This window comes from Pantoea sp. JGM49 (genome assembly GCF_018257655.1).
GTDB lineage: Bacteria > Pseudomonadota > Gammaproteobacteria > Enterobacterales > Enterobacteriaceae > Pantoea > Pantoea communis.
In genome coordinates this window covers 1-88,943 of the sequence record NZ_JAERJM010000017.1, presented here as the reverse complement: position 1 = coordinate 88,943, position 88,943 = coordinate 1, and the positions used below count along the sequence as shown (strand labels likewise).

The following is an 88,943-nucleotide window of genomic DNA, read 5'->3' as shown; positions in this document are numbered from 1 at the left end:
GGTGGGCTGGGATAACTTTGCCGAAATGTTTGACGATCGGCGCTTTTTTAAAGCACTCGGTCACACGCTGAACTGGACGCTCAGCTCACTACTGTTGCAGTTTATCTTCGGTCTGGCGTTAGCGCTGCTGCTCAACCGCGAATTTCGTTTTCGTCGCTGGGTGCAGGCGCTGGTGTTTCTGCCCTGGGCGGTGCCCGCCTTTCTATCCGGCCTGACCTGGTCCTGGCTGCTTAACCCGGTGGTTGGCCCGTTGCCACAGTGGCTGAGCGATCTCGGATTACTGAGCGAGCCATACAATATCTTGTCCGATCCTCAGTTGGCCATGTGGGGACCGATCATTGCTAACGTCTGGTTTGGTATTCCGTTTTTTGCCATTACCCTGCTGGCCGCTTTGCAATCCATCCCGAAAGATCTGTATGAAGCGGCTTCGATTGACGGTGCCAGCGGCTGGCAACAATTCTGTCGCGTCACGCTGCCCTTCCTGGCACCGATGATCGCCATCACCGTGATGCTACGTACCATCTGGATCGCCAACTTCGCCGATCTGATCGTGGTGATGACCGACGGTGGCCCCGCCGGATCCACCTCGATTCTCTCCAGCTACATCTTCACCACCGCCTATCGCAAACTCGATTTTGGCTATGCCTCGGCAATGGCGGTGTTTCTGTTATTGCTGATGACCTGCTACGCGCTGGTTCTGCTGCGCATTCGTCATCAACTGTTGAAATAAGGAGGCGAAATGAAACTGTTACCGATGATTGGTCACCGCGTGAGTATTGGCCTCTACCTGCTGTTTGCCCTGTTTCCGCTTTACTGGATCATTAAGATTTCAGTCACACCGGATCAGCTGCTGTTCAGCCAGGGCGTGACACTGTTGCCGGGCGGCTTCACTTTAGGCCACTTTCAAAAAGTGCTCACCGACAGTGATTTCCCCACCTTCTTCAGCAATAGTCTGATCGTCTCTTTCAGCACCGCTTTCCTGACCACGCTGATTGCTGCTGGTGCCGGCTATGCATTTTCGCGTTTTCACTTTCGCGGCAAGATGGTGATGGCGGCGCTGCTGTTGTTCACGCAGATGTTCCCCTTGGTGATGATCATCGCCCCGATTTATCGCGTGATGGCCCCGCTCGGCCTGACCAACAGTCTTCTGGGTCTGGTGCTGATTTACACCGCCTTTAACGTCCCGTTTGCCACCTTTTTGATGCAGTCATTCTTTGATGCCATCCCCAAAGATCTGGAAGAGTCTGCGATGCTGGAGGGCTGCACACGTTTTCAGGCGCTGTATCGGGTACTGGTTCCGCTGACGTTACCGGGAATGGCGGCAACGCTCGGCTTCGTGTTTACCGCCGCATGGAGCGAACTGCTGTTCTCGCTGATGCTGATCAACAAAAACGAAGTGATGACCTTCCCGGTGGGTTTACTCAGCTTCGTCTCCAAATTTGCCGTTTCATGGGGTGAAATGATGGCAGCCGCCGTAATGGCGCTGATTCCTGCCTGTCTGTTCTTCGCCTTTATTCAACGATATCTGGTTCAGGGTCTGACCGCTGGCGCGGTTAAGGGGTAAACATGGCAGAAATTACACTGGCGCAGATCGACAAACGCTACGGCAATGTTGAAGTCCTGCGCGATATCAACCTCACGATTAACGATGGTGAGTTCGTGGTGTTGGTCGGGCCGTCCGGCTGTGGCAAATCCACCTTACTGCGCACCATTGCGGGTCTGGAACTGGCGAGTAGCGGCGATCTCCGCATCGGAAAACGACTGATGAATGATGTCGCCCCGAAAGATCGTGATATCTCAATGGTGTTTCAGAGTTATGCGCTCTACCCGCACCTGACGGTGGCACGCAACATGGGCTTTAGCCTCGAAATCCAGAAACGTCCGCGTGCGGAGATTGAGGAGAAAGTGAAGCGAGCGGCGGATATCCTTAATCTTTCACATCTTCTGGATCGTCGTCCCAAAGAACTGTCCGGCGGGCAGCGCCAGCGTGTGGCGATGGGACGCGCGATCGTGCGCCAGCCGCAGGTCTTTCTGTTTGATGAACCGCTCTCCAATCTGGATGCACAACTGCGCGGCAAGATGCGCGTCGAGATTAAACGCCTGCATCAGCAGATGAACAACACTATCGTGTATGTCACGCATGATCAGGTTGAGGCGATGACGCTCGCTGACCGGATTGTGGTGCTGAACCACGGAGTTATCCAACAAGTCGGCACACCACTGGAACTGTATGACACGCCAGCCAACAAGTTTGTCGCCAGCTTTATCGGTTCACCGTCCATGAACTTTATCAATGGCGTCGTCACAACAAACGGCGTGCGCATCGGCGACAGCGCGCTATTGCCCGCTAACCCGGCATGGGCCAATCAGCCTGAAGGTCGTGAAGTCATTTATGGCATCAGACCTGAAAACATCGCACTGGCTTCAGCAGGTTCTCCACACGCGCTGCCACTGGAGGTTTCTCTCGTCGAACCCACCGGTTTATCCGAGCTCATCCACGGCAACTTATTCGGGCATGAGGTGATGCTGTTTACCACCCAACGTTCCGGTGCCGCAGCAGGCGATATGATTGCCGTTGAAGTGGATTATGCGCGTGCGATGCTGTTCGATGCCGCGTCACAAAAGCGTTTGTAACCGCCGCCGAGTTGCTTTAGTGGCAATGCGGCGTTGCCAGGATACCTTTACCCGGCAACGCGCACGGGTGATAGCCTTGAAGCGAGAACATTCGCGAACGAAACAGGGTTAAGGAGCGTTATGAGCATTATCAATCCCGCCGGTTTGAAGGCGCGCAGCTATTACAATCACGTCAAAATTCGTCCCGGCACGCCGGTATTCCCGACCGGGCAAGTCGCGCGGGATGAAGAAGGAAACGTGGTCGGCATTGGAGATATGCAGAAGCAGGTCGAGCAAGTATATGCCAATATCGATCGCCTCCTGGAGGGGTTGGGGGCACAGCGTGACTGGATTGTGCGTACCACCACTTATGTCACCGACCTGGCGCTGGTGCCGCATATTCATCCGGTACGCCAGCGCTTCTTTGAAGGACTTGAGTTACCTGCCAGCACGCTGTTTCAGATCTCTGCGCTCGCCGAACCGGAATTGCTGTTGGAAATTGATGTGGTGATTATGTTGCCCTGAACATAACGGGAGGCACTTGCCCTCCCGTTCTTTAAGTTACAGCGCTGAGAGTTGATGGAACCCACGGTCGTGATACAACAGCGGTTGCCCATCGCTGTTGGGGTGCGCCACGTGGGTCACCTCACCAAGAAATATCGCGTGCGTATGCCAGTCTACGGTATTAACTAATTTGCAGCTAAAGGCCACCAGCGCATCCGCCGCCACTGGCGAACCTTCAGCGCCGCAGGCGGTGGCGCAACGATATCATTGATTACCTGCTGTCACTGCTGAAGCCAGAGTGGAATCCGCCAGATCCCCTGCTGACCATGGGCGTGAACTTCACGCTGCGCCACGGGATGCATAATGCGGGGTTAGAGGCGTAATACATCAATTATACAGGCGACCTCTGCGCCGCCTGTTTGAATGAATTAATCCCAGCCGGCACATTGCTATCATTTAAAACGATGATCCTGTCTGCCGTCGCAACGGTGCTTTCTCGGGGCGAAATAATGACGCGAGTGATGGCGTCAAGTATAAAAACTCCACTAACTCTCTGGCTTCGCAGGAATGGCATATAAAACAGACTATCCGGGGCTGCGGGCATTTAGTGATGATGCCTGCCATAAAAGATGGTAGTTCCCTTTCCAAAGTCAGTTTCTGATAATAAATCAGCAAGATGTTTAAAAAGGGGCGAGTTAAAGGTGCAGCGGATTACACCCATGTTGTTAACAGTGGCCTGGTTGATGCCGCTATTAAGGACCTTTCAGCGATAGCAATAATAGATAAATGTGAACTGAATCGATTAATCTAACACATTAAAATCAACTCTCAATTATTTGACGAGCAGAAGCCTCCCCAATGCAAATTCATGATGTTCTTACCCTTACCATCGCCTCGGTCTGCGCACTTTTTATGACCAATGGCATTGCGGCTTTTCGCACCATCCTTAACTCCACTGATGACGAACAACGCGAAAAAATCCAAGTAGGTCAATTTGAGATGACCATGCGCCGCTATATGACAGGTGAAGGTGTGGGATATATTCTCACATCTGCTTTAAGCATCATGGGATGGGTAATGTACATTGCGGGTTAAACAGCGTTTTTAATCAGTACCCTAAAGCAGCTGAGGACTTGAATTTCTAGACCGAACATGCCGGTCATGTCTCATGCCTGTGGAGATACAGGACAGTGGTTCTACCATGAAAGCGGTATCAGCACCCTAAGACGACTTTACTTTAATGCAGCATCGCTCCACAAACGACCTGTCCTTCCTGATTATCAGGATAAAGAGCCGCGCGTAGGACGAAATCGTTACCATGCCGTTTAGCGCATTGGCGCAATCCTGCAAAACCTATGACGAATACGGCGAGCGCATTGCCAGCGCGAACAGTGGCAACATTGAGCTCGTGGCAATTGTCTTGATTGGCCCTTAAGAAAAAATCACCAGCCTTACAGGTAATTTTAAGCTTTATCGCTAAATATCCTGACCTGCGGCAAACCATGCGGGCGGTTGCCCCACATAACGGGTGAAGGCCACACTAAACGCGCTGGCGGAACGATAGCCGACGCGTTCTGCGACATCCGCTACCGCCATATTTTTGCCACGCAGTAAATTTTTGGCCAAAGCCATGCGCCAGGTGAGCAGATAAACCATCGGCGCTACGCCCACTGCTGCGCGGAAACGCACAAAGAATGCCGAACGGGATAGCGCGGAAACTTTGGCTAATTGCGCCACAGTCCAGGGATGCGCCGGGTTGGCGTGCATGTCGCGGATGGCCGCCGCCAGACGTTCGTCGGCTAAACCACTCATCACGCCAGGGTAAGCATGACAGATTGGCATCGAACGCAGCGCCTCAATCAGCAGCAGTTCCAGCAGGCGTTCTAGTACCACATGGCGAGCAGGACGCTGCGCACGACACTCATCCATCACCAGTTGTACCAGTGTGGTCAGCCGTGACTCCCCGCGAACATGAATAAATTGGGGTAACAGCGAGACGATCAATCCCGCGTCAGGCGCACCAAACTGGCAATAGCCAATCAGCGTTTGCACTTCAGCAGGCTGCTGCTGATCGCCAATCCAGAATTCACCGGGGCTAAGCATTTCCGGCAATGTTTCGGGCGCATCGTCATCGGGTGGTTCGGCACTGCTCATGCAGAACTCCCACGCCGCTGGGATCAGGACAAAATCGCCCTGCTCAAGTGAGAGGGGTTCATGCCCTTTCATCTTCAATTGACTGCGCCCAGCCAGTACCAGGCAGTAAAACGGCTGTCCGGTTTCACTGCGATTGACGCGCCAGCGACCATTGGCGCGTGCTCGTTTGGAAAAGGCCGCCTGAGGTTGCAGCAGCGACACTATCTCAGCAAGGGGATCGATCATTATGGACTCCTGCGAATGAAATATGGACTTTGCATTGTAGTGAGTCCATCTCACTGACTCTATAGTGAGCATCCACCCAATGCAATGCAGGAGTGAAAGATGAAAACGATCCTTATCACCGGCTGTTCTTCCGGCTTTGGTCACGCCACCGCGCTCTATTTTCTGGAACGCGGCTGGAAGGTGATTGCCACTATGCGTCATCCTCGCCCGGAATTGTTCCCGGCTTCGGAAAATTTGCGCCTGTTGCCGTTGGACGTCAGCAACGCCGAAAGCATCAGTCAGGCAATCGCTGACGCAGGCGAGATCGACGTGCTGGTGAACAACGCCGGAATAGGCGTGCTGACCTCCCTGGAAGGCATGCCGATGTCCACGGTACGCGAAGTGTTTGAGACTAACACGCTGGGCACCATCGCCATGACGCAGGCGGTGCTGCCTCAGTTCCGCGCCAAACGCGGCGGTACCGTGATCAATGTGACCTCAACCGTGACGCTGAAATCCCTGCCGCTGCTGGCGGTGTATACCGGCAGCAAAGCCGCAGTCAATGCGTTCACTGAATCACTGGCGCTGGAGTTGCAGCCGTTTAATGTTAATGTGCGGCTGGTGTTGCCGGGCCTGGCGCCCACCACCGATTTCGGCAAGAACGCCATGCCGCGCATGGAGCAAACCTTCCTCGACGCCTACCAACCGATGCTGGATGGGATTATGGCGGGCATGCACCAACCGCAGCCCACCACCAAAGCCGAAGATGTCGCCGCCGCGATATGGCAAGCGGCAACCGATCCCAACGCACCGATGCGCATTCCTGCCGGGGAAGATGCGGTGGCTTTGGCCAACCAGACAACCTAATCATAAGAACCAGGCAAATAGCCTGGTTCCTTTCGAGGTTAACGGTTATGTTGTTTGACTCCTCTGTTAGCCTTGAAGAATGATGGATGCAGATACACTGTCTGGCCCAGATGTCACATTTCCATGATGAAATTGCTGACATGCTACACCGCGAATGGTCCGAGCTACCTAACTGGCATGACCGCGATGTGATCCGCCAGCGGCTGCAATCACGCAATGCCGCTGATGCCCAAACGATGACGCTGTTTGCCACCACGCACGAGGGCGAATTGATGGCCACCGCCAGCATCATCCATTACGAATTGAGTGACATCCCCGAGCGTGAATTTTGGCTGGGTGAAGTGATCACCGCTCGCGAACATCGCGGCAAAGGGTTGGCCAGTGCATTAGTGACCCGCCTGATTGCCGAAGCGCGAGCAAAATCGATCCCTGCACTTTGGCTGTATACACCTGACCAACAGGCCTTGTATCGCCGCTTTGGCTGGCAGGACGTGGAACAGCGAAATATCGCCGATGAGGACGTCACGGTGATGGTGTTAAAACTGGATTAAGGAGCAATCGATGTTAATACGCAAAAATTACCCGGAACTGGGCGAAGTGAAAGCGCCATATGTGCACGCGGTGAAGCATGGCGACACCTTATATGTTTCAGGTTTAACAGCCTTTGCCACACCCGCGCAGCAAGGCGATATTGCCTCACAGGCTGAGGCTATCTTTCAGCAGCTGCACCTGATTGCGGCTTCCGAAAATACCTCGCTGAGCCATCTGATTAAAGTGACCATTTTCATCACCTCCTTTGCCCAGATTAATGATCTGCGGGCCGTACTCTTCAGGCACTATGGCAATCATCTACCCGCCAGTTCGCTGGTGCAAATTAGTCAGCTGTTCTCACCGGATCTGAAAGTCGAGATTGAGGCGATTATCGCGCTGTAACCTGTGCAAGCTGTTGCAACGCGGCTAAGCCATCGCGAGCAATCCATGTGCGCAGCGGCGCGAACAGCGGCAGCGGCAAGGCTTCAGGTGCAAACCACTGCCAGCCTTCGCACTTTTCCGGCTCCATCAACTGCGGTTCCCCCTGCGGGTAATGTGCCACCAGCAGTAAGGTGATGTAGTGCTTGTTGGCCTCGGGGAACACATCACTGGTGAATGCGCCGTTTTGCAATTCGGTCAGGGTTAATCCGGTTTCTTCAAGCACTTCACGTCGTGCGCACTCATCCGGAGATTCACCAAATTCCAGATGCCCGCCCGGTGCTGACCAATCCCCTGCACCGTGGCTGCCCTTGCGGCGGCCCAGCAGCAGTTTTCCTTCACGGAAAATCAATACCCCTACACCCACTTGTGGTGACATAAAAGCTCCTGATTGTGTTAATCGCTCGCAATGGTATGCGCTGCCTTGTACCTTCTGCAAGCAGACAAGCCCGGTTATCGCTGGGGTTTAAAACGCAATGCCATCGCCATCAAAACCACCATCCCGACGCTCATAATGGCCCATGCGCTATCCAGTGAGTCGGCACGATCGCGGACAATACCGGCCATCAAGGGCATCAGCGCGGCCAGTAAATAGCCGCCGCCTTGCACAAAGGATAACAATCCCGCCGCCTCTTCCGGAGAATGCGCATGGTCAAGCGTCACGATCAGTGATAGCGGAAACAGCGCACCAATCCCCAATCCGAGTAGCACCGTGGGCAACCAGGCCAGCGCGCCGCCCAGCCATATCAGGCTGATTAATCCCAGCAGCAAGAAGGTCAGCACCAGCAACAGCGGAAAACGGCGGTCACGGAAGCGATGAATCAAGCCCGACACGATAAAGCCCGCCACCACTTCCGTTAGCGTCAGTGCACCGAGCACATAGCCGCTGTGCTGCGGCGTCCAACCATGCTGCATATAAAACGGCGGCAACCAGGCCAGCACCAGCGTGTAAGCCCCTGTACCAATTCCGAAGAACACCATAAGCAACCCACTACGGCGTGTTCGTACGGGTTTAACGCGCTGAGTATTCGCAGCAGAAACGCTGTGGCGAAACGTGATTAACCACAGTAGTACCGCAACAATCGCGGGCACAACGGGTATGGCAAGCGCCATGCCCAACCCCTGCGCATCCGCCAACGGGGCGGCCGTTGCGGCTGCCAGCGCTGCGCCCGCCATAATTCCGGTAGTAAACAGTGCCATTAGCGTGCCGGCCTGTGCAGCAAAGTGCCGTTTAATCAGCGCCGGCATCAATGCCTGGATTAAGCCTATGCCAATGCCCGCCACCAGCGCACTGGCAATCAGCATCTCAGCTGTTGGGACAGCACCGCGTACAAGGCAAGCCAACGCCAAAAGAATCAAACCGGCGGCGATGCCGCGAACCTCACCAACGCAACGCAGCAACCACGGCCCCGCCAGGGCAGACAACCCCATCATCACCACCGGCAAGGTGGTGAGTAAACTGAGTTGCGTGGCGTTGAGGTGGGATTCGCGTTGCAGTATCGGAAACAGCGGTCCGATGGCGGCCATGATCGGGCGTAAATTCATTGCGATGATGAAAACCAGTAAAGCAAACATGCCTAAAGCAGGTAAGGTACGAGTCACTTTGCATCTCCATGTGCGTCGAAATTATCTTAACGTTAAGATACTTTGCGGCATTTCGATAGAGGGATGCGCACTAAGCAACACATTCGAGGGGAAATATGACCGACCACGTTGATTTTGTTATCGAGCAGTGGGCCAACGCCATGCCTGAGTTGGATGCCTCGTCAATGGCGATATTTGGCCGCATGTTGCGCATCATGAAGCACCTCGCCACCCGGCGCGCGGAGGCACTGGCTCCTTTCCATTTTCGCGATGGGGAGTTTGATGTGCTCGCTACGTTGCGTCGTGCGGGCCCTCCCTATTGCCTTTCACCCACGCAGTTGTACAAATCGCTGCTGATTACTTCTGGCGCCATGACCAATCGGCTCAATCGTCTTGAGGAAGTGGGATCCATCCAGCGCGTGGCCGACCCTGAAGATAAACGCAGCATGCTGGTTGCCTTAACCGATGCCGGACGTGAAAAGATTGAGCAAGCCCTGCTGGTTCATACTGAGACACAGCGTGATCAACTGGCAACGCTGAGTGCTGATCAGCAACAGCAACTGCAGTCATTACTCAGCCAACTGATGCAGACATCGGAAGCCCAGCGGTAAGCATTTCGTCGGAGGATGTGTCAAAATATGAATTAATTCAGTACGCTTTCCGCTATGTTAGCGCTTCTGCTACGCCCTTTGATGGAATTAATGATGAGCACCAAATACGCCCCTTCGCAGATTTTTCTCCACTGGCTGACTTTCTTGCTGGTCGTCACGGCCTATTGCACCATGGAATTTCGCGGATTAGCGACGCGCGGATCCTGGCAGGGCTTTGCCATGATCATTGGTCATTTCAGCGCAGGGAGTTGTGTACTGGTGCTGATGCTGTCACGCGTCATTCTGCGCTTTCGTCATCGCAGCCCGGCGATAGTCCCTAAACCGCCACACTGGCAAACCGGCCTGGCGCACCTGATGCATCTGGCGATCTACCTGTTCTTTATTGTGTTGCCGATTCTCGGCATTTTGTCGCGCTTCTATATGGGCCGCACCTGGTGGATTTTTGGTATTCCGATGCCGGTGAGCGGCGATCCCGATCCTGATTTTGCTGACAGCATTGCAGACTGGCATGAAACACTCGCCCCTTACGGCTACTGGCTGATTGGTATTCATGCCGTTGCGGCACTGGCGCATCATTATTTATTCAAAGACAACACCTTACTGCGCATGATGCCGTCTCGTCGTTCACGCTAATCCTGCTTTCTGCGCCCGGTAATCGCGCTGGCCGGGCGCCCAAAATAGCGTTGAAACGCGACGCTAAAATTGCGCGGATGTTGATATCCCACCTGCCATGCCGCCTGAGCCACCTGAAATCCCTCCTCCAGCAAGCGATTCGCGTGCTCCATGCGCATCTGTAACAGCATCGCGCCCGGCGTGCAGTGAAAATGCTGCTGAAACCCTGTTTTCAACTGGTAGTCACTCAATCCTGCCGCCAGCGCCAGCGCGCTCAGTGAAAAAACCTCAGCCAGATGAGCGCGCATCCAGTCGCGAGCCTGTTCCAGCCGTTCAACCATTTGAGGATGTAGCTTGTGCTGAGTATTCGTGGGTAGAAGCTGATGGCGATGCAAAGCCAGCAGGCTGAGCGCCTGAATTTCAAGTAACAACGGATCCTCATGCACCTGACTGAGTTGCGCCGCGGTGGCGTGGCCGAAACGGCTAAAAAGATGGCGCTTAAGCTGAGGCTGTAACAATCCTTCTGCAGCCTGTTCACCAAAATAGTGGCGCACATTCGCCGCACTGTGAATCAGGCGCACCTGCTGCACCCGCTCTCCCGCGCGATACAAACGCTCGCCCTGGCTGGCCTGAAAACTGGTCACGGTGAGATGCCCGGCACTGAAAGCGATCTCACGTCCGTTGCTTTCCCGAAAGCGCGATTCTCCCTGCACACCAAAAGTCAGCACCAGCTGTGGCTGCTCGTTAGACGGTTTTGAAGACTCGCAGAGTGCCTGCACGGGCCAGTAATCCGATTGCACCATGCGCATCTCTCGCGACAGTTGATGCTGGCGCACACGCATTTCACCAGGCTTTTGCATCCTTTCTCCTTTCGCAGAGTTAAATCACCTTCTCGCAGACAAATGAGAATAAATTGCATTTACGCCAAAGGCTAGTCTGATGTTCACGTTACCTGTTCAGGAGATTGCTATGCGTTCACCGCTTCCTACCCTCGATCATCTGCTGGCTCAGCACGCCCTCAACGGCGCGGTGGCATTGGCATTTGAACACCGCTTGTTTGATTTTCTGGCGTTACCTGCCACCGCTGCGCAAGTCGCTCAACATTATGACTGGCAGCCGCATCAGACCTATCATCTGTTACGCCTGTTATGGAGCACCGAACTGCTCACGCATGAAGCTGGCTGCTTTGTGCTGGCACCCGATGTGCACACTTATCTGTGTCACGACAGTCGCCGCTATATCGGTGACGCCTGGCGCTATCGTCATCAGGTGTTACAGCAGTTCGCTCAGCGGATGCCACAACTGCTGACGCAGGCGGAACCCGGCTGGCAGGATCCTTTGCAAATCGATACCGCGTGGGCGGATGCCGCCTTGCATCAAATCGCCCAGGAACAGCGTGCGCTGAGCGCGGACACCGCCTGCGCAATCGCTGATACCCTGGCAGATTTTCAGCGTCCGGCGCTACTGCTGGATATGGGTGGCGGTTCGGGGTTGATCAGCATTGCGTTAGCGCAACGCTTTCCGCAGCTTTCGGTGATCGTGCTTGACCTGCCTCAAACCTCCACCGTTGCACAGCGCAATATCGAAAAAGCCGGCCTGAGCGATCGCGGTTGCGCGCTGGCGAAATTGCCTGAAGGGCGTCAGGTGGACATTATCTGGAGTTCATCGTTTCTTTACTTTATGGCGGACAGACAGGCGATGCTGCGCGAGTGGTTCACACGCTTAAAGCCAGGCGGATTGCTGCTCAGCGCCCATGCAGAAGTCCCTGAGCAGCCAGAGGAAGCACGGCAGGTACTGCCATTTTTTACCCCGTTAATGATGCGAGGTTACAACGTCACGAATGAGGGTGTGCTGTGCGAGGAATTGCGGCAGGCAGGATTTGATATTGAGCGCGTCCTACGGATGCAGCCGTTCCCGATGTCACCGCTCAATGTCATCCTGGCGCGAAAACCTAAAACGTTAAGCTAAAGCTCTCATCCAGCAGTGCGATGATCTCGCTATCCGGCAAGCCATTTTCCAGCGTCAGGCTGATCCAGTGCTCTTTGTTCATGTGATAAGCCGGATAGACGCCGTGCTGCTGGCGCAGTGAACCGGCGAGTTCGGGACGGGTTTTGATATTCATCACCTGAACCACCGGGCCTGCGTCCAATCCGAGTTTGTGGCTCTCCAGTGGGAACACCAGCGCAAACCATTTACGATGGCGAGGGTGCCGCAGTACCGCGTATTCACTGTGTTTTTTCCACGGATAGTCGGGTTCAATTTGGTAGGTTTGGCTGATGTGTTCGAACAGTTGCTGGCGATTCATGAGGGTTCCCGATGTGTGGAAGTCATTGTCGGCCATGAGCAAATAGCACAAGGCCGCGCCTTACGTTATAAGGCGCGGCCCGTTGTGACAAGGTATGCAACGCAGACGGCTGGCTCAACTCAACTGAAAACGTCCCACCGTTTGTGCCAGTTGTGCCGCCTGATCTTCCAGCGAACTGGCCGCCGCCGACATCTGTTGCACCAGCGCGGCGTTCTGCTGGGTGGTGCCGTCCATTTCATTCACCGCGATGGTGACCTGGCTGATACCGCGCGCCTGCTCATCGGATGCCACCACGATCTCACCGATGATAGTCCGCACTGAATTCACTGCCTGGGTCATCTCCTGCATCGTCTTACCGGCGTCCTGCACCAGCTGAACACCGCTGCCGACACGCTGGCTCGACTCCTCAATCAGCGCCGCAATCTCTTTCACCGCGTTAGCACTGCGCTGCGCCAGATTACGCACTTCAGAAGCCACCACCGCGAAACCACGCCCCTGCTCACCGGCACGCGCCGCTTCCACCGCCGCATTCAATGCAAGGATGTTAGTCTGGAAAGCGATGCTGTTGATGATGGCAGTAATATCGCCAATCTTCTTCGCACTGTCATCGATCTGCGCCATGGTCTGTACCACTTCACCCACCAGCGATTCGCCACGACTGGCGATCTGCGTGGCGTTTTCCGTCAACGCCGTCGCCTGATGCGCATTAGTGGCGTTGTGTTTCACTGTGGCGGTGATTTGCTCCATGCTGGCGGCGGTTTGTTCCAGTGCCGCCGCCTGTTCTTCCGTGCGCGAGGCCAGATTGAGGTTACCGCTGGCAATTTCGCCTGCGCCCTGACGAACGGAGGAACTGGCGTCCTGAATTTGCCCAACAATCTCACGCAGCTGGTTTTGCATAGTATGCAGCGCATAGAACAGGCTGCTGTTATCGCGCCCTTTCAGTGTGATGACGTTATCCAGCTTGCCGTCCGCCACCGCCAACGCAATGGTCGCGGCTTCCAGCGGCTCGCCACCGATCGGTTTCAATACTTTGCGGCTGAATAACAGCCCCAGCAGGGCGCAGACCACCAGAATGCTAATGATCATCAGTATCACGGCGTTGACCAGTTGACGATGCGCCGCCGCCATCACTTTGCTCACCGGCGCGACCACCCCGAGATACCATTTCTGATCGCTATTACCGATCACCACCGGCTGCCAGGTGACCAATGCATCTTCACCCAGTAACGCGTCATGCTGTTCCATGACATCTGAACTGTAGTGATGGGTATCGCCTTTCCACGCTTTGCTGGTTTGGTTTTTATCCGGGTAAGACACTACATTCCCCGCACTGGACAGCAGCATGGCGTAGCCCACGCCATCCCAGGGTTTGATTTTATTCACTTTCTCCTGCAGCGAGGCCAGTGAAATATCTGAAGTCACAACACCCCACAATTTCCCCTGGCTGAGAATCGGCGCCGCCACGGACGTCAGCAGTGTGGGAACACCGTTGTAGGCATAGCTGTAGGGTTCAATTAATGTGTCTTTTTGACTTTTCTGCGGTAGCAGGTAGTAGTCACCCTGGCCCGGTGTAAAGATCGAGGTTAGCGGGTGCATCTTGAAATTGCCCGACTGATCGCGATCGACGAAGAAGGCATAACGCCCCTTCGGTGCAGCACCCGGCTGGGTGGCGAACTCGGCGTCGCGGCCATCGAAGGCGTTTTCTTCAAAGACCACTGAAATCGACAGGTAGTCAGGGTTATCGCGCAGTGCCGACTCCATGACTTTATCGGCGACTTTACGATCCTGAATCCCTGCGGCTGGCAGTGCTATCAGGCTGTGGCCGAGGTTATGCGCCACGTCTCGTGCATAGCTCAGCTCCTGCTGGATTTGCAGTGCCTGGGTCTGTGCAATCTGCTGCAGATAGTTTTCGGCCAGTGACTTTTGCTCGTTGCTGGACTGCCAGCTCAACACGCCGATGGTGACGGCAAAGCCGAGGGTGATGGTTAAGGCGCCCGTCAGCAGCATCTGCGTGCGGGTGCTCATTGTTTTCTTTGATGCGTGTTTGGCCATTATGGCGCTCCTGGAGTTGACACTTTTTCGGTTTAAAAATGAACCACTCCCTGTGCACCTACATCCCTCTGTAGAGACTATCGGCGCGCGGCGCAGGAACTTGATGGATGAGCAGGTCGGAGGAGAATTGAATGAGGTGTGATGTTGCACGGGCGCCCCTCAGGCCGCCCGCTGGTGCATCAAGGTGCACCTTTGCGTCATGAATATTTGAGCAACGACCGGCGTCGTTATTTAAAGCTGTCGCTTGCTGCTTTGGCGATGGCGATTTCATTCGGGTTAGCAGAACCGCTGACGCCCACCGCACCAATGGTGTTGTTCTGCCACACCACCGGTGAGCCGCCGCCGAGCGGAATGACGCCCGGTAAGGTCGCGATAGCCGGTTCTTTACCGTTGGCGCGATCCATATATTTGTCTGTTGGCGTGCGATACAACGCAGCCGCACGGCCTTTCAAAATGGAGGAATCGATGCAGCCAACGGGGGCATTGTCCATACGGTTAAACGCCAGCAGCTGGCCTGACTGATCCAACACGGCAATACAGACGTTGGCGTTCAGCGCGTGCGCTTTTTCCTGCGCGGCCGCGATCAGCTTCTGCGCATCGCCCTGGGAAAGAATGGTTTGCGTCAGGGTGGCATGCGCGGCAGCAGAACCGAACAGCGCGGCGCTCAACAGCGCAAGGGATAAAGCCTTTTTCATTGAAGTTACTCCTTAAAGGGTCATACCGTTTTGAATGCGGGCGACGTCAACGCCGCCCGTAAAAGTTATTTCCGGCGGCGCAGGAAAAGAATCAATGCCATCACGATCACCAGCAGCGCAACGACGCCACCGATGATGCTTAACGCATGCGCGTATCGCACCAGCCAGCTGCCGCTTTCGCCTTTCAGCGTTTGCTCAACATCAGTTGGCGTAATCGCATGCTGCGGGTTGCCGAAGTTGGTAGAGACGTAGTCCGCCACTTTGGCCAGTTCGGCCTGACTAAACTGCGTGCGAAATTCCGGCATAAAGGCGTGATCGTTGCCAGTCTGTCGGTCCACGCCTTCCGCAATCGTCATGATCAGGTTGGCGGGATCGTCTGACAGCACCGCTGAAGATCCCACCAGCGAGGGATAGAAACGCTGAGCATCGTGGGTTCCGCGCCCGTCACTGGCGTGGCAGGTGGCACAGGCACCGTTGTACAGTTGCGCCCCGCTCATCGCATCGCCGGAGACATAATCGGCGATCTCATTTTTCATGCCGGTTTCAATGGCTGACAGCGGTGTAGGCTGTGGCGCTACCGACGGGGCTTTACGATCCGCGCCGCCAATCGCAGGCACCTGCTTCAGGTAATGCGCCATTGCCTCCAGATCGCTCTGCTGCATTTTCGAGAACGAGTTCTGCACCGCGGTGCCCATCTCACCCGCGGCAATCGCTTTACCGTGCAGCGCGCCGGTGCGCAGATAGGTGACAATTTCCGCTTCGCTCCAGTCACCGATGCCCGCCTGTGCATCTGGCGTGATATTCGGTGCTGTCCAGCTGCCAACCTTGCCGCCCGACAGGAAGCGGTCGCCCTGTTCCGCCATCATGCCGTTACGTGGGGTATGGCAGGTGGAGCAGTGCGCCAGCGTGCGCACCAAATATTCGCCGCGTTCTGCACTGCCTGCGGCCGCATCGCTGCCTGGCACTGCCGAGCTATCCAGGAACAGTAGATTCCACATCGCCATCACCGGTCGGAAAGAGAACGGGAACGGCAGATCGGTTTCAGGCGCTGGATGATCGTCGGCTGGCACACCGAGCATCAGATAGGAATAAAGTGCGTGGATATCCTCATCTGAAAGTCCGGCAAATGAGGTATAAGGCATCGCCGGATAGAGGTAATGATTGCCCGGTGCTTTGCCTTTGCGCATCACCGCAGTGAAATCCGCCAGGCTATAGTTGCCAATCCCCGCGGTCTTCGACGGCGTAATGTTGGAGCCGTAAATCATCCCCATCGGTGACTGAATCGCGTAACCGCCCGAGAAAGGTTTGCCACTGTGCGGATCGCGATGGCAGGCCGAGCAGTCACCGGCGGTGGCCAGATATTCCCCTCGTTTGACCAGATCCGGCGAAGCATCCTGTGCCTGCACGGCACCGGCCAGCAACAGGCTTGCCGCAGCCAGATGTCTGATATGTTTGCGCATGATCAGATCTCCCTCGCGATGGTATCGGCCATACGCAACGCCAGCGCGATCCCCGTCAATGTAGGGTTCACCGTGGCAGAGGTCGGCATCACGCCTGTGGTGGCGAGGAACAAATTGGGATGGTCCCAGCTACGACAATGCGCATCGACCACCGAATCACGCGGATTATCCCCCATGATGGTGGTGCCCATGATGTGATACTGATTACGCCAGCCGGTCGGGGCTTCAATCACTTCACCGTTAAAGGCCTGCAGGAAGTTAGCGAAATCCTTGTACGCCTGCGGGCGCATACCGCGCACGTAATCATCAAGATGGTAATTGACGTTGAGCATCGGCAGGCCAATTGAATCTTTGCGATCGTAATTTGGCGTCACGCGGTTGGTCGGACTTGGCAGCGTTTCACTCATGGTACTGATGTTCATGATGCGCGAGGCGCGGTCGCGAATCGCATCATCCAGCGCTTGCCCCATCATGCCTTGCTTCAGCAACGGCACAGTGACATCAACGTTGGGCACCAGGTTACGCAGTGAATAACGGATCGCCGAGTGCTGTGCGCGACTGGCTTCATCGCGGCGATTGGCGATAGTACCGTGCTGCACTGAACCGCGCCCGGTCCACAGCGGCTCGTCAGCAAGGAACGTCAGGCTCAAACCGGTGTGATCCATCAGGTTACGACCGACCTGATCGGAACTGTTGGCCACATCATTCATCAGCAGCAGCTTTGGCGTTTCCAGCCCGTGTGCGGCGATGATGAAAGTTTTGGCGGTGAGGCGCGTGTCTTTGCCATCAGGCTGGCGATAATGCAGCGCGACGATCTTGTTGCCTGCGCCTTTCTCCAGCTTCCAGGCCACACATTCGGTGCGCAACTGCACACCCAGCGCCACCGCTTTATCGACGTGCATATCGCCGGAGTACATCGCGCCAATCGGGCAGATCGGTTCGCAGTTGTTGTTACCCGCGCAAGCCGGACGGCCATCATAGGGACGTGATACGCGGGCGTGCGGCTCATGGATCACCTGATAACCCATCGGGCCCAGCTTTGATTGCATGCGCTGCACCATATACGGCTTGGCTTCCGGCGGCAGCGGATATTCCGCTGAACGTGGCGGATAGTGACCGCGCCCTTGCCCGCTTTGGTCCTCATTGGCGGTGCCGACGACGCCGACTTCACGCTCGGCTTTGACATACCAGGGCTCCAGCTCGCTGTATTCAAACGGCCAGTCGCGGCCAACGCCGTACACGCTTTTCAGCTTGAAGTCGTTGGGTAACAAGCGCCAGCAGGCGGATGCCCAATGACGCGTACTGCCACCGGCCACGCGTAAGTAGCTGGTGACGTATTCGAAATCGTCATCCCCTTTGGCATCGATATAGCCTTCGGTGTAAGAGTTGGGTGCCCATGGCAGATTCGGATATGGCGTGCACCAGTTACGTTTACTGGCGCCGTTTCGGTAGTTTTCCACCACTTTCCAGCGTGGAATATAAGGCCCTGCTTCCAGCATAATCACCGATTTGCCCGCTTTCGCCAGCTGATAAGCGGCGTTGGCGCCCAGCGCACCGGAGCCGACGATCACCACGTCGGCATCAAATTCACTCATGATGTACCTGCTCGATTCTTGTTATAGGGTATTGTGCTGCGCCAGCATCGCCTCGGCTTCCACGAGGGTTTTGGCTTTGCCCTGCACCATCAGTAACCAGGGTGCATCAGGCTGCTTAATCTGCTTTGCGGCGAGGGGCGATTGATCGCCCCATTCGCGGATCAAGGTGGACATCGGTGGCGCTGTGACGCCCGGAGGCACTTCAGCCCAGTAATCACCGCCCGCTCTGGCATAACTTGGGCGAATGGTGTGATCACGCGTGGGCTCATACATCAGCGCCGACAGGAAGGTCACGAAGTGCGCGTCATCCACCGCTTTGGTCGTAGACGGATGACCGGTATAGCCGAGATACCACGGCGAAATAATCGTTAGCGCGGTCTTCACGTCCGCGTCATCGAGTTGCGCGACGATCTGCTCACGATCTTCGCTTTGCAACGCATTGAGACGCGTCATCAGGCGCGCTAGCTGAGCCGGGAACCCTGCATCCTGTTCACACAGCAGCGTCCATAACCGTTCAGAAATGCCGATATCGAGGCCACGGCGTCCGGTTAGCAGTTCACTGGCGCGCAACAGCAGCGCTTGTGAGGCATCAGCAGGTGCGGCCAACAGGGGTTGCAACGGGATTGAAACGATGAACGGTGTGGCCATCATCAGTTGTAAAAAACGTCTTCTTTCCATGGCTAACCTGCTTTCAACGCCGACAGCGCGCCCTGCGCCGCTTCCGCATCCACGTTGCCATCTGGCGTGCTGACACCAATGGCGCCCACAACCACACCGTTCACTTTCACTGGCTCACCGCCAGGCAGCGGCACCACCACAGGGTTACCCAGCATGCCGACATTACCGGCAGCGATTTTCTGCTGGAAGCTGGACGTCGGCACGCCAAAGGCGGCGGCTGAGTGCGCTTTCTTCGGCGCGAGTTCGCTGTTGGCCAGTGTGGCACCATCCAGACGCTCATAAGCGATCAGCTGACCAAAAGGATCGACCACCGCAATCGCGCCGCCGGTGTGATGGCTGCCAATAATCTGCTCAGCTTTCTCCACCAGCTGTTGCGCCTGGTGATGGGTTAATACGGCGACCTGGTTAACGGGTTCGGCGGCCTGGCTCGCGGCACAGAAAAGTCCACCGCACAGCAGCACTGTCGGGAGTTTTTTCATGGGTTTTATCCTGAATAATTAAAGGGTTAGGTGAAAATCTTAATGGCGTGCCAGACGTTGCTGAATCAGATGATCGAGGCTCCATTTACCGCCGCCGTTCAGACACAGCATCAGGAAACCGGCAGCGCAGGAGATATTTTTTAACCACACCATCAGGTGTGCGTGGCTATATCCCTGATAGAACAGGAATCCGGCCAGAACCGAGAACACCGCCATAAAAATGGCCGTGAATCGCGTCAGAAAACCAAAGGCAATGGCCAGACCGCCCCCCACTTCCAGCAGGATCACCAGCGGCAGGAAAAAGGCGGGAACACCGTTGTTAGCCATGGTTTGCAGGTTGTCTGCGTAGTGGGTGATTTTGTCGAGACCCGAAGCGAAGAACAGACCCACCGCCATGACGCGGCCCAGCACAGCGAAGAGATCTTTTGAGTGAGACATGATGTAACCGTTCTATTATGTAGTTGTTAATGAACCAAACGGTACACTCTATAACTTTAGTTACATTTATCATTTCGTGCGGCTAAAAAACGCGCAATGGATGAGTTGTGCAACTTTGCGGTGCACTTTGCTCAAAACAACGACGATAAAATAACTGAGGGGCGTCAGGGTACTGAGGGAGGTTTTTGAAGTGGATCACACTATTTATGCGGTCTTTAGCCTGCTGATATACGGCCGCTGCGCTCCGCTAACTCTACGTTTTTAACGATTTTTTAAGTGAAAATCCTAAAGCGTATAGCAGAACACAATCCCAGCAATATGCGATCTGTTTGTTTACAAAATTCCAACGTTATGGCGAGTGACGTTTCAACTTCCGTCTGAGGGCATTATTCCTGCCAGGAATGAATTAATAACCTTCGCAGAATATTTTTTATCGGTTGTCGATGCCAGGATGACGTAAACCCTATCGGAGAACCGACATGACTTATCGCTTTCTCGTGACCACTACCAGCCTCGGCCAGGGCGGCCGTGAACTGCTCGCTGAAGCAGGCTGTGTGGTCGATTATCTGGATGACGCCAATGACGTTGCGGAAGTTGAACAGCGTATGAGCAGCGTGGCGTATGACGCGGTGATCTCGCGCACCGTTGAATTGAACGCGAAAGCCATCAACGCTTGTCCAACGCTGAAAATCATCTGCAAACACGGCGTGGGCGTCACCAATATTGATGTGGTTGCCGCGACTGAACGCGGCATTCCGGTGCTGACCACGCCAGCCACCAATGCGCAATCTGTTGCCGAACTGACGCTGGCGCTGATGCTGAACTGCGCGCGCCGTCTGCCCTATTTTCAGCAGGAAGTCGCCGCCGGGCGCTGGACCCGCAGCGGTGATGGCGAAGAACTACATGGCAAAACCCTGGGTCTGGTCGGCTTTGGCGAAATCGGCCGCCGCGTGGCGCGCTTCGCGAGAGTGATTGGGATGCAGGTCGCATTTTTCGATCCCGCTGCTCCGGCTGATGGTGACTTCGAAGGCGCGCAACGCTGTGATTCACTCGACGATTTACTGCCACTGGCAGATGTGCTGAGTCTGCACTGTCCGGTCACGCCCAAAACCCGTTTGATGATCAACGCGCAACGCCTGGCAAAGTTGCCTGCTCACGCCACGCTGATCAACACCGCACGCGGTGAATTGATTGATGAAGACGCGCTGGCTGCCGCATTACAAAGCGGGCAACTGCGTGCCGCAGCGCTGGACACGGTGACCATTGAGCCGCTGGCTGCCGATCATCCCTTCCGCGCGCTCAGCAACCTGATCGTAACCCCGCATATTGGCGGTTCCACCCCGCAGGCATTGGATGCCGTCGCACAGAGCGCAGCACGTCAGTGTCTCGCTTTTCTTGATAACCAACAGATCAACCCATCCGCCTGCGTTAATCCGCAGGTGTTAAACCGGAGTTAACTTATGACCATCCATAAAGACTGGCCGATTGGCTATTTCATCGGTGAGCGCGGCGCACAGATTGATGCGGGCGTGATTGATGCCTTCCGTGCCTTGCCGGTGCCGAACATTGGCGACTCCATGGGGCGCAGTGTTGGTGCGCTTGGCTTACAGGCGTATCACAACGATGCCAACCTGGTGCTGTGCGGCCCGGCGATCACCGTGAAGGTGCGTCCTGGCGATAATCTGATGATCCACAAAGCCATCGAGATGGCGCAGCCGGGCGATGTGATTGTGGTCGATGGCTCGGGCGATCTGACTCAGGCGCTGATCGGTGGCTTGATGCGCACCTCTGCCGTCACCAAAAAGATTGCCGGTTTTGTGATTGATGGCGCCGTGCGCGACCTGAATGAATGGGCAGAAGGCGGTATTGCCTGCTGGGCACGGGGTAACACCCTGCGCGGCCCTTCTAAAGAAGGCCCTGGTGAAGTGAACACCACGGTGCACTGTGCAGGACTGGTGGTTTCACCGGGCGATTTGATCGTCGCCGATGCCGACGGCGTGATTGCAATCCCGCAGGATGAGCTGAGTGTGCTGCTGCCTCGCGTACAGCAACATGCCCAGCGTGAGGAGAAGATCCGCGCCAGTAACGTGGCAGGCAACAACGACCCTGAGCGCTTCAACGCGATTCTGCGTGCGAAAGGCTGCCCGGTTTAACGTTAACACCCTGAATCACCTGTGTTATCGGGTATGGCCATCCGGCCAGCCCTTAACAAACCATTATAAAAACAACGGAGTACCCTACCGTGCTGAAAAAAATTTCGCTGAGCGAGTCGATCCCCCCGCCGATGACCTGGCGTGACAACTTCACACCAGAAGAAGGCAAAGCATTTGGTGCGCAACTCTCTGCGCGTCTGGAACGCTTACCTGCCGCCCGCCCGCTGTGGCTGATTATTTTTGCACTGGCGTTGGGGGGGTGGTTTGAAGTGTATGACGTGTTCCTGACCGCCTATATCGGTCCCGGTATGGTGCGTGAGGGGATTTTTTCCCACGGCAGCCATAACTTTTTTGATCCCCATAGCCTGGGGGCGTTTGTCGCGGCGATGTTCCTCGGGGTTTTCCTCGGCACCTTGTTGATTGCCAATCTGGCCGACCGCATCGGGCGCAAAAAGGTGTTTATTATCGCATTACTGGTTTACGCGATCGCCAGTGGCATTATGGCGTTTCAGCACCATCCGTTTTCCATTGTGTTCTGGCGCATTGTGTCGGGGATTGGCGTTGGCGCCGAGCTGGTCACCATTGATGCCTATGTCTCCGAATTCATTCCGGCGCGTCTGCGCGGCAGATCTTATGCCTTCGTGCAGGCCATCCAGTACACCTCGATTCCAACCATCGCTTTCCTCTCATGGCAGCTGGTCCCCCAGGAAATTCTCGGGCTGAGCGGCTGGCGTTGGGTGGTGTTGTTTGGCTGTATCGGCGCGGTGCTGGTGTGGATCCTGCGCATGGGCTTACCCGAAAGCCCGCGCTGGCTGGTTGAGCAAGGCCGTTACAAAGAAGCGGAAGACGTAGTACGCAGACTGGAAGCGCGCGTGGCTAAATCCACCGGCGCGACGCTGCCTGCCATTGATAACCCTTTGTTGCAGCCCATTGAATCTAAACCGGCAGTGAAAAATGAGATGTGGCGTCCGCCTTACCGCCGTCGCACCCTCATGCTGCTGGTATTCAACTTCTTTCAGTCGATTGGCTATTACGGTTTTGCCAGTTGGATCCCGACACTGCTGGCAGCAAAAGGTGTGACCTTTACCCACAGTTTGCTCTATTCCTTCCTGATTGCTTTTGCCAGCCCGTTGGGGCCGCTGGTGGCAATGAGCTTTGCCGATCGCATTGAGCGTAAGTGGCTGGTGAGTGGTTCCGCGCTGGCCATTGCCCTCGTCGGCACGGTGTTTTCCTGGCAGTCGCAACCGGTGATGCTGGTGACGTTGGGACTGCTATTGTCGCTGGCCAGCACCTGTATGACCTTCTCCTACCGAGCCTATCAGGCCGAACTGTTCCCGACGCGTTTCCGCGCTAAAGCGATTGGATTGGTCTATTCGGTGAGTCGTATCAGCGGCATGTTGTCAGGTTTTACCATTGCCTGGGTGCTGAGTGAGATGGGGGTCAGTTCAGTGTTTGCCGTGATTTCCGGCGCGATGGCGATTGTGGTGTTTACCATTGGTGTATTTGGTCCACGCACGCTGAATCGCCGCCTGGAAGAGGTGAACCCCTGAGGGCGTGATGACCAAAGGGATGTGATGACAATGTGTTTATGACGGGATTAGGCCGCAGCCTAATCCCGTTTTCAATGGAGGTTATTTCTGTTCAGGCAGCGCGTATGCCAGCACATAATCGCCCACCGGCGTCTCCATAAAGTGATGCCCTGCCGCGACAATCACCAGATACTCACGTCCATTTTGCGTGTAGATCATGGGGTTGGCCTGGCCTCCTGCAGGCAGTTCCGTGCTCCACACTTCCTTACCGGTTTTCATGTCGATGGCGCGGATTAAGTCATCGGTGACTGCCGCGACAAAGATCAGGCCGCTGGATGTCACCACAGAGCCGCCATTATTCGGCGTACCAATGTTAATTGGCAATCCGGTTGGCAGACCAAACGGGCCATTGCGACGTGCGGTGCCCAGTGGACGATCCCAGATAGTGCGGCCATCACGCAGGTCAATGGCGCGGATGCCACCATATGGCGGCTCTTTACACAGCATGCCGGTGTACGGCAAGCGCCAACCCGCATTCACGTTCACCGCGTAAGGCACGCCGATTTGTGGATCGCCTGCCCCTTCCGCATGACCGGTATCGTGTGGGTTATACGGGATTTCATAGCGGGGTTTCCAGCCCATCGCATCGGCTTTCGCACGCGGCACCAGAATGTTGTAGTTCGGCATATCGTTGTAAATAGCGAATAAGGCTGGTTGAGGCAGGGGCAAACACCCATATCCTATCCCGAACAATTTTTGTCTGCGTATTTCCGCGACAAAATCCTGCTGTTTTTGATCTGGCGCAAGATCGCTACCTCACCATCCTGTCAGCTTATTCCTTACAGGGCGCATGACGCCAAATAACAAGAGGAATGCAACATGACAGGTAAATTAGGCTTAGCGGGATTGTTACTGGTTTGGCTGGTGTATGTGGCGTGGATGGTGAGCTACTACTCTGGAACATTTTCACTTTTCACCCATTGATCTGCTCTCCATCACTGCTACAGCGATAGTCACTTCATTTTCCCAGATGGCGGCGCTCAGGTCGCCATCTGGCACACAGACCCTTTCCTGGCTCACCTAAAATTTCAGCCTGAAATCGCCACCCATTTCGCCTTCTCATGCGGCTTACATTCGTTGGTGGGCTGAATGAACTGGCGTTTGAGCCGATTAGGCAGTATCATTCAACTCATTATGTGAGCCGAATAAAGCGGCTTTATGGCTCATTAATTGAGCCTAATCACCAGACTGTTTGGCTCACTGGCAAAGGATATGAGGCAATATATGTGGATATGGCAGAAACCTGAGTGGCCAAATTTTCACTGGCAAGAGGAAAAACTCCTGCCACGATTGCGCTATCTCCAGCAGCAGCGCGGTATTTTGCTGGGCCGGGCAAGCATATCCGATAACACAGATACGCAAACTCTCAATACGTTGCTTACCAATATCCTGTCTTCCTCCGCCATTGAAGATGAGCGTGTTAACGCCGAATCGGTCAGATCTTCCCTTGCGCGGCGATTAGGTGTCTCGCTGGAGCAGCCCTATCCCGTCTCCGAACGATCCGAAGGACTGGCCACCATGATGATGGATGCCATCACCCAGCGCGATACGCCACTCACGTTTGAGCGGTTATGCCAGTGGCATCAGTGGCTTTTCCCGGCGAGTGAATGGACGATTAAGCGTCTGAACGTGGGTGGTTTGCGCGGTGAGGAGCCGATGCAAGTGGTATCCGGGCGTATCGATCGCCCAACCGTGCATTTTGAAGCACCACCGCGCGACGGGCTTGAACAGCAGCTTGATGAGTTTATTCGCTGGTTTAATCACAGCCATAACGAGGTTCAACTCGATCCGCTGCTGCGCGCCGCCATCTGTCATCTGTGGTTTGTCACGCTACATCCCTTTGATGATGGCAACGGCCGTATTACGCGTGCGCTGACAGATTTGGCGCTGGCACAAGCAGACAGCCAAAGCATCCGGTTATATGCCATGTCGTCATCAATTCTGACCCGTCGCACGGATTATTATCGGATTTTGCAAGAGACACAGCGTGGCGATTTGGACATCACTGCCTGGATGCTGTGGTTCCTCGATGTGCTTAATGACAGTCTGGAAGAGGCGCTGGCATCGGTCACGCGGATACAGAACAAAGCGAAATTCTGGCTGATTCATCACAATGCCCAATTGAACGCTGAGCAAAATCGCGTATTGAATCGCTTGCTCGATGGCGGAGAACAAGGGTTTGAAGACGGCATCAGCGCCAGCCAATATCAAAAAGTGGCAAAGGTCAGTAAAGCCACGGCGACGCGCCATTTGACGGAATTACTGGAGAAAGGTTGTCTGGAGAAATTACCGGGCGGTGGGCGTAGTACGCGTTATCAGATCAAGCTGTAGAGTGTAGTGAGGCAACAGGAGCGACATTCTCGCCGCTCCCAGTTCTCAGCTCTCAGCTCTCAGCTCTCAGCTCTCAGCTCTCAGCTCTCAGCAAAGTATCAGGCAGCTTTAACCGCGCGCACTTTCTTTTCGGGTTTACCGGTGTCTGCTTCGGCAGAAGCTTCAGATTCCGCAGAGGGTTCAGATTCGACAGAAGCCTCAGTCTCGACTTCGGCTGTCGCATCTTCTTTTACCGCATCCGGTAATTTGCTGGTACGCAGGATATGCTGCACCGCATCCTTCTGCTCAGCCAGTAACATGCCTAACGCTTCAGCCTGTGCTTCACCCAGCTCAGGCTGATGCTGCTGCAGCCAGTCGGTGAAGGCGTCCGCCATATCGAGCATTTTGTCCCAGGCATCCGCGTCTTTTTTATTGGCAAACGTCATTTTTTCTTCACCCTTTCTGACAACAACATATTTGGTTTCGACTGCCATGATGCACCTCGGTTAACTGTATTTATATACAGTATATTCTAAGCAAACTTTTTTGAGCAAACGTTTTCTGCCCATTAAGCCAGTAATTCTTCCAGAAACGTCGCCAGCGCTTTGCGCGGATCGTCCTCTTCTGAAACGATCATTTCGATGCCCCACTGCCCGAGCACCTCTTTGGCCACCGGATTATTGCGGTTGGTAAACAGGTAGGATTTCGGCCGTGCGGTAGCCAATCCCGTGCGGCCCCACATCTTGGTCAGCCGGTAGAATAACAGACGAATGTTAAAGTCACTGATGCTGTACCCGACAAACAACACCGAGTTGCCCATCACGTCATGCGTCAGTTTGATATCCAGCGGCGAATCGAAATAGAGGCGTTCGAAGTAGCTGCTCTCATCCAGCACGATGGACGTATCATCGTCAAAATCACCATGAAGTTTAATGATATGACGCTTGTCTTCGGTCAATGACACCAAATCCGCCGCATTCGCCACTTTGCTGTACGGCACATTGTGAGCTTCGTGCGCCATCTCCAGCCAGCGATCGTAATTGGTGGTATAGATGCGTGAGAAGTTACCTTGGGTGATCATGGTGTGAATTTCAGAGCTGCGTACGTCAATATCCGGGCGATGCCACTCACGATCCATCCAGCTGCGTAACGGACCGAGCGAACCTTTGCGCTGCTTGTAGTACTCCGCCAGCGAAAGATGTGTGCCATAAGTATTAAAGATCTTCGGATCGTAACCCAGTTCTTTGGCCAGATGCGCAATCAGCTCATGCCACTCCGGCAAACCCAGATTGCGTGAAATACCCGCGCCCGCAAACAGGATCAGTTTGCCTGCATCGTAGGCGCGTTTGAGTTCCGGTTTCATGCCAGTCCCCGTGATGTTTTTAGAAAGGTGGCGAAACGATCCAGTGCCAGGCGGCGCATGGATATTTCGTTTTTGAATTCACCCATTTCGGCGAAGGTCTGCGAATGGCCTTCTGGAATGAATACGCAGTCCCACTGAAACTCGCGCGGTCCTGCCGGTGCCGGTGCGATGGTGCCGCGAAGTTCACCCTCAAACTGGTACATTTTACGGCCATCGCAATAGCCCAGCACGGTTTTGGCGGTGACGCTTGGGGTGTCCAGCCCGCTGACCAGTTTGGTGAAGCGCTCAGCGTTCAGTCGGCTCCAGAAAATGCGCGTCAATCCGGCAGGCAATCCATTCAGCCCATCCAGATACAGGCCGGTGTGCTCAACAAACAGTGGACGCCCAATGATGGAAAAGGCTTTGGTGAGTTTGTCACGTACCAGTTCAACTTCATTTTCTGTTTGTATCTCTTCGATGCGGCGGGCAATGGGAATGACTTCGACGCCGACCGGCTCCAGGATGGTGCGCACTTCAGCCAGCTTGAGTTCATTTGCAGATAGGAAACGAATTTTCATTGCAACCCGTTATTTTAATGGGGTGTGACCATAAATGATTGTCAAGCTGAAGGTTGTCCAGCTCAGGTGATTGCGCCTTAATATCAGGATGAACTTAAGCGGCGCTCACGTTTCATTCTAACGTGCAGATTTGTCCCTGGATAGGAACAATGTTAATGTTCAGAAAATGCTTTGGCTCAGTTGACGACGTTGACTACAACCGGCCTGAAACATGAAATCGACTCATGACGGGATATCCCAAGCTATCATAATCACCTGATAAGAATGCCTTAATAGATGCCACGCCAGACACCAACGGAGTTAAGGATTAATGGGGAAATCAACGAAACAATCTGTTCGTTCTGCCTCAAATACCCTAATCAACTTTTAAACCATGATGACATAAAAATTGAGAATAGCTCATGATCTCTTATTTCAATTCTAAATATTGTATGGTTCGCAACCTCCCTTTCCTGTTTAAAGGTGATAGTCTGGAAAAGAAACTCCGCTTAACCTTACTTATTGCAGGGACATCCAGTATTATTGCCGGGCTCTGGATGGGATTATTAAATTTTTTAAATGGTCATTATGATGTCACTTGCTTGTACAGCATGAGTACAGCTTTGGGTGTATATATTACTAGTGCAGCCTTTTGTTCTGGGTTAAGGCGTAATTTGTATATCATTGTACACGCATTGCTTATCGTCATCATCGCGTTGCTATTAATCGATAATTATCACGCAACTGGGAAACATTCAGAATATAATTATTTAATTGCTTTAACGATTGGTTCTGCTTTAGTGTTACGCCAGCAGAACAATTATCTCAGTAAAATCTTTCCGATAATTTGCCTGGTTATTTATCTATTTTTCATCATGACGGGATTGACGTGGCACGATAACGCTTTTCAATTGAATATTCCAAAAGAAAAAGGCTTTTATCTTGTGAATTGTGGTGTCCCCATCGTCGCATTGCTGCTTACCGCCTTTACTTGCTGCGGTGATTATTCTGAAACCGATTTGATTAAACGCGAACTCTCAAGCGCCATTGAAAACAATGAGCTTGAACTATACTACCAGCCACAGGTTGATGTTGATAAAACACTGGTTGGCTTCGAGGCGTTACTGCGCTGGAAGCACCCTGTGAAAGGTTTTATTTCACCTGAGGTCTTTATCCCCATCGCAGAGAAAAGCGGATTGATCATCGAGATTGGAAGATGGGTGATGGAACGCGCACTGCAGCAGATGTCGGATTGGCAACGTGTTCACAATATTAGCAATTTGATGTTCTCCATTAATATAAGCCCATTACAATTGATGCATCGTGATTTTACTCAGGACACACTGTTAACACTTTCGCACCACAGAATCAGTCCGGAAAGATTAAAATTTGAAATCACGGAAACCACTTTTATTTATGATCAGAAACGCATTGGTTCGGTGATTTCGCACTTTAGTCATTTGGGCATTAAGTGGGCAATTGATGATTTTGGTGTGGGCTACTCATCGCTTAAATCGCTCAGTGATTTCGCGATTGATGATATCAAGATCGACAAATCGCTTATCATGCATATTTTTGACAACGAATCTGCCGGGATTGTGGTACATAAAACCATTGAACTGGCGCGTGAAATGGGATTGAACGTTCTGGCTGAAGGGATCGAAAGCGAAGAGTATTTCGACTACCTGCGCGACAAAGGGTGTAATCTGTTTCAGGGGTATCACTTTGCCCGTCCACTCCCTGCGGGAGAGGCTGCGCTTTGGATCCGTAAAGCCACCACTTAAGAGACTTTTGCAATGGCGGCAGCTGAGCCGCCATTATGTACAGGATTAAAGTATCACTTCGGCGATATCACGGATATCAGGCATTTACAAAAAAATTATTGATAAACAATCCCAGGCGGATTGACCTGTGACACCTCCACGCCCTCCTCCTGTTCTCCCCAGCGTGCCAGCACTTGTTGGTACTGTCCGCTGGTTATCGCTCCATTGATCGCCTGCTGTAATGCCACATCCAGCCCATTACCTTTTTTAGTCGTCACTGCCACCCAGGCGCGGAACGGACCGTGACCGACGATTTTGGTTTGACCGCGTGACGCCACTTTCCATGCCGCCATGGCTTGTGGGCCAAATGAAGCATCGGCGCGCCCGGAGAGCAACGCCAGCGTCGCTGAGGCATCATCATTGAGATATATCGGCTGAACCGGAGCCAACCCCTGTGCACGGTTTTTCGCATCCCAACTCAGCAAAATTTTCTCCTGATTGGTACCGGAACCGACAATGATGCGTTTACCCGCCACGTCCTCGCGCCCTTTGATCGCCGTGATTGCACTGTCCGTTTTCACGGCGAACGCATGGTTATCCGCGCGGTAAGTCGCGAAATCAAACTTCTGTTTCCGTTCTTCCGTCACCGCGATATTAAACATCGCCACATCATAACGTCCGGCGGTGAGGCCCAATGGCCAGTCTTCCCAGGCGGCAGGCACCAGCTTGAGTTTCAACCCCAAACTGTCGGCCAGCAGCCGGGCGAAATCAGGGTCGCTACCAATCAGCGTTTTATTGTCTGATGCCCACAAGCCTATCGGCGGGGAATTGGATGCGGAAGTCGCGACCGTCAAATATCCCGGCGTCACAAAATGAAATCCAGCCGGAATTTTGGCGATGGCTTGCGGGTTAGCCGGAATGTGGATTGGCGTTTCGTTGTTTTTTGCATCCAGCGTTTCCGCGGCACACAGTGGCGAGCTGAACAACCACGCGGCCAGCGCGCTGACTATCATTCTCTCCATTAAAGCACCCGCGCCAAGAATCTTTTCGTACGCTCATGACGCGGTTGGTTCAGCACCTGGTGCGTACTGCCTTGTTCGACGATACGGCCATCAACCATAAACACCACCTGATCCGCCACTTCGCGCGCAAAACCAATCTCGTGCGTGACAATCACAAGGGTGGTGCCGGAGCGTGCCAGCTTCTTAATCACGTCCAGCACCTCACCCACCAACTCAGGATCGAGCGCCGAGGTCGGTTCATCAAACAGCATCACGCGTGGATTCAGCATCAACGCACGTGCAATCGCGATGCGCTGCTGCTGGCCACCTGACAGATGGCGCGGCCAGGCATCAGCTTTATGGCGCAATCCCACGATATCCAGCAATTCTCCCGCCCTTTCAATCGCCTCGCGTCGTGACAATTGACGATGGGCAATCGGTGCTTCAATCAGGTTGTCTAAAACCGTCAGATGGGGAAATAAATTGAAGTTCTGAAACACGTAACCGACGTTGATGCGCTGGCGCAAAATCGCCTTCTCTTTCAACTCATACAACTTGTCACCACGCCGTTGATAACCGATGTAATCGCCGTCGATTTGAATAAACCCTTCATCCACGCGTTCCAGATGATTAATGGTGCGCAGTAGCGTGGATTTCCCTGATCCTGACGGGCCAAGAATCACCGTCACCGAGCCGGGCTCCAGCTCCAGCGAGACGTCATCCAGCGCTTTGTGTTTACCAAATGACTTACTGACGCCGGTAATGCTGATGGCACCGGTAGTGTGCAGATTGCGATAATCAATGGCTTCGGACATGAGAAAGCTCCTCATTGGCGGTAGCAGAGCGATTGCGCCATTGACGCCAGCGCGACGGTTGCGGTTCACGCGTCACGCTGCGGGCCAGCCAACGTTCAACGCTGTGCTGCAGCAGTGACAATACGGTGGTGATAATCAGATACCAGGCCGCACCCACCATTAACAGCGGGATCACCTGTTGCGTGCGGTTGTAGATCATCTGGATGGTATAAAACAGTTCCGGCATCGCCAGCACGTACACCATGGAAGTCCCTTTGGCGAGGCTGATGATTTCGTTAAAGGTGGTGGGAATAATGGCGCGCAATGCCTGCGGCAGAATGATGCGGAAGGTACGACGGGACGAGGACAATCCCAGCGCCGACGCTGCCTCAAACTGACCGTGATCGACACCCAAAAATCCGCCGCGAATAATCTCCGCACTGTAGGCGCTCTGCACCAGCGTCAATCCAATCACCGCTGCCGGGAACTGCCCCAGCACATTGATGGTCTGGAAATGGCCCCACGACAGTGCCGTGAAAGGTACGCCGAGCGACAGCGTGTCGTACAGGTAGGAGAAGTTATAGAGAATAATCAGCACCACAATCAGCGGCAGCGAGCGAAATAGCCAGATGTAACCAAACGCCAGCGTGCTCAATAACCATGATGAAGAGAGCCGCGCCAGCGCCAGCAGGCCACCAAAAATCAAACTCAGCACCGTGCCAAACAACGTCAGTAACAGCGTTTGCCCCAGCCCTGTGAGAATCACCGGATCAAAGAACCAGCGGGCAAACACACGCCATTCCCAACGAGGATTAAAGGCCACCGAATCAATCACGCTGGCGAGAATAAACAGTGCGACAATCGCCCCGATGATCCTTCCTGGATAGCGTGCGGGCACCACGGTTAAATGTTTTTCCTGACTCATCTCAACTCCTTAGCTGGCCTGCGCCACGCTGTGCACATCGATCACCTTGAGGAAGCGTAAACGTCCGTCATGAGGTGGCTGACTGTAGATTTCCATATCTTCGAGTAGCGCAAACTGCGGCTGATAACCGTGGCCGATATACAGCTGAACGGCTTCCGGCTGGCGAAATCCGGTGGTCAGGAACACGCGCTGATAACCGGCACGCAACGCACGCCGTTCAAGCTCCTGCAAAATCAGCAGCGCCAATCCCTGACGGCGCAGATCGCTACGCGTCCAGATGCGTTTAAATTCCGCGGTCACCTCGTCATAAGGTTTATAGGCGCCCATGGCGATGATCTCGCCGTCACGCTCCAGCACGATAAACAGCCCACGCGGCGGCAAGTACCACTCGGTTAATTCCACCTCGTTGGAGCTTTTGAAGAAATCACCGTAACGTGCCGCATACTCGCCAAACAGACCGGTGATAATCGGCTGCAACTCAGCGGCCTCAGGATGCACTTCGCGGAAAAATTGCTGGCTCATGCAGCCTCCTTAGTCGCCAAGACCGGCCGGGTTGATTTCAGAGCGATCCAGACGCTCCACGCCTTCACCCCAACGGTTCAGCACCTTGTCGTAATCACCGTTCTTGATCACGCCGTTGAGCGCGGTGTTAATCGGCTGCACCAGACCGTTGTCTTTTTTTACCGTCACCGCGATATGAGCGGCTTTCGGCCAACCTCCATCCACGCTGCCCACCAGTTTGGTTTGATGAGTTAACGCGGCTTTCCACGCGCCAATCACATTCGGACCGAAGTAGGCATCGGCGCGACCGGACTGCAGCGCCAGCGTTTGCGCAGCATCATCTTTGGTGTAAACCGGGGTGAAAGGCTTTAGTCCTTTCGCCTGATTCTCTTTGTCCCACGCCAGCAGGATCGCTTCCTGGTTGGTGCCGGAACCCACAATGATGCGCAGCCCGGCGATGTCTTCAGCTTTGTTCAATGATTTAATCTGGCTGCTGGATTTCACGTAGAAACCCAGGGAATCTTTGCGATAGGTGGCGAAATCGAAGCGCTCTTTACGGTCTTTGGTCACGGTGACATTGGTAATCGCCGCGTCATATTTGCCGGAAGCCACGCCCAGCGGCCAGTCTTCCCACGAGGTCGGCACCACATTGAGTTTCAATCCCAGGCTGTCGGCCACCAGACGAGCGATATCCACTTCGCTGCCGAGCAGGGTTTTGTTGTCATCACTAAATACGGTTAATGGCGGGGAGTTCAGTGCGGCCACCGCCACGGTAAATGAGCCTGGCACGGCAAACTTATGTCCGGCCGGAATTTGCGCCACCGCAGCGGGATTTGCCGCAGTGTTCACCGGTGTTTTATTGGCTTCGATGCTGATCTGCTGACCGTTCACCGCCACGTCTTCAGCCAAAGCCGCACTGCTTAAACTCAGCAACATCAGCGCAATCAGGGATTCTTTCTGCATAGCGTGTTTTCTCTTTAATTTATTGTTGTGTGAACTGATTAACCGGGTCTTTCAGACCGAAGCTGGCACGCAGCGTGGTGCCAGGATATTCGCTGCGGGTCAGGCCGCGCGCTTGCAAGAGGGGGATGACGCGATCGACAAAGCGTTCGAAGGTATCCGGCGTGCCGCCCTGAATAATGAAGCCATCGGTGGCCTCGGTTTCAAACCACAGCTGTAATCCATCCGCCACCTCTTCTGGCGTGCCAAAGAACAGCGGACGCGGCGTGGCCGCTTCCAGTGCGGCCTGACGCAGTGTGTGACCGTGCTCTTGCGCCTTACGTTTGATTTCATCGGTGGTGCTGCGGAAGCTGTTCTGGCCGATATCGCCAATGTCCGGGAAAGGCTCATCAAGCGGGTATTGCGAGAAGTCGTGGTGATCGAAGAAGCGACCGAGGTAGTTCAATGCATCTTTGATAGACACCAGTGCGGCGGTGGTTTGGTACTGGCGCTCAACGTCTTCAGCATCGTCGCCAACAATGACGCCAACGCCCTGGAAGATATGCAGATCCTGCGGCTCACGTCCGTTTGCCACCAGCTGCTTTTTCACATCTCTATAGAAAGCCTGTGCCTCTTCGCGCGTCGGCTGGTGGGTGAAAATGGCATCGGCGTGGCGCGCTGCAAGTTTCTTCCCATCCTCTGACGCACCGGCCTGAAACACGATCGGGCGTCCCTGCGGCGTGCGTTCGATGTTCAGTGGCCCCTGCACCTGGAAGAAATCACCGTGGTGATTAAGGGTATGAAGTTTGGCGGCATCGAAGAACTGACCGCTCTCTTTGTTCCGCACAAAAGCATCGCTTTCCCACGAATCCCACAGCCCTTTCACCACCTGCAAATACTCATCGGCGATGCGATAGCGCAGCGCGTGCTCCGGGTGCTGCTGGCGCGAAAAGTTTTTCGCCGATCCTTCCAAAGGCGAGGTCACCACGTTCCAGCCTGCACGCCCGCCGCTAAGGTGATCGAGGCTGGCAAACTGACGCGCGACGGTGAAAGGTTCGCTGTAAGAGGTGGAGACCGTGCCGACCAATCCTAAATGCTCAGTCACCCCCGCCAGCGCCGACAGCAGCGTCAGCGGTTCGAAGCGATTGAGAAAATGGGGAATGGATTTTTCATTGATAAACAAACCATCGGCGACAAACAGAAAATCCAGCTTGCCAGCTTCCGCCTTGCGCGCGATGTGTTTTGCATAGTCGAAATTGATGCTGGCATTAGCCTGCGCCGCCGGATGACGCCAGGCGGACATATTGCCGGATGCGCCATGCATAATGGTGCCGAGTCGCAGTTGTCTTGCAGTCATAGTGTTCTCTCTTTTCCATGGCATAGCCTGACGGCGACGGTTTCGTCGCCATACAAAGCGGAGGATATTGGGTTAAATGGGCTAACTCAGAATTGCGTCACGACATCGTGCATTGAGATGCTGCAAGGCCTGCTGCGCCAGTTGGGTGAAATAGTGCGCGGCTGGGGTGATTAGTGCTTCGTCGGGATTAAAGCCGCCATGATGCAGACCAAATTCGCTGGCACTGCCGATGCTGACAAACGCGCCGGGGATCTGCTGCAGGTAATAGGCGAAATCTTCGCCGCCGAGGTGCAGTTCTGCGGTTTGCACCCGATACCCCACCTGCTGAGCAATCTCACTGGCAAACTGCGCCCAGCGTGCATCGTTTTCTAACACCGGCGGACCTGGATGCCAGCTGAAGGTCGCGGTCGCACCGTTTGCCACAGCAATCTGCTCGACAATCTGACGCGCGCGTTGTTCCAGCTGCGCCCGCACCTGCTTGTCATGGGTGCGCACAGTGCCGCCAAACTCAGCTTCTCTTGGTAAAGTGTTGCCAGATTGACCGGCATCGATGCGCGTCACGCTCAACACCAGGCTATCAAGAGTGTTAAAACTGCGGCTGGTGAGTGATTGCAGTGCCTGAATGATCTGACTGGCCACCAGGATGGCATCCACGCCCTGTTCAGGGCTGGCGACGCGCACCACAAACTTATCGGCATTGGCATAAAACGCCCCGCCGCGCGTGGCGAAAGCACCCGTCGGTAAGCCTGGTTCGTTGTGCATACCGAAGATTGCCTGCACATCTTGCAGCACGCCGGCTTGAATAAACTTGCGCGCACCGGTGGCATTTTCTTCGGCTGGCTGGAACAGAATACGGATGCGCCCCGGCAGTTGATCTTCCAGCGCATGCAGTTGCAGCGCCGCGCCCAGCATCACCGCGCTGTGCACATCATGGCCGCAGGCGTGCATCACACCCGCATTACGCGAGCGGTAGGCGAGGCCGGTGGCTTCATGAATCGGCAGGGCATCAATATCAGCTCGCAACGCGATCAGCGTTTCACCCTGACCCACTTCAACCACCAGACCGGTTTCCAGTGGATAATCGAGCAACTGCAAGCCAGCGTCCTGTAGCCAGCGGCGCAAACGCGCCGTGGTTTCCACCTCATATCCAGACAGCTCAGGCCAGCTGTGCAGCTCGCGTCGCCAGTCAATCAGTTGCTGTTCGCTTGTGTGAGTCATGGTTATCTCCCAATTACGCCGCAACCAGTCGATGCGTTGCCAGCAGTTCGAGAGATTTCACTCGCGCCTGCCCCTCAGCAATCGGGGTATCAATCACGAACTCCTCAATGCCAAAATTCTGGTGCAAAGCATCCAGTTTGGCATGCACCTGCGCGGCAGTGCCTTTTAGCAACGATGGCGTGCGCGGCTCAATGACATAATCGTTATAACCGCCCTGTCGCACGTAACGTTCAGCTTGCTCAACGCTGCCCACGTTGACACTCGGGCCATCTTTCACACTGACGTGATAGACGCGCAGATTATCCACCAGCAAATCAGCCTCCGCCGGGGAATCGGCGACCACCACCTGCACGGCAACCAGAGCCTGCTTGCCGTTGCTGTATTGGCGATAGCTGTTCAAAACCTGCTCCATCAACAGCGGGTCGCCGTTGTGATGTGCCGCAAACACCAGTTGCCAGCCCAGATCTGCTGCCAGCCTGGCACTTTGCTCGCTGGCACCCAGCAGGAATCGGTTTGCCGGACGTGGCGGCTGCGGCGTGGCGCGCAGGATCTCTTCATCACCCACCGGCGGAACATCCAGCCAGCTATCCAGCAGTGAAAGCTGTTCAGCAAAGCTGCCCTTTTCTTCCTGATGGATGCCCTGCTGTAAAGCGCGGGTGGAGAGCGGTAAACCGCCTGGCGCTTTACCCACACCGAGATCGATACGGCCTGGCGCGAGCGAGGCTAACAGATTGAAATTTTCGGCAACTTTGTAAGGACTGTAGTGTTGCAACATCACGCCACCAGAGCCGACGCGAATATGCTGCGTCTGGCCAATGATCCAGGCGATCAGCAATTCAGGAGAGGGGCTCGCCAGACGGTCAGTGTTGTGATGCTCTGCCAGCCAGAAGCGGTGATAGCCCCAGGCCTCAGCCTGCTGCGCCAGCTGTAATGTGCGATGCAGGGCATGCGAAGCGCTCTCTCCATCGGCAATCGGCGATTTATCTAACAAGCTCAGTCGATATGACATACGCCAATTCCTTTTCCTCAATGATGATGGCGAGCAGTGTGTGATGGCGGCGGGTAATGGGTAAAACATATTATTGTCGTATGCATTTTTAATTAATGTATATCAGGGTGGTGCGGAATATTCATAGATAAATAGATAATGTAAAACAGAGGGTTGTGCATCATTCAGCGTTGCGAATGACGGGTGGTTGAGCGTAATAAACTAATCGGGAAAGGTTTGCACGATTGGATATAAGTCTGACGGAATACACTCTTCGTTCTTATATTGAACAGCAAAACGCACCGGAATAAATACCGGTGCGTTTATAAGGGATTTATTATTTTATCTGTGCCAACACCACTTCAATTCGCTGAGCGACCGCTTTTTCTCCCTGCGCGTTAAACACCGCCTGCAGTTCGGCAAGTTGTGATTTGTCGAAGCCGACATTCATGCTGATGCGCAGATGTGATAGCAATTGCGACTCGACACCGCTCATTCCGGCTAATGCGCCCACAGTAGCTAACTCACGACTTTTCCAGTCGAGGTTGTCGCGCGCGAAAATGTCGCCAAACAAATGCGCTTTGAGGAACTGATCGATCGCCGGGGCGAATTCAAACAATGGCCCTTTCACCGGACTTCCAAACAGTGTTCATGGATGTGTTCTCCTTTACATAAACGGCTGAGACAGATAACGCCAAGCTGAGTGCAGCAGCAATACTCATTATGCGGGCTCCCTGCTTCAGTTGGGGTGATGACCACCGGGGTAGTGGCGGCCACATTCATTGCGGTTAAAAGTGTAAGACCACGGAGATTGATTGATAAGTTGGCCAAATCAGGATGGGTTTATGAAAAAAATTCACCAATGATCAGAGGAAAGGCCTCCACTTATACACCTCCTTTTTCATCCTCAATTAATCGCTGTGCGAGCAGACTGAGCATCGCGGGCGTATCAACATCCTTAAGACAGCCCAGATCGGTTAATTTGACTGGCAACACGGGATGGCGGCTATTGAGAGCGCGATTTCAGCAGGGGTTTTGCTGCCAATATTGATCCCCACTGGGGCATGGATTCTGCTGATCTGCCGGGGCTCCAATTCACCAATCCGTTCCAGACGCTCTTTACGGCGCTGACTATTATTCATCGAACCCATCGCACCAATGTAAAAAGCCGGCAGATTGACCGCCTCCATCATCGTGAGATCGTCAATAGGCGGATCGTGGGTCAGTGAAAGGATCGCCGTAGCGGTATGGCAACCCTCTCGTTCTATGTAGGCCGCCGGGAATTGCCTGATCAGTGTGATGCCATTATCAAGATCGCCCGCCATGTTAAGCAGCACTTCTTCACGGTGTTCACACACCAGCGTTTCAAAACCCAGTGCCAGCGCGAAATTCGCGCAAAACAACGCAAATTCGAGAGGCCAGCAATAATTACTCTGAGCGGAGCCGAGAGGGCGAGCACCACTTCCGCCCCCTTGATCTGAGCAAAGGTGTGACTAGCATAATCGCCGGGTTTAACCGCATGGCAGGCGTTAGGTATGACCAGTCTCTTCTCAAGCTTCTTTTTAATCTTTGATGAATTCCCAGCTATACACCCCCCCATGTCGGCAAGCGCATGTTGATACAGTTATGATGCTGCAACTCGTAGGGTGTTTCAGGAATGCCATGATTTTTGAAATATTCGGGGGTGGCAACCACCCGCATTCTCCAGTATGGACCGATGCGGACCGCCACCACAATAAACCTAAGGCGGTGAATACCATAACGGCTTATTTGGGCATTAGGCTGCTGAAACATAGATCCTCCTGACAGCATTGGACGAAAAGTGGTCATTTGCCAAATTTTTTAATAAAAAAATCTGTATGCTTTGTTTGTCTACGCTAATGAAAACTTTCACAACAGGATGAATGAGATGAAACAAGTCAGGATTTATACTCTTAAAGACCAACAGTCAGCAGACATTTATTTTCACAGACATTGGCCTCGTCACATGGCTTCCCTTCCCGCTTATGATATCTATGTCAATGATGTCTTTCTGGGGAATAAATGTCAGGTCATAGCAACAGTGACCTATCAGGAAGGAGCCGATGTAGAGGCTATAAATCAGAAGTATATGACCAGCAAGGATTTCAAGTCAGATATGGACGGTTTTGACATGTCCACCATCCTCCATGTGGATGAAATCAGCATTAAAGAAACGCTTTTCTAATACTGCGACTTTAACGGCCTGGATGGATTTACCGCCTGAGCCATTAAAGTACTGACACAATCAGTGACGGGTCATTCAAGTGGAATGCGGGGTAATAGCCTTTGATCACTCCGCATTTAATACACGGTAGACGTGAATGCTAAATCCTTTCATTGTTGAATCTTTAATGGGCTACAGTCATATTATTTGCTTATGGTCGCCACAAAAAATATGAATGTGCAATCAAACCTGGTACCATTACATCACTCAATAAAAGTTACGCAATTAACTACCTGAATATGTGAATGCAGGCGTCTGGCTGGGTTAAGTAAGGCTGGACGCATGCTCCTCCGAGCCTGTAGAAAACAGCTGTAACTAAGCACTGAAGTTAACGCATGGAAAGATATGGCGCGGACGTTGCTTGATGCCACCCTTTGCGTAAACCAGTTCAGATGCCCCAGCCCCGATTCACCCTTTATCCCCCTGCGGCCATTGTTACGGAAGCCCGGTGATGCTGCCAGGCGTCTTTTGAACGTTAAACGGGCTTTTACTCAAATTGCTCCAGGCACCTTCGCTACGCTCTTATGACACTTTAAGTGGGCCCCGATGTCATGCTGTTAAAAAAAATTCGCCTCCGCACACTGCTCATCTTACATTCCGTGGGCGGAGTTATCCTTGCCACTTTCCTGCTGCTCGGCTCACTGCTGATTTTTCAGAAGGCCAATATTGAGGACAGCCTGCTTGAAAGCAACATTGCTTACGCGCGCAAGCTTGCCGAAACTATCGATGGTTTTCTGGGTACGGCGCAACGTGAACTGGCCTGGAGCGCTTCGCAGATCAAGGGCCTGACCGATCTGAACCGGCTCCGGTCAGAAACTGATCGGCTCCGGCTACACCCCGGTTTCTTCAACTCAGTATTTGTGGTTAACCGCGAGGGCGTAATTGAGGCCACCTCACCGGAGAGTCTGAGCTTCGTAGGTGTTAAGCTGCATTCTGACGCAAGCCGCCAGGCCATTGCCACACAGAAATCGTTTATCACTGCGCCCTTTACTTCTGCAGCCGGTAACTATGTTGTATTTCTCTCGCAGCCTCTGTTTACGGCGGACGGGCGTTATCTGGGCTTCATTGGTGGCACCATTTACCTCAAAAAGCAGAGCATGCTCAGTGATATCATGAGTCAGCATTTTAACTCCCGCAACGCCAGTGTTAGCGTCGTCAGCAATGACGGCCTTATCATCTTCAGCCAGGATCCGGCCCGCGTAGGAACAAAAATGCGGCTCAATCCCTCGCTTAAAAAGCAGCTTTCCTCAACAGACAGCGGCCGGTTCAGCACGAAATCGGAAGGACAGGCTTTCACTATTGGATACGCCAGCCTGCACAAAACGGACTGGAACATTTTTATTGCGGGGGCCTCTGAAACGGTTCGGCATATTCTGGTCAGCACCGCTAAAAACGCGCTCTGGTTCCTGTTGGCCATCATTGTCCTGACGGTCGCCGTTGTGACACTGCTGGCCGGACGTATTGCCGCTCCCCTGGAGAAGCTGGCCGGGATGGTACAGAGGGATGGCATTGATGCTTCGCTGGCGTCAGTTGAGGCCTGGTATTATGAAGCCGACCGCCTTAAGCAGGCGGTTGAGGAGCATCGCCAGGTTGTCGCCGACCGCATGTCAACGCTCAGCGACGAGGCCATGACCGATCCACTGACGGGGCTCTGCAACCGTCGGGGCTTTACCCTGTTGGCAGAAAGGTGCGCTAATGACGCCGGCCAGTGCGTGATTGCGATTGATATCGACCACTTTAAAAAGATTAATGACAGTTACGGACACGATGCGGGCGATTCGGTACTGGTGAGGCTGGCCGGGCTATTACAACAGGCCTGCCGTAACGGGGACGTGGTCAGCCGTTTCGGCGGCGAGGAATTTATTCTTCTGTTGCCGCAGACACATCTGGAAGATGCTGCCCGGATGGCGGAGCGTATCCGGGCACTCGTCATCAACACGACCTTCAGGCACGCTGGCGCCATAACCGTTTCGGCCGGGGTTGCTGCGTTGGCAGATTGCGGTGGAAAGCGTGACCGGATGCTGCGTCGGGCCGATGAAGCCCTTTATGAGGCAAAGGGAGCAGGTCGCAATACGGTGATTATCGCCGGGACAGAAAGTTTCAGACGCTACGACCCGACCGCCTGATTTCGGGCTCGATTAGCACTGACTACGTAGTTTCCAGGAAAGCCATTCATCAAGCTCCGCTTCTGGCAAGGGCCGGGAATAGAAAAAGCCCTGCGCCTGGTCGCAGCCATACTCTGTCAGGGCCTGAGCGGTGGCCGCATCTTCGATACCTTCGGCCAGTACGGTATAGTCCAGATCTTTCAGCATAGAAATAATGCTGCGTGCGATGATACGCGAAGCCGTATCGGAAGAAATTTCGTTGATGAGCGTACGGTCAAGCTTGATGACGTCGAGCGGCATGCGCTTCAGGTAACTGACGTTACTGTAGCCGGCACCAAAATCGTCAAGAGAGATGCCGAATCCTCGCAATCTGAGCATCTCCAGCCCACGCATGGCCGCCGGATTTTCGATAATACTCTCGGTTTCCAGACACTCAATGCCCAGCAGCGAGGTGGGCAGTTTCGCCCTGCTCATCTTCATCTCCAGCGCGTTGGCAAAGTCCCCGGAAGCAAAGTCCCGACTACTGACGTTCACGGTAACGGGCAGCTGAATACCACTGTTACGTAACCGTGTAAGGCGATCAATGGCACGATCCGTGACCCATGCCGTCAGTTCACTCAGCAGTTCGGTCTTCTCTGCTAATGGCACAAACAGTGCCGGGGAGAGCTCACCGTGTAACGGATGCCGCCAGCGCACCAGCGCCTCAAGCCCCACCGGCAGGCCACTGTGCAGGCAGATTTTTGGCTGATAGGCCAGCCAAAGCCCTGTATTCTGCCGAAGCGCGGAGGCTAGGTTGTTCATCAGGGTGAAGTCCTGGGTGTGCCGGGCATCGGATGCCTGACTGAAGCGCATTGAGGGCACCCCGCCTGCAATCGCCTCGTGAAGCGCGCTCACCGCACGGCGCAGTGATTCCTGTGCCGGAAGCTCGCCTGGGTTAAACGTCACTTCGCCGGTGTGGGTACTGAGCGCGACGGCAATACCGTCACCTAGATCGGCGCTAATCCCCTCCAGACGCTGTGCCACCCAATCTGCGCTGAGCGGGCTATCGTCACGTGTCAGAACAGCAAATCGTCCGGTGGCTACGGTATAGAACAGCTCGCCGGGCGCCGGTCTCAGACGCAGCGGCAGCAGTGTGGCCATGTCCCTGAGCAAATTCTCTACCGGCCCCATGCCCATTGAACGGGCAAGCTCGTAGGCGCGCGGCATATTAATGCAGTCAATCAGCACCAATCGGCGGGGTGTCTGATCACCGGATACGGCCAGATACTGCAGGTCGCGAATGAGCCGCTGACGGTTAGGAAGGCCGGTGACGGGATCGGCAAAACCGGCAGAATGCCACGCTTCCAGGAACGACATGACCAGCGCGGCCAGCAGCTTCAGGGTGGTGACCTGCTCTGCGCTAAACGAATGCGGGGCAGTGTCAGTGACGCAGAGCGTGCCGAGCACGATCCCCTCTTTATTCTTCAGGGGCGCGCCGGCATAAAATCGTATGTGAGGGGCGCCAATAATGAGGGGATGCGTTTCAAAGCGGGCGTCCAGTAAGGTGTCAGGCACCACCACCGTGCTGTCGCTGTCCACCGCGTGCCGGCAGAGGGCATCCTCGCGAGAGGACTGCGTGAGCGTGAAGTTATGGGCGGCCTGCACGTGCTGGTGCTCGTCGTCCAGCACGGATATAAAACTGCCGGGGATGCCGAGCGCCTGACTCGCCAGCCGCACAAACTTGCGCAGCACGTCGTCGCGGTACTCATCGGGACTGCGTAGCGCCTTCAGCGCCCGCGCACGGCGATCTTCGTCACCGTTAAGATTCATCAGCATAGTCTCCTCCGCCCCGACCTGGGTCCGGTGCGAAATAAAATAATAAAATGTACGGTAACGAACCCTATGAAAAGCAATTTCTGGGAAGGGAGAATTAACTGACAACGTTCTTCTTGCGCTGACTATAGGCGCAATTTGTCCAGATGTCAGTTTTATTTTCTTTAGCGAATATTTTTGTGCATAACGATTTTTTTATTTCATCGTGCAGCATGAGTTTTTTCCCTCACATCTGCCATACTGAATTTAGTTAAATGACGCGCAGACTTCAATAAAGCGTGCAAAACAATAATCGATAATGATTCTTATTTTATCAAATAACGACACCTGGGAAACCTAATACCGTGAGTGACTTATCTTACCCTCCCTTGCTTTGTGATCCGGAACAGGATCCAATGACTGAATCACTATGGCTCATCGACGGCCAGTGCTCCTCTCTCGCCCGGCAGCGAAACGGGTGGGTCGCTGATGACACTTGTGCCAAACCACGAGCAAGCCATAAGACTTATCCTCAACAGAAGCTGAATCGGCTCGTGCGAAAGAGATTAAAAATGGTCTACTCGAAAATTTGACTGCCGTTCTGACTGGGCGAATCATCTGGAAGAAAGTATGAGATAAATATATTGTAAGGATATTGTCAATATTACGCGCCATTTCGAGCATTGCGAAAAAATTTGTTTCTTTGACAGGCGCAACAATGCCACACGTATGACGTTTTCAATTTTCAGGCCTGTCAACCTTTCATTAAATTATCAGGGACACGCACATGGCTATTTTAGTGATACGTAAGCCGGCATGATGGTTGTCTTTTTTTCTGATGCAGACCCCACGTTATATTTTCATGTTCACGGTAAGATCTTTTGCCTCATGGCCAAGGGAGTATCCCATCACTCACGCGGCGATGAGGCGATGAAATCAATCTTGTGCGGTTTACCCTAATGAGGGGGGTGATAAATATTATGCAGACCACTCAACATGGATGGACTCCAGCAGAGATAAAAAAAGAGATCATCCGTGAGATGATTGTGGAAACCAGAGAACAGTTGCCCGATTGGCCCGATTTCATGAATCCCGAGCATCTGGCCAGGCTTCCGGCGCGCCTGACGCTGTTATACAAGAAACAGCCGGAACTGATTCTGATGGCAGAGCGTTAAGCGGCAGAACTCCGATCCTATGGATGTCACCTGGTGATTATTGCCGCTGGCCAGGAAATGAGGCAGGCGCAGCTGGACAGTACAAATATTCTGCTGGGTGATTGTCTGATAGGTAAAGCAGCGGAGGCAACGCTTGAGATGTGGTTAAGCAAGGATGCATTGTGGAAAGCCTTTCTCACCCCGCGTGATATGGCCTGCGCGGGGGCTCGCCTGAGCGACGCACGTGTCGAGCCTTGTCCCGAAACGCGCAGTGCGATTATCCGGCAGCTCTTTTCATGGCTGACGCAGCGGGCATATTTGACATCGCTGTTCAATTACCGCTATCAGCTAAGCTCGGTCAGCCAAGTGAACAATATCCGCATGACTGCTTATGACTGGTTTGACTTCAGCGAGGCATAGGTTTCGCCCGATATTGACCGCCGCTGATTCAGATGAAACGTCATAAAACCCTTTATGTTAAGTTCCCATGCCCTTCGTGAAAACGGTTAGAAAGCCCCATAGCGTCATCAGCAAGCTAAGGCCGCAAAATCACGCCCTGGTGTCACTCGCGCCGTAAAGCCCGATAGCCGGGGTTAAAAGGGATGACAAACATTTTCCATTACTGCAAGCAGACTTTGGCTAATCACATTGGGTATGCACCGGAAGATTATCCCCGTCTGAGACCGGACTGCCGGAGGTACGACGCCTTTTATCATGGGGGGGCATAGAGAATGTCAACTGGCGCGTCATTCTGAGGCCTATGCAAACTGCACGTCCGCCTGAAGCATTTTGCATGGAAATTTTCAGGAAACACCCTGTTCGTTGTGCGCTAACAGCGAACAGAATTGGTGCACAGTAACGTGATCTAAGGGTGGTTTAATGACCATAGTATTTTGGTCTGTCCTGTCTCAGCTACTGCACACCATGAGTGTGGCTAAACGGATTTCCCCGGTAGAATAATTACACCTTTCTCCGTAAGCGCTCCTCTTCGACCAACGCTTTCCACTGCTGGAAGGACGGCCTCGCCTGCATGCGCTCATACCATTCGTGTAACGCGGCGAACTCTGAAGGTACCTGAAGGTTCACTAACGCAGAGAAGATCATCCCTCCGATTACCGCTATATCTGCCATTGAGAAGCGCTCGCCGGCCACATAGTGCTGTGTTTGCAGAACACGGTCAAAATACTGCATTCCCCGAACCGCCTTTTCACGCATGCGGTTGCCCCACTCTGGGTTCTGATAGAGCTCAACCTCAGGGCCTAAACCCGGAGTAGCGTGATGGAAATACACGCTAACAGCATCAAGGAACTCAATTTCAGCGCGCTTAGTCATCATATGAATAACACCTTGTTCCGATGGAGTGGTGCCCGTCAAAGAACGTGGTGCACTCAAAGCGTCCAGATAATGCGTGATGGCCGTACACTCTGCGATAAGCGTACCGTCATCCAGCTCAAGAACGGGAAGCGTGCCTGAGTAGTTAAGGGCAAGAAATTCGCTTTTCTTGTGTTCTCCTGTCCATAAGTTAACAGGGACAAACTCTGTATCAGAAAGCAGTCCTTTCTCAGCAAGTGCAATGCGAACGCGTGCAGGATAAGGGCCGTCATACCAGTCATAGATTTTCATCAGCAGATAATTCCTTCATACTAACTAACAGTAGTTAGTTATGTGGCTAAGATTGAGGCAGAATGAGAGACCTGTCAATACCTACCTTACGATTGTTAGTTTTTTATTTACTTTCGATGTGACAATTTTAAAAACGATTTTTAATTCAATTGGCTAGGTTATTTTATTGAGATGCAGTGACAACCCGCGCATAGGGCGGGTGACGTGCTCTATGTTCCTCGACTGCCCTCGACGGTCGCGTTATCCAGTCGTTTTACGTCAGAACGTTGGGCGCCTGGGTGGATTGTTGAAGGAGATTCAGGCATCGCCTGCTGATACCGGCAACCGCCCGCATCTGGCCGCCTGATTTTTACTTCGGTAACAGGCCCGCAAGTCGATAGCCCTCAACGAGCTCATCAAAAAGCTGGAGATTATTTCGGCTCCTGGCCATCAACTGCGCGCCGGCAACGGCAGAAAAAATGGAGCCAGCTCGGACTCTGCTCTCTCCTGAAGCTGCAATACCAGCCTCAAGTAACTGATCTGCCAGCCAGTCGATGTTAATATCAGCAAATTGTTGCACCTCATCCCTGACCGATTGTGGCAGATCATCGTACTCAGCCGACATAAAGCTTCCCATACATAGCCGATTGCCGCTCTCGAGGGAGCGGCGAAATATCTGAGGATAGCGGCATAAACTTTTCAGCGCATCGCCTTCACTTTCCCTCAGCACTTTCAGGTCATGCGCCGTATCCTCCCAGTAACGCCGGGCTACAGCCGCACCCAGATCGGCCTTGCTGGAGAAGTGGTAATAAATGCTAGCAGCCTTGATGCCCACCTCATCAGCTAATCCGCGTATATTCAGGCCGGTGTAGCCATGCGCCTGTGCCGCCAGACGGGCGGCGCTTAGAATTTCGTCACGGGATGTTTTGCTCATAATTTTTCTTCTCCGGTCGCTCAGGTATCAATTCTAACATTTGCTAGGTAGGTATTGACAGCTTGACGTCACAGGACCAGATTTTACTTACCCATTACTGGTTAGCTTGGCGCATTAAGGTTTTATCATGCGCAAAGTCATTCATATTCAAGCGCTATCGACTTTGCCAGCATGATACCCAACCGCGACACATGCTTTTATTAAACTGCCCTCAAGATGTGAGCCATAAATATAAAACTTCCGGATGATAGAGAGTTAACGCCACTTTTAATCGGCGAAGAATCTTAATTATTTCCCACAAGTCCATTCATTTTATTTTTTTCGCAAAAGCTTAGTGCAATTCCTTGGTTCTCCTCGCGGGTGCGGCATTTGATGATGAAATCCGCCCGCCGGGCTATTGAATCATAAGGAATTCACCATGAGTAAGCATTTTCACTTGCAGGCATTAAGCTTAGCCCTGCTGACAGGGATATTTAGCGCACACGCGGCGGACACTCCGGTCAAGGGAGGTACGCTGGTGTATCTTGAACAGCAGCCACATACCAACCTCTATCCGCCTGCCGGTGGTTTCTACCCCAACGGCGGTATCCTCAACCAGATCACCGATAAGCTGACGTGGCAGAATCCAAAGACGCTGCAGGTTGAACCCTGGGTTGCGGAAAGCTGGAGCAGCAACCCCGATAAAACCGAATATACCTTTAAAATTCGTCCGGGCGTCACCTTCTCCGATGGCACGCCGCTGGATGCCAACGCGGTGGCCAAAAACTTTGATACCTACGGCCTCGGCAATAAAGCCCTGCGCTTGCCAGTTTCAGAAGTGATCAATAACTACGACCACAGTGAAGTCATCGATCCGCTGACGGTGAAGTTCTATTTCAAGAAACCCTCTCCGGAATTTTTACAGGGCACCGCGACCATCGGATCTGGCTTAGTTTCTCTAAGCACTTTGCAACGAAGCTTCGATCAACTGGGTGACGCACGCCATATTATTGGCTCCGGTCCGTTTGTGGTCAGTGATGAAAAACTCGGACGTGAAGTCGATCTCACCGCGCGTAAAGATTATCAGTGGGGGCCGAAAAATATCGCCCAGCAAGGCCCGGCCAATCTCGATGGCATCAAAATTATCGTCACGCAGGAAGACAGCGTGCGCATCGGCGCATTGTTGGCGGGCCAGGCAGACTTTATCCGCCAGGTGCAAGCCTATGACGAAAAACAGGCGCAGCAGCAAAACTTCCCGATTTATGCCGCACCCACACGCGGTGTAAACGACAGCATCAGCTTCCGTCCTGACAATGCGCTGGTCAGTGATCTGAAGGTGCGCCGGGCGCTGTTGCACGCTACCAACGCGCAGCAAGTGGTGCAGACACTGTTCTCGCCTAACTATCCGCAGGCCACGTCGGTTATTGCCCATTCTGCAGCCGGTTACGTCAACCTCGCCGACAAGCTGAAGTACGATCCCGCCTTGGCAAAACAGCTGCTTGATGAAGCAGGCTGGAAGGTCGGTAGCGATGGGATTCGTGAGAAAGAAGGTAAAAAGCTCGCCCTCGCCATCTACGAATCCCTGCCACAGCCGCAGAACAAAGAAGTGCTGCAACTGGTGGCACAGCAGTGGCGTCAGGTGGGCGTCGCCTTAGCGGTGAAAGCGGGCGATGCGGGCAGCGCCACGCTGGATAATCTCGATCCGCTGAAAACGCCGCTCAACGTCACGGAAGTCGGCCGTGCCGATCCGGATGTGATCAAAAGCAGTTTCTACCCCACCAACCGTAACGCGCTGCTGCAAAAAGGCGGCTCCAGCGACAAGGTGCAAAACTTCCGCGACGACAAGCTGAATGCACTGCTGGTGGATATCTCGGCGGAAGTGGATCCGGCTAAACGTCTGGCTCTGAGCGGCGATGTCCAACGCTATCTGCTCGTTCAGGCTTACGTGATCCCGATCTTCGAAGAGCCGCAAGTGTTCGCGGGTGCTCCCTGGTTCAAAGGCGTGAGCTTTGAAGCGGTGGGTCGTCCTTCGTTCTACGGCGCGTGGCTGGAAAAACACTAAGGCAGGCTGATGATGCAACGTTCTCTGCTGCGAAGAGTGGGTCAAAGCGTGCTGGTATTATGGGCCGCGTTTACCCTGTCGTTCTTGCTGCTGCAGGTGCTGCCGGGCGATGCGGTGCTGATTAAATTCCAGAACCCGGATCTGGGCTTGAGCCCGGATCAGATCGCTGAGATGCGGCTGGCTTATGGCGCGGATAATCCACTGTGGCAGCAATATTTCCATACGCTGCTGGCGATGCTGCACGGTGATTTTGGCTATTCAGTACAGGCTGGCGTGTCAGTGAGCGATCTGTTGATCAGCAACCTGCCCGCCACCCTGCAGCTGGCGGTGCTGGGTTTTGCGCTGGCCACGCTGCTGGCCTTTGCGCTGGCGGCACTGTCTCGATTGCCCGCACTGCGTCTGCTGCGTTCGTTGCTGCAATCCGTTCCTGCGCTGTTTATCTCGCTGCCCACCTTCTGGCTCGGCATCGCGTTAATACAGCTGTTCTCGTTTCAGTTGCGCTGGATACCGGTGATCAACCCGTCGCCATTGCAGGGTTTAATCCTGCCGGTGATCACGGTGGCGATCCCGATCTCCGCGCCGCTGGCACAAATCCTGCTGCGCAGTATTGACCAGATTTCAACGCAGCCTTATGTGGCGGTGGCACGAGCCAAAGGCGCCAGCGCCAATCGCGTGCTGTGGCGACACGTAATGCGCAATGCGCTGCTGCCGGTGCTCAACGTGGCCGGTCTGCTGCTGGGCGAGTTGATCGCCGGCGCGCTGATCACCGAAACCGTATTTGGTCTCAGCGGTATCGGCCAACTGACGCAGCAGGCGGTCAATAATCAGGATGTCGCGGTGTTACAGGCGGTGGTGATGATCTCTGCGCTGGCCTTTGTCCTGATCAATCTGCTGGTCGATGTGCTGATGCCACTGTTCGATCCCCGTTTGCAACCTATCGCCGGAGGAAGCCGATGAGTCTCGTCGATTACGCTACCGCTCGCCAACGCGACGCCACCCCACGTACCCAACGCAGCTGGCAGATTCAGCCCGGACTCTGGCTGGCCTGGGCGGTGATGCTGCTGGCCCTATTAGCGGCATTCGCGCCAGGGTTATTGACCCATTACAGCCCGACCCAAGGTGTGCCCGGCGCGCAACGTTTAGCGCCGCAGGCCGCGTATTGGCTCGGGACCGATCAGCTCGGCCGCGATCTGTTTACCCGTATTGTTTACGGTGCTTCACAGTCACTGTCCGCCGCCTTTGCCGCCGTGGCGATGGGTCTGATTGGCGGCACCACGCTGGGTGTATTGGCGGGCGCGGTAGGCGGGCGTACGGAAAACACCCTGATGCGCCTGGTTGACGTGCTGCTGTCGATTCCCTCATTGCTGCTGTCACTCAGCGTACTGATTCTGCTGGGATTTGGCACAGTGCATGCCGCGCTGGCCGTGGGGATTGCCTCCATCGCCAGTTTTGCCCGCCTTGCACGTGGTGAAGTGGTGCGTGTGCGGCGCAGCGAATATGTCGAAGCGGCCTACGGCAGCGGCGGCAGCTTTTGGCAGGTGCTGTGGCGACACATTTTACCCAACTCGCTGACGGCGGTGATTGCCTTTGCCGCACTGCAGTTTGGTCAGGCGATTCTGGCACTCTCCACCCTCAGTTTCCTGGGTTATGGCACACCGCCACCTACGCCAGAATGGGGATTACTGATTGCTGAAGGGCGTAACTACCTGGCCACCGCCTGGTGGCTCACCACCTTCCCCGGCATTGTGGTAGTGGCCGTGGTGCTGGCGGCGAATCGCATTAGCCAACAGATCGCCGGAGGTGACGCATGAGTGCATTACTCGCAATAGAAAATCTTTCGCTGAGCTATCAACAGCGCGGGCAGTGGCGTGAAGTGGTGCACAACGTGAGCTTCACCTTGCAGGCAGGTGAAATGGTAGCATTAGTCGGCGAATCCGGCTCCGGTAAAACCACCACCGCACAGGCGATTATTGGCCTGCTGGCCGAAAATGGTCGCCGCGACAGCGGCAAGATCGTATTAAACGGCACCGACATTGCCGACTGGTCAGCCAAACGTATGGACAGCCTGCGCGGCGTCAGTATCAGTCTGGTGCCACAGGATCCCGGCAACTCACTCAACCCGGTGAAAACCATCGGCGATCAGGTGGGTGAGATGCTGCAACTGCATCAGAAAATCAGCAAGTCTGAGCGCCAGCAGCGTGTACTGGAACTGCTGGAAAAAGTCGGGTTGAGCCATCCGCAACAGCGACTGACGCAGTATCCGCATCAGCTTTCTGGCGGCATGAAGCAGCGGGTATTGATTGCGATCGCCCTCGCCTTGCGACCGCAAATTATCATCGCGGATGAGCCCACCAGCGCGCTGGATGTCACGGTGCAGAAACGCATTCTGGATCTGCTGGATGTGCTGCGCCGTGAGTCGGGCACTGCGGTGTTGTTTGTCACGCACGATCTGGCGCTGGCGGCAGAACGCGCCGACCGGTTGCTGGTATTCCGTCACGGCGAGATTCAGGAACAAGGGCCAGCCGCTCAGGTGTTTAATGCGCCACAGCACCCTTACACGCGCCAGTTGCTGCAAGATGCTTCACCGGACCACACGGCGCTGGCGATTTCACCTGAAGCAAAGTTTTCGACACCCGCGATCCAGCTTTCAGCCATCAACAAGCAGTTCTCACTCGGTAAACAGCAGCAGTTACAGGTCGCCAGACAGGTCAGCCTGACAGTGCCACGCGGCACCACGCACGCACTGGTCGGTGAATCTGGCTCTGGTAAAACCACGCTGGCGCGCATTCTGCTGGGATTTGAACAGGCTGACAGCGGACGCGTGGTGATTGACGGCATTGATGCCAGTGCGCTGCGCGGTGAAGCGCTGCGCCAACTCCGACGCAAAATCCAGTTCGTGTATCAGAATCCGTTTGCATCACTGGATCCGCGCCAGACGCTGTTTGCCATTATCGAAGAACCGCTGCGTAATTTCGAAAAACTCAGTGCCGATGTGCGTCGCCAGCGGGTTGAAGCTGTGGCTGAGCGAGTGGCACTGCCGCTGGAATTGCTAACCCGTAAACCGCGTGAACTCTCCGGAGGTCAACGTCAGCGCGTGGCGATTGCGCGCGCACTGATCCTGCAACCGGCGATACTGGTGCTGGATGAAGCCACCTCGGCACTGGATGTCACCGTACAGGCGCAAATCCTGCAGTTGTTGCAACAGCTGCAACAGGAACTGGGATTAACCTATCTGTTTATCACCCACGATCTCGCTACGGTGCGCCGCATTGCGCACAGCGTGACCGTACTGAAGGCGGGCGAAGTGGTTGAGCAAGGTGACACTGTCACCTTATTTAACGCACCTCAGCATACTTATACCCGTGCACTGATTGACGCCATCCCTGCTATCCGTCCGCTGATTAAGGAGTCTGCATGACGCGTAAACGCATTGGCTTTTTCACCCGCCTGCTGGATGAGGTATCGGCGCAAGAGCGCTATAACCTCGCCACCGAACAGATCCAGCACGCTGAACGTTTAGGATTCGACAGCGCCTGGATCGCTCAGCATCATTTCCATGAGAAGGAAGGCGGTCTGCCTGCGCCACTGGTCTTCCTCGCCCACGTGGCCGCTCACACCCGCACGATCCGTCTTGGCACTGGCATTATTACGCTGGCGATGGAAAACGCGTTGCGCGTGGCAGAGGATGCCGCCGTATTAGACCTGCTCAGTCATGAGCGGCTGGAAGTCGGATTGGGATCGGGCGGCACAAAAACCTCTTTCTTGCCCTTTGGCTTGACCATCGATCAACGCGCCAGCGTGTTTGCCGACCAGCTGCACACCCTGCTTAGCGCCTGGCGTGGCGATACCCTCGCGCACCCGGATAATCATCTCTACCCGCCCGCGCCAACATTGGCACAGCGCGTGTGGATCGCCACATTCTCGGTTGAGGGTGCCGCGCGAGCCGGCGCCGCTGGCCATGGCTTGATGTTGTCACGCACGCAACCGCGTCCGCCAGGCCAGCCTGATTTGCCGCTGGAGGCGATACAAAATCCAATGATCGATGCCTATCTGGCCGCGTTACCGGCCGGTATTGCACCGCGCATACTCGCCTCGCGCACCGCGTTTGTTGCCGATTCAAATGACTATGCGCGTCGTCTCGCAGAGCCAGGATTGCGGCGCCAGGCTGAGCAGTTTCAGGCTGCTGGCCACGTCATCACTGGCCATACGCTGGAAAGCCATGCGCGGCAGCTTGATGCGCACTTTGGCGATGCACCTTCCGTCCTGGCGTCATTGCGCGCCGACTCAACCTTGCAACGTGTCACCGATATCACCTTCCAGGTGCACTCAATCGATCCGCCACACACCGACATTCTGCGTTCAATTGAATTAATCGCTGATCACATCGCCCCTGAGCTACGTGCTCTGGAACAGGCTTAACAGGAGAAAATGATGTCTCAACCCGTTGATTTACTGGCCGCCTTAGCGGATATCGATCCCGCATCGCAACTCGCGTTAGCACGCAACGAGCGCCACGCAGCCACTCAGCACACACAAGGGAGCTATGAGGTGCTGTTTGGTGAAGATGATGCGGATCTCCCGCTGCAATGGCGGTTTGCCTTAGCCGCGCAGGTCGCCGACTGGCACGGCGCCACCCGCTTACAGGCGCATTATCAGCAACAGGTGAACAACAAGGCACATGACGCTCGCTTTGCGGCCGGTCACGCCTTTGCCGAACTGCTCAGCTTGCACCCGGTGGATGCAGCGCCCAAACACATTCAAAACCTGCAAAGCGCTGGCTGGGCACCGCGTGGCATCGTCACCCTCGCACAGTTAATCGCCTTTGTGAGCTTCCAGAGTCGTTTACTGACCGGTTTACGCCTGCTCAACGGCGAGCAGAGTGACGCGCAAGCGCACGCCGTGGCTGGCAAGTGGCACGATGCACCGTTGACGTTGAGTGGCCAAAACGCCCTCACCGCCTTTACTCAGCAAGAGTTAGGCTGGGAACCCTGGCTGGCAGCCAAACCGCTCAACGAATTTACCGCCGATGAACAGGCTACGTTGAAGAAAAACGGCCACAGCGACTCCGATTACTTCCGCCTGCTGGCACGTCATCTGCCGCTGCTGGAACAGCGAACGCTGACCGACAAAGGTATCTTTTACACCGCTGGCGGATTGCCGCGTGCTGAACGTGAACTGGCGGCCACCGTGGTCAGTAAAGTGAATGGCTGCATCTTCTGCGCCTCGGTCCACGCGCGTAAAGCCAGCCAGTTATCAAAAGACGATGCGGCAGTGCAAAAGCTGCTGAATGTTGCACCGGGCGCAGAGTTGGCACACGGCCAGTCACCACGCTGGGCCGCGATGATTGACCTGGTCGCGACGCTTTCCATCACTCCCGCTGCCGCCAGCCTGCAACAGGTGCAGACATTGCGCGATCAGGGCTTCACCACGCTGGAACTGCTTGATGTGATCCAGTCCGCTGCTTTCTTTGCCTGGGCAAACCGTTTGATGTTGACGCTGGGCGAGCCTTTTTTACCTGAACACTCACAAGGATGACCATGACCGGGCAAACCCACTCCGCGCAGCGTTTTCACATCACCCTGACCGGTAAAGGCGCGCATGCCGCACGGCCACATGAAGGCATTGATGTGATTGTGATCGGCAGCCATATCGTTTCTGCGCTCTATGCACTCCCCAGTCGTCATCGCCAATGGACGCTGGGTATTACGCGCTTAACGGCCGGTAACAGCTGGAATGTGCTGCCTCAGACAGCGGAGATCGAGGGCATCGTCCGCAGTCAGGATCAGCACACCGATACGCAAATCACCACCCTGATTGCCGGCATTGCCGCCGGTTTTGGCGCGGAAACGCACGTCAACTGGCAGCCACTGTCAGCATCCGAACCGGACGCGTCAGCATGGGCGCGGTGACCATGAGAGCAAGGAGGAAAGCGATGGCGATTTCGGTACCGATTCCCCGTCTGGATCACGTGGTGATCAACGTGGCCGATCAGTTAGATGAGGCCAGTGCGCTGTTTCGTCGGTTGGGGTTTCAGCTCACCGAACGCGGCCATCATTCGCTCGGATCCAGTAACCATCTGGCCGTGTTTGGTGATAACTATCTTGAGCTGCTCGGCTTCGAGCCGGGGCGCGCCAGTTTACGTCAGGATGTGTGGCAGTCACCGATTGGCCTGAGCGGGTTGGTGTGGAAGACCGACGATGCCGATGCGGTATGGCGTTATCTTGAGAGCCAGGATATTGATGGCGCTCTGCCTGCCAGCTTCTTCCGTCCGGTACAGTTGCCGGATGGCAATGAGGATCAGGCACGTTTCCGCACCGTGCAGTTACGACCGGCGCTGGTGCCGAATGGGCGCAGTTTCTTCTGCCAGCACGAGACCCCACACGCGGTATGGCAGGATGCATGGCGTCAGCATCCGAATGGCGTGACTGATATTGTCGAATTTGTGGTGGTGGCGCAGGATCCTGCGGCGGCAGCACAACCTTACAGTCGGTTGTTTGGGGCTAATGCGCTCACCGCCTGCCAGGAAGGTGCCTTCGTATTAAAAGCCGGCGTGGCGACCGTGCGCTTCGCGGCTGCCGGATATGTCACTCAACGTTTCGCCGGATTACCACCCGATTACAACGGCAGTGCACGCATGGCGGCGTTAAGCTTGCGCAGTGCAGATCTGCGCAAGGTAAAAGCCAGCTTGTTGCTGGGCGATATCCCGTTCCACGAAGAGGAATCCGCCCTAATTGTCAGCGCTGAGCATGCCTTTGGCGTGGCGCTGCGGTTTCAGCAGTCAGCTTGAGCTTTGCGGGCGGCCCATGGGCCGCACCTCTTAAATAGCGCTCTTGAGCTGTGATCGCGGCTAACCCTGGTATCAGAAGATCTTTATCCATTGCCCCTTTATGCCATTTCGTCACTTCCCTAAGGTTCTGTTAATCTTTTAACGTCAATATGCCCTCACTAACATGAGGGTATGAATGATATGAAATCGTTTTTGTTTTTTCAGTTTGATGAATGGATTGCCATATTGATGAGTGTTTTTACCATTACAGCCTTTTTTATTATTTGGTTTTCAACCTAACAACATCAATGAATTTTATCACTGGGCATTTTAACATCACTCATGCATTTAATCATTCCATCGTAGATATTAATAACACCTTTTAAAAGCTTGTTTAATTTATAACACCAATCAAGTAGCCCCCCATTTAAACGTCAGATTAATAACCTCACTAACTTCACAGATCCTGAAAAAAATTGACACTATGATTGCATCGGGGTCGCAATGGGTTACTGTTAAATTCTTGTAACAAATGTAACCAAAAGGATCTGTATGAAAACCTCTCTGCGTTTTTTAACAACCTCTGTACTGGCAGGACTCTCCTTTTCTGCGTTTGCGGCTGTACCTGCTGGTTATCCCACTGAGTATCAGAAAGTCATTGATGCAGCGACAAAAGAGGGCAAAGTGGTGGTGTACTCAACCACTGACACCAAAGCAGCGGGCCCGTTGATCAAAGGCTTTGAGACACTGTATCCGGGCATTAGAGTTGAATATAACGACATGAACAGTACCGAACTCTATAACCGTTACATCAGTGAGCAGGCCTCGGGTAGCGGCAGCGGTGATGTGGTTTGGAGTTCATCCATGGATACCGCGCTGAAGCTGGCCACTGAATATGCGGCGGAATATGCTTCGCCTGAGCAGAGCAAAATACCAAAATGGGCAGTGTGGCAAAATAAAGCTTACGGCACGACCTACGAACCGGTGGTGTTTATTTACAACAATAAACTCATCCCAAAAGACACCGCGCCTGACTCTCACACCGCACTGGCTAAAATGATTGCAGCCGATCCGGCTAAATTCAAAAATAAAGTGACCACTTACGATATTGAAAAATCAGGATTAGGTTTCATGCTGACGGTTCAGGACAGCAAAGTGGATCCGCAATACAAAGAAAACCTGGCGGGGATGGCGAAAGGGGGTCTGACGGTACAGTCTTCGACTGGCACGATGATGGAGCGCGTCTCTTCAGGCGAGAATTTGATTGGCTTTAATATTCTTGGTTCTTATGCCGAAGCCCGAGCGAAGAACGATCCGGCATTGGGCATCGCTTACCCGAAAGATTATATCCTGGTGCTGTCTCGCGTTTCGTTTATCACCGAAGAGGGTGAGCATGAGAACGCCGCTAAATTGTGGCTGGATTATGTATTGTCAGAAAAGGGACAGAGTATCCTGGCAAATCAGGCGGACATCCCTTCCCTGCGCAATGATATTGAAGGCAAAAACGATATTGACGGTATGACCAAAATGCTGGGCGATGCTCTTAAGCCGATTCCGGTGGATGAATCGCTGCTGGAATATCTGGAACCGGCAAAACGCCTGGAATTTATTAAACAGTGGCGTACCGCCGCCGGGAAATAATGCTCCCCACGTTATGCGCCCGTCGCGGCGCATAACATCTCCTTTCGCCTCCGGTGTTTGATAGGGTTGGCATATGAGCAGGTTACTGAAAAAGTGGCAGAGTTTGCCACGTGCATTGATTGTTCTGATCACGGCATTGGTTATTTACGTACCGCTGATGTTTATTGTGGTGCAGAGTTTTCTCTCCGCGCCGTTCTTTGCCAAAAAGAAAGAGCTGACGCTCGGTTCTTTTGGATTTATTTTCTCCGATCCTGATTTTTATAAGGCGCTGGAGTCGGGCTTTATTCTGGCTTTTGGTCTGGTGATCATTGCTATTCCACTCGGCGGTATTCTGGCCTTCCTGATGGTCAGAACCAACCTGCCAGGACGCCGCCTGATTGAGCCATTGATTCTGGTGCCAATCTTTGTCTCGCCAATGGTGCTGGCCTTTGGCTATGTGGTTGCCGCCGGGCCGGTGGGCTTCTTGTCTCAATGGGCGAATCAACTGTTTGGCGTGGTGCCGTGGAACATCTACTCGATGACCAGCATCGTGGTGATCGCCGGACTCACCCTCGTGCCACACGCCTATCTCTATATTTCATCGGCACTGCGCAGCGTCAGCTCCGATGTGGAGGAAGCCGCGCGCACTGTCGGCGCTTCACCGTTACAGGTGATGACTTCGGTCAGCCTACCGATGGTGCGCCCTTCGATTCTGTATGCCTGTGTGCTGCTATTCTTCCTGGGATTAGAGGTGTTCGGCCTGATGCTGGTATTGGGCGATCCGGAAGGCAACATGGTGCTCGCCACCTATCTGTATAAGCTGACTAACAAGCTCGGCACCCCTTCTTACCACCTGATGGCCGCTGTTGCCGTGGTGCTGATCTGCTTCACCGTGCCGCTGGTGATGCTGCAGCGCTGGCTGATGCGCACCGCCAACCGTTTTGTCACCATGAAAGGCAAAGCGTCACAAGCGCGCGCCCTGCCGTTGGGTAAATGGCGCTGGATTGCCGGTGCGGTGGTGTTGGCCTGGCTGACCATCACCATCGGCGTGCCGCTACTGGGCGTGGTGATGCGTGCGTTCATCTCGCATTGGGGTGTCGGCGTCTCACTGTGGGATGAAATATCCTTCGCGACCTTCCGCAGTATCTGGGATCAACCCAATCTGTTGCGTGCCATTGTCAACTCGATGCTGATTGGGGTGATCGGCGGCGCGGTGGCGGTGATCTGTTATTTGTTTGTCGGCATCGCCATGCATCGCAAGCAGGATCAGGTTACACGCTTCCTGGATTACAGCGTGCTGGTGCCGCGTGCCGTGCCGGGTCTGTTAGCCGGTCTGGCTTTTCTCTGGGTGTTCCTGTTCATTCCGATGTGGCTCGATCAGTCCCTGAAAAACGGCTGGCTCTCCAGCCTGCCGGTTGCTGACTGGCTGCGTGAGAATTTTATCGTTTGGCTGCGTTCCCTGCGTCAAACCATCTTTAGCGTCTGGCTGGCTTACACCGTGGTGTGGATGGCTTATGGCTTGCGCCTGATCTCCTCAACGCTGTTGCAGGTCGGCCCGGAACTGGAAGAAGCCGCACGCAGCGTGGGTGCCACCCCGGGACAAACCACGCGTCACGTGACCGTACCGCTGTCACGCCATGGCCTGATTGGCTCGTGGTTGCTGATGTTCCTGATTTTTGAGCGCGAATACTCAACCGGTGTGTATCTGCTGTCACCCGGCACCGAAACCATCGGTTCAATGCTGGTCTCACTGTGGTCAGCGGGCGCCATTGATATCGTGGCTGCGCTCTCCCTGATTAATATCGTGCTGGTGGTGATCGGCCTCGGCATCGCGTTACGCTTTGGAGTGAAATTACATGATTGAATTATCGGTAGATAACTTGCATCTGATGTACGGCGATAATCCTGTATTGAAAGGCGTATCGATGCAGTTGAAAAAAGGCGAAGTGGTTTCACTGCTGGGCCCATCCGGCAGCGGCAAAACCACCTTATTGCGTGCCGTGGCTGGTCTGGAAAAACCGTCACAGGGGCGCATTACTATCGGCAAAAATGTGGTGTTTGATGGCACGCCGAAAAGTGAAATCCCAGCTGAAGAGCGCAATCTCGGCCTGGTTTTTCAGTCCTACGCGCTGTGGCCGCACAAAACCGTATTTGAGAACGTGGCCTACCCGCTCAAGTTGCGCAAAGTGGCCACAGCAGAGATTAATCAACGCGTGCAGGCGGTGTTGGATCAACTGGGGCTCGGGCATCTTGGCAAACGCCATCCGCATCAGCTTTCCGGCGGGCAGCAGCAGCGCGTGGCGATTGGTCGTGCGCTGGTCTATAACCCGCCCGTGATTTTGCTGGATGAGCCACTCTCCAACCTGGATGCCAAATTGCGTGAAGAGGCGCGCGTGTTCTTGCGCGAGCTGATTATTCGTCTCGGACTGTCTGCCTTAATGGTGACGCATGACCAGAACGAAGCCATGGCGATTTCTGACCGTATTCTGTTGCTGAATAACGGCGTGATTGAACAGCAAGGCACACCGCAAGAGATGTACAGCCAGCCCTCAACGCTGTTTGCCGCTGAGTTTATGGGTAGCAATAACCGTCTGCACGGCAAAATCACCCACGTTGAAGGCGGCCGGGCGCGCATTGCCGGGGCAAAATGGGCGCTATGGGGTAAACCGAGTGGCGATGTGCGGGTTGGACAGGATGGGACAGCGGTGATTCGCGTCGAAAGTATGAATATCGCTGACACCGCTGATGACAACGCACTTGAGCTGCCTTTGCTCACCAGTATGTATTTAGGCGATCGCTGGGAATACCTGTTCCGCACCGAAGGGGATGATTTTGCGCTGCGCGCGTATGGCAAGGAGTTCCGCGGGAATCAGCGCTTCCGCGTCTCACTGCCGAAAGAGGATCTGTGGATTTTCACTAAAGATTGATTGCTAGCAGCAGGGTCGATTATGGTGAAGGCGGCCTTTCGGCCGCTTTATTGAGGTTTTGACCCTGCATTAATTATTTGCGCGCTTTGGCAGCCGCAACCAGTCCGTCCAGCCAATCCTGATGACCGTTAATCATCGGATTGGGTTTCGCGCTCGCCAGCTCAACCGCCGGTTTGCCGTTTTGCGTTTCCTGGGTCAGGATGCGCACGCGATTGCCAGAGAGATCTTCAATCAGCCAGGCATGCAGAACATCTAAACGGTCCTCGCTACCCACTTCACCCGCCCAACCATGCCAGGAAACACGGGCGGCTTCACCCGCTTCGGGTGCTACGTACTCAGTGACCTGCGCTTCCACCGGGAAGCCAAAGGTTTCGAAATAGAAGCGGACGCCCTGCGCCAGTTCCGGGCCTTTATTGTCATAGAAGCGCGCATTCGCCGAGTTCTGGTAATAAGTCGGCCAAAGTGACGGCGTGTTCAGCAGAGGCCAGATATCCTGGGTGCTCAAACCTGCAACGATCACTTCGTTGGAACAGTAGTTATCGCTAAAGCCCGGTACAAATCCTTCTGGCCAGTTAATCGCGTTCATTTTCATTTCATTCGTCTCACCGTGGATAAATCGTGGGTGAAGTATCTGACTCCCTATGAAATAAGACCAATCGCCATTATTTATTTTTGATATACGTTTTCGTGATATCTGGTAGCAGCGTATGATGAGGTATTGCCACACCATCGCCGGAAGATGATGAAAACCGATATCCGCAACCTCGACCTCAATTTGCTCAAAGCGCTGGATGCCTTACTGGATGAGCGCAGCGTCACCCGCGCGGCTGAGCGTTTAGCCCTGACGCAACCTGCAGTCAGCGGCATGTTAACGCGTCTGAGAGAGTGTTTTGATGATCCGCTGTTCACGCGGGCGCAGCGCGGCGTTGTTCCGACAATGCGGGCACTGGAGCTGGCTCAGCCCGTGAAGGCCATCCTGGCGGAAGTGTCAGAACTGTTGCAGCCCAAAGCCTTTGACGCTGCGACCGCCGAAATGACCATTAAGATCGCGGCCACCGACTATGCCCTGCGTGCGGTCATTGTGCCTTTTATGGCCGCATTACGAGTGCAGGCACCGGGTATCCGCGTGGCGGTATTGCCCGTTAACAACGAGCAGTTATCTGCGCAGTTTGAACGGGGTGACATCGATATCGCGTTGATCACGCCAGACAGTGCCCCAACCGATCTGCACGCCCGCTCGCTGTACGATGAAGAGTATGTGTGTCTCATGCGCGAGGACCATCCACTGTCTGCGCAGGCAGGTTTAACGCTCGACAGTTTCTGCGCACAGGACCACGCCTTAGTATCCTACGTGGGAGGCAACTTCAAGGGCGTGACGGATGAGGCGTTAGCCGCGGTTGGACGTTCGCGACGCGTGACACTTTCGGTGTGCAGTTTTTTAGTTTTACCTGAGATCTTACGCGTCAGTGATTTGATCAGCGTGGTGCCGCGTCGCTTAACGCACGATTTATCTGGTTTGAAGGTCTTGCCTCCTCCGTTAGCGATCAAGGGGTTCAACAAAATCGTGGTCTGGCATGAACGCACGCACCGCGATGCCGGACATCGCTGGTTGCGTGAATTACTGTTCTCTACGGCGATTTAAGCGGCCGCCTGCTCATTCCCCAGCAGATTCAATATTTGGCTGCGCAGCGCCACCAGCTGCGGATCATCACGGCGGCGCGGCCAGGGCAGATCCACCTCAATCATATCCACCACTTTCGCTGGACGTGGGCTGAACACCACCACACGGTTCGCCATCACCAGCGCCTCTTCAACGTCATGGGTCACCATCAGCGTGGTGAACTGCTGCTCCTGCCAGAGGTCAACAATCTCCTGCTGCATGCGCAACCGCGTCAACGAGTCGAGCTTGCCTAATGGTTCATCGAGGATCAGTAAACGCGGCACATTCACCAATGCTCTGGCTAGTGCAGCACGTTGGGCCATACCGCCAGATAGCTGATGCGGCCAGGCGCGAGCGAACTGCTTCAGCCCGACACGATCTAGCATCGCGTTAATGCGTTTATCGCGAATTGCGCGGCTCTCACCGCGAATCTGTAATCCCAGACCGACGTTGTCATACACCGTGCGCCATGGATAGAGCGTGGGGTCCTGAAACACCACGACGCGTGAAGGATCGGGTGCCGTAATGGCTTTCCCCTCTTCCGCCAGCAAACCGCTGGCTGGAGGTTCCAACCCCGCGAGCAAACGTAATAAAGTCGATTTCCCGCAACCGGAAGGCCCTAGCAGAGCGACAAATTCACCGGCCTTCACCTGTAAATTGATATTCTCCAGCACCGGTAAATCACTGCCTTCAAGCGTGAAATGGTGATTCACTTTTTCAATAGCAATATTCACGCCTGCAGAGGTCATGGCCATATTTCGCTCCTGCTAAATAATAGTGTGCCGACAGTTATCAGCAAATAACCATAAGCGTCTCTCTCTCCTGATTGAAATAGCCTTTTCGGCAAACCTATCCGTCATTTTTCATAAAGAAAAACTGCATGACATCATGCGGGATTGTTATTTGGTGACGGGAAATCACTAAGCGATAGTGCCCGTGATCTTTAATGACAAGGAAAGCAGAATGGCAATGCAAAAATACTTTATGAGCCGGCGCGCATTATTGCGCGGTCTGGGTTTAGTTAGCGCCGGTGTAGCGGTGAATCCATTGTTGAGCAGCAATGTTTTCGCCGACGACAAACCGCTTAAAACCATCAAACTGGCGTGGGGACAAACGGCGGTGTGTCAGGCGCCGATTTCCGTTGCCCTGAAACAGGGTTTCTTCAAAAAATATGGCCTCAACGTTGAGCCGGTTAACTTCAGCGGCCCGACCGATGCGCTGCTGCAGGCGATCGCTACCGGGCAAGCCGATGGTGGTATTGGCATGGCGCTACGCTGGCTAAAACCGCTGGAACAAGGCTTTGACGTCGATCTCACCGTCGGGACTCACGGCGGCTGTATGCGTTTACTGACCCCGCAAAACAGCGGCATCCGCGATGTAAAAGATTTGGTGGGTAAATCTGTCGCGGTCAGCGATCAGGCCAGCCCGATTCGTAATTTCTTCGCGGTGCAGCTGGCGAAACAGGGCATCGATCCTGATAAACAAGTCAACTGGCTGCAGTATCCGCCCGATCTGTTTGGCGAGGCGCTGCGCAAAGGCGAAGTACAGGCACTGGCCACCGATGACCCACAGGGTTGGCTGCTGAAGAAACAGCACAACCTGCTGGAAGTCGACAACAACCTGAAAGGAGAATACGTCACCATGACCTGCTGCGTGCTGGGGCTGCGCGGTTCGCTGGTGCGCGACGATCCTGCCACCGCACGGGCCATCACTCAGGCCATCGTCGATGCACAGCAATGGACGGCCGATCATCCCGCCGAAACCGCCAAAATCTTCCAGCCGTTTGTGCCGGGTTCGGTGCCGGTAGAGGACATCACCGCGATGCTCAAAGAGCACACTCATCACCACCACTCCACCGGCGCCCAGCTGCGCAGTGAAGTCGCGACCTATGTTGAGGAGTTGAAGAAGATCAACGTGATTCGCCCGGATACCGATGCGCAGCAGTTTGCCGAACACTATGTGCCGCAACTGCTGCCCGCCAAATCCGCCCATCAGCACGCCAGTAACATGGCGCACATGAGCAACATGTCGAGTTAAGGAGAGAGTCATGGCCAGTGAAACCCTCACGATTGCCCAACACCGTGCAGCACCGCGCCGCCTGCAACCCGCCGTCTGGGGTGCGCTGTTGCTATGGTGGGCGTTAGTGGCGCTGATGGTGGCGGTACCGGATAAGCCGCAGGGATTTGCTGCCCCGCGCTTTGTCGATCAAACCCATGAACTGTTTGCCGGGATTGCGTTGTTACTCACCGTGTTGGCAATAGCCTCTGGCGTGTTTCCGCGTCTGGCGCTGCTGGCTCCGTTGAAACGTAGCGGGCCGTGGTTGATTGTGCTGGCGCTGCTGATTGGCGTGTGGGAAACCGTGACCGGAAAGCTGGCGCTGTTGCCCGCGCCCTTCTTTGCACCGCCGCGCGCACTGGTCGAAGCCTACGCCACTGACTGGCCACGTCTGCTGGACAGCGTGCTCAATTCGCTGCGTTTGCTGGCCTTTGGTTTTCTCTACGGCAGCGTGGTGGGCTTTGTGACCGGCGTGGCGATAGGCTGGTCGCGAGGACTCGGCTATTGGGTACATCCGATTTTGCGCTTCCTGGGTCCCGTGCCATCCACGGCATTGCTGCCGCTGTCACTTTACTTCTTCCCCTCCAGTTTCTCCGCTGCGGTATTTCTCATCGCTCTGGCCACCTGGTTCCCGGTGACCGTGCTGACCTGGTCCGGCGTTTCCAGCGTCGATACCCGTTACTACGATGTGGCGCGCACGTTGGGCGCCAATTCGATATTCCTGGTGCTGCGCGTGGCGGTACCCGCCGCATTGCCGCACCTGTTTGTCGGCTTATTTATGGGGCTGGGCGCGTCGTTCTCGGTGCTGGTTGCCGCAGAGATGATGGGAGTGAAATCGGGCCTGGGTTGGTATCTCCAGTGGGCACAGGGCTGGGCGGCCTACGCCAATATGTATGCGGCGCTGATCGTGATGGCGCTGCTGTTCTCTTCCCTGATCTCCCTGTTATTCCTGGTGCGTGACCGTTTGCTTTCGTGGCAGCGCAGCGCGGTGAAATGGTAACGGCAGGGTGATGCGCCTGAAGGCGTACCTTTTAGAAACGTTGCCACATCTCAAGGGGCGTCAATCATGGCGCCCAGGCAGGCTACTCCACCAACGAGGTGAACTATGGTTGCAAAAATTTCCTCGTCAATCACCGAACTGATTGGCAATACCCCGCTGCTGCGGCTCTCGCGTTATGCCCAGCAACAAGAGATTCAGGCCGAACTGATCGCCAAACTGGAGCTGTTTAATCCTAATCACAGCGTCAAGGATCGCATCGCACTCAGCATGATCGAAGCCGCTGAGCGCAACGGCACCATTCAGCCTGGCGACACGCTGGTAGAAACCACCAGCGGTAATACCGGGATTGGATTGGCGGCGATTGCCGCCGCTAAGGGCTATAAATTCCGCGTCTATATCAATGATTTTGTTAGCATCGAACGCACGCAACTGATTCAGGCTTACGGTGCTGAAGTGGTGCCGTTCAGCACCATTGAGGGCTTCCGAGAGTTTTATGAAGCCAGCAATGGCGATTTTGTCGCCGCCACCAAATGGCTGGCGGAAAAGGTCACCGCTGCGGAGCCGGAAGTCCATTTTTTGTTACAGCTGGAGAATCCCGCCAACCCGGCCGTGCACGTTCAGACTACCGGGCCAGAGATCTGGCGCGACAGCGGCGGCAAGCTGGATATCTTTATTGCGGCAGTGGGAACCGGCGGCACACTGTCGGGAACCGGACGCTATCTCAAACAGCAGTACCCAAGCCTGCAGGTGATCGCGGTGGAGCCTGGCGTGGGTTCACAACCCAGCGAATTGCGTCCGGAACCGCTGGAGATCACCGGGGTGCACGCCTTTAGCAATCAGCCGCCCGAACGCATCCCGGCGAATCTGGACCACCGAGTGTATGACGAAGTGATCGCCGTAGAAACCTGGCAAGCGTATGCGGCGGCACGTCAACTGGCGCTCAGCGAAGGCGTGTTGGTGGGTGACTCTTCCGGGGCCGTATTGTGGGCGGCAGAACAGGTGGCGGCGCGGCCGGAGAATCACGGCAAGCGTATCGTGGTTTTGTTGGCAGATGGCGGCAGCAGCTACCTGTCGACGCAGTTGTTTGCGCATCAGGTGCCTGCTGAGACTTTCAAGCTAGCAAATGCGATTCAGACATCACAAAAGATTGCCTGATTCGCCGGGTTTTCTTTATCACGATGTCATTTATGGCGCATTCCTGAGCAACAACGCTGCTCGATGAATGCGCGATAAATCACTCCGCCACATCAAATTGCGCGTTATAAGATCGCCCCTCACACCAGCACATTGCTGGTGATACCCTTAGCGAACAGCAGCGGATCGGTTTCTGGCCGCAGCACTTTAATAGCCTTCAAATCCCGCGCATAAACATCGATCTCTTTGACGAAGGCATTGCCCACCGAATAGTGCCCATGGGTATGGGTTTTCAGTACGCTGGCGATCTCCTGCGGCGTGGTATTCAGCGCCTGACCGTTGAACTCGCTACCGATCGCTTCGGGATGCTGCGCAGCATAGGCGTGCGCTTGCAGGATGGCATGGGTAATCGCGGCAGCCACCTCTGGCTGTTCGCGAATCAAACCGCCACGCGTGCCCACCACACAGCAACTCAGGTTGGCGTACTCATCCATCAAATTAGTACCGACTTCGCGATAGCCCGGCTTCTGCGCCAGGCGCCACATAATCGGATCTGAACCGCTGGCGGCCTGAATTTCCCCTTTCTCCAACACCATTGGCAGCAAATCTTGGGGGAATACACGCCAGTTCACGTCGGTATTGGGATCGACGCCGTGCTTTTTCAGCATCAGTGAAAAGAAGTTCTTATCTGCGCCCGCCATATCGGTAACGCCGATGGTTTTGCCTTTTAGCTGCTCCAGCGTGGCGGGACCGTCACTGCGCGCTAATAAGCGCATGCAGCCACCGTGCGTGCCTGCGGTGAGTTTCACATCGAAGCCCTGCTCCAGCGCTTTTAACCAGCGCAGTGCCATGCCGATGGCGGCTTCCGCTTTCCCCGTGGCAATCGACTCCAGCAATAATTCGGTGGAATTGCCAAAGTTGACGAATTCCACTTCAAGGTTGTGAGCTTTGAAGAAATTATGTTGATCGGCCACCACAACCGGTGCCAGGCAAATGGCATTAAGGTTCACCGCGAGGCGAATGTGCGTGGGTTTCGCCAGTGCCCATTTACCCGCACCACCCTGCAACAGGTCGCCGGACATCGGCATATTGTGCATCTGATCTTCGGCGAAACTGCGCCCTGGTAACGTAGACGCCATCATCGCTGCGGCGGAATACCCAAGAAAGCGACGACGCGAAAGTAAATAATTTTCTGGCATGATTTTACTCCCAAAAATATATACAGGTGAAAGAGTGAGCGTTGTAATCATTCATTTCAGTAGCAGGCAGATTAATCGTTAATTAACAGCGCAACCAGCTGTGCAATTATGCCGATTACGCATGTGTTAAGCGGTTTTATTGCTTTTACAGCCTAGCCATATCAGGAAACAATCGACCCTATGTTATTCATCGATAAACAAGGTTTTCTTAATGGCAAATAACACGCCTTTTCTCGCTGAATTATTGCCAGCCCTCACCGAACAATTAGCTGAACATGCCGAACAGGTCGATCACAGCGGTGAATTTCCGCGCGCGGCTTTTGCTCATCTGCAACAACTGGGATTGTTGCATTTCGCTTTGCCCGTCTCCGCTGGCGGCAGCGGTGGCGATTTACGCGATTGTCAGGCGATCATTCAGGCAGTCGCGCGCGGCGAACCCTCCGCAGCACTGATTCTGATCATGCAGTATCTCAATACCCGGCGGCTGAGTGAGGAATCAAATTGGCCTGTTGATGTACGCGCTACAGTGGCGAGCAGCGTGGTCACCGAGGGCGCGTTAATCAATGCGCTGCGCGTCGAGCCTGAACTGGGTACGCCAGCGCGTGGCGGTTTGCCCGCAACCCGAGCGCGACGAACCGCCGAGGGCTGGCGCATCAGTGGCGAGAAGATTTACTCCACCGGCAGCTATGGGCTGAGCTGGTTTCTCGTCTGGGCCAGCAGTGATGATGTCGATCCGTTGGTCGGCGGTTATCTGGTGCCCGCCGATGCGCCAGGCATCCAAATCGTCGATGAATGGGATCATCTGGGAATGCGCGGCACCTGTAGCCATCGCGTGGTGTTAGATGAGGTGCTCATTCCGCTCAATCACGCGGTCAACGTTGCGCCCTGGAGCACGCCGAAACCCGGGCTAAATGAAGAAGAGTCTGTGTGGTTAGCCGTCCTACTCGGCTCGCTTTATGACGCGATTGCTCAAAGTGCACGCGACTGGTTTATCGGCTTTTTACAACAGCGCGCTCCTGCCAACCTCGGTGCACCGCTGGCATCCTTGCCACGTTTTCAGGAGTTAGTCGGACAGATTGATACACTGCTGTTCACTAATCACACGCTGCTTAACAGTGCCGCACGCGGTCAAGTGGCTAGCGGCCATACAGCACAGATCAAACAGGTGGTGACAGAAAATGCCATCCGTGCCGTTGAGCTGATGGTGGAAAGCATTGGTAATCATGCGTTAACGCGCCACCATCCGTTACAACGTCACTATCGTAATGTGTTGTGTGGTCGCATTCACACCCCGCAGAGTGATGCCATTTTCACTTCCGTGGGCAAAACCGCCCTGGCTGCTGAAAAGAATACTTCATAACGTTACGTTTGCGCAGGTGACATGGGCACTGATGCTTTTGAGCCAGGTTGCTGCTTCCAGCATCACCAACCTTTGTTTTCACGTTTAATGGCTATTGGAGCGCCCAGATTACTTCCGCCTTACACCCTATAAAATCGCACTAAAATCCTGCATGCTGTCCGTTTTAAGGGCCGCGATATCTGATAGCTATGACTGCCACTAAAAATGGATTTACTCTTGTAGCGCTGGCAATTTTTGCCGCGCTCGCCGTGCTTTTTTCTCATTGGACGGCGTTTCTCGCCTGGTCACTGCAAACGCAGATCCAACTCCACCGCCTGCTGGTGACGCATCTGCTGCAAATCAATAGCGGGCAATACAGCGCGGGGTTGTGGTTGATTGGCGTGACCTTCATTTATGGCATCCTGCACGCGGTTGGCCCTGGACATGGCAAATTTATCGTCACCACCTGGCTCACTACTCATCAACCGCCGCGTGGTGTCGCCCTCACCGTGCCGTTTCTTGGCAGCCTGGTGCAGGGCCTCAGCGCCATCGCCTTTGTGTTTATCCTGGCCGTTGGCTTTAACCTGACGACTGGCGATCTCAGCACTAGTCGCTGGTATCTGGAAAAAGCCAGCGCGCTGTTTATCGCCGCGCTCGGCGTGATGATGATGGTGCAAGCCTGGCGAGGTCGCAATAAGCATCTGTACCAACATCAACACCTGCACCAAGATCAGCATCAGCATCAGCATCAGCATCAGCATCAGCATCAGCATCAGCATCAGCATCAGCATCAGCATCAAGATGAGCATGAGCATGAGCATGAGCATGAGCATGAGCATGAGCATGAGCATGAGCATGAGCATGAGCATGAGCATGAGCAGCATCATGACGGCTGTGGCCATCATCACGGCATAATTACGGAATCAGTGGATAACTGGAAAGCGTGGATCGGCATTATTATTGCCACGGGCGCACGCCCTTGCAGCGGCGCACTTACAGTGCTGCTGTTTGCCAGCGTGATTGGTATTACCCGTTGGGGCATGTTTGCGGTGATGACCATGGCACTCGGCACCGGCATGGCGCTGGTTGCGCTGGCCCTGTTTGTTCGCCATTTCCGTCATCGCGCGGGAGAATTGTGGTTGGCTGAGTCATCGCCACGCACGCACCAAATACTGGGGATGGTACGTATTGCCGGAGGCGCTTTGCTGATCTTATTTGCGCTGGTGCTGTTTTTAACCGTAGTACCGATCAGTGCGAACGGGGATTATATTGCGGCGGGATGTTGATAATTTATCAAGTCTGATGCGAACAACGCCGGGCCGGCATCCTTGCCGCCCCTGCCATTCACTCACGAACACCCACGTGAATCCTGGCAGAGCACCCATCGCTGCGTGCCCGGTTGGTTGAAATCAGAAACGGTAAGACGCAGTCACCGAGAAGCTACGAGGTTCGCCATAAACGATGCCGCCACTACCGACGTTTTCGTCATACTCTTTGTCGAACAGGTTGTTCAGATTTCCCTGCACGCTCAGGTTTTTCGTCACGTCGTAACGTGCGAAAAGATCAACCAACGCATAGCTGCCCTGACGTGCGCGCCAGGTGCCATTGCCGTCCGGTGCGCCAACGTCTTTGTACGTCTTCGACTGCCAGTTCACACCGCCGCCCAGCGTCAGCTGATCCAGCATCGGCAGACGATAGCTGGTGAACAGGTTGAACGAGGTGCGTGGCAGCTGTGAGTTGTAGTTCTCACCATCACGGTCTTCAGCCACATAGGTGGTGCCACCGAAGGTCATCTGCCAGTTATCCGTAAGCGCACCGTTCACTTCGAACTCGACGCCACGGCTGACTACGCCACTCTTACCAACGTAGATGGCATTACCGGTATCCGGGTTGGTCGCCCCAGTTGCTTCCGCAACGTTGTCCAGTTCTGAACGGAATACTGAAATTGAAGTGGTCAGACGGCTGTTCAACCAATCAGACTTAACACCAGCTTCATAGTTCTTACCAATGACAGGTGAAAGGTAACCACCCGAAGCATCCTGATAATCTTGTGGCTGGAATACTGAGGTATAGCTAGCGTAAGCTGACCAGTTATCATAGAAGTCCCAAATCACACCGCCGTAAGGTGTCGTGTTGTTCTTCTCCATCTCTGCACTCAGCGTCTCACGATTCCAGTTGGTATAACGCGCACCTAAAATAACATGTAGCGGATCGGCCAGTGAAAGGCGAGTAGCGACATAAGCGGATTTCTGACGTACTAATTGCGTGTCTGATGCCGGCTCACGTGGATTCCAGTCGGTTTCCGGGAAGTTGCCATTGAAGTTATTGAAATTGCCCAGCTCGGCCGGCGAAATATTTGCCCACGCGCTGTAGTATTTATTATCCTGACGGCTGTAATTCACACCCACCATCAGTTCATGTTGGCGACCTAACAATTCATACGGGCCGCTGGCGAACGCATCGACGGCATCGACTTTACGTTTACCGGTGTTGTATCCAGTGCCGCCTACAACAGGGTAATTAGCATATGGCGAGGTGCCGATACCGGTGTTCTTATCGAAATAGCCATCAATGTAGAGCTGCTTACTGTCGAGGAACATCTCATTGTGTGTGCCGTTAAGCGTAATGTTCCAGCCGTTATCGAAGTTCTGCTGCAGGTTAACAAAGACCTTTTTGTTTTCTTTGTTATTGTAAGCCCACTCTGGCGAAGTGTTGTACCCGCGACGTAGATGCGTTTGTGAACCGTCAGTATACCAACGCGGCGAACCACTCCACATTGGGGAGTCGGTATCGACCTGGGTAAATTCATAACCCACAGACAGCTTGGTTTTATCGGTCAGGTCAGCATCCACCACACCGTAGATGAATTTCTTCTCGAAGCCATAGCGCTCGATAAAGCTGTTTTTATCTTCGTAACCCGCCACTACGCGGCCACGCACGTTGCCTTCAGGCGACAGCGGCGCAGAGAGATCGGCGACATAGCGCTGTTTATCCCAGCTGCCGTAGCTCGCTTCCAGATTCCCGGTGAACTCTTTGCTATCGGCGTGCTTACGCACCATGTTGATGGAAGCTGACGGGTTACCTGGGCCGGTCAACAGGCCGGTGGCACCGCGCACCACTTCAACTCGCTCGTACAACGCCATATCGGTTTGGGCATCGCCCAGGTTCCAGCGTGATGCAAAAGCGGTAGGTATGCCATCAACCATGTAGTTATCGATGATGAAACCGCGTGAGTAGTAGTTCGTACGATCCATATCGCTGCTGACGCCTCTAATACCGGTGGTATTCGACAGTACGTCATTCAGGGATTGCAGCTGCTGATCTTGCATACGCTGCTTGCTGACAATGCTGACCGATTGCGGAATATCACGTGCGGTCAATGCCATTTTGGTACCGGCACGGGTGACCGGGACGCTGTAATCTTTTGCTGCCTGCTCTTGCGCATCGCTGCTGGCGCTGGCATCCACAGTCAGAGTTTGTTCTGTTTTGGTGCTATCCGCGGCCTGGGCAATACCTGACGCCACCATCATTGCCAGCAGAGAGACACGCAAGGCACGTTGCGGCGCACGGCCAGATTCCCTGACGCGCTTTTCTTTGAAAGACATAATATTCCTCAATCAACTTATCGTTATTTTGTGTTGGCGGCATAGCTGCTGACGTCTGTTAGATCCAGCCATAAATAACGTGCTGAAAAGGAATATCAGGATGAGGTATTTCCCGACCGTGCCGTCCTGGCACAAACAGAACGACCGTAAAAATGCCGTTAAGAAAGCAAATGAGAAATATACGCATTAAGATTACTATTGCAAGAAATTGTTACCGGTTATCCGGCAATTTTACATTTGGATATTTCCTTATTCTTCAATGATTAATAATACAGGTGGGTTATTTTCGGACATTATCACGCAGATTATTGGAGCAAACCTGTGATAAATCACAGGTTCTCGTCGTGATGGTATTCAACGGATCACCAGGGCCAGCGTTTTTCCGCCAAATCCACGAGAAGACGTGAAGCGGGTGAAAGCTCACTGAGTGAGCGGAATTGCCAGCCAAAGGTACGCGGCATCATGACCAGCGGCAGTGGAATTTCAATCAACTCACCGCCCTCACCTTTTAATAAGCGGCGGGAAAGAAAACTCAACAACTGGGTTTGCGCCAGCACGGCGCGCAGCGGGGACAGCGTATTACTTTCCATTTGCGCGCGCGGCGCCGCATAGCCACCGCTGCGCAAGCGTTGTTCCAGCCACTGACGCGTCGCGACGTTATCGGAAGGTAACAACCAGTTATATTCATCAAGCTGTTCAGGCGTCGGATGAATGTTCGCCAGCGGATGGTGACGACTGGCGGCAATCACCACCGGATCCTCAATCAGCGGACGGGTAATAAACTCGCTGTTCCCCTGTGGCAGAAAACCCAGAATCAAATCGACTTTGTTCTCACGCAGTAACTTTTGCAGCAAATCATTCATCCCGACCGTCACTTCGAGTCTGGCGGTGGGAGCTTTGTGCAACAAGTCCTTACTCAGTACCGGTAGCATAAATTCCGCTGCCGTGGCCGCCACGCCTAACCGGATAACGCCCGCCGTTCCCGCACCCAGCGCCTGTAAATCCTGCCGGGTGACCTGCATCATGTGCACGACTTTTTGAGCACGTTCACAAAGTAGTAGTCCCGCTTCGGTGAGTTGCATCCCACGCCCCACCTTGAGAATTAACCGCGTGGCGTAAAACTTCTCCAGACGTTGCAGACATTTGGTTAAGGCGGGCTGAGTGATACCAAGGGATTGCGCCGCCTTACCCAGATGTCCTGTTTCCTTCACCGCCAGCAGATAATGCAGATCTTTCAGTTCCATTCATTCCCACCAGGAATCAATTGATAAAATTCAGAGAATATAATTTATCACTCTACGCTGCCAGGATGGAATGACATTAACAACAGAGCAACACGCTGTTCGCGTCACCTTGTGGCGCTTAACAAGGGAGTAAAGGATGAAACATTCACTGAAAACACTGGTCGCGATGATCGCTTTGGCCAGCAGCGCACAGGTTTTGGCACAAGACACGCTGCCGGTGACGTTACCGATGCAACAGGACAGTCGTCTGGAGCAGGTCGCCACCTCACCGCGCGTGTGGAATGGCATTACCGTCAGTCATGACAACCGTCTGTTCGCCTCGTTAACGCAATCGGAAGGTGCGGGTCTGCAACTGGCGGAAGTGATCAACAATCAGCTGAAAGCCTTTCCCGATGACAGTTGGAATCAGTGGAACGCTAACGATCCGGAGCATCATTTCTACCACGTTAATGCGCTGCGCATCGGTCCGGATGGCGATCTATGGGTGATGGATTCGGGCAATAAGGGGATTGGCACCGGCGATCAGGCCGTGGCCGGTGGCGCCAAACTGGTCCACATCAATCTGGCAACTGGCAAAGTGGTCAATAGCTATGTGTTCAAGGCTCCAACGCTGCAACCCACCAGCTATCTGGATGATGTGCGATTTAATGGCGATTTTGCCTATATCACCGATCCGGGTGCGGTGGGATTAGTGGTGCTGAACCTGAAAAGTGGCAAAAGCTGGCGGGTGCTGGATAACCACCCTCTCTCGATTGATCATCAGCCGATTTATGCAGATGGCAAGAAGTTGATTCTGCGCGATGGCCGTGAAAAACGCGTGGGTCTCGATCAGCTGGAAGTTTCGCCGGATGGCAAATGGCTCTATTACCAGGCGATCCCGGGGCCGCTGGCTCGCATTGAAACCCGTTATCTGAACGACAGTGCCCTATCGGCTGCAGAAGTGGCGAAGCATGCGGAGAAAGTACGCGAAACCTGGAGCACCGGCGGAACGGCCATTGATGCCGAAGGCAATATCTATGCGTCGGATATCAATACCCGCAGCATTAAACGTATTGCGCCCGATGGCAAAGTCACTACCGTGGTGCAGGATCCCCGCCTGGTGTGGATTGACGCGATGTGGGTATCTGACGGCGCACTGTGGATGCCGTCCGGACAGATCAATCGCACGCCTGCGACCACCGGCGGCAAACCGTCAACCGTGGAATATCCGGTGAAGCTGTACCGTCTGCCGTTACCGATTAAGCCTTCGCCGCGGGATCATCAATAAGCCATAACGTGCCGATTAAAGCTATTTAGCGCGGTAGTCACGCCGCGCTTATTCAACGATCTCTTTATTGATAAACAGGAGGAAATAACACCCAGATAAATCATCACCGTTCGCTATTTTAAATTTATTAAAACTAAGAGGTTACGCACAACTTTCGCGTATCCCTAACCTTGTGCCTGCCGAAAAAAACGCTGGATAATATTGCCAGATAGACGAGGTTGCAGAAGGTTAATTTGAACAATAAATAATCATTCGCTGTTTTTTATTTATTCCGAACACATTGCGTTTGCTACCCACAAACGTGCTCTATCCCTCTGGACAGGAACCCTCGTCATGCTGCTGATCATCAGTCTGCTTATGATAATCTGCTTTATTGGCTTATTAATGAGCAAAAAGCTTTCCGCTCTGACTGCATTAATCCTTATCCCCACGCTATTCGCATTGTTATCTGGCCATGGCGCGGATATGGGTGCCATGGTGATCAAAGGATTGCGTACCGTTGCGCCCACTGGCGTCATGTTGATATTCGCGATGCTCTATTTTATGAGCGTAACGGATGCTGGGATGTTTGATCCGATTATTAAAAGAATCGTTTCTGCAGTCGATGGCGATCCGGTGAAAATATTTGTCGGCACCGCACTGCTTGGCTTTATTGTTGCCCTGGATGGTGATGGCGCGACCGTATATATGATCGTGCTTTCCGCGTTTATGCCGATATATGAACGCATCGGATTATCAAAGCTCAGCGTTGCCGCTCTGCTATTACAGTGCACCGGGCTGGGCAATATGTTTCCGTGGGGTGGACCCACGGCGCGTGCGGCCGCCGCCGTTCAGGCTGACGTCTCTGCTCTGTTTGTCCCGCTGCTGATTCCGCTGCTGGCCTGCGTGGCATGGACTTTTATCCTGGCGGTGATGCTCGGCAGAAGTGAACGCAAACGTCTGGGTTTCCAGCCGCATGTCCCGGTGGAACCTGCCGTGCTGCAGTTTGAAGAGAAACACTGCGTGGCCTGGCGTTTCTGGTTTAACTGGGCGCTGACCATTGCATTGATGACCTTCCTGGTTCTGGATGTGATGCCCATGGCGTATCTGTTTATGCTGGCCACCGCCATCATGTTCGTTGTCAATTATCCGCAACTGAGCCAACAGCAGGAGCAGATCGGCCGCCATGCGCCCGCCATCCTTGCCGTAGCCGGATTGATTTTCGCTGCGGCGGTGTTTACCGGCATTTTTGCTGAAACCGGTATGGCGAACGCCCTGGCACAGGCGATTGTGCACACTATTCCCGCTGCACTCGGCCCTTATCTGGCGGTGATTACTGCCTTGATCAGTATTCCCGTCACCTGGATGGTATCGAACGATGTGTTCTATTTCGGCATGCTGCCGGTGCTGGTGCAGGCTGCCGGACACTACGGTATCGAACCGATTGAAATGGCACGCGCGGCATTAGTTGGTCAGCCGGTTCATATTCTCAGCCCACTGGTTGCCTCGACCTATTTATTGGTCGGCATGCTGAAACTGGATTATGCACAGACACAACGGTTCACGCTGCGTTGGTCGTTTATCACCTCAATTGTATTATTAGTGGTCGCACTGATCACCGGTTGCTTCCCGTTTCATCGCAGTATATAGAATATATTTATCCCCTTGTAGCCGCTATTTTCCGCGGCTACACCCTTGACTGGCTTGAGTGAAATATCTGCTTTATGTCTTATTGTTCGATATTGACACCACTCTGCTGAAAGCTTATTTTCCGGACAATTCTGCATTATAGGTAATATTTTCATTTGATTAAAATTAACGTAGAATGCCCCCTTTCATATTCGTTATATAAGTTATAAGGGTTTATTCATGAGCGATGCACTCAAAGCATTGAACAATCTTCGTACGCTGCGTGCCCATGCGCGTGATGTTGAGATTGCGGTATTAGACGAAATGCTGGAAAAGTTCGCCGTGGTGGTTGCAGAACGCCGTGAAGAAGCGGAAGCGAATAATGCCGCTCAGCGCGAAAAAGAAGAAAAACTGGCGCTGTATAAAGAGATGCTGCTGAATGATGGCATCGATATTAGTGAATTAACGAAATTAAACCAGAGCGAAACCAAACCGAAAGCGAAACGCGCTCCACGTCCGGCGAAATATAAGTTCACCGACGAAAACGGTCAGGAAAAATTCTGGACTGGTCAGGGTCGTACACCTTCACCGATCAAATCCGTATTAGATGCGGGCGGTTCGATGGATGAGTTTCTGATTTAAACGATCCGCATGGATATTGTAGGGTCGCCATTCCTGGCGACCGATTAAATCCCTATTTCAACACTGCACAGGCTGCCGCAATGCGTTTTCCGGCTTCGCGCACGCTTTCAATATCCGTGGCAATCGACAAACGGAAATACGGTGACAAGCCATACGCACTGCCCGCTACGCCAGATACGCCGCTCTCCAGCAGATAATTCAGCACATCCTGTTCGCTTTCCAGCGTACGTCCATCAGCACGCGATTTGCCCAACAGGCCAGCACAGCGACAGAAGATAAAGAACGCCCCTTCGGGATTCAGCACCTCAATGCCTTCAACCGGGCTTAGCTGCGCCATAATCGCATCGCGACGCGCCTGATAGGCCGCACGTTGCGGTGGCAGGAAATCCAGGCCGCCGTTCAGCGCCGCTACCGCTGCCGCCTGACTGATGGCGCTGGCACCAGAACTGTTCTGCGACTGCACCACCACCATGGCATCAATCAGCGCTTGCGGACCGGCACCAAAGCCGATGCGCCAGCCGGTCATGGCATAGGTTTTCGATACGCCGCCCACCAGCAGAATGCGCTCGGCTAAATCTGGCGCTACCTGCAACAAGCTGACGTGTTCACGTCCATCAAACAGAATGTGTTCATACAGTTCATCCAGCATGATCCATACGTTTGGATGGTCACGTAGCACCGCCGCCAGTGCAGTTAATTCTGCGGCGTTATACACCGCACCGGATGGATTGCCGGGATTATTCAGCACCAGCCAGCGGGTTTTGTCGGTGATCGCTTGCGCCAGCTGCAGCGGCTGCAGCTTGTACTCTTGCTCCAGCGGGCACTCCAGCAGCACAGCTTCGCCGCCGTTAAAACGCACGCTATCCGGGAACGTCGGCCAGTATGGCACCGGCACAATCACCTCATCGCCGTCATTCAAGGTGGCAGCGAAGGCGTTGAAGATGATCTGCTTCGCCCCGTTGGCGATACAAATCTGCCCCAACGCATAATCCAGCTGATTTTCACGTGCCAGTTTGGCCTGCACCGCTTTACGCAGCGGCGTGGTGCCATTGGTCGGCGTATAGCGCGTCTCACCATTATTCATAGCTTCAACGGCAGCATCACGGATGTGCTGTGGCGTATCAAAATCCGGCTCACCGGTGGTGAGATCCAGAATATCCACGCCCTGCTCTTTCAGCTGGCGCGTCAACTGACGCGCCGCGGCATTGGCAGAGAGCGACACAGACTGCACACGCTTTGATAAGGTGACCATGTTCAGCTCCTAAATGGTTTACAGCGCGGGCAAACCGAGGTTCTCGCGCAGCGTGGCGAATTCGTAATCATCGCGGAACAGACCACGGCGACGCAGTTCCGGGATCACCAGCTCGACGAACAGATCCAGTTGCTCTGACATGATGGCAGGCATGATGTTGAAACCATCGGCTCCGCCCTCTTTCAGCCACAGCTCAAAGTCATCGGCGATGTCTTCTGCGGTGCCGACAATCACGCGATGGCCACGCGAACCGGCTGCCACGGCGGCCAGCTCACGCAAGGTCAGGTTTTCGCGCTTCGCCATATCCGTCATTAATTTGACGCGGCTCTGGTTACCTTCGCCGAGCGGCACTTCAGGAACCGGACCATCCAGCGGATACTGGCTCAGATCCATGCTGAAACGCAGCGACAGCTGACGCAGACCGTTTTCGATATCCACTAGCGTGTTCAGCTCTTTCCACAGAGCTTTGGCTTCTTCACGGGTACGTCCGACAATCGGCATCACGCCCGGCATGATCACCACATGATCCGGATTACGCCCGGCGGCAATCACCTGATCTTTCTGCGAGCGGTAGAAGGTTTGCGCCTCTTCCAGACTGGCGGCAGCGGTGAAGATCACTTCGGCGGTTTCGGCCGCCAGTTTTTGACCGTCTGCAGATGAACCGGCTTCGATGATCACCGGACGTCCCTGCGGAGAACGCGTGATGTTCAGCGGACCCTGTACCTGGAAGTGCTCGCCGTCATGATCAATCGACTTAATTTTGTCATTAACGAAGTATTCACCGGTCTCTTTGTTCGGTTGTACCGCCCCCGCTTCCCAACCTTCCCACAGCTTGTTGGTCACTTCGAGGAACTCACGTGCACGTGCATAGCGCTCGGCGTGGTTTGGCATATCGCTGCGGCTAAAGTTACGCGCCACGTCGGTGGAGAACGACGTCACCACGTTCCACGCTGCGCGACCACGGCTGATGTGATCCAGCGACGAGAAGCTGCGCGCCATGGTGAATGGATCGCTAAAGGTGGTGGACGCGGTGGCCGCCAGACCAATGCGTTTGGTGTTCACCGCCAGCGCCGACAGCATGGTCAGCGGCTCAAGGCGCGCCATGGTCGATGGCAGACGGTACATGCTGGTCGCCAGCGCATCACCGACAAAGAACAGATCGAATTTACCCGCTTCGGCTTTTTGTGCGATGGTGATCAGCCAGTCAATGTCAGTGGGATCGCCGAGTTTTTCCGTGAGACGCCAGCCGCTGACGTGCTGCCCTACGGGTTGTACGAAGAGGCCCAAGCGGATGCGTTGTGGTTGTGCAGTAGCCATGAAGTTGTCCTGGTCGATAAAAGAGTAAAAGTTAGAAACGGTTTTCGGTTGCCAGCAGCGCCTGTTCTAACGCATCCGCATGAATGCGGAACGGCAGACGTTCAGCGCTGGCCGCCGGGAATTTAATTTGTTCCGCAATCGTGCGTATCGCCGCCGCGCGGTCGCCAGTCAACGGCGCCAGCGTCAGTGGCATCGCATACTGACGCAGCAACGCCAGCAGTTCCGCATCCGGCACGCCATCGTGTTCAATCAGCGATTGCACCAGCAGGCTGTAGCCAACCTTCTCGCCGTGCAGCCAATGATGCAGCTCGGGCTGGTGAGTGAGACGGTTATGAATCGCATGAGCAAAGCCGGGGGTGGAAAGTTGATCGCGCACGCTGTTGGCCAGGCCTGCCAGTACGATGTTGGCATCAATCACCTTCACCAACTCCGGCGTGACTTGCTGTTTTTCATTGGCGCTGACGGCGGCTTCACCCAGTTGGCGATAAACATCCAGCGCTCGTTGCGCCGTCATTACTTTGAGATCGAGCGCCAGATCGTGCGGGTTACTGCGCAGGTAAGGGGCAAATTCGTAGTACTTCGCCAGCGCATCGACAATACCCGCTTTGAGATAGCGCACATCGCTGCAGGCGATCACTTCACTGTCCACCAGCACCAGCTCCGGCATTTTCCCCAGCGGCTGGCTGCGCACGTGGCCGCCCTGCTCGTTATAAATGATGGCAACCGGTGACCATGCAGCGCAGGTCGCCGCCAAAGTAGCGAAGTTAATCACCTTCAGATCCGGTAACTGGCTACCCACCGCTTTAGCGGCATCCAGTACGCGCCCACCGCCCACGGCAAACAGCAGTTCTGCTTGCTGTTGCTCAACGTTGGTTTTGAGCGCTTCGATCACGGCATCGGTGCATTCACCGTGCAGATACTCCAACTCCCAGCGGATACCGTTGGTTTCTAAACTCTGGCTTAATTCCGGGTTAACCGCTTGCCAGGCATGGGGAGAAGTGAAAATGCGGATATGTGTGGCATAAGGTTTGATAAATTCACCAGCACGCTTACGCAGGCCAGCTTCATGTGCATAAGCACGCGGAGATTTGATCGCTAACACGTCGTCACCCTGATTAAGAATAAGGCTATAACGAGAAAAGTTATTTTATTTCATGGGGTTAATGCGAAATAGTTATAGCGCTATGTAATTTATGCATACTACGGTAAATCGCGATATAAGCAATGGAAAAGCCGCCATTTCATTTTCACAAATTCGCATTAGCTTAGTCATTTTTCACATATAGAAGCACAAGGCATTACTGATATTCTGAGTTGCTTAGCACGCTGGGTATTTTGAATTAGCACTTTAAATTGCGCTTTTTCAACCGCTATGCGCTGCTCAATCTGCATTCAATTTACCGCTTCCAGGCGGTTTTTCCGGGGATAGTTATGTCACTTGAATTTCGTCAGGTTAGAGAAGATGAGGTTGAAACCTATCAGGCGCTGATGCACGCCGCCTATGCGCCGACGCTGGCACTGGGCATCAAATTTGATGCCGCCACAGCAGACCGTGAAAAGACGCTGCGTCACATGCAAAGCCACGGCGTTTATGCGCTCTACGCGGAAGGTGTGATGGTTTCCTCAGTCACCGTGCGCTATCCGTGGGGGCCGCTGCCAGGCCCGTTTGGTCTGCCGCATATTGGCTGGTTCGGTGCCCATCCCGATTATCCCGGCAAACAGTATGGCCGCCAGGTACAGGACCGGCTGGAACACGAGATCCTGCTAGGCAAACTGCGCGCACCTGCGGTATCACTGGGCACCGCCACCAGCCATCCGTGGCTAATCGAGATGTATAAAAAACGCGGCTTCCAGTTGATGCATACCACCGATCTCGGCAAAGGCCACATCACCCAATATATGAAGAAAGTGCTGGATGACAGCGCGCATGATGCGTGGATGACACGTCAGGCCGAACAACAAGGAAGCAAATAATGAGTTTTGATGAGAGCGCATTGGGTCAACATTTGATTGCCTTCCGCCATGAGTTACACCGTTTTCCAGAACTCTCCAATGAAGAGTTTAAAACCACCGCGCGTATTCGCCAGCAACTGGATCAGCACCAGATTCGCGTGTTGGAACTTCCGCTGAAAACCGGATTGGTGGCTGAGATAGGTCCTGTTGTTGGGCCATTGATCGTGCTGCGTTCCGACATTGATGCACTGCCTATTGAAGAGCAGTCTGATGTCACGTTCCGTTCAGAACGTCCGGGGGTGATGCACGCGTGCGGCCACGACTTCCACAGTTCCGCAGCCTTAGGCGCGGCGATTCTGCTGAAACAGCAGGAAGCGAATTTATCGGGCCGCGTACGTATTCTGTTCCAGGCCGCCGAAGAGACCGGCCAGGGCGCGCCGGATGTGATTGCTACCGGCGCACTGCAGGATGCGATAACTATTTTCGGCATTCATAACGATCCTTCATTACCACCGGGCGTGATTGGCAGCAAAGCCGGCCCACTGACCGCCGCCGTCGACCGCTTTGATATCAAGATCATCGGCACCGGTAGCCACGCTGCGAAACCGCATCAGGGCAACGATCCGATTGTGATCGCCGCGCAAATTGTTTCTGCGGCGCAAACGCTGATCAGCCGTAATGCGCCTTCCGGCGACAATGCAGTGGTATCGATCACTCAGATTCACAGCGGCAGTACCTGGAACGTCATCCCGGACAGCGCGTGGCTGGAAGGCACGGTGCGTTCATTCTCACAGGAGACGCGCGAGCGACTGGAGCAACGCTTCCGCGAGATCGTGCAGGGAATTGGCGCGGCCTTTGCTGCCAACGTTGAGTTCAACTGGCACGCAGGTCCACCGTCGGTGGTGAATGATGCACACTGGGCCGATTTCGCGCTGCAACAGGCAGCGGCCAGCGGCTTTGAAGCGCGCGTGGTAGAGGCCAGCCCGATTGGTGAAGATTTTGCTTTCTATCAACAACAGTTGCCAGGTGCCTTTATGATGATTGGCACCGGTGAACCTTATGCGCTGCATCATCCGGCATTTCGTATTAACGATGATGTGCTGCTGCCGACCTCACGTTACCTGGCCAATCTCGCCGTCGCGGCACTGAACAGTGTGGCGCCACAATGAGTATCACCGCTGCCCTCGCTGAACTTATCGTCCATAGCCAACCCGATGCCGCTGCACGTGAAGCCGCGCGCGAAGGGGTAAAGGATTTTCTCGCTGTCAGCTGGCCGGTGCTGCAAGGCCAGGTGCCGGATAGCGGCTTGCCGGCACTACGAACCGTTTATGGCGACGGCGGCCCACGTTCTCAGGCGTTGCTGCTTGGTTATGCCGCTCACGCGCTGGATTACGATGATTTCCACGCTGATTTTCGCGGTCATCCCAGCGTGGTGATTTTGCCTGCGCTGTTTGCCTGGCAGCAGCAACAGGCGGCAGCGATTGATGATTTCCTTGATGCTTACGCCATCGGTGTGGAAATGGCCGGACGGCTTGGGTTGGCCGCCAGCCAGCAGCATTATGCGTTAGGTCATCACAATACCGCGACGCTGGGCACCATTGCCGCAGCAGCAGCACTGGCGCGTTTACTGAAACTGGAGGTCAGCGCAACTGCCACGCTAATCGGTATCGCCACCACCCAGGCCAGCGGGCTGCGTGCGCAGTTCGGATCCGCTGTCAAACCGCTCCACGCGGGTTTAGCGGCGGAACGTGCGGTTACTGCAGCCCAGCTGACGCTGGCCGGTTTCGATGGCAAACAGGATGGCGTGGTTGAGGCTTTCATTGCGGCCAGCAGCAACGGCGCAGCTCAACCTGAAAAATTGGTCGCGCATTGGGGCAAGCCGTGGCGCATCGTGACGCCGGGTCTGGAGTACAAACCCTTCCCGACCTGCGCCGGAACGCATAGCGCAGCGGAAGCCGCGCGCATTCTGCGTGATGGCTGGTTAGCCAACGGCAATTCGCTGGAAGCGCTGCTGGATAACATCACCGATATCAGCGTAGCTTTCCCGCCAGGGGGCGATATTGCCGCTTCCGTCACATCGCCCACCAATGGGATTGAAGCGCGTTTCAGTCTGGAATACGTGATTGCCGCAATGCTGATTTATAACGATCTGCGGCTGGAAGATTTTGCGGAAGGCGATCTTAATCATGCTGTGATGCCACTGGCAGCGAAAGTGAGACGAGAACCTGACGACACCGCACCGCCAGATGCCATTAATCCCGCATTACGTTTTCATCTGGTCACTCTTACCTTGCGCGATGGCACTCGGCTGCAACAGCGACGCACCCGTCAGCAATCGCTGGCCGATGGTGTGGTCGTTGAAGGTAAATTGCGTCTGGCACTGCGTCAGGAATCGGGCGAGCGACGGCAACAGGTGCTGCAAAGCAGCGCATTGCAGACAACCGCTGATCTGGCAGTGCTGCAGCAGTTATTACGCGTTTAATATCACGTCCGTTGCAGCGCTTTTAGTTCACCACATTACAGACGAAGTTGCGTCTATCGGGATGACGAGTGCCGTATTAATCTACAGGTCGCCGCACTTGCGCTGGAGTCAACTCTGGTGCGTGCGGCTGGACTGCTCCTGACTGCCAGACTCTTAGCTTAGGCACACACCATGACCAAAACCCAGCGACTGATGGAGCTTGTACAATTGTTACGTTGTCACCGCTATCCGGTGACTGCGCAGCATCTTGCGGAGCAACTCAGCGTAAGTGTGCGCACCGTCTATCGCGACATTATCAGCTTGCAGCAGCAAGGCGTGGAAATCGAGGGCAGCGCGGGTTTAGGTTATTTGTTGAAATCAGATGGCCATCTCCCGCCGCTGATGTTCTCGCGCCATGAACTCGATGCGCTGGCGTTGGGGTTGGACTGGGTCAGTCGCCATACCGATGCCGAATTGAAATCTGCCGCACAACATGCGCTGGCTAAAATCCACGCCGTATTGCCGGAACATTTATCTCACGCGCTCGATCATCAATCGCTGCTGGTTGCCACACGTGGTGAAGTGCTGTTTGAAACTCATCTGCCCGAAATTCGCCAGGCAATCCATACGCGCAACAAGATCACCTTACGATACAAAGATCTGAAAGACGCCACTTCAACCCGGGTGATTTGGCCGGTGGTGCTGGGCTATTTCGATCGCGTCCGCTTACTGTGCGGCTGGTGTGAGTTGCGCCAGGATTTTCGCAACTTCCGCGTTGATCGTATTGAAGAAATTCAGGCGAGTGATGAGGTGTATCCTGGAACGCGTTTTCAATTACTTAAGCGCTGGAAGGATTACCACCAGTTGCGGGAACAGAATGGCTATCGTGAGGCATGATATTTAAAGCCCACAACGAGCAGTATTTCATTTTGTTTTGCGCTATCTCTGATAACCATGAAAAAAACTTTCGAAACCACTGATCATAGACCACGCTTCAATGCATAGCATCGCCGCAGCTTTAGCACACTGCTAAAGCCTCAGCACCCTCAACGGAGGCACTATGTTCTGGAAAATTGGCTCTTGCTCATTGCTGGTCATGGTTTCATTTATTTCTGTGGCTAAGTCACCCTACAGCAACCTGTCCTACGCATTACGAGAGCAGCAGATCATCACCGATCTGCGCGCGCACTGCCATCTGGCGCAAGAGATACCGAATGAACGCATTAAGCAGGTGTTTCTGAATAGCTCAGAGAATCACGATGCGATTGTGAACGCCGCTGATGCCCTGAAGAAGAAGGATCAGTCTGGCTACCACCAGCATATTGAACAGGTGAGCTGCCCAAAACTGGCGATGTTCTCGCCAGCAAAAAAGTAGAGGCCGCGCTAGAGTAAGCCACTGTACAAAACCGGCCCCGTTGGCAACCCCGTTGGCGAACCGCCTTGAGGTTCAAGACTGATCGCAATCGTTGTCCCTGCTGCCAGCGTTTTTTGATCCATCTCGATCCGAGTGGCTGAATTGTTTGCCAGCAGCCCTAATGAAACCGGCTGTTTGCCGGCAGGGATCAGCCATAGCTGCAGACTGTTAGCTGTCGCAATGGCAACGGGTTTCAGCGGCGCGAGTTGCAGATAGCGGCTATCGCTACTTCGGCTCACCACCCACTGCCCCTGCTGCTGCGCATCACCGAGAATAATCAGCGGTGCGAATTCTTCCGGGCGATAGTTGTAATAAGAGACCAGCGTAATGGCCGCCAGACCCGCAGCAACCAGCCAACCCAGGTAAGGATTGGCGCGTTTAACCGGAGTTTTAGCCGGCAGGCTTAACGTGATCTTTTTCCAGACGCGTTCAGGCGGTGTTTGAGGCCGCAAGTGCGTATCTAATCCGGTTAACATCGTCTGCCAGCTGGCGACTCTCGCGGCGAGTTCAGGTTCCTGCTGTAGCCGCCGTTCAAAGCGCAAACGGGCATTGCCGCGCAGTGTTCCCAATGCATATTCGGCCGCGAGCGCGTCATCATGTTGCTTGTTGTTGTTCATAGGCCCACGCACTCCCGAAGATGCTCCATCGCACGACGGATCCAACTTTTCACTGACCCTACCGGCTGTTGTAACCAGGCGGCAATATCGCTGTGCGACATCCCCTGATAGTAAGCCAGCGTCACACTTTGCCGTTGCTCACTGCTAAGGTGCTGCAAGCAATGTTGTAAACGGGCCGCCTGCGAATCATCAAATGGCTGCTCTGTATTATCAGCATCCGTTTCCTGAGTACTGTCACTGTATTCCTCTGACGCCAGCGCTTCACGCGCCTGCCCACTGCGCAACCAGTCGATACAGCGGTTACGCACAATATGCGTCATCCATGTCATGGGGGCACTGAGTGCGGCATCATAGCTGTCGGCTCGGTTCCAGATGGTGAGGAAGCAATCATGCAGCACTTCTTCTGCCCAGGCTGGCTGGCGTAAAGTGCGTAATGCAACTGCAAACAAATGCGGAGAAGTGAGTCGATACAGTTGTTCAAATGCCGGGCGATCGCCTTGCGCAATCGCCCGCAATAATTTCACCTGCTGTTGAGCCAAAACGTTATCCATGTTTTTCCCGGAAGGCATTGAAATGCCTTCCGAGTATAGACAATTACTTAGGCATCAGGACGGTGTCGATGACGTCGATCACACCATTTTTCTGGTTCACATCATAAGTGCTGATATTGGCCACATTACCCATGCCATCTTTCAACTGAATATTGTGAGGACCGTTGCTCATAATCCATAAAGGCTGACCGTTAACGGTTTTCAGTTCCGCATGACCGCCACCTTGTTTAATTTTCATCTCCAGCGCTTTCATATCGTATTTACCGGCCACGACATGGTAGGTCAGGATGCTGGTCAATTTGGCTTTGTTTTCTGGTTTTACCAAATTATCCACGGTGCCAGCAGGCAATTTCGCAAACGCGGCGTTGGTTGGCGCGAACACAGTGAAAGGCCCTTTTCCTTCGAGTGTTTCCACTAAACCTGCTGCCTTCACTGCGGCCACTAACGTAGTGTGATCTTTAGAATTGAGTGCATTTTCAATGATGTTTTTCTGCGGATACATAGCGGCACCGCCAACCATGACAGAATCAGAGTTCATGGCTGCGAAAGTCGTGGCGGAGAACATCAGCGCGCCAGAGATGACTGCGGTGGTGATTAGCTTTTTCATCATAAATCCTCGTTGTAGGGGAGCGAAGAATTTGCTCACAACGGGATATACGTAAGGAGGGGGCCAACTGGATGCAGAGAAAAATAAAAAAATTTCGCCCCTCACAAAACGGTTTAAAACACCGTCATGTGAGGGTTCGCTGGCTTTACATCTCGTCTTCAGGTTCCAGGGCGTCCTGAATGGCATCAGCCAGATTAGAAATTTCATTCGCTACCGCCTGAAGATCCCACGACGCTTTTGAACCGCTGGCAGAGGTTGAAGCGCTGACGGATTCCTTCGCCACCGCTAAAGCGGCCGCCACAGCGATGGTTCGCTTGTGTTGTTCTGGCGTCATACCCATTGGGGGTGGTGCAAAGTAGTCATTGACCATTTCATCTCTCCGTTTACCGCGTTCAAATAATTAATCCTGCGTGCATTATCAGGATATTGAGCGCGAGCGCGACTAAAAGTTCACGTAATGCTCCTGACAGATGCTGTTAAAGCGAGCACGTCCTACAGCGGTAATTTTGGCAAAGAGATATTCGCTGGTAACCCATCCAGAAAAAAACTGTCAAAACTGTGTCGATAATCCAGCATGCCTAAACGATTTTTCTGCTGAACTGTTGCTCAGTAAGGGGGCTTCCCCACTGATCGCCCTCCCATTCTTTTGACAATTCAAATCCAAATGATTCGTACAATCGTCTGGCCGCGGTAAGTTGATTAAACGTCCATAACTGTATTGAAGCGAATTTCTGTTCATCACAAAATCTCGTCGCTTCTGAAATCAGTTTTCTGCCCAATCCGCTACCACGACACCCGTCGTCAAGGATGAACCAGCGCAGATGCGCCTCATTATTTCCCAGATCTTCACCGTCAATGGCAACTGACCCGACAATGCGTTCATTCAACATTGCCAGCCAAATCTGATTACAGGGTTTTTCCAGTCGCAACGCAAAATCAGCCAGACCGGCAGCAACCTTCGCTTCAAAGAAATGGCCGAAGTGATGCTCTCTGGCGTAAAAGCTGCCATGCATTTCTGTAATACGACCAATCATACCTGCATGATAACCCGAGACTATCTTGACGTTATTTTGCACTTGCCCTGCGGTGTTTTCCCGACAGGCTTTCAACGCGCTGGCGTATGACGATAGGCCCTGTGATATAGCGTCCTGAGTAAAGGGATCGAGTTTTCTGAGCGCTGCTGCTACTCGTTGGTCAGCGTAAGCATTGATGCTCTGCACGATATCTTTACCCTTCCCGGTGAGGCTCAGTCGCTTGGTCCTCGCGTCTTCTGAACATGGACTTTCTTCAAGTTCTCCGGCTTCAACGAGTTTAGCGAGCATGCGGCTGACGCTGGACTTCTCCAGCCCTAAAATCTGCACCAGTTGAGCCGCTGTCATTGAGCCATGAAGTTCAACTTCAAGCATGGCGTGAACGGCTGAGGGATGAATCGCTATGGGTTTAACAGACACCTCAGAGTCATTTAAGATGGCTTAAAGAGAGGTGCCCATGAGCGGTAAGCGTTATCCAGAAGAGTTTAAAATTGAAGCAGTCAAACAGGTTGTTGATCGTGGCCATTCTGTTTCCAGCGTTGCAA

At 54.1% G+C, this 88,943-nt stretch carries 87 protein-coding genes and 4 pseudogenes; 47 read left to right on the top strand and 44 right to left on the bottom strand.

The features are described from left to right. From JK231_RS22780 to JK231_RS22765, 4 genes are all read left to right on the top strand, one after another. Positions 1-730: sugar ABC transporter permease (locus JK231_RS22780; protein WP_211729610.1), on the top strand; the 730-nt coding region annotated here is incomplete at its 5' end. 9 nt (positions 731-739) lie between these two features. Then, positions 740-1,564, top strand: coding sequence for a carbohydrate ABC transporter permease (locus JK231_RS22775; protein WP_160834516.1), 825 nt, complete (start codon positions 740-742; stop codon positions 1,562-1,564). Between the two features lie 2 nt (positions 1,565-1,566). Beyond that, positions 1,567-2,634 (top strand): sn-glycerol-3-phosphate ABC transporter ATP-binding protein UgpC, encoded by a 1,068-nt coding sequence (gene ugpC / locus JK231_RS22770; RefSeq protein ID WP_097117879.1) that lies wholly within the window; start codon positions 1,567-1,569, stop codon positions 2,632-2,634. A gap of 120 nt (positions 2,635-2,754) precedes the next feature. Beyond that, positions 2,755-3,138, top strand: a complete 384-nt coding sequence (locus tag JK231_RS22765; RefSeq protein WP_211729609.1) for a RidA family protein — start codon at positions 2,755-2,757, stop codon at positions 3,136-3,138. Between the two features lie 36 nt (positions 3,139-3,174). On the opposite strand, the pseudogene JK231_RS22760 reads toward JK231_RS22765, so the two are convergent. Then, a pseudogene (locus JK231_RS22760) lies at positions 3,175-3,348 on the bottom strand (flavin reductase); the annotation flags it as partial. Positions 3,349-3,975: 627 nt separating this feature from the next. Here JK231_RS22760 and JK231_RS22755 point away from each other — a divergent pair. Further along, complete coding sequence (locus JK231_RS22755) at positions 3,976-4,212, top strand: hypothetical protein (protein WP_097117877.1); 237 nt, start codon at positions 3,976-3,978, stop codon at positions 4,210-4,212. 208 nt (positions 4,213-4,420) lie between these two features. Beyond that, a pseudogene (locus JK231_RS22750) lies at positions 4,421-4,552 on the top strand (DUF2000 family protein); the annotation flags it as partial. A 41-nt stretch (positions 4,553-4,593) separates the two neighbouring features. Here JK231_RS22750 and JK231_RS22745 read toward each other — a convergent pair. Beyond that, on the bottom strand, positions 4,594-5,496 hold the full coding sequence (locus JK231_RS22745) for an AraC family transcriptional regulator (protein ID WP_211729608.1): 903 nt from the start codon (positions 5,494-5,496) through the stop codon (positions 4,594-4,596). A 99-nt stretch (positions 5,497-5,595) separates the two neighbouring features. Here JK231_RS22745 and JK231_RS22740 point away from each other — a divergent pair, with 99 nt between their 5' ends. The 3 genes from JK231_RS22740 to JK231_RS22730 all read left to right on the top strand — a co-directional run bounded on the left by JK231_RS22740 (position 5,596) and on the right by JK231_RS22730 (position 7,275). After that, a complete protein-coding gene (locus JK231_RS22740) occupies positions 5,596-6,342 on the top strand; it encodes an SDR family oxidoreductase (protein WP_211729607.1) in 747 nt (248 codons plus the stop codon). A gap of 86 nt (positions 6,343-6,428) precedes the next feature. Next, positions 6,429-6,893, top strand: coding sequence for a GNAT family N-acetyltransferase (locus tag JK231_RS22735; RefSeq protein ID WP_097117875.1), 465 nt, complete (start codon positions 6,429-6,431; stop codon positions 6,891-6,893). A 10-nt stretch (positions 6,894-6,903) separates the two neighbouring features. Next, positions 6,904-7,275: a RidA family protein gene (locus JK231_RS22730; RefSeq protein WP_211729606.1), complete on the top strand. Its 372-nt coding sequence runs from the start codon at positions 6,904-6,906 to the stop codon at positions 7,273-7,275. Here the strand turns inward: JK231_RS22730 and JK231_RS22725 are convergent. Next, positions 7,262-7,690 (bottom strand): NUDIX hydrolase, encoded by a 429-nt coding sequence (locus JK231_RS22725; protein ID WP_211729605.1) that lies wholly within the window; start codon positions 7,688-7,690, stop codon positions 7,262-7,264. The two genes, JK231_RS22730 and JK231_RS22725, sit on opposite strands and share 14 nt — an antisense overlap. A 74-nt stretch (positions 7,691-7,764) precedes the next feature. Next, complete coding sequence (locus JK231_RS22720; RefSeq protein WP_349291532.1) at positions 7,765-8,913, bottom strand: MFS transporter; 1,149 nt, start codon at positions 8,911-8,913, stop codon at positions 7,765-7,767. Between the two features lie 98 nt (positions 8,914-9,011). On the opposite strand from JK231_RS22720, the gene JK231_RS22715 reads away from it, so the two are divergent. After that, positions 9,012-9,506, top strand: coding sequence for a MarR family transcriptional regulator (locus tag JK231_RS22715; RefSeq protein ID WP_211729604.1), 495 nt, complete (start codon positions 9,012-9,014; stop codon positions 9,504-9,506). Positions 9,507-9,599: 93 nt separating this feature from the next. After that, the gene (gene cybB, locus JK231_RS22710; RefSeq protein WP_034829799.1) at positions 9,600-10,139 is read left to right on the top strand and encodes a cytochrome b561; all 540 of its coding nucleotides are present in this window, start codon (positions 9,600-9,602) and stop codon (positions 10,137-10,139) included. On the opposite strand, the gene JK231_RS22705 is transcribed toward cybB, so the two are convergent. Then, the gene (locus tag JK231_RS22705; protein ID WP_211729603.1) at positions 10,136-10,978 is read right to left on the bottom strand and encodes an AraC family transcriptional regulator; all 843 of its coding nucleotides are present in this window, start codon (positions 10,976-10,978) and stop codon (positions 10,136-10,138) included. The two genes, cybB and JK231_RS22705, sit on opposite strands and share 4 nt — an antisense overlap. A gap of 109 nt (positions 10,979-11,087) precedes the next feature. Between JK231_RS22705 and JK231_RS22700 the strand changes: the two genes are divergently transcribed. After that, positions 11,088-12,086, top strand: coding sequence for a methyltransferase (locus JK231_RS22700; protein WP_211729602.1), 999 nt, complete (start codon positions 11,088-11,090; stop codon positions 12,084-12,086). Here JK231_RS22700 and JK231_RS22695 read toward each other — a convergent pair. From JK231_RS22695 to JK231_RS22660, 8 genes are all read right to left on the bottom strand, one after another. Next, a complete protein-coding gene (locus JK231_RS22695) occupies positions 12,070-12,423 on the bottom strand; it encodes an MmcQ/YjbR family DNA-binding protein (RefSeq protein WP_160834503.1) in 354 nt (117 codons plus the stop codon). The genes JK231_RS22700 and JK231_RS22695 overlap by 17 nt on opposite strands. Before the next feature lie 114 nt (positions 12,424-12,537). Then, on the bottom strand, positions 12,538-14,475 hold the full coding sequence (locus JK231_RS22690) for a methyl-accepting chemotaxis protein (RefSeq protein ID WP_160834502.1): 1,938 nt from the start codon (positions 14,473-14,475) through the stop codon (positions 12,538-12,540). A 227-nt stretch (positions 14,476-14,702) separates the two neighbouring features. Then, on the bottom strand, positions 14,703-15,170 hold the full coding sequence (locus tag JK231_RS22685; RefSeq protein ID WP_034829794.1) for a heme-binding protein: 468 nt from the start codon (positions 15,168-15,170) through the stop codon (positions 14,703-14,705). A 65-nt stretch (positions 15,171-15,235) separates the two neighbouring features. Then, entirely contained in the window at positions 15,236-16,630 is a 1,395-nt protein-coding gene (locus JK231_RS22680) for a cytochrome c (RefSeq protein WP_211729601.1), read from the bottom strand. 2 nt (positions 16,631-16,632) lie between these two features. Continuing rightward, positions 16,633-18,225, bottom strand: a complete 1,593-nt coding sequence (locus JK231_RS22675) for a GMC family oxidoreductase (protein ID WP_211729600.1) — start codon at positions 18,223-18,225, stop codon at positions 16,633-16,635. A 21-nt stretch (positions 18,226-18,246) separates the two neighbouring features. Beyond that, positions 18,247-18,903 carry a sorbitol dehydrogenase family protein gene (locus JK231_RS22670; protein ID WP_211729599.1) on the bottom strand — a complete coding sequence of 219 codons (657 nt, stop codon included), beginning with the start codon at positions 18,901-18,903 and terminating at the stop codon, positions 18,247-18,249. 2 nt (positions 18,904-18,905) lie between these two features. Continuing rightward, positions 18,906-19,382: a heme-binding protein gene (locus JK231_RS22665; RefSeq protein ID WP_097117861.1), complete on the bottom strand. Its 477-nt coding sequence runs from the start codon at positions 19,380-19,382 to the stop codon at positions 18,906-18,908. 39 nt (positions 19,383-19,421) lie between these two features. After that, a complete protein-coding gene (locus JK231_RS22660) occupies positions 19,422-19,820 on the bottom strand; it encodes a DoxX family protein (protein WP_058961083.1) in 399 nt (132 codons plus the stop codon). A gap of 479 nt (positions 19,821-20,299) precedes the next feature. On the opposite strand from JK231_RS22660, the gene JK231_RS22655 reads away from it, so the two are divergent. From JK231_RS22655 to JK231_RS22645, 3 genes are all read left to right on the top strand, one after another. Continuing rightward, positions 20,300-21,277 (top strand): hydroxyacid dehydrogenase, encoded by a 978-nt coding sequence (locus JK231_RS22655; RefSeq protein ID WP_160834497.1) that lies wholly within the window; start codon positions 20,300-20,302, stop codon positions 21,275-21,277. Between the two features lie 3 nt (positions 21,278-21,280). Further along, on the top strand, positions 21,281-21,973 hold the full coding sequence (locus tag JK231_RS22650) for an RraA family protein (RefSeq protein WP_097117859.1): 693 nt from the start codon (positions 21,281-21,283) through the stop codon (positions 21,971-21,973). A gap of 89 nt (positions 21,974-22,062) precedes the next feature. Next, positions 22,063-23,523 (top strand): MFS transporter, encoded by a 1,461-nt coding sequence (locus JK231_RS22645; RefSeq protein WP_097117858.1) that lies wholly within the window; start codon positions 22,063-22,065, stop codon positions 23,521-23,523. An 81-nt stretch (positions 23,524-23,604) separates the two neighbouring features. Here JK231_RS22645 and JK231_RS22640 read toward each other — a convergent pair whose 3' ends face one another. Next, positions 23,605-24,231, bottom strand: a complete 627-nt coding sequence (locus JK231_RS22640; RefSeq protein ID WP_249221801.1) for a PQQ-binding-like beta-propeller repeat protein — start codon at positions 24,229-24,231, stop codon at positions 23,605-23,607. 555 nt (positions 24,232-24,786) lie between these two features. Between JK231_RS22640 and JK231_RS22635 the strand changes: the two genes are divergently transcribed. After that, positions 24,787-25,893: a Fic family protein gene (locus JK231_RS22635; protein ID WP_211729598.1), complete on the top strand. Its 1,107-nt coding sequence runs from the start codon at positions 24,787-24,789 to the stop codon at positions 25,891-25,893. 98 nt (positions 25,894-25,991) lie between these two features. Here JK231_RS22635 and JK231_RS22630 read toward each other — a convergent pair whose 3' ends face one another. The 3 genes from JK231_RS22630 to JK231_RS22620 all read right to left on the bottom strand — a co-directional run bounded on the left by JK231_RS22630 (position 25,992) and on the right by JK231_RS22620 (position 27,792). Continuing rightward, positions 25,992-26,366 carry a YebG family protein gene (locus JK231_RS22630; protein WP_097117856.1) on the bottom strand — a complete coding sequence of 125 codons (375 nt, stop codon included), beginning with the start codon at positions 26,364-26,366 and terminating at the stop codon, positions 25,992-25,994. A gap of 74 nt (positions 26,367-26,440) precedes the next feature. Beyond that, positions 26,441-27,235, bottom strand: coding sequence for an SIR2 family protein (locus JK231_RS22625; RefSeq protein WP_034829783.1), 795 nt, complete (start codon positions 27,233-27,235; stop codon positions 26,441-26,443). After that, complete coding sequence (locus JK231_RS22620) at positions 27,232-27,792, bottom strand: non-canonical purine NTP pyrophosphatase (protein ID WP_097117855.1); 561 nt, start codon at positions 27,790-27,792, stop codon at positions 27,232-27,234. The genes JK231_RS22625 and JK231_RS22620 overlap by 4 nt, the downstream gene beginning before the upstream one ends. 401 nt (positions 27,793-28,193) lie before the next feature. On the opposite strand from JK231_RS22620, the gene JK231_RS22615 reads away from it, so the two are divergent. Next, positions 28,194-29,555 (top strand): EAL domain-containing protein, encoded by a 1,362-nt coding sequence (locus tag JK231_RS22615; protein ID WP_097117854.1) that lies wholly within the window; start codon positions 28,194-28,196, stop codon positions 29,553-29,555. A 95-nt stretch (positions 29,556-29,650) separates the two neighbouring features. Here JK231_RS22615 and JK231_RS22610 read toward each other — a convergent pair whose 3' ends face one another. The 11 genes and pseudogenes from JK231_RS22610 to JK231_RS22560 form a co-directional block, all read right to left on the bottom strand. Beyond that, a complete protein-coding gene (locus JK231_RS22610; protein WP_211729597.1) occupies positions 29,651-30,556 on the bottom strand; it encodes an ABC transporter substrate-binding protein in 906 nt (301 codons plus the stop codon). Then, positions 30,556-31,350, bottom strand: coding sequence for an amino acid ABC transporter ATP-binding protein (locus JK231_RS22605; protein ID WP_058962363.1), 795 nt, complete (start codon positions 31,348-31,350; stop codon positions 30,556-30,558). Before JK231_RS22605 ends, JK231_RS22610 begins: the two co-directional genes overlap by 1 nt. Then, complete coding sequence (locus tag JK231_RS22600) at positions 31,334-32,254, bottom strand: amino acid ABC transporter permease (RefSeq protein WP_097117852.1); 921 nt, start codon at positions 32,252-32,254, stop codon at positions 31,334-31,336. Before JK231_RS22600 ends, JK231_RS22605 begins: the two co-directional genes overlap by 17 nt. Positions 32,255-32,263: 9 nt before the next feature. Continuing rightward, positions 32,264-32,776 (bottom strand): GNAT family N-acetyltransferase, encoded by a 513-nt coding sequence (locus JK231_RS22595; protein ID WP_097117851.1) that lies wholly within the window; start codon positions 32,774-32,776, stop codon positions 32,264-32,266. A gap of 9 nt (positions 32,777-32,785) precedes the next feature. Beyond that, entirely contained in the window at positions 32,786-33,718 is a 933-nt protein-coding gene (locus tag JK231_RS22590) for an ABC transporter substrate-binding protein (RefSeq protein WP_211729596.1), read from the bottom strand. Positions 33,719-33,737: 19 nt separating this feature from the next. After that, the gene (locus JK231_RS22585; RefSeq protein ID WP_211729595.1) at positions 33,738-35,051 is read right to left on the bottom strand and encodes an LLM class flavin-dependent oxidoreductase; all 1,314 of its coding nucleotides are present in this window, start codon (positions 35,049-35,051) and stop codon (positions 33,738-33,740) included. Between the two features lie 81 nt (positions 35,052-35,132). After that, the gene (locus JK231_RS22580; protein ID WP_211729594.1) at positions 35,133-36,269 is read right to left on the bottom strand and encodes an amidohydrolase; all 1,137 of its coding nucleotides are present in this window, start codon (positions 36,267-36,269) and stop codon (positions 35,133-35,135) included. A 13-nt stretch (positions 36,270-36,282) separates the two neighbouring features. Beyond that, positions 36,283-37,278, bottom strand: a complete 996-nt coding sequence (locus JK231_RS22575) for an MsnO8 family LLM class oxidoreductase (RefSeq protein ID WP_211729593.1) — start codon at positions 37,276-37,278, stop codon at positions 36,283-36,285. 316 nt (positions 37,279-37,594) lie between these two features. Continuing rightward, positions 37,595-37,897 (bottom strand): annotated as a pseudogene (locus tag JK231_RS22570) (carboxymuconolactone decarboxylase family protein); the annotation flags it as partial. A gap of 337 nt (positions 37,898-38,234) precedes the next feature. After that, the gene (locus JK231_RS22565) at positions 38,235-38,660 is read right to left on the bottom strand and encodes an XdhC family protein (RefSeq protein ID WP_249221800.1); all 426 of its coding nucleotides are present in this window, start codon (positions 38,658-38,660) and stop codon (positions 38,235-38,237) included. A gap of 181 nt (positions 38,661-38,841) precedes the next feature. After that, on the bottom strand, positions 38,842-39,051 hold the full coding sequence (locus JK231_RS22560; protein WP_211729592.1) for a hypothetical protein: 210 nt from the start codon (positions 39,049-39,051) through the stop codon (positions 38,842-38,844). Positions 39,052-39,166: 115 nt separating this feature from the next. On the opposite strand from JK231_RS22560, the gene JK231_RS22555 reads away from it, so the two are divergent. Both JK231_RS22555 and JK231_RS22550 read left to right on the top strand, forming a co-directional pair. Then, a complete protein-coding gene (locus tag JK231_RS22555) occupies positions 39,167-39,463 on the top strand; it encodes a hypothetical protein (protein ID WP_211729591.1) in 297 nt (98 codons plus the stop codon). 590 nt (positions 39,464-40,053) lie between these two features. After that, the gene (locus JK231_RS22550) at positions 40,054-41,628 is read left to right on the top strand and encodes a sensor domain-containing diguanylate cyclase (protein WP_211729590.1); all 1,575 of its coding nucleotides are present in this window, start codon (positions 40,054-40,056) and stop codon (positions 41,626-41,628) included. Between the two features lie 12 nt (positions 41,629-41,640). Here the strand turns inward: JK231_RS22550 and JK231_RS22545 are convergent, their stop codons facing one another. After that, a complete protein-coding gene (locus JK231_RS22545) occupies positions 41,641-43,422 on the bottom strand; it encodes a GGDEF and EAL domain-containing protein (protein ID WP_211729589.1) in 1,782 nt (593 codons plus the stop codon). Positions 43,423-44,378: 956 nt separating this feature from the next. On the opposite strand from JK231_RS22545, the gene JK231_RS22540 reads away from it, so the two are divergent. Both JK231_RS22540 and JK231_RS22535 read left to right on the top strand, forming a co-directional pair. Beyond that, a complete protein-coding gene (locus JK231_RS22540) occupies positions 44,379-44,573 on the top strand; it encodes a hypothetical protein (protein ID WP_211729588.1) in 195 nt (64 codons plus the stop codon). Between the two features lie 33 nt (positions 44,574-44,606). Then, a complete protein-coding gene (locus JK231_RS22535; protein WP_211729587.1) occupies positions 44,607-44,972 on the top strand; it encodes a hypothetical protein in 366 nt (121 codons plus the stop codon). Positions 44,973-45,512: 540 nt separating this feature from the next. On the opposite strand, the gene JK231_RS22530 is transcribed toward JK231_RS22535, so the two are convergent. Both JK231_RS22530 and JK231_RS22525 read right to left on the bottom strand, forming a co-directional pair. Beyond that, positions 45,513-46,175 carry a glutathione S-transferase gene (locus JK231_RS22530; protein WP_211729586.1) on the bottom strand — a complete coding sequence of 221 codons (663 nt, stop codon included), beginning with the start codon at positions 46,173-46,175 and terminating at the stop codon, positions 45,513-45,515. A gap of 349 nt (positions 46,176-46,524) precedes the next feature. Beyond that, positions 46,525-47,088: a TetR/AcrR family transcriptional regulator gene (locus tag JK231_RS22525; RefSeq protein WP_211729585.1), complete on the bottom strand. Its 564-nt coding sequence runs from the start codon at positions 47,086-47,088 to the stop codon at positions 46,525-46,527. Between the two features lie 418 nt (positions 47,089-47,506). Here JK231_RS22525 and JK231_RS22520 point away from each other — a divergent pair, with 418 nt between their 5' ends. The 11 genes and pseudogenes from JK231_RS22520 (at position 47,507) to JK231_RS22470 (ending at position 60,442) form a co-directional block, all read left to right on the top strand. Then, entirely contained in the window at positions 47,507-49,129 is a 1,623-nt protein-coding gene (locus JK231_RS22520) for a TIGR04028 family ABC transporter substrate-binding protein (RefSeq protein WP_211729584.1), read from the top strand. A 12-nt stretch (positions 49,130-49,141) separates the two neighbouring features. After that, positions 49,142-50,086, top strand: coding sequence for an ABC transporter permease (locus tag JK231_RS22515; RefSeq protein WP_176505748.1), 945 nt, complete (start codon positions 49,142-49,144; stop codon positions 50,084-50,086). Continuing rightward, positions 50,083-50,940, top strand: a complete 858-nt coding sequence (locus tag JK231_RS22510; protein WP_211729583.1) for an ABC transporter permease — start codon at positions 50,083-50,085, stop codon at positions 50,938-50,940. Before JK231_RS22515 ends, JK231_RS22510 begins: the two co-directional genes overlap by 4 nt. Then, on the top strand, positions 50,937-52,547 hold the full coding sequence (locus tag JK231_RS22505) for an ABC transporter ATP-binding protein (RefSeq protein ID WP_211729582.1): 1,611 nt from the start codon (positions 50,937-50,939) through the stop codon (positions 52,545-52,547). Before JK231_RS22510 ends, JK231_RS22505 begins: the two co-directional genes overlap by 4 nt. Continuing rightward, a complete protein-coding gene (locus tag JK231_RS22500; protein WP_211729581.1) occupies positions 52,544-53,548 on the top strand; it encodes a putative FMN-dependent luciferase-like monooxygenase in 1,005 nt (334 codons plus the stop codon). The genes JK231_RS22505 and JK231_RS22500 overlap by 4 nt, the downstream gene beginning before the upstream one ends. A gap of 12 nt (positions 53,549-53,560) precedes the next feature. After that, positions 53,561-54,664, top strand: a complete 1,104-nt coding sequence (locus JK231_RS22495; protein WP_097117838.1) for an alkylhydroperoxidase domain protein — start codon at positions 53,561-53,563, stop codon at positions 54,662-54,664. A 29-nt stretch (positions 54,665-54,693) separates the two neighbouring features. Beyond that, a pseudogene (locus JK231_RS22490) lies at positions 54,694-54,972 on the top strand (peptidase dimerization domain-containing protein); the annotation flags it as partial. Between the two features lie 89 nt (positions 54,973-55,061). After that, complete coding sequence (locus JK231_RS22485; RefSeq protein ID WP_211729579.1) at positions 55,062-55,916, top strand: VOC family protein; 855 nt, start codon at positions 55,062-55,064, stop codon at positions 55,914-55,916. A 531-nt stretch (positions 55,917-56,447) separates the two neighbouring features. Beyond that, a complete protein-coding gene (locus JK231_RS22480; protein ID WP_211729578.1) occupies positions 56,448-57,536 on the top strand; it encodes an ABC transporter substrate-binding protein in 1,089 nt (362 codons plus the stop codon). Between the two features lie 73 nt (positions 57,537-57,609). After that, the gene (locus tag JK231_RS22475) at positions 57,610-59,379 is read left to right on the top strand and encodes an iron ABC transporter permease (RefSeq protein ID WP_211729577.1); all 1,770 of its coding nucleotides are present in this window, start codon (positions 57,610-57,612) and stop codon (positions 59,377-59,379) included. Continuing rightward, positions 59,372-60,442, top strand: a complete 1,071-nt coding sequence (locus JK231_RS22470) for an ABC transporter ATP-binding protein (RefSeq protein ID WP_211729576.1) — start codon at positions 59,372-59,374, stop codon at positions 60,440-60,442. The genes JK231_RS22475 and JK231_RS22470 overlap by 8 nt, the downstream gene beginning before the upstream one ends. A 73-nt stretch (positions 60,443-60,515) precedes the next feature. On the opposite strand, the gene JK231_RS22465 is transcribed toward JK231_RS22470, so the two are convergent. Beyond that, the gene (locus JK231_RS22465) at positions 60,516-61,028 is read right to left on the bottom strand and encodes a polyketide cyclase (RefSeq protein WP_097117832.1); all 513 of its coding nucleotides are present in this window, start codon (positions 61,026-61,028) and stop codon (positions 60,516-60,518) included. A 156-nt stretch (positions 61,029-61,184) separates the two neighbouring features. Here JK231_RS22465 and JK231_RS22460 point away from each other — a divergent pair, with 156 nt between their 5' ends. Next, positions 61,185-62,084, top strand: a complete 900-nt coding sequence (locus tag JK231_RS22460) for a LysR family transcriptional regulator (protein WP_211729575.1) — start codon at positions 61,185-61,187, stop codon at positions 62,082-62,084. Here JK231_RS22460 and JK231_RS22455 read toward each other — a convergent pair. Then, a complete protein-coding gene (locus JK231_RS22455) occupies positions 62,081-62,857 on the bottom strand; it encodes an ABC transporter ATP-binding protein (RefSeq protein WP_211729574.1) in 777 nt (258 codons plus the stop codon). The two genes, JK231_RS22460 and JK231_RS22455, sit on opposite strands and share 4 nt — an antisense overlap. Before the next feature lie 208 nt (positions 62,858-63,065). On the opposite strand from JK231_RS22455, the gene JK231_RS22450 reads away from it, so the two are divergent. The 3 genes from JK231_RS22450 to JK231_RS22440 all read left to right on the top strand — a co-directional run bounded on the left by JK231_RS22450 (position 63,066) and on the right by JK231_RS22440 (position 66,312). Next, complete coding sequence (locus JK231_RS22450; RefSeq protein ID WP_211729573.1) at positions 63,066-64,139, top strand: ABC transporter substrate-binding protein; 1,074 nt, start codon at positions 63,066-63,068, stop codon at positions 64,137-64,139. Positions 64,140-64,149: 10 nt separating this feature from the next. Continuing rightward, on the top strand, positions 64,150-65,157 hold the full coding sequence (locus tag JK231_RS22445; protein ID WP_160833276.1) for an ABC transporter permease subunit: 1,008 nt from the start codon (positions 64,150-64,152) through the stop codon (positions 65,155-65,157). 105 nt (positions 65,158-65,262) lie between these two features. After that, entirely contained in the window at positions 65,263-66,312 is a 1,050-nt protein-coding gene (locus JK231_RS22440; protein WP_097117827.1) for a PLP-dependent cysteine synthase family protein, read from the top strand. 119 nt (positions 66,313-66,431) lie between these two features. Here JK231_RS22440 and JK231_RS22435 read toward each other — a convergent pair whose 3' ends face one another. Next, positions 66,432-67,490: an ABC transporter substrate-binding protein gene (locus JK231_RS22435; RefSeq protein ID WP_097117826.1), complete on the bottom strand. Its 1,059-nt coding sequence runs from the start codon at positions 67,488-67,490 to the stop codon at positions 66,432-66,434. Between the two features lie 211 nt (positions 67,491-67,701). Between JK231_RS22435 and JK231_RS22430 the strand changes: the two genes are divergently transcribed. Both JK231_RS22430 and JK231_RS22425 read left to right on the top strand, forming a co-directional pair. Continuing rightward, positions 67,702-68,850, top strand: a complete 1,149-nt coding sequence (locus tag JK231_RS22430; RefSeq protein WP_211729572.1) for an acyl-CoA dehydrogenase family protein — start codon at positions 67,702-67,704, stop codon at positions 68,848-68,850. A gap of 188 nt (positions 68,851-69,038) precedes the next feature. Then, positions 69,039-70,115: a nickel transporter gene (locus JK231_RS22425; RefSeq protein ID WP_211729571.1), complete on the top strand. Its 1,077-nt coding sequence runs from the start codon at positions 69,039-69,041 to the stop codon at positions 70,113-70,115. A gap of 123 nt (positions 70,116-70,238) precedes the next feature. Here the strand turns inward: JK231_RS22425 and fhuE are convergent, their stop codons facing one another. Further along, on the bottom strand, positions 70,239-72,434 hold the full coding sequence (gene fhuE, locus JK231_RS22420) for a ferric-rhodotorulic acid/ferric-coprogen receptor FhuE (RefSeq protein ID WP_211729570.1): 2,196 nt from the start codon (positions 72,432-72,434) through the stop codon (positions 70,239-70,241). A 362-nt stretch (positions 72,435-72,796) separates the two neighbouring features. After that, complete coding sequence (locus JK231_RS22415) at positions 72,797-73,678, bottom strand: LysR family transcriptional regulator (protein WP_034827577.1); 882 nt, start codon at positions 73,676-73,678, stop codon at positions 72,797-72,799. A gap of 136 nt (positions 73,679-73,814) precedes the next feature. Between JK231_RS22415 and JK231_RS22410 the strand changes: the two genes are divergently transcribed. The 3 genes from JK231_RS22410 (at position 73,815) to JK231_RS22400 (ending at position 77,195) form a co-directional block, all read left to right on the top strand. Then, the gene (locus JK231_RS22410) at positions 73,815-74,945 is read left to right on the top strand and encodes an L-dopachrome tautomerase-related protein (protein ID WP_097117822.1); all 1,131 of its coding nucleotides are present in this window, start codon (positions 73,815-73,817) and stop codon (positions 74,943-74,945) included. Between the two features lie 333 nt (positions 74,946-75,278). Then, complete coding sequence (locus tag JK231_RS22405) at positions 75,279-76,574, top strand: citrate:proton symporter (protein ID WP_211729569.1); 1,296 nt, start codon at positions 75,279-75,281, stop codon at positions 76,572-76,574. A gap of 219 nt (positions 76,575-76,793) precedes the next feature. Further along, on the top strand, positions 76,794-77,195 hold the full coding sequence (locus tag JK231_RS22400) for an H-NS family nucleoid-associated regulatory protein (protein WP_097117820.1): 402 nt from the start codon (positions 76,794-76,796) through the stop codon (positions 77,193-77,195). Between the two features lie 52 nt (positions 77,196-77,247). Here JK231_RS22400 and JK231_RS22395 read toward each other — a convergent pair whose 3' ends face one another. The 3 genes from JK231_RS22395 to JK231_RS22385 are packed head-to-tail and all read right to left on the bottom strand — an operon-like array spanning position 77,248 to position 80,866. Next, positions 77,248-78,447, bottom strand: a complete 1,200-nt coding sequence (locus JK231_RS22395) for an aminotransferase class I/II-fold pyridoxal phosphate-dependent enzyme (protein WP_211729568.1) — start codon at positions 78,445-78,447, stop codon at positions 77,248-77,250. Between the two features lie 18 nt (positions 78,448-78,465). Next, entirely contained in the window at positions 78,466-79,764 is a 1,299-nt protein-coding gene (locus JK231_RS22390; RefSeq protein WP_211729567.1) for an LLM class flavin-dependent oxidoreductase, read from the bottom strand. Between the two features lie 31 nt (positions 79,765-79,795). Further along, entirely contained in the window at positions 79,796-80,866 is a 1,071-nt protein-coding gene (locus JK231_RS22385; RefSeq protein WP_211729566.1) for an iron-containing alcohol dehydrogenase family protein, read from the bottom strand. Positions 80,867-81,195: 329 nt separating this feature from the next. On the opposite strand from JK231_RS22385, the gene JK231_RS22380 reads away from it, so the two are divergent. The 5 genes from JK231_RS22380 to JK231_RS22360 all read left to right on the top strand — a co-directional run bounded on the left by JK231_RS22380 (position 81,196) and on the right by JK231_RS22360 (position 85,553). Continuing rightward, positions 81,196-81,738 carry a GNAT family N-acetyltransferase gene (locus JK231_RS22380; protein ID WP_211729565.1) on the top strand — a complete coding sequence of 181 codons (543 nt, stop codon included), beginning with the start codon at positions 81,196-81,198 and terminating at the stop codon, positions 81,736-81,738. Continuing rightward, complete coding sequence (locus JK231_RS22375) at positions 81,738-82,886, top strand: amidohydrolase (RefSeq protein ID WP_097117815.1); 1,149 nt, start codon at positions 81,738-81,740, stop codon at positions 82,884-82,886. The genes JK231_RS22380 and JK231_RS22375 overlap by 1 nt, the downstream gene beginning before the upstream one ends. Then, positions 82,883-84,199, top strand: a complete 1,317-nt coding sequence (locus tag JK231_RS22370; protein WP_211729564.1) for an MmgE/PrpD family protein — start codon at positions 82,883-82,885, stop codon at positions 84,197-84,199. The genes JK231_RS22375 and JK231_RS22370 overlap by 4 nt, the downstream gene beginning before the upstream one ends. 171 nt (positions 84,200-84,370) lie before the next feature. Continuing rightward, a complete protein-coding gene (locus JK231_RS22365) occupies positions 84,371-85,075 on the top strand; it encodes a YafY family protein (RefSeq protein WP_097117813.1) in 705 nt (234 codons plus the stop codon). 163 nt (positions 85,076-85,238) lie between these two features. Further along, complete coding sequence (locus tag JK231_RS22360) at positions 85,239-85,553, top strand: YicS family protein (protein ID WP_097117812.1); 315 nt, start codon at positions 85,239-85,241, stop codon at positions 85,551-85,553. A gap of 8 nt (positions 85,554-85,561) precedes the next feature. On the opposite strand, the gene JK231_RS22355 is transcribed toward JK231_RS22360, so the two are convergent. The 5 genes from JK231_RS22355 to JK231_RS22335 all read right to left on the bottom strand — a co-directional run bounded on the left by JK231_RS22355 (position 85,562) and on the right by JK231_RS22335 (position 88,818). Continuing rightward, on the bottom strand, positions 85,562-86,209 hold the full coding sequence (locus tag JK231_RS22355; RefSeq protein ID WP_211729563.1) for an anti-sigma factor: 648 nt from the start codon (positions 86,207-86,209) through the stop codon (positions 85,562-85,564). Beyond that, positions 86,206-86,760, bottom strand: a complete 555-nt coding sequence (locus JK231_RS22350; protein WP_097117941.1) for a sigma-70 family RNA polymerase sigma factor — start codon at positions 86,758-86,760, stop codon at positions 86,206-86,208. Before JK231_RS22350 ends, JK231_RS22355 begins: the two co-directional genes overlap by 4 nt. 43 nt (positions 86,761-86,803) lie before the next feature. Further along, a complete protein-coding gene (locus JK231_RS22345) occupies positions 86,804-87,367 on the bottom strand; it encodes a fasciclin domain-containing protein (RefSeq protein WP_097117810.1) in 564 nt (187 codons plus the stop codon). Between the two features lie 145 nt (positions 87,368-87,512). Next, positions 87,513-87,737, bottom strand: a complete 225-nt coding sequence (locus tag JK231_RS22340) for a hypothetical protein (RefSeq protein ID WP_097117809.1) — start codon at positions 87,735-87,737, stop codon at positions 87,513-87,515. 208 nt (positions 87,738-87,945) lie between these two features. Continuing rightward, entirely contained in the window at positions 87,946-88,818 is an 873-nt protein-coding gene (locus JK231_RS22335; RefSeq protein ID WP_349291531.1) for a bifunctional helix-turn-helix transcriptional regulator/GNAT family N-acetyltransferase, read from the bottom strand. 37 nt (positions 88,819-88,855) lie between these two features. Between JK231_RS22335 and JK231_RS22330 the strand changes: the two genes are divergently transcribed. Further along, positions 88,856-88,943, top strand: an 88-nt coding sequence (locus JK231_RS22330; RefSeq protein WP_150060159.1) for a transposase, incomplete at its 3' end; no start/stop codon positions are given.

What these genes read in the sequence shown, in the direction of transcription:
- JK231_RS22475 (WP_211729577.1), top strand. Translation starts at nt 57,610, where the DNA reads ATGAGCAGGTTACTGAAAAAGTGGCAGAGTTTGCCACGTGCATTGATT.
- JK231_RS22605 (WP_058962363.1), bottom strand. Translation starts at nt 31,350, where the DNA reads ATGTCCGAAGCCATTGATTATCGCAATCTGCACACTACCGGTGCCATC.
- JK231_RS22705 (WP_211729603.1), bottom strand. Translation starts at nt 10,978, where the DNA reads ATGCAAAAGCCTGGTGAAATGCGTGTGCGCCAGCATCAACTGTCGCGA.
- JK231_RS22400 (WP_097117820.1), top strand. Translation starts at nt 76,794, where the DNA reads ATGAGCGATGCACTCAAAGCATTGAACAATCTTCGTACGCTGCGTGCC.
- JK231_RS22360 (WP_097117812.1), top strand. Translation starts at nt 85,239, where the DNA reads ATGTTCTGGAAAATTGGCTCTTGCTCATTGCTGGTCATGGTTTCATTT.
- JK231_RS22775 (WP_160834516.1), top strand. Translation starts at nt 740, where the DNA reads ATGAAACTGTTACCGATGATTGGTCACCGCGTGAGTATTGGCCTCTAC.
- JK231_RS22690 (WP_160834502.1), bottom strand. Translation starts at nt 14,475, where the DNA reads ATGGCCAAACACGCATCAAAGAAAACAATGAGCACCCGCACGCAGATG.
- JK231_RS22470 (WP_211729576.1), top strand. Translation starts at nt 59,372, where the DNA reads ATGATTGAATTATCGGTAGATAACTTGCATCTGATGTACGGCGATAAT.
- JK231_RS22525 (WP_211729585.1), bottom strand. Translation starts at nt 47,088, where the DNA reads ATGAGCAAAACATCCCGTGACGAAATTCTAAGCGCCGCCCGTCTGGCG.
- JK231_RS22575 (WP_211729593.1), bottom strand. Translation starts at nt 37,278, where the DNA reads ATGTCATATCGACTGAGCTTGTTAGATAAATCGCCGATTGCCGATGGA.
- JK231_RS22740 (WP_211729607.1), top strand. Translation starts at nt 5,596, where the DNA reads ATGAAAACGATCCTTATCACCGGCTGTTCTTCCGGCTTTGGTCACGCC.
- JK231_RS22340 (WP_097117809.1), bottom strand. Translation starts at nt 87,737, where the DNA reads ATGGTCAATGACTACTTTGCACCACCCCCAATGGGTATGACGCCAGAA.
- JK231_RS22505 (WP_211729582.1), top strand. Translation starts at nt 50,937, where the DNA reads ATGAGTGCATTACTCGCAATAGAAAATCTTTCGCTGAGCTATCAACAG.
- JK231_RS22430 (WP_211729572.1), top strand. Translation starts at nt 67,702, where the DNA reads ATGGCAAATAACACGCCTTTTCTCGCTGAATTATTGCCAGCCCTCACC.
- JK231_RS22595 (WP_097117851.1), bottom strand. Translation starts at nt 32,776, where the DNA reads ATGAGCCAGCAATTTTTCCGCGAAGTGCATCCTGAGGCCGCTGAGTTG.
- JK231_RS22680 (WP_211729601.1), bottom strand. Translation starts at nt 16,630, where the DNA reads ATGCGCAAACATATCAGACATCTGGCTGCGGCAAGCCTGTTGCTGGCC.
- JK231_RS22530 (WP_211729586.1), bottom strand. Translation starts at nt 46,175, where the DNA reads ATGAAAATCTATGACTGGTATGACGGCCCTTATCCTGCACGCGTTCGC.
- JK231_RS22685 (WP_034829794.1), bottom strand. Translation starts at nt 15,170, where the DNA reads ATGAAAAAGGCTTTATCCCTTGCGCTGTTGAGCGCCGCGCTGTTCGGT.
- JK231_RS22450 (WP_211729573.1), top strand. Translation starts at nt 63,066, where the DNA reads ATGGCAATGCAAAAATACTTTATGAGCCGGCGCGCATTATTGCGCGGT.
- JK231_RS22495 (WP_097117838.1), top strand. Translation starts at nt 53,561, where the DNA reads ATGTCTCAACCCGTTGATTTACTGGCCGCCTTAGCGGATATCGATCCC.
- cybB (WP_034829799.1), top strand. Translation starts at nt 9,600, where the DNA reads ATGAGCACCAAATACGCCCCTTCGCAGATTTTTCTCCACTGGCTGACT.
- JK231_RS22715 (WP_211729604.1), top strand. Translation starts at nt 9,012, where the DNA reads ATGACCGACCACGTTGATTTTGTTATCGAGCAGTGGGCCAACGCCATG.
- JK231_RS22765 (WP_211729609.1), top strand. Translation starts at nt 2,755, where the DNA reads ATGAGCATTATCAATCCCGCCGGTTTGAAGGCGCGCAGCTATTACAAT.
- JK231_RS22730 (WP_211729606.1), top strand. Translation starts at nt 6,904, where the DNA reads ATGTTAATACGCAAAAATTACCCGGAACTGGGCGAAGTGAAAGCGCCA.
- JK231_RS22695 (WP_160834503.1), bottom strand. Translation starts at nt 12,423, where the DNA reads ATGAATCGCCAGCAACTGTTCGAACACATCAGCCAAACCTACCAAATT.
- JK231_RS22410 (WP_097117822.1), top strand. Translation starts at nt 73,815, where the DNA reads ATGAAACATTCACTGAAAACACTGGTCGCGATGATCGCTTTGGCCAGC.
- JK231_RS22415 (WP_034827577.1), bottom strand. Translation starts at nt 73,678, where the DNA reads ATGGAACTGAAAGATCTGCATTATCTGCTGGCGGTGAAGGAAACAGGA.
- JK231_RS22515 (WP_176505748.1), top strand. Translation starts at nt 49,142, where the DNA reads ATGCAACGTTCTCTGCTGCGAAGAGTGGGTCAAAGCGTGCTGGTATTA.
- JK231_RS22660 (WP_058961083.1), bottom strand. Translation starts at nt 19,820, where the DNA reads ATGTCTCACTCAAAAGATCTCTTCGCTGTGCTGGGCCGCGTCATGGCG.
- JK231_RS22745 (WP_211729608.1), bottom strand. Translation starts at nt 5,496, where the DNA reads ATGATCGATCCCCTTGCTGAGATAGTGTCGCTGCTGCAACCTCAGGCG.
- JK231_RS22520 (WP_211729584.1), top strand. Translation starts at nt 47,507, where the DNA reads ATGAGTAAGCATTTTCACTTGCAGGCATTAAGCTTAGCCCTGCTGACA.
- JK231_RS22615 (WP_097117854.1), top strand. Translation starts at nt 28,194, where the DNA reads ATGATCTCTTATTTCAATTCTAAATATTGTATGGTTCGCAACCTCCCT.
- JK231_RS22460 (WP_211729575.1), top strand. Translation starts at nt 61,185, where the DNA reads ATGAAAACCGATATCCGCAACCTCGACCTCAATTTGCTCAAAGCGCTG.
- JK231_RS22700 (WP_211729602.1), top strand. Translation starts at nt 11,088, where the DNA reads ATGCGTTCACCGCTTCCTACCCTCGATCATCTGCTGGCTCAGCACGCC.
- JK231_RS22465 (WP_097117832.1), bottom strand. Translation starts at nt 61,028, where the DNA reads ATGAACGCGATTAACTGGCCAGAAGGATTTGTACCGGGCTTTAGCGAT.
- JK231_RS22445 (WP_160833276.1), top strand. Translation starts at nt 64,150, where the DNA reads ATGGCCAGTGAAACCCTCACGATTGCCCAACACCGTGCAGCACCGCGC.
- JK231_RS22405 (WP_211729569.1), top strand. Translation starts at nt 75,279, where the DNA reads ATGCTGCTGATCATCAGTCTGCTTATGATAATCTGCTTTATTGGCTTA.
- JK231_RS22590 (WP_211729596.1), bottom strand. Translation starts at nt 33,718, where the DNA reads ATGCAGAAAGAATCCCTGATTGCGCTGATGTTGCTGAGTTTAAGCAGT.
- JK231_RS22345 (WP_097117810.1), bottom strand. Translation starts at nt 87,367, where the DNA reads ATGAAAAAGCTAATCACCACCGCAGTCATCTCTGGCGCGCTGATGTTC.
- JK231_RS22555 (WP_211729591.1), top strand. Translation starts at nt 39,167, where the DNA reads ATGAAACAAGTCAGGATTTATACTCTTAAAGACCAACAGTCAGCAGAC.
- JK231_RS22625 (WP_034829783.1), bottom strand. Translation starts at nt 27,235, where the DNA reads ATGAAACCGGAACTCAAACGCGCCTACGATGCAGGCAAACTGATCCTG.
- fhuE (WP_211729570.1), bottom strand. Translation starts at nt 72,434, where the DNA reads ATGTCTTTCAAAGAAAAGCGCGTCAGGGAATCTGGCCGTGCGCCGCAA.
- JK231_RS22560 (WP_211729592.1), bottom strand. Translation starts at nt 39,051, where the DNA reads ATGTTTCAGCAGCCTAATGCCCAAATAAGCCGTTATGGTATTCACCGC.
- JK231_RS22370 (WP_211729564.1), top strand. Translation starts at nt 82,883, where the DNA reads ATGAGTATCACCGCTGCCCTCGCTGAACTTATCGTCCATAGCCAACCC.
- JK231_RS22655 (WP_160834497.1), top strand. Translation starts at nt 20,300, where the DNA reads ATGACTTATCGCTTTCTCGTGACCACTACCAGCCTCGGCCAGGGCGGC.
- JK231_RS22620 (WP_097117855.1), bottom strand. Translation starts at nt 27,792, where the DNA reads ATGAAAATTCGTTTCCTATCTGCAAATGAACTCAAGCTGGCTGAAGTG.
- JK231_RS22500 (WP_211729581.1), top strand. Translation starts at nt 52,544, where the DNA reads ATGACGCGTAAACGCATTGGCTTTTTCACCCGCCTGCTGGATGAGGTA.
- JK231_RS22580 (WP_211729594.1), bottom strand. Translation starts at nt 36,269, where the DNA reads ATGACTCACACAAGCGAACAGCAACTGATTGACTGGCGACGCGAGCTG.
- JK231_RS22650 (WP_097117859.1), top strand. Translation starts at nt 21,281, where the DNA reads ATGACCATCCATAAAGACTGGCCGATTGGCTATTTCATCGGTGAGCGC.
- JK231_RS22725 (WP_211729605.1), bottom strand. Translation starts at nt 7,690, where the DNA reads ATGTCACCACAAGTGGGTGTAGGGGTATTGATTTTCCGTGAAGGAAAA.
- JK231_RS22380 (WP_211729565.1), top strand. Translation starts at nt 81,196, where the DNA reads ATGTCACTTGAATTTCGTCAGGTTAGAGAAGATGAGGTTGAAACCTAT.
- JK231_RS22425 (WP_211729571.1), top strand. Translation starts at nt 69,039, where the DNA reads ATGACTGCCACTAAAAATGGATTTACTCTTGTAGCGCTGGCAATTTTT.
- JK231_RS22585 (WP_211729595.1), bottom strand. Translation starts at nt 35,051, where the DNA reads ATGACTGCAAGACAACTGCGACTCGGCACCATTATGCATGGCGCATCC.
- JK231_RS22485 (WP_211729579.1), top strand. Translation starts at nt 55,062, where the DNA reads ATGGCGATTTCGGTACCGATTCCCCGTCTGGATCACGTGGTGATCAAC.
- JK231_RS22480 (WP_211729578.1), top strand. Translation starts at nt 56,448, where the DNA reads ATGAAAACCTCTCTGCGTTTTTTAACAACCTCTGTACTGGCAGGACTC.
- JK231_RS22365 (WP_097117813.1), top strand. Translation starts at nt 84,371, where the DNA reads ATGACCAAAACCCAGCGACTGATGGAGCTTGTACAATTGTTACGTTGT.
- JK231_RS22755 (WP_097117877.1), top strand. Translation starts at nt 3,976, where the DNA reads ATGCAAATTCATGATGTTCTTACCCTTACCATCGCCTCGGTCTGCGCA.
- JK231_RS22390 (WP_211729567.1), bottom strand. Translation starts at nt 79,764, where the DNA reads ATGGCTACTGCACAACCACAACGCATCCGCTTGGGCCTCTTCGTACAA.
- JK231_RS22440 (WP_097117827.1), top strand. Translation starts at nt 65,263, where the DNA reads ATGGTTGCAAAAATTTCCTCGTCAATCACCGAACTGATTGGCAATACC.
- JK231_RS22375 (WP_097117815.1), top strand. Translation starts at nt 81,738, where the DNA reads ATGAGTTTTGATGAGAGCGCATTGGGTCAACATTTGATTGCCTTCCGC.
- JK231_RS22455 (WP_211729574.1), bottom strand. Translation starts at nt 62,857, where the DNA reads ATGGCCATGACCTCTGCAGGCGTGAATATTGCTATTGAAAAAGTGAAT.
- JK231_RS22635 (WP_211729598.1), top strand. Translation starts at nt 24,787, where the DNA reads ATGTGGATATGGCAGAAACCTGAGTGGCCAAATTTTCACTGGCAAGAG.
- JK231_RS22435 (WP_097117826.1), bottom strand. Translation starts at nt 67,490, where the DNA reads ATGCCAGAAAATTATTTACTTTCGCGTCGTCGCTTTCTTGGGTATTCC.
- JK231_RS22735 (WP_097117875.1), top strand. Translation starts at nt 6,429, where the DNA reads ATGCAGATACACTGTCTGGCCCAGATGTCACATTTCCATGATGAAATT.
- ugpC (WP_097117879.1), top strand. Translation starts at nt 1,567, where the DNA reads ATGGCAGAAATTACACTGGCGCAGATCGACAAACGCTACGGCAATGTT.
- JK231_RS22610 (WP_211729597.1), bottom strand. Translation starts at nt 30,556, where the DNA reads ATGGAGAGAATGATAGTCAGCGCGCTGGCCGCGTGGTTGTTCAGCTCG.
- JK231_RS22670 (WP_211729599.1), bottom strand. Translation starts at nt 18,903, where the DNA reads ATGGAAAGAAGACGTTTTTTACAACTGATGATGGCCACACCGTTCATC.
- JK231_RS22630 (WP_097117856.1), bottom strand. Translation starts at nt 26,366, where the DNA reads ATGGCAGTCGAAACCAAATATGTTGTTGTCAGAAAGGGTGAAGAAAAA.
- JK231_RS22510 (WP_211729583.1), top strand. Translation starts at nt 50,083, where the DNA reads ATGAGTCTCGTCGATTACGCTACCGCTCGCCAACGCGACGCCACCCCA.
- JK231_RS22545 (WP_211729589.1), bottom strand. Translation starts at nt 43,422, where the DNA reads ATGCTGATGAATCTTAACGGTGACGAAGATCGCCGTGCGCGGGCGCTG.
- JK231_RS22350 (WP_097117941.1), bottom strand. Translation starts at nt 86,760, where the DNA reads ATGGATAACGTTTTGGCTCAACAGCAGGTGAAATTATTGCGGGCGATT.
- JK231_RS22395 (WP_211729568.1), bottom strand. Translation starts at nt 78,447, where the DNA reads ATGGTCACCTTATCAAAGCGTGTGCAGTCTGTGTCGCTCTCTGCCAAT.
- JK231_RS22665 (WP_097117861.1), bottom strand. Translation starts at nt 19,382, where the DNA reads ATGAAAAAACTCCCGACAGTGCTGCTGTGCGGTGGACTTTTCTGTGCC.
- JK231_RS22675 (WP_211729600.1), bottom strand. Translation starts at nt 18,225, where the DNA reads ATGAGTGAATTTGATGCCGACGTGGTGATCGTCGGCTCCGGTGCGCTG.
- JK231_RS22550 (WP_211729590.1), top strand. Translation starts at nt 40,054, where the DNA reads ATGCTGTTAAAAAAAATTCGCCTCCGCACACTGCTCATCTTACATTCC.
- JK231_RS22540 (WP_211729588.1), top strand. Translation starts at nt 44,379, where the DNA reads ATGCAGACCACTCAACATGGATGGACTCCAGCAGAGATAAAAAAAGAG.
- JK231_RS22600 (WP_097117852.1), bottom strand. Translation starts at nt 32,254, where the DNA reads ATGAGTCAGGAAAAACATTTAACCGTGGTGCCCGCACGCTATCCAGGA.
- JK231_RS22355 (WP_211729563.1), bottom strand. Translation starts at nt 86,209, where the DNA reads ATGAACAACAACAAGCAACATGATGACGCGCTCGCGGCCGAATATGCA.